The 115,343-nt window shown below is 72.6% G+C and carries 97 protein-coding genes and 2 pseudogenes (1 of these 99 cut by a window edge); 48 read left to right on the top strand and 51 right to left on the bottom strand.

Going from position 1 to position 115,343, the window contains the following annotated elements; all coding sequences use genetic code 11:
• Window positions 1–666, top strand: the 3' portion of a protein-coding gene (locus IE207_RS13390) for a response regulator transcription factor (RefSeq protein WP_190184371.1). The gene continues 9 nt to the left of window position 1, outside the view; only the last 666 of its 675 coding nucleotides appear in the window; its start codon lies beyond the left edge, outside the window; the stop codon is at window positions 664–666.
• Window positions 667–779: 113 nt separating this feature from the next.
• Window positions 780–1,085, top strand: a complete 306-nt coding sequence (locus IE207_RS13385) for an SHOCT domain-containing protein (protein ID WP_190184370.1) — start codon at window positions 780–782, stop codon at window positions 1,083–1,085.
• Between the two features lie 2 nt (window positions 1,086–1,087).
• Here the strand turns inward: IE207_RS13385 and IE207_RS13380 are convergent, their stop codons facing one another.
• From IE207_RS13380 to IE207_RS13350, 7 genes are all read right to left on the bottom strand, one after another.
• Window positions 1,088–2,119: an AI-2E family transporter gene (locus IE207_RS13380; protein WP_229873694.1), complete on the bottom strand. Its 1,032-nt coding sequence runs from the start codon at window positions 2,117–2,119 to the stop codon at window positions 1,088–1,090.
• A gap of 116 nt (window positions 2,120–2,235) precedes the next feature.
• Window positions 2,236–2,784: a DoxX family protein gene (locus IE207_RS13375; RefSeq protein ID WP_190184368.1), complete on the bottom strand. Its 549-nt coding sequence runs from the start codon at window positions 2,782–2,784 to the stop codon at window positions 2,236–2,238.
• Between the two features lie 102 nt (window positions 2,785–2,886).
• A complete protein-coding gene (locus IE207_RS13370) occupies window positions 2,887–3,093 on the bottom strand; it encodes a hypothetical protein (protein WP_190184367.1) in 207 nt (68 codons plus the stop codon).
• The gene (locus IE207_RS13365; RefSeq protein WP_190184366.1) at window positions 3,090–3,506 is read right to left on the bottom strand and encodes a hypothetical protein; all 417 of its coding nucleotides are present in this window, start codon (window positions 3,504–3,506) and stop codon (window positions 3,090–3,092) included. The genes IE207_RS13370 and IE207_RS13365 overlap by 4 nt, the downstream gene beginning before the upstream one ends.
• A 170-nt stretch (window positions 3,507–3,676) precedes the next feature.
• Window positions 3,677–5,122, bottom strand: coding sequence for a sensor histidine kinase (locus IE207_RS13360; protein ID WP_190184365.1), 1,446 nt, complete (start codon window positions 5,120–5,122; stop codon window positions 3,677–3,679).
• Window positions 5,119–5,832 (bottom strand): response regulator transcription factor, encoded by a 714-nt coding sequence (locus IE207_RS13355; protein WP_190184364.1) that lies wholly within the window; start codon window positions 5,830–5,832, stop codon window positions 5,119–5,121. Before IE207_RS13355 ends, IE207_RS13360 begins: the two co-directional genes overlap by 4 nt.
• Window positions 5,833–5,905: 73 nt before the next feature.
• Entirely contained in the window at window positions 5,906–6,820 is a 915-nt protein-coding gene (locus IE207_RS13350; RefSeq protein ID WP_190184363.1) for an NADP-dependent oxidoreductase, read from the bottom strand.
• 143 nt (window positions 6,821–6,963) lie between these two features.
• Here IE207_RS13350 and IE207_RS33965 point away from each other — a divergent pair, with 143 nt between their 5' ends.
• The 4 genes from IE207_RS33965 (at window position 6,964) to IE207_RS13330 (ending at window position 11,621) form a co-directional block, all read left to right on the top strand.
• The gene (locus IE207_RS33965) at window positions 6,964–8,286 is read left to right on the top strand and encodes a LuxR C-terminal-related transcriptional regulator (protein WP_190184362.1); all 1,323 of its coding nucleotides are present in this window, start codon (window positions 6,964–6,966) and stop codon (window positions 8,284–8,286) included.
• 43 nt (window positions 8,287–8,329) lie between these two features.
• A complete protein-coding gene (locus IE207_RS13340; protein WP_190184361.1) occupies window positions 8,330–8,923 on the top strand; it encodes a putative glycolipid-binding domain-containing protein in 594 nt (197 codons plus the stop codon).
• A gap of 85 nt (window positions 8,924–9,008) precedes the next feature.
• Window positions 9,009–10,643, top strand: coding sequence for an FAD-dependent monooxygenase (locus IE207_RS13335; protein WP_190184360.1), 1,635 nt, complete (start codon window positions 9,009–9,011; stop codon window positions 10,641–10,643).
• 30 nt (window positions 10,644–10,673) lie between these two features.
• A complete protein-coding gene (locus IE207_RS13330) occupies window positions 10,674–11,621 on the top strand; it encodes an alpha/beta fold hydrolase (RefSeq protein WP_190184359.1) in 948 nt (315 codons plus the stop codon).
• Window positions 11,622–11,646: 25 nt separating this feature from the next.
• Here IE207_RS13330 and IE207_RS13325 read toward each other — a convergent pair whose 3' ends face one another.
• The 7 genes from IE207_RS13325 to IE207_RS13295 form a co-directional block, all read right to left on the bottom strand.
• Window positions 11,647–12,126, bottom strand: coding sequence for an SAM-dependent methyltransferase (locus IE207_RS13325; RefSeq protein ID WP_190184358.1), 480 nt, complete (start codon window positions 12,124–12,126; stop codon window positions 11,647–11,649).
• Window positions 12,127–12,180: 54 nt separating this feature from the next.
• Window positions 12,181–13,053: a YihY/virulence factor BrkB family protein gene (locus tag IE207_RS13320; protein WP_190184357.1), complete on the bottom strand. Its 873-nt coding sequence runs from the start codon at window positions 13,051–13,053 to the stop codon at window positions 12,181–12,183.
• Window positions 13,054–13,103: 50 nt separating this feature from the next.
• Window positions 13,104–13,721 (bottom strand): pyridoxamine 5'-phosphate oxidase family protein, encoded by a 618-nt coding sequence (locus IE207_RS13315; RefSeq protein ID WP_373304706.1) that lies wholly within the window; start codon window positions 13,719–13,721, stop codon window positions 13,104–13,106.
• Between the two features lie 35 nt (window positions 13,722–13,756).
• On the bottom strand, window positions 13,757–14,998 hold the full coding sequence (locus tag IE207_RS13310; RefSeq protein ID WP_229873693.1) for a globin domain-containing protein: 1,242 nt from the start codon (window positions 14,996–14,998) through the stop codon (window positions 13,757–13,759).
• A 309-nt stretch (window positions 14,999–15,307) separates the two neighbouring features.
• Window positions 15,308–16,105 (bottom strand): phosphatase PAP2 family protein, encoded by a 798-nt coding sequence (locus tag IE207_RS13305; RefSeq protein WP_190184355.1) that lies wholly within the window; start codon window positions 16,103–16,105, stop codon window positions 15,308–15,310.
• Window positions 16,106–16,154: 49 nt separating this feature from the next.
• Window positions 16,155–17,135 carry a YihY/virulence factor BrkB family protein gene (locus IE207_RS13300; protein ID WP_190184354.1) on the bottom strand — a complete coding sequence of 327 codons (981 nt, stop codon included), beginning with the start codon at window positions 17,133–17,135 and terminating at the stop codon, window positions 16,155–16,157.
• A gap of 43 nt (window positions 17,136–17,178) precedes the next feature.
• On the bottom strand, window positions 17,179–18,930 hold the full coding sequence (locus IE207_RS13295) for a bifunctional phosphatase PAP2/diacylglycerol kinase family protein (RefSeq protein WP_190184353.1): 1,752 nt from the start codon (window positions 18,928–18,930) through the stop codon (window positions 17,179–17,181).
• A 77-nt stretch (window positions 18,931–19,007) separates the two neighbouring features.
• Between IE207_RS13295 and glgX the strand changes: the two genes are divergently transcribed.
• Window positions 19,008–21,140, top strand: coding sequence for a glycogen debranching protein GlgX (glgX, locus tag IE207_RS13290; protein ID WP_190184352.1), 2,133 nt, complete (start codon window positions 19,008–19,010; stop codon window positions 21,138–21,140).
• Between the two features lie 111 nt (window positions 21,141–21,251).
• Here glgX and IE207_RS13285 read toward each other — a convergent pair whose 3' ends face one another.
• Window positions 21,252–21,968 (bottom strand): hypothetical protein, encoded by a 717-nt coding sequence (locus IE207_RS13285; RefSeq protein WP_190184351.1) that lies wholly within the window; start codon window positions 21,966–21,968, stop codon window positions 21,252–21,254.
• Between the two features lie 183 nt (window positions 21,969–22,151).
• Window positions 22,152–22,313, bottom strand: a complete 162-nt coding sequence (locus IE207_RS13280; RefSeq protein ID WP_190184350.1) for a hydrophobic protein — start codon at window positions 22,311–22,313, stop codon at window positions 22,152–22,154.
• On the opposite strand from IE207_RS13280, the gene IE207_RS13275 reads away from it, so the two are divergent.
• Window positions 22,312–22,782: a hypothetical protein gene (locus IE207_RS13275; protein WP_229873692.1), complete on the top strand. Its 471-nt coding sequence runs from the start codon at window positions 22,312–22,314 to the stop codon at window positions 22,780–22,782. The genes IE207_RS13280 and IE207_RS13275 overlap by 2 nt on opposite strands.
• On the opposite strand, the pseudogene IE207_RS13270 reads toward IE207_RS13275, so the two are convergent.
• Window positions 22,775–23,537, bottom strand: a pseudogene (locus tag IE207_RS13270) (transposase); the annotation flags it as partial. The gene IE207_RS13275 and the pseudogene IE207_RS13270 sit on opposite strands and share 8 nt — an antisense overlap.
• A gap of 571 nt (window positions 23,538–24,108) precedes the next feature.
• On the opposite strand from IE207_RS13270, the gene IE207_RS13265 reads away from it, so the two are divergent.
• The 3 genes from IE207_RS13265 to IE207_RS13255 all read left to right on the top strand — a co-directional run bounded on the left by IE207_RS13265 (window position 24,109) and on the right by IE207_RS13255 (window position 26,017).
• Entirely contained in the window at window positions 24,109–24,558 is a 450-nt protein-coding gene (locus tag IE207_RS13265) for an SRPBCC family protein (RefSeq protein ID WP_190184349.1), read from the top strand.
• Between the two features lie 155 nt (window positions 24,559–24,713).
• Window positions 24,714–25,064 (top strand): PRC-barrel domain-containing protein, encoded by a 351-nt coding sequence (locus IE207_RS13260; protein WP_190184348.1) that lies wholly within the window; start codon window positions 24,714–24,716, stop codon window positions 25,062–25,064.
• A 344-nt stretch (window positions 25,065–25,408) separates the two neighbouring features.
• Window positions 25,409–26,017: a response regulator transcription factor gene (locus IE207_RS13255; RefSeq protein ID WP_190184347.1), complete on the top strand. Its 609-nt coding sequence runs from the start codon at window positions 25,409–25,411 to the stop codon at window positions 26,015–26,017.
• 22 nt (window positions 26,018–26,039) lie between these two features.
• On the opposite strand, the gene IE207_RS13250 is transcribed toward IE207_RS13255, so the two are convergent.
• From IE207_RS13250 to lanKC, 4 genes are all read right to left on the bottom strand, one after another.
• Entirely contained in the window at window positions 26,040–27,791 is a 1,752-nt protein-coding gene (locus IE207_RS13250; protein WP_190184346.1) for an ATP-binding cassette domain-containing protein, read from the bottom strand.
• Window positions 27,788–30,055 carry an ABC transporter ATP-binding protein gene (locus IE207_RS13245; protein ID WP_229873691.1) on the bottom strand — a complete coding sequence of 756 codons (2,268 nt, stop codon included), beginning with the start codon at window positions 30,053–30,055 and terminating at the stop codon, window positions 27,788–27,790. Before IE207_RS13245 ends, IE207_RS13250 begins: the two co-directional genes overlap by 4 nt.
• A gap of 155 nt (window positions 30,056–30,210) precedes the next feature.
• Window positions 30,211–30,345, bottom strand: coding sequence for a SapB/AmfS family lanthipeptide (locus IE207_RS13240; RefSeq protein WP_136215832.1), 135 nt, complete (start codon window positions 30,343–30,345; stop codon window positions 30,211–30,213).
• Window positions 30,342–33,017 carry a class III lanthionine synthetase LanKC gene (gene lanKC / locus IE207_RS13235; protein WP_190184345.1) on the bottom strand — a complete coding sequence of 892 codons (2,676 nt, stop codon included), beginning with the start codon at window positions 33,015–33,017 and terminating at the stop codon, window positions 30,342–30,344. Before lanKC ends, IE207_RS13240 begins: the two co-directional genes overlap by 4 nt.
• A gap of 161 nt (window positions 33,018–33,178) precedes the next feature.
• Between lanKC and IE207_RS13230 the strand changes: the two genes are divergently transcribed.
• From IE207_RS13230 to IE207_RS13220, 3 genes are read left to right on the top strand one after another with little or no spacing between them, the layout of a single operon-like run.
• The gene (locus IE207_RS13230; protein WP_190184344.1) at window positions 33,179–33,982 is read left to right on the top strand and encodes an alpha/beta fold hydrolase; all 804 of its coding nucleotides are present in this window, start codon (window positions 33,179–33,181) and stop codon (window positions 33,980–33,982) included.
• Entirely contained in the window at window positions 33,982–35,253 is a 1,272-nt protein-coding gene (locus tag IE207_RS13225) for a PP2C family protein-serine/threonine phosphatase (protein WP_190184343.1), read from the top strand. The genes IE207_RS13230 and IE207_RS13225 overlap by 1 nt, the downstream gene beginning before the upstream one ends.
• 1 nt (window position 35,254) lies before the next feature.
• Complete coding sequence (locus tag IE207_RS13220; protein ID WP_190184342.1) at window positions 35,255–35,587, top strand: STAS domain-containing protein; 333 nt, start codon at window positions 35,255–35,257, stop codon at window positions 35,585–35,587.
• A gap of 38 nt (window positions 35,588–35,625) precedes the next feature.
• On the opposite strand, the gene IE207_RS13215 is transcribed toward IE207_RS13220, so the two are convergent.
• From IE207_RS13215 to IE207_RS13190, 6 genes and pseudogenes are all read right to left on the bottom strand, one after another.
• On the bottom strand, window positions 35,626–36,918 hold the full coding sequence (locus tag IE207_RS13215) for a cytochrome P450 (RefSeq protein WP_229873690.1): 1,293 nt from the start codon (window positions 36,916–36,918) through the stop codon (window positions 35,626–35,628).
• Window positions 36,915–37,496 carry a cupin domain-containing protein gene (locus IE207_RS13210; RefSeq protein WP_190184341.1) on the bottom strand — a complete coding sequence of 194 codons (582 nt, stop codon included), beginning with the start codon at window positions 37,494–37,496 and terminating at the stop codon, window positions 36,915–36,917. The genes IE207_RS13215 and IE207_RS13210 overlap by 4 nt, the downstream gene beginning before the upstream one ends.
• A 35-nt stretch (window positions 37,497–37,531) precedes the next feature.
• Complete coding sequence (locus tag IE207_RS34085) at window positions 37,532–38,920, bottom strand: cytochrome P450 (protein ID WP_190184710.1); 1,389 nt, start codon at window positions 38,918–38,920, stop codon at window positions 37,532–37,534.
• Window positions 38,900–39,940, bottom strand: a pseudogene (locus tag IE207_RS13200) (type III polyketide synthase); the annotation flags it as partial. The pseudogene IE207_RS13200 and the gene IE207_RS34085, both read right to left, overlap by 21 nt.
• 183 nt (window positions 39,941–40,123) lie before the next feature.
• Window positions 40,124–40,744: a nucleoside/nucleotide kinase family protein gene (locus IE207_RS13195; RefSeq protein ID WP_190184340.1), complete on the bottom strand. Its 621-nt coding sequence runs from the start codon at window positions 40,742–40,744 to the stop codon at window positions 40,124–40,126.
• 25 nt (window positions 40,745–40,769) lie between these two features.
• Window positions 40,770–41,360 (bottom strand): TetR/AcrR family transcriptional regulator, encoded by a 591-nt coding sequence (locus IE207_RS13190; protein ID WP_190184339.1) that lies wholly within the window; start codon window positions 41,358–41,360, stop codon window positions 40,770–40,772.
• A 119-nt stretch (window positions 41,361–41,479) separates the two neighbouring features.
• On the opposite strand from IE207_RS13190, the gene IE207_RS13185 reads away from it, so the two are divergent.
• Window positions 41,480–42,463 carry an aldo/keto reductase gene (locus tag IE207_RS13185; RefSeq protein WP_190184338.1) on the top strand — a complete coding sequence of 328 codons (984 nt, stop codon included), beginning with the start codon at window positions 41,480–41,482 and terminating at the stop codon, window positions 42,461–42,463.
• 680 nt (window positions 42,464–43,143) lie between these two features.
• Here IE207_RS13185 and IE207_RS13180 read toward each other — a convergent pair.
• On the bottom strand, window positions 43,144–43,383 hold the full coding sequence (locus tag IE207_RS13180; protein ID WP_190184337.1) for a hypothetical protein: 240 nt from the start codon (window positions 43,381–43,383) through the stop codon (window positions 43,144–43,146).
• Window positions 43,384–43,478: 95 nt separating this feature from the next.
• Complete coding sequence (locus IE207_RS13175; RefSeq protein ID WP_190184336.1) at window positions 43,479–45,086, bottom strand: extracellular catalytic domain type 2 short-chain-length polyhydroxyalkanoate depolymerase; 1,608 nt, start codon at window positions 45,084–45,086, stop codon at window positions 43,479–43,481.
• Between the two features lie 259 nt (window positions 45,087–45,345).
• Here IE207_RS13175 and IE207_RS13170 point away from each other — a divergent pair, with 259 nt between their 5' ends.
• Complete coding sequence (locus IE207_RS13170; RefSeq protein WP_190184335.1) at window positions 45,346–45,747, top strand: YciI family protein; 402 nt, start codon at window positions 45,346–45,348, stop codon at window positions 45,745–45,747.
• Entirely contained in the window at window positions 45,744–47,078 is a 1,335-nt protein-coding gene (locus IE207_RS13165; RefSeq protein ID WP_190184334.1) for an RNA polymerase sigma factor, read from the top strand. Before IE207_RS13170 ends, IE207_RS13165 begins: the two co-directional genes overlap by 4 nt.
• Here IE207_RS13165 and IE207_RS13160 read toward each other — a convergent pair.
• The 4 genes from IE207_RS13160 to IE207_RS13145 all read right to left on the bottom strand — a co-directional run bounded on the left by IE207_RS13160 (window position 47,014) and on the right by IE207_RS13145 (window position 52,279).
• Entirely contained in the window at window positions 47,014–49,251 is a 2,238-nt protein-coding gene (locus IE207_RS13160) for an FUSC family protein (RefSeq protein WP_190184333.1), read from the bottom strand. The genes IE207_RS13165 and IE207_RS13160 overlap by 65 nt on opposite strands.
• Window positions 49,252–49,333: 82 nt before the next feature.
• The gene (locus IE207_RS13155) at window positions 49,334–49,684 is read right to left on the bottom strand and encodes a PRC-barrel domain-containing protein (protein WP_190184332.1); all 351 of its coding nucleotides are present in this window, start codon (window positions 49,682–49,684) and stop codon (window positions 49,334–49,336) included.
• 164 nt (window positions 49,685–49,848) lie between these two features.
• Window positions 49,849–51,060, bottom strand: a complete 1,212-nt coding sequence (locus IE207_RS13150) for an MFS transporter (protein WP_190184331.1) — start codon at window positions 51,058–51,060, stop codon at window positions 49,849–49,851.
• Window positions 51,061–51,121: 61 nt separating this feature from the next.
• Window positions 51,122–52,279 carry an aromatic acid exporter family protein gene (locus IE207_RS13145; protein ID WP_190184330.1) on the bottom strand — a complete coding sequence of 386 codons (1,158 nt, stop codon included), beginning with the start codon at window positions 52,277–52,279 and terminating at the stop codon, window positions 51,122–51,124.
• Between the two features lie 177 nt (window positions 52,280–52,456).
• Between IE207_RS13145 and IE207_RS13140 the strand changes: the two genes are divergently transcribed.
• Together IE207_RS13140 and IE207_RS13135 are read left to right on the top strand one after the other, a co-directional pair.
• A complete protein-coding gene (locus tag IE207_RS13140; protein WP_190184329.1) occupies window positions 52,457–53,140 on the top strand; it encodes a DUF4230 domain-containing protein in 684 nt (227 codons plus the stop codon).
• Window positions 53,141–53,227: 87 nt separating this feature from the next.
• On the top strand, window positions 53,228–53,977 hold the full coding sequence (locus IE207_RS13135; RefSeq protein WP_190184328.1) for a ZIP family metal transporter: 750 nt from the start codon (window positions 53,228–53,230) through the stop codon (window positions 53,975–53,977).
• Between the two features lie 101 nt (window positions 53,978–54,078).
• Here IE207_RS13135 and IE207_RS13130 read toward each other — a convergent pair whose 3' ends face one another.
• Window positions 54,079–54,282, bottom strand: a complete 204-nt coding sequence (locus IE207_RS13130; protein WP_190184327.1) for a hypothetical protein — start codon at window positions 54,280–54,282, stop codon at window positions 54,079–54,081.
• Window positions 54,283–54,648: 366 nt separating this feature from the next.
• On the opposite strand from IE207_RS13130, the gene IE207_RS13125 reads away from it, so the two are divergent.
• The gene (locus IE207_RS13125; RefSeq protein WP_190184326.1) at window positions 54,649–55,140 is read left to right on the top strand and encodes a flavin reductase family protein; all 492 of its coding nucleotides are present in this window, start codon (window positions 54,649–54,651) and stop codon (window positions 55,138–55,140) included.
• Window positions 55,141–55,149: 9 nt separating this feature from the next.
• Here IE207_RS13125 and IE207_RS33955 read toward each other — a convergent pair whose 3' ends face one another.
• The 4 genes from IE207_RS33955 to IE207_RS13110 all read right to left on the bottom strand — a co-directional run bounded on the left by IE207_RS33955 (window position 55,150) and on the right by IE207_RS13110 (window position 56,902).
• Window positions 55,150–55,446, bottom strand: a complete 297-nt coding sequence (locus IE207_RS33955; RefSeq protein ID WP_308433589.1) for a hypothetical protein — start codon at window positions 55,444–55,446, stop codon at window positions 55,150–55,152.
• Window positions 55,447–55,469: 23 nt separating this feature from the next.
• Window positions 55,470–55,721: a DUF6817 domain-containing protein gene (locus IE207_RS33950; RefSeq protein ID WP_308433588.1), complete on the bottom strand. Its 252-nt coding sequence runs from the start codon at window positions 55,719–55,721 to the stop codon at window positions 55,470–55,472.
• Window positions 55,718–56,323, bottom strand: a complete 606-nt coding sequence (locus IE207_RS13115) for a GNAT family N-acetyltransferase (protein WP_229873689.1) — start codon at window positions 56,321–56,323, stop codon at window positions 55,718–55,720. The genes IE207_RS33950 and IE207_RS13115 overlap by 4 nt, the downstream gene beginning before the upstream one ends.
• A 165-nt stretch (window positions 56,324–56,488) precedes the next feature.
• A complete protein-coding gene (locus tag IE207_RS13110; protein WP_190184325.1) occupies window positions 56,489–56,902 on the bottom strand; it encodes a rodlin in 414 nt (137 codons plus the stop codon).
• 163 nt (window positions 56,903–57,065) lie between these two features.
• Here IE207_RS13110 and IE207_RS13105 point away from each other — a divergent pair, with 163 nt between their 5' ends.
• On the top strand, window positions 57,066–57,581 hold the full coding sequence (locus IE207_RS13105; RefSeq protein WP_190184324.1) for a GNAT family N-acetyltransferase: 516 nt from the start codon (window positions 57,066–57,068) through the stop codon (window positions 57,579–57,581).
• Here the strand turns inward: IE207_RS13105 and IE207_RS13100 are convergent.
• A complete protein-coding gene (locus tag IE207_RS13100; RefSeq protein ID WP_190184323.1) occupies window positions 57,547–58,038 on the bottom strand; it encodes a universal stress protein in 492 nt (163 codons plus the stop codon). The two genes, IE207_RS13105 and IE207_RS13100, sit on opposite strands and share 35 nt — an antisense overlap.
• Window positions 58,039–58,101: 63 nt before the next feature.
• Here IE207_RS13100 and IE207_RS13095 point away from each other — a divergent pair, with 63 nt between their 5' ends.
• Window positions 58,102–59,400 (top strand): MFS transporter, encoded by a 1,299-nt coding sequence (locus IE207_RS13095; protein WP_229873688.1) that lies wholly within the window; start codon window positions 58,102–58,104, stop codon window positions 59,398–59,400.
• 4 nt (window positions 59,401–59,404) lie between these two features.
• Here IE207_RS13095 and IE207_RS13090 read toward each other — a convergent pair whose 3' ends face one another.
• Window positions 59,405–59,629: a hypothetical protein gene (locus IE207_RS13090; RefSeq protein WP_190184322.1), complete on the bottom strand. Its 225-nt coding sequence runs from the start codon at window positions 59,627–59,629 to the stop codon at window positions 59,405–59,407.
• Window positions 59,630–59,828: 199 nt separating this feature from the next.
• Here IE207_RS13090 and IE207_RS13085 point away from each other — a divergent pair, with 199 nt between their 5' ends.
• From IE207_RS13085 to IE207_RS13075, 3 genes are all read left to right on the top strand, one after another.
• Window positions 59,829–61,187, top strand: a complete 1,359-nt coding sequence (locus IE207_RS13085; RefSeq protein ID WP_190184321.1) for an MFS transporter — start codon at window positions 59,829–59,831, stop codon at window positions 61,185–61,187.
• A gap of 73 nt (window positions 61,188–61,260) precedes the next feature.
• The gene (locus tag IE207_RS13080) at window positions 61,261–61,977 is read left to right on the top strand and encodes a response regulator transcription factor (RefSeq protein ID WP_190184320.1); all 717 of its coding nucleotides are present in this window, start codon (window positions 61,261–61,263) and stop codon (window positions 61,975–61,977) included.
• Window positions 61,974–63,362 carry a HAMP domain-containing sensor histidine kinase gene (locus IE207_RS13075; protein WP_190184319.1) on the top strand — a complete coding sequence of 463 codons (1,389 nt, stop codon included), beginning with the start codon at window positions 61,974–61,976 and terminating at the stop codon, window positions 63,360–63,362. The genes IE207_RS13080 and IE207_RS13075 overlap by 4 nt, the downstream gene beginning before the upstream one ends.
• A gap of 4 nt (window positions 63,363–63,366) precedes the next feature.
• On the opposite strand, the gene IE207_RS13070 is transcribed toward IE207_RS13075, so the two are convergent.
• The gene (locus IE207_RS13070) at window positions 63,367–64,347 is read right to left on the bottom strand and encodes a TAXI family TRAP transporter solute-binding subunit (protein WP_229873687.1); all 981 of its coding nucleotides are present in this window, start codon (window positions 64,345–64,347) and stop codon (window positions 63,367–63,369) included.
• Window positions 64,348–64,528: 181 nt separating this feature from the next.
• Between IE207_RS13070 and IE207_RS13065 the strand changes: the two genes are divergently transcribed.
• Window positions 64,529–64,852 carry a nuclear transport factor 2-like protein gene (locus IE207_RS13065; RefSeq protein WP_190184318.1) on the top strand — a complete coding sequence of 108 codons (324 nt, stop codon included), beginning with the start codon at window positions 64,529–64,531 and terminating at the stop codon, window positions 64,850–64,852.
• 9 nt (window positions 64,853–64,861) lie between these two features.
• On the opposite strand, the gene IE207_RS13060 is transcribed toward IE207_RS13065, so the two are convergent.
• Complete coding sequence (locus IE207_RS13060) at window positions 64,862–66,061, bottom strand: glycosyltransferase 87 family protein (RefSeq protein WP_190184317.1); 1,200 nt, start codon at window positions 66,059–66,061, stop codon at window positions 64,862–64,864.
• Window positions 66,062–66,150: 89 nt separating this feature from the next.
• The gene (locus IE207_RS13055) at window positions 66,151–66,342 is read right to left on the bottom strand and encodes an antitoxin (protein WP_190184316.1); all 192 of its coding nucleotides are present in this window, start codon (window positions 66,340–66,342) and stop codon (window positions 66,151–66,153) included.
• Window positions 66,343–66,607: 265 nt separating this feature from the next.
• On the opposite strand from IE207_RS13055, the gene IE207_RS13050 reads away from it, so the two are divergent.
• From IE207_RS13050 to IE207_RS13005, 10 genes are all read left to right on the top strand, one after another.
• A complete protein-coding gene (locus IE207_RS13050) occupies window positions 66,608–67,840 on the top strand; it encodes a serine hydrolase domain-containing protein (RefSeq protein ID WP_190184315.1) in 1,233 nt (410 codons plus the stop codon).
• 175 nt (window positions 67,841–68,015) lie between these two features.
• On the top strand, window positions 68,016–69,038 hold the full coding sequence (locus IE207_RS13045) for an ArsR/SmtB family transcription factor (RefSeq protein ID WP_190184314.1): 1,023 nt from the start codon (window positions 68,016–68,018) through the stop codon (window positions 69,036–69,038).
• Between the two features lie 123 nt (window positions 69,039–69,161).
• On the top strand, window positions 69,162–69,608 hold the full coding sequence (locus IE207_RS13040; RefSeq protein WP_190184313.1) for a peptidase inhibitor family I36 protein: 447 nt from the start codon (window positions 69,162–69,164) through the stop codon (window positions 69,606–69,608).
• Window positions 69,609–69,799: 191 nt separating this feature from the next.
• On the top strand, window positions 69,800–71,335 hold the full coding sequence (proP, locus tag IE207_RS13035) for a glycine betaine/L-proline transporter ProP (RefSeq protein WP_190184706.1): 1,536 nt from the start codon (window positions 69,800–69,802) through the stop codon (window positions 71,333–71,335).
• Between the two features lie 170 nt (window positions 71,336–71,505).
• A complete protein-coding gene (locus IE207_RS13030) occupies window positions 71,506–73,842 on the top strand; it encodes an Orn/Lys/Arg family decarboxylase (RefSeq protein ID WP_190184312.1) in 2,337 nt (778 codons plus the stop codon).
• Window positions 73,843–74,173: 331 nt separating this feature from the next.
• Complete coding sequence (locus IE207_RS13025) at window positions 74,174–75,733, top strand: ATP-binding protein (RefSeq protein ID WP_190184311.1); 1,560 nt, start codon at window positions 74,174–74,176, stop codon at window positions 75,731–75,733.
• A gap of 6 nt (window positions 75,734–75,739) precedes the next feature.
• Entirely contained in the window at window positions 75,740–76,144 is a 405-nt protein-coding gene (locus IE207_RS13020; RefSeq protein WP_190184310.1) for a roadblock/LC7 domain-containing protein, read from the top strand.
• Window positions 76,141–76,500, top strand: a complete 360-nt coding sequence (locus IE207_RS13015; RefSeq protein ID WP_190184309.1) for a DUF742 domain-containing protein — start codon at window positions 76,141–76,143, stop codon at window positions 76,498–76,500. Before IE207_RS13020 ends, IE207_RS13015 begins: the two co-directional genes overlap by 4 nt.
• The gene (locus tag IE207_RS13010) at window positions 76,481–77,101 is read left to right on the top strand and encodes a GTP-binding protein (RefSeq protein ID WP_190184308.1); all 621 of its coding nucleotides are present in this window, start codon (window positions 76,481–76,483) and stop codon (window positions 77,099–77,101) included. Before IE207_RS13015 ends, IE207_RS13010 begins: the two co-directional genes overlap by 20 nt.
• A complete protein-coding gene (locus tag IE207_RS13005; protein WP_229873685.1) occupies window positions 77,098–78,495 on the top strand; it encodes a cytochrome P450 in 1,398 nt (465 codons plus the stop codon). The genes IE207_RS13010 and IE207_RS13005 overlap by 4 nt, the downstream gene beginning before the upstream one ends.
• Window positions 78,496–78,553: 58 nt before the next feature.
• On the opposite strand, the gene IE207_RS13000 is transcribed toward IE207_RS13005, so the two are convergent.
• Together IE207_RS13000 and IE207_RS12995 are read right to left on the bottom strand one after the other, a co-directional pair.
• Window positions 78,554–79,651, bottom strand: coding sequence for a terpene synthase family protein (locus IE207_RS13000; RefSeq protein ID WP_229873684.1), 1,098 nt, complete (start codon window positions 79,649–79,651; stop codon window positions 78,554–78,556).
• Window positions 79,648–80,496, bottom strand: coding sequence for an SAM-dependent methyltransferase (locus tag IE207_RS12995; protein ID WP_190184307.1), 849 nt, complete (start codon window positions 80,494–80,496; stop codon window positions 79,648–79,650). The genes IE207_RS13000 and IE207_RS12995 overlap by 4 nt, the downstream gene beginning before the upstream one ends.
• A 506-nt stretch (window positions 80,497–81,002) precedes the next feature.
• On the opposite strand from IE207_RS12995, the gene IE207_RS12990 reads away from it, so the two are divergent.
• Both IE207_RS12990 and IE207_RS12985 read left to right on the top strand, forming a co-directional pair.
• The gene (locus tag IE207_RS12990; RefSeq protein WP_190184306.1) at window positions 81,003–82,784 is read left to right on the top strand and encodes an N-acetylglutaminylglutamine amidotransferase; all 1,782 of its coding nucleotides are present in this window, start codon (window positions 81,003–81,005) and stop codon (window positions 82,782–82,784) included.
• Between the two features lie 43 nt (window positions 82,785–82,827).
• Window positions 82,828–84,978 carry a prolyl oligopeptidase family serine peptidase gene (locus IE207_RS12985; protein ID WP_190184305.1) on the top strand — a complete coding sequence of 717 codons (2,151 nt, stop codon included), beginning with the start codon at window positions 82,828–82,830 and terminating at the stop codon, window positions 84,976–84,978.
• A 27-nt stretch (window positions 84,979–85,005) separates the two neighbouring features.
• Here IE207_RS12985 and IE207_RS12980 read toward each other — a convergent pair whose 3' ends face one another.
• Together IE207_RS12980 and IE207_RS12975 are read right to left on the bottom strand one after the other, a co-directional pair.
• Window positions 85,006–85,350, bottom strand: coding sequence for a hypothetical protein (locus tag IE207_RS12980; protein ID WP_190184304.1), 345 nt, complete (start codon window positions 85,348–85,350; stop codon window positions 85,006–85,008).
• 182 nt (window positions 85,351–85,532) lie between these two features.
• Window positions 85,533–85,946 carry an SRPBCC family protein gene (locus IE207_RS12975; RefSeq protein ID WP_190184303.1) on the bottom strand — a complete coding sequence of 138 codons (414 nt, stop codon included), beginning with the start codon at window positions 85,944–85,946 and terminating at the stop codon, window positions 85,533–85,535.
• Window positions 85,947–86,230: 284 nt separating this feature from the next.
• Between IE207_RS12975 and IE207_RS12970 the strand changes: the two genes are divergently transcribed.
• The 3 genes from IE207_RS12970 (at window position 86,231) to IE207_RS12960 (ending at window position 89,572) form a co-directional block, all read left to right on the top strand.
• Window positions 86,231–88,072 (top strand): serine/threonine-protein kinase, encoded by a 1,842-nt coding sequence (locus IE207_RS12970; protein ID WP_190184302.1) that lies wholly within the window; start codon window positions 86,231–86,233, stop codon window positions 88,070–88,072.
• Window positions 88,073–88,208: 136 nt separating this feature from the next.
• Complete coding sequence (locus IE207_RS12965) at window positions 88,209–88,871, top strand: TetR/AcrR family transcriptional regulator (RefSeq protein WP_190184301.1); 663 nt, start codon at window positions 88,209–88,211, stop codon at window positions 88,869–88,871.
• 23 nt (window positions 88,872–88,894) lie between these two features.
• Complete coding sequence (locus IE207_RS12960) at window positions 88,895–89,572, top strand: alpha/beta fold hydrolase (protein WP_190184703.1); 678 nt, start codon at window positions 88,895–88,897, stop codon at window positions 89,570–89,572.
• Between the two features lie 48 nt (window positions 89,573–89,620).
• On the opposite strand, the gene IE207_RS12955 is transcribed toward IE207_RS12960, so the two are convergent.
• The 3 genes from IE207_RS12955 to IE207_RS12945 all read right to left on the bottom strand — a co-directional run bounded on the left by IE207_RS12955 (window position 89,621) and on the right by IE207_RS12945 (window position 93,013).
• Window positions 89,621–90,619, bottom strand: coding sequence for a MerR family transcriptional regulator (locus IE207_RS12955; RefSeq protein ID WP_190184300.1), 999 nt, complete (start codon window positions 90,617–90,619; stop codon window positions 89,621–89,623).
• Window positions 90,620–90,625: 6 nt separating this feature from the next.
• A complete protein-coding gene (locus IE207_RS12950; RefSeq protein ID WP_190184299.1) occupies window positions 90,626–91,294 on the bottom strand; it encodes a HEAT repeat domain-containing protein in 669 nt (222 codons plus the stop codon).
• Between the two features lie 93 nt (window positions 91,295–91,387).
• On the bottom strand, window positions 91,388–93,013 hold the full coding sequence (locus IE207_RS12945) for a putative glycoside hydrolase (RefSeq protein WP_190184298.1): 1,626 nt from the start codon (window positions 93,011–93,013) through the stop codon (window positions 91,388–91,390).
• Window positions 93,014–93,202: 189 nt separating this feature from the next.
• On the opposite strand from IE207_RS12945, the gene IE207_RS12940 reads away from it, so the two are divergent.
• The 7 genes from IE207_RS12940 (at window position 93,203) to IE207_RS12910 (ending at window position 114,223) form a co-directional block, all read left to right on the top strand.
• Window positions 93,203–94,231, top strand: coding sequence for a polysaccharide deacetylase family protein (locus IE207_RS12940; RefSeq protein ID WP_229873683.1), 1,029 nt, complete (start codon window positions 93,203–93,205; stop codon window positions 94,229–94,231).
• A gap of 931 nt (window positions 94,232–95,162) precedes the next feature.
• Window positions 95,163–96,233, top strand: a complete 1,071-nt coding sequence (locus IE207_RS12935) for a GntG family PLP-dependent aldolase (protein ID WP_190184297.1) — start codon at window positions 95,163–95,165, stop codon at window positions 96,231–96,233.
• Window position 96,234: 1 nt separating this feature from the next.
• On the top strand, window positions 96,235–99,645 hold the full coding sequence (locus IE207_RS12930) for a fatty acyl-AMP ligase (RefSeq protein WP_190184296.1): 3,411 nt from the start codon (window positions 96,235–96,237) through the stop codon (window positions 99,643–99,645).
• 64 nt (window positions 99,646–99,709) lie between these two features.
• Window positions 99,710–106,396 (top strand): non-ribosomal peptide synthetase, encoded by a 6,687-nt coding sequence (locus IE207_RS12925; protein WP_190184295.1) that lies wholly within the window; start codon window positions 99,710–99,712, stop codon window positions 106,394–106,396.
• Window positions 106,397–106,435: 39 nt separating this feature from the next.
• Entirely contained in the window at window positions 106,436–110,575 is a 4,140-nt protein-coding gene (locus tag IE207_RS12920; RefSeq protein ID WP_190184294.1) for a non-ribosomal peptide synthetase, read from the top strand.
• Window positions 110,572–111,846 (top strand): MFS transporter, encoded by a 1,275-nt coding sequence (locus tag IE207_RS12915; RefSeq protein ID WP_190184293.1) that lies wholly within the window; start codon window positions 110,572–110,574, stop codon window positions 111,844–111,846. The genes IE207_RS12920 and IE207_RS12915 overlap by 4 nt, the downstream gene beginning before the upstream one ends.
• Entirely contained in the window at window positions 111,833–114,223 is a 2,391-nt protein-coding gene (locus IE207_RS12910) for a penicillin acylase family protein (protein WP_190184292.1), read from the top strand. Before IE207_RS12915 ends, IE207_RS12910 begins: the two co-directional genes overlap by 14 nt.
• A 267-nt stretch (window positions 114,224–114,490) precedes the next feature.
• On the opposite strand, the gene IE207_RS12905 is transcribed toward IE207_RS12910, so the two are convergent.
• Window positions 114,491–115,117 carry a VOC family protein gene (locus tag IE207_RS12905; RefSeq protein ID WP_190184291.1) on the bottom strand — a complete coding sequence of 209 codons (627 nt, stop codon included), beginning with the start codon at window positions 115,115–115,117 and terminating at the stop codon, window positions 114,491–114,493.
• Window positions 115,118–115,343: the final 226 nt, after the last annotated feature.

Raw genomic sequence — 115,343 nt, 5'->3', positions numbered from 1 at the left:
GTCCTGCTCGCCGACGACCAGCAGTTGGTCCGGGCCGGCTTCCGGGCCCTGCTCGACGCACAGCCGGACATCGAGGTCACGGGTGAGGCGCCCGACGGGGCCGAGGCCGTACGCCTGGTGCGCGCGCTCACCCCCGACATCGCCCTGATGGACATCCGGATGCCCGTGCTCGACGGCCTCGCCGCCACCCGCGAGATCACCGCCGACCCGGCCCTGGCCTCGGTGAAGGTGGTCATGCTGACCACCTTCGACCTGGACGAGTACGTCTTCGAGGCGATCCGCTCCGGCGCGTCCGGCTTCCTCGTCAAGGACACCGAACCGGAGGAACTCCTACGGGCCGTGCGGGCGGTCGTGGCCGGCGACGCGCTGCTCTCACCCGGGGTGACGCGCCGTCTGATCGCGGAGTTCGCGGCGCGCTCCAAGAAGCCCGCGGCGGCCGCCGGGGCCGCGGGGCTGGGCCGGCTGACCGAGCGGGAGCGCGAGGTGATGACCCTGGTGGGCATGGGCCTGTCCAACGAGGAGATCGCCCGCCGCCTGGTGGTCAGCCCGCTCACCGCGAAGACCCACGTCAGCCGGACCATGGTCAAACTCGGCGCGCGCGACCGGGCGCAGCTGGTGGTGCTCGCCTACGAATCCGGCCTGGTCAGGCCCGGTTGGCTCGGCTGAACGCCTACTCCGCCGGAGGTACCCGCACGGCCGCCGCCCGTAGGACGACGCGGGCCGCCGTCCGGGGGAGTCTGGCAAGCGTCGGACGGACCACTTCCAAGGAGCTGAACGCGATGGACACGCTGGCATTCGACGGGCCCGGCCCGTGGATCCTCTTCCTCCCGCTGATCTGGGCGGCGGTCGTCATCACGGTCGTCACGGCCTTGCGCCGCACGGTGTCGCGGGGCCGGCCGTGGGCCGCGGGCCGTCCCTCCCTCGGCGGCGGCCACGGATCCCCGGCTGAGGCAGGGCCGATCGCCGTCCTCGGGCGGCGTTTCGCCTCCGGGGAGATCGACGAGGACGAGTACTGGCGACGGCTGTCGGTACTGGACGAACAGTTCGGTCCCGCCGCCGAGGCGGCCAGGGGCCGCCGCCGCTGAGGTCAGGTCGGGGCGGTGGAACGCAGCGCCTGGCCGGCCGACCACAGGACCGAGACCAGCGGAACCGCGACCACCGCCCCGACCACCCCGGCGGCGATCGCGCCCGCGATCACCGACAGGGCCACGATCACCGGGTGCAGCCGCACGGCCCAGCTCATGACGAGGGGGTGCAGCAGATGGCCCTCGATCTGCCCGATCACCACGATCAGTACGACCACCAGCCCCGCGATAAGGGGTCCCCGGGTGGCCAGCGCGATGATGGTGGCGACGGCGAGGGCCACGGGGGAGCCGATGAGCGGGATGAACGCCGCGATGAACTCCAGCAGGGCGAGCGGCACGGCGAGCGGCACGCGCAGCACCAGCAGGGCGACGCCGACGAGGATGGCGTTGGTCCCGGCGACCAGCACGATGCCCCGGGTGTAGCCGGTGAAGGTGCGCCAGGTGGCACGGCCGACCACGGCGACCCGGTGGCGTGCACCGGCCGGGAGCTGGTCGCAGAACCACTGCCAGTGCCGGTCGCCGGAGTGGATGAAGAAGACCGAGCAGAACAGGGCCAGCGCCGCGACGGTGAGGACCTCCACGAGCCGGCCCGCCCCGGTGACGGCGGTGTTCACGACGTCCGAGCGGTGGCTGGAGAGGTACTCGCCGATGCGGGCCTGCGCATCGCTGAGGGCGCCCGCGTTCAGCCGCAGCGGCGGCCGCTCCAGCCACGGCTGGATCCGGCCCAGGCCGTCCTTGAACTCGGTCACCAGCGAGTCCCAATGACTGGCGACGGTCTCCCCGACGAACGCCAGGACGCCGAGGACCAGGACGATGCTGCCGATCAGGGCGCAGGCGACGGCCAGCGGCCGCGGAACCCAACGGGCCAGCAGATCCGCGAGCGGCCGGAGCATCGCCGTCACCACCAGTGCGAGGAACACCGCCACGGCGACCTCGTGGAACCGCCCCAGGACGACGAAGATGGCGTACGCGAAGGCGGCCAGGACCAGGATCCGCCAGGCGTACCCCGCCAGCGTGACGAGCAACGGGGCCACTTCGGACGGGCCGGGGACCGGGTGGCCGCCGCGGGCCCGGCGGGCAGCCGAACGGATACGGGCGCGCGTCTCGTCGGTATCCCGGCGCGCAGGGCGCGCTGTGGACCGCCTGGGCATTACGCGCCGTCGTCCGGGCCCTCGTCGGCCGCCAACGCCGCCGCGGCCACGGCCGCGTTACGACGGGTGACGACGACGGTCGCCGCGGCCGCGCTGACGGTGAAGGCCAGCACCAGCACGGCCGGCCGGTCCAGCCGGTGACGCGTGAAGTGGTCGAGGGAGAACCTCCCCGGCCCCGCGAGTCCCAGGCCCGCCGCGACGAAGCCGAGGAAGGCCGGGTACTCGAAACCGCCGCCCTGGGCGAAGAACCCGGCGGGCGCGTGGACGGAGACGGCCCCCGCCATCGCACCGGCCGCGGCGGCCCCCGCCGCGGGCGTGGCCAGGCCCAGCGCGAGCAGCGCACCGCCGCCGGCTTCACCGAGCCCGGCGGCGATGGCGCTGGGGCGCGCCGGGGTGAACCCCATGTGCTCCATGGCCTGGGCGGTGCCCGCGAGGCCACCACCGCCGAACCAGCCGAAGAGCTTCTGGGTGCCGTGTGCGATGAGCACGCCCCCCGCGCCGAGGCGCAGGGCCAGCAGTCCCAGGTCCTTGCGATGGCGGAACGGCATGGGATCGGACCTTTCCCTAGGCGGGTGACCGGAAGACCTGACCGCAAGCCTCACCCCGTCGCACCGCCCGCGCGCGCCACCGCAGCCGAATGGCCCACATGCTCAGTTGTTCTGAGTGGCGTCCGTGTCCGCCTGGGCGGCCGCGTCGTCGGCGGCGTCCAGCTTGTCCTGCATCTCCTTGACCTTGGCGTCGTCCGACACCGACCGGGGCGCCTTGGGCTGGGCGCTCGCGCCCGGTCCGCAGCCGGTGAGCAGCAGGACCGCCCCGGCGGCGAGCGCGGCGAAGCCCGCGGCGGCGCGCCCCGTCACTTGGACTTCTGGGCGGAGCACCAGGTGCTGACCCCCTTGAGGTCCGCCTGCCGCTTCTGCAGCGTGGGCAGCAGGTTCTTGCGGGCGGTCAGGCGGTCGTTGAGGTACGTGTAGATCTCGGTGTGGCCCTCGGCCTTGGCGTTGTTCACGCGCTGTTCCAGACGGGCGATGGACCCGGAGACGGTGGCGTCGCCGTTCAGGCGGGTCACCGCGGCGTTGACGCGGTCCTCCGTCTTCGGCAGACGCTTGCAGATCGCCTTGGCGCCGTCGCCCTTGGGCGCCGACTTCGGCGCGGACTTCGGCGAGGCACTCGCGCCCGGGGCGGCGTCGGCCTGCGCGGGGGCGGCGGCGAACAGGGCGCCGGTCAGCGCGACGGCGCCGATCGCGGCGGCGGTCCTGCGGCTGTGGAGCATGGTGGTATCCCCTTCGTACGGACTGTGCTGGCTGTCCTCGGGCGGTCCAGCCGTGCAGGACGGTAGGGGGCGTCTTTGTGGTTTTCTTGTGGGCCCGCGCCCGGGCGCCCGGGCGCCCGGGCGCCCGTGGGTCCGGCTCCCGTGCGTCCCGTTCCCGTACGGGACGGTCCTCAGCCGCCGCGCGAGATCCAGTCCCGGCGGGACGCGACCGGCGGGACGGGAGCGTCCGGCGCCGACAGCGGCAGCCGCACCTCGAAGCGGGCGCCCGCCGTACCCGGCGCCTCCCCGATGGTGACCGTGCCCCCGTGCAGCGCCGCCTGCTGCGCGACCAGCGTCAGCCCGAGCCCCGAGCCGGGGCTGCCCGGGCGGTGGTGGAAGCGCCCGAAGACGGCCTCGCGTTCGCCGGGCGGGACGCCCGGCCCCGAGTCGTCCACGGTCAGCACCGCGTACCCGCCCGCCGCCCGCAGCCGGACCACGACCACGGGCGGCTCGTCCGGCCGGTGCCCGTGGGTCACGGCATTGGCCAGCAGGTTGTCGAGCAGGATCCGCAGCCCCGCCTCCCAGCCGAGGACCCGCAGCTCGGCGGGGAGTTCCGCGCTCAGCCGGGCCTGCGGCCGGCGCCGGACGGTGTCGGCCACCGCCGCGTCCACCAGCTCCGCCAGGTCCAGCGGGCCGAACGCGGACGCCTCCACCAGATCGCCCCGGGCCAGCATCCGCAGCGCCGTCAGCAGTTCCAGCAGCCGGGCGTGGTCGGCCTGGAGGTCCCGGACCACCTCGGCCCGTTCACCGGGGGAGAGGTCGGGGTGGGCCGCGAGCACGTCCAGGTCCGTCCGCATGCTCATCAGCGGTGTGCGCAGCTCGTGCGAAGCGGCGGAGGAGAACGAACGGGCGGTCTCCAGCGCCTGCGCCGTCCGGACCGCCTGTTCGTCGTAGCGGGCCAGCAACTGGCCGATGGCGGCCGACAGCTCGTCCACCTCGGCGATGTCCGTCGGCGCCGTCGCGAAGGCCGCGGCGCCCGCCCGCGGGTCGAGCGCGGCGGCCCGGCGGCTCAGCCGCCGCACGGAGGCGGTGGCGCGCCCGGCCAGGCCGTACGCGATCAGCCCCGACACGGGAGCCGACACCAGCGCGACCAGCAGGACCCGGCCGCGCACGGCGACGAGCTGCGGGTCGGTGGCGGAGGCGGGGGTGACCAGCCACAGCGTGCCCGGCGCCGCACCGGCCACCGGGACGGCCAGCACCCGCCAGGCGTGCCCCTTGGAGCGGACCGTGACGGGCCCCTCCGGCGTCCGTTCGGGCAGCCGGGCCGGATCGGCGGGCTGGGGGCCGCCCTCCAGCACGACGCTCCCGTCCGCGCCCCGCACTCTGACCCCGGCGTCGAGGGCGTCGCCGAGGACCTTGCGGTGCTGGTTCTGCTCCACCTTCGGGCGGCCTTTCACGTCGGCCGCGAGCAGCGCCCTGACGTCGGGCAGGACGGCGGAGGCCCGGTCCCGCAACCGGGCGTCCTGCTGCTGGTGCAGATCGCGGGTGACCAGCCCGAGCACCAGCAGCCCCGCCGCGAGCACCAGCAGGGGCACCACCACGGTCACCGAGAGCGCGATGCGGGTGGCGAGCTTCACGGCCGGCTCCGCTCGCCCGGCACGCGCAGGACGAAGCCGACGCCGCGCACCGTGTGGATCAGCCGGGGACGGCCGCCCTCCTCCAGCTTGCGCCGCAAGTAGCTCACGAAGGTGTCGACGGCATCGGTGCGCACCTCGAAGTCGTAGCCCCACACCCGGTCCAGCAGCCGGTCCCGGGTCAAGACGATCCCGGCGTTGCGCACGAACTGCACCAGGAGCTCGAACTCCCGCCTGGTCAGGTGTACTTCGGCCTCGCCGTGGTGCACCTGGCGGGTGGCCTCGTCCACCACCAGCGGACCGGCCCTCAGTACGTCCGACGGGGCCTGGGCCGGCCGGCGCCGCAGCAGGGCGATCAGCCGCAGCACCAGTTCCTCCAGTGCGAACGGTTTCACCAGGTAGTCGTCGGCCCCGGCCTGGAGCCCCGCGACCCGGTCGGCCAGCTCGTCGAGCGCCGACAGCATGAGGACGGGCGTCTCGTCCCCCCGCTCACGCAGGTCGCGGCAGACCTCCGTACCGGTCAGGCCGGGCATCGACACGTCCAGGACCAGGACGTCCGGGCTCCGGTCGGCGAGCAGCCGCAGCGCCCCCGGGCCGTCCTCGGCGAGGAGCACCGTGAAACCGCTCAGCCGCAGCCCGCGCTCCAGCGAGCGACGGATGGCGGCGTCGTCGTCCGCCACCAGGACCAGCCCTTTGGACGCCGCACCGGTCACCCTGCCCTCCTCGTGTCGGGCCCGACCCTCTCACGAACCGGGCCGGGCCCGGCACCCGGGCCCCCGGTGCACCTCAGGGCCGGATCAGCAGTTTGCCGCGGGCGTGGCCCGACTCGCTCAGACGCTGCGCCTCCGCGGCGTCCGCCAGGGCGAACACCTCCCCGAGCCGCACCTGCAAGCGGCCCTCCGCGGCCAGGCGGGCGTGCTCCGCCAGGCCGGCGCGGATCGCCGCCGGATCCGTACCACCGCCGCTGAAGAGGACCCCGTGGACGGCCGCGTCCGGATCGGCGATGGTGACCACGCGCTCGGCGGAGCCGCCCGCCAGCTCGATCGACAGCGGCAGCACGCCCTGGCCGGCCGCGTCGAACACCGCGTCCACACCCTCCGGAGCCACCGCCCGCACCCGCTCGGCGAGACCGTCCCCGTACTCGACCGCCACCGCACCCAAGGCGCGCAGGTAGTCGTGGTTGGGCAGGGAAGCAGTGCCGACGACGGTGATCCCCGCGGACACCGCGAGCTGCACCGCCACCGAGCCGACCACTCCGGCCGCCCCGTGCACCAGCAGCGTCTCGCCCGCCTTCACCCGCAGCAGGTCGAGGACCCGCTGCGCGGTCTCGCCGGCCACCGGCAACGAGGCGGCCTGCTCGAAGGACAGTCCGGCCGGCTTGGGCACGATGTCGTCGGCGATGGCGTACTCGGCGTACGCTCCCGTGCGGGTCCAGCCCATGACCTCGTCCCCCACGGCGGCATGGGTGGCGCCCTCACCGACCGCGTCCACGACACCCGCGAACTCCAGCCCCGGGACCATCGGGAACACGCTCGGGTAGAACTCCTCGACCCAGCCGTAACGCCGCTTGTAGTCGAGCGGATTGACGCCGACGGCCACCACCTTCACCCGGACCTCCCCGGGGCGCGGCTCCGGCTTGCCGATCCGCTCGTGACGCAGAACTTCCGGGCCGCCGAACTCTTCGTAGACGATCGCTTCCATGCCGGTCTCTCCCCGCTGTGAACCTTGTCGGCTGATGGATCAAGCTTCTGGCCGGGCGGCGGGGAAACCGGCCCGCCTTAAGGCCAGTCCCACCTGGCCGAAAGTCCAGTGGGGGTCAGGGCGGCGCTGGCTAGGCTGACCTCATGGAGCTGATCGTGACCGCCGCGCCCCTCACCCTCCCGACGGCCCCCGTGCTCGCGGCAGGGGAGGCGACGCTCGCCACGCTGGCCGCCGGATACGACGTCATCAGGCAGCCGCTGGGGCAGATCCTGCCCCGGCTCTCCGCCGTCCTGTCCGGCCTCGTGCCGCACCGGGCCGCCGCCGAACTGTCCACGCACTGCGCCCACTCACCGTTCAAGTCCTTCGGCGACGAGGTGTACGCGACCCGGATCAGCACGGCGGAGATGGAGCCGCTGTTCCTGTCGGGCACCGCCGGACAGCCCTGGCAGGGCAGGGCGACGATCGCCGGGGCCGACCGGCCCGTCATCGCGGTCATGACCGACGCGACCCGGCGGGGCGCACTCCTGGTCCTCGTACGGGACGAGGGCGCGGCCCCCGCCGAGGACGCGGCGCTCGCCGTGGTCCAGGCGCTGTGGGACCTGGTCACCAGCCACGTCGACCGGCTGTCCGCGGAGGCCGCCCCCGGTGCCCTCGCCCGGTCCCGCGCCGCGGCGGACACCCGCGCCCGGGTCATCGCCGAACTGGGCGCCCGTCACAGCGCCACCCTGACCGCCCTCCTCGGGGTCCTGCGCAGCCGCAACCTCCACGACGCGGCCGCCCGTTCGACCGCCACCGAACTCGCCGTGTCCGCACTGGCCGAACTGCGGGCCGAGGCGGAACGGGACCAGGCCATGGCCGAGGAACGGGTCGACGAGGCCTTCGCCCGGCTCGCGGACTCGCTGCGCCCGCTGCTGCGCCACAGCCCCGTACGACTGGAGCTGGGCGCACCCGACTCCACCCGCAGCGTCGCCGCCGACGTGGCCCACACGGGGCGGGCCATCGCCCGCGAGCTGCTGCTGGCCGTCCTGGAACAGGACCCCGTCACCCGCGTCCACGTGGGCTGGCAGATCACCGGACCGGACCTGCGGGTGACCGTCAGGGACGACGGGCCGGGCGGCATGAGCTACTGCGGCCTCGGCCCCACCCGCATCGCGGACCGGCTGGAAGTCCTCGGCGGACGCCTCGACATCGACCCCGTCCCGGGCTGGGGCACCACCGTGACCGCGCTCATCCCCCTGACCACCCCGGACGCGCCCGCGGCCGCCGCGACCGACCCGCTGGGCACCCTCGGCGGGCGGGAACTCGAAGTCCTGACGCGGCTGGCACAAGGACACCGCAACCGCGCCATCGCCCAGGAACTGCACATCAGCGAATCGACGGTGAAGTTCCACGTCGCGAAGATCCTGACGAAGCTCGGCGTAGCCTCCCGCGGCGAGGCGGCGGCGCTCTTCCACGCGGCCGCGTAAGGGATACCGGCAGGGCCGGCCGGACCCGCCCTAGACTGCCCCCATGGCGCCGCTCGACACGCACGCCCTGGTGCGCACCTGGCAAGTCCTGCCCTCGCGGGGGTACACCACGGCGTGGGCGGAGCTCGCCGCAGGCCGGTTGCGCGCCCGCGGCCGGGCCGTGGGGCTGGAACCGGCGCCCTACTGGCTGGCGTACGAGCTGGAGACCGGAGCGCACTACGTGACCCGGCGCCTGTCCGTCACCGTGGAGACGCACCGTACGACGGCCCGCCTCGAGCTGCGCCGCGACGACGACGGGCGGTGGACGGCGAACGGCGCGCCCCGGCCCGACCTCGACGGCGCCCTCGACTGCGACCTGGGCCTGTGCCCGCTCACCAACACCATGCCGGTGCTCCGGCACGGCCTCCACCAGCGGCCCGACGCCGCCGCGCGCACGTTCCTGATGGCCTGGGTCCGCGTACCCGACCTCGTGGTGAGCGCGGACCGGCAGACCTACACCCCGCTGTGGGCCGGTCAGACCGGGTCCCGGATCCGCTACGAGTCCGGTGACTTCCGAAGTGACGTCGTCTTCGACGCGGACGGCGTGGTCGTCGACTACCCGCAGCTCGCCACCGCCGTGCCGGTCCCCGGACCCTGACCGCCGTGCGATGGCCGGTCGCGCACCGCCGGGCCACCATGGAAGAGCATCCTTCGTGCGGGGGACCACACCCGGGGAGAGCGCCATGGCGCACCACGATGCGGCACACGCGGACGTCCTGGTCGCGGGCGCCGGACCGGTCGGTCTGTCGGCCGCGGCCGAACTGCGCAGACGTGGCACCTCATGCCGCATCGTCGACCGGCTCCCGGCCAGGCTCCCCTACGCGAAGGCCGTCGGGATCCAGCCCCGCACCCTGGAGCTGTGGGACCGGATGGGCCTGGTCCAGGCCGCCCTCGACATCGCCGTACCGATGCGCGGACAGTTCCTGTACCTCAACGGCGCCGAGAGGGGCCGCATCGATCTGGCGCTGCCGCCCGAGGTGCCGTACGGCTTCGCCGCCCTGCCGCAGTACGAGACCGAGCGCATCCTGGAGGAGTACCTCAACCTGTTCGGGACCGCGATCGAACGCGGAACCGAGCTGGTCTCCTTCACGCAGGACTCCACCGGCGTGACCAGCCTGCTGCGCACCCCGTACGGCGAGGAGGAGGTGCGTACCCGCTTCCTCGTCGGCTGCGACGGCGCGCACAGCACCGTGCGCAAGGGTCTCGGGCTGGCCTTCGAAGGGGGCGCCCTGCCCGACGAGTACATGCTGGCCGACGTCGAAGTCGACTGGGACGTGCCCCACGGGTACGGAGTCCGCAGCGAACACCGGGACGCCGAGGGCGCCCTCGACGACCTGCTGGTGTGCATCCCGCTGCCCGGCGTGCACCGGTACCGCATGTCCATGCTGGTGCCGCCCGAGCTCTCCGCCGCGGCGCCCACCGGCGGCGACGAGGTGGCACACGGCCTGGAGGGCGGCCGTGCGCCCGATCTGACCCACGTCCAGAAGGTGCTGGACCGGCTGTCGCCGCAGCCGACGACCGCGTCCGCGCTGCGCTGGTCCTCCGTGTTCCGGATCAGCCACCGGCTGGTGGACCGGTACGGCCAGGGACGGGTCTTCGTGGCCGGGGACGCCGCGCACATCCACCCGCCGACCGGCGCGCAGGGCATGAACACCGGCATCCAGGACGCCTGGAACCTGGCGTGGAAGCTCGCCCTGGCCGTCGAGTGGACCGCCGACCCGGACCTGACCGCGAGTTACGACGCCGAGCGCCGTCCGGTCGGCGAGGAGGTGGTCGGGCGCACCGTCCGCCACGCCACCGCGGGCATCGACACCGACCCGGCGGACCCCATGACCCTGATGCGGCGCGAGGCGCAACTCCTCGTCCGCTACCCCGACAGCCCCCTCGTGGAGCCGGCGGAGCCCGGGGCGGGCCCGGGACCTCAGCCCGGTGAACGCGCGCCCGACTGCGGCGGGCTCGTCGCGGAGGTCGCCGCGTACCCGCTGCGGCTGTTCGACGTACTGCGCGGCCGCGAGCACACCCTGGTGCTCTACGGGAACGGGCCCGAAGTGCCCCATGTCGAACGACTGGTCGAGGTCATCGAGGAGTTGGCCCCGGGCCGCATCAACATCTGCGCGGTGCTCGCCACCACCGACGCGGGAAGGGCGGCCCCGGTGCCCGTGTACCGCGACGCGCAGGGCGAGTTCGCGCGGCTGTACGGGACGGGGGAGGAGCCCGCGGCCTTCGTCGTGCGTCCCGACGGCTACCTGGGCGCCCGCCTCTGCCCGCCGGCCGGCGCCGGCCTCGCCTCGTACCTCTCCCGCATCTTCGCACCGTAGCCGGCCCCCGCCGTAAGGAGGTCCCCGGTCATGCCACGACGCCCCCGCGCCGCCGTCCTGGCGGCGGTCACCGCCGCGCTGACGCTGTGCGCGGGGCTGCCCGCCGCTGCCCGCCCGCCGGCCCCCGCGCCGTCCGCCGACGGCGGTGACACCGTCCAGCACGTCGACGTCGGCGGCGGGCGCAGGGTGTACCTGCACTGCCGGGGCACCGGCGCGCCGACCGTCGTCCTGGTGGCCGGCCTGCACGAGTCGTCCGACAGCTGGACCCTCACCGACACCAAGCCGCCCGTGCCCGAGGCGCCGGCCGTCTTCCCGGGCGTGGCGGCGTTCACCCGGGTCTGCCTGTACGACCGGCCCGGCACCCTGCGTGACACCGATCCGCCGGCCCTCACCACCCGCAGCAGCCCGGTGACCGGCACGCGGGAGCTGCCCGCCGTGGTGCGGGACCTCGACCGGGTCCTGACCGCGGGGAAGGTGCCCGGACCGTACGTACTGGTCGGGCACTCCTACGGCGGCCTGATCACCCTGCTGTACGCGAAGCAGCACCCGGACCGGACCCGCGGCCTCGTCCTCGTCGACGCGCTCGCCCCGGCGCTGAAACGGGGCCTCGGCGCCGCCTGGCCGCGGTACGTGGACGAGTTGCGCCACCCGGGCACCCCCTACGACGACGATCCGGCGTTCGAACAGGTCGACATCGACGGGGCGGTGACGGCCGTGGACCGGGCAGGCAGGCTCCCGAACGTCCCGCTCGCCGTCCTCAGCAAGACGGAGCCCTTCGCGGCGCCCGCCTCGATGAGCAGGGAACTCCTGGCCCGGCTGGAGGCCGCCTGGCCGAAGGCCCAGCAGTCGCTGGTCACACTGGCCCCGCAGACCCCGCACCTGCTCGCCACGGGCAGCGACCACTACGTCCAGCTCCACGACCCGGACCTCACGACCGCCGCCGTCCGTCTGGTCGTGGAACGCAGCCCCGGCCGCTGACGGGGCCGGGGCCCGCTCCCCCCGGTCAGTAGTACAGGCGCATGATCTCCGTCGCCCAGTCCGGCTGGCTGGTGGCGCCCCGGGGGCCGAACTCGGCCATGTAGGGCTTGAGATCGAGCACGGGCGTGCCGTCCACCGCGTCGAGACCCTGCACGTGGACGTCGAGCCCGTCGACGCGCAGCAGCCGGCAACGGGAGACCCCGAGCCGGTTGGGACGGTTCTTGCCGCGCTGGGCGAAGATGCCGACCAGCGGCCAGTCGGTGTTGCCGCGCGGATGCCGCGCCCCGGTCTCCACCTGCTGCGCCGGGACCCGGTCGAAGTGGTAGACGACCTCCAGGTGGGAGAAGGAGTCCAGCCCGGCGAGCGCCTCCGGCCCGAACCGCTCGTCCAGCCGGATCACCGCCGACACCTCCTCCCAGGCGTCGTCGTGGACCTCGGTCCGCCCGCCGACGACCCGGGCCACCGGATCCGAGACCACTTCGGCGGGAGCACTCTTCTCCGTCACGGACACGCCTTCCCGGAGCCGGAAACGATCACGGAACACAGTACGTCCGGGCCGTCAGTCGGCGCTGCCCCGTGCCAGCTCCCTGTTGAACTGGGCCCCCGCCAGCAGCGCGAGGTTCGCGAACCACAGCCACACCACGAAGACGATCACGCCGGCCAGCGAGCCGTACAGGCGGCCGTAGGTGTTCAGCTGCGTGTAGAGGGTGAAGACCAGTGACGCGCCGAGCCACAGGGCCGCAGCCAGGACACCGCCCGGCAGCCCGCGCCGGGTGCCGCGGGTACCGGCCGGTCCGGTACGGAAGAGGATCAGGATCAGCAGCGTGACGACGGCGAGCAGGACCGGCCAGCGCAGGACGGTCAGGCTCCCGACGTCCACCCCGGCGGCCGCGGCGAGCCGCCGGGCCAGCGGACCGGACGCGACCAGCCCCACGGCGCCCGCCATGAGTAGGAGCAGGAGCAGGCCGGAGGTGATGAGCAGCATGTGGGCCGCCCGCAGCGGCGGCCGGGTGTCGGGGACCCGGTGCATCGTGTGCAGGGCCCGGCGGAACACGGCGAGGTAACTGCAGGCCGACCACAGCGCGCTCACCAGGCCGCCCATCGCCAGGGTCCACACCGAGGTGTGCGCCGCCGACAGGCCGTTCAGCGCGTCCTGCAGCACCTGCGCGGACTGGGGAGGCGCGTAGGAGGTGAGTTCGGCGACGAGGCGCTCCCGCGTGGGGTCTCCGAGCAGCCCCACCAGGGAGACGGCGACCACCAGCGCCGGCAGCAGCGCGAGCAGGCCGTAATAGGTGAGGGCCGCCGCGGAGTCCGCGACGTTGTCGTGCCAGAGCCGTACGGCCGTCCCGCGCAACGCGCCGCGGGCGCGCGCCGCGAGCGCCGCGGCGGGGGTCCGCCCACGGCGCCCTTCGCTGCTCAGAGTCGATGTCACAGCGCGCTCGTGCCCCTCACATCCGTGCACATGCGCCCGTGCGCGCCGCGTCAGGAAAGTCCCGACCACACCGCGGTGCGGCGCTTGGTGAAGTAGTCCGCGTCCTTGGGACGCGCCGGGTCGTGGCCCAGGGGCCGGGGAGCCGGCTCCAGGTGGGGTATGTACTTCGAGCAGTGGATGTACGCCTCCTGGACCGTGACGTGGACCCACAGCTGGGGGCCCCGCCCCGGCGCGACGTCGGTGGGCAGGCCGGGGTGGAAGCGGCGCAGCTCGGCGTCGTCGTAGAGCCGGGCGACGCCGTTGACGTGCAGTCCCACGTGGTGGTGGGTGAAGTCCACGAAGAGCATGCCCAGGTGGGGGTTCTCGATCATGTTGCCGGCGCTGGCGAGGACGCCGTTCCCGCGGAACTCGGGGTAGGCGAGCGTCCGGTAATCGATGACGTGGACGAATCCCGGCGGCCCGGCGCGGAAACTGGCGTCGCACTCGCCGTGGGAGTCGGCGGTCGCCAGGAACACCATGCTCTGGCAGCCGATGAACTCCCGCATCTCGTCCGTCAGGTGGGGGCGTACCTGCTGGTCGTAGAAGCGGGCGGCGCGCTCGGCCGTGCCCAGCTGCTGCTGCAACCGGTGCTCACCGGCCGAACCGGTCGACGGTGGGGGGAAGATCACGGACTGCTCCTGGGAGAGTGAACGGGGATCCGGGTTCAGCGAGCGGACAGGACGGGGGTCTCGAACGGGTCGTGATGGATACGGTCGGGCAACGTACCGTGGCGGGTCAGCGTTTCGCTGGCGGATGCGACCATTGCCGCCGGTCCGCTGAGGAACGCGTCGTGCTGGTACCAGGGCCCGTACTCGGCCAGCACTTGCGGCAGTGATCCCCGCAGGCCCGGGATGTGCTCGTGGGAGACCGCGCCCCGCAGGGTCAGCCAGTGGTACTGCTGGACCATCCGCAGCATGTCGTCCACCCCGTACAGTTCGTCGCCGGTGCGGGCGCCGAGGAACAGATCCACCTGGTGGCGTCCTCCGCGACGGGCGACCTCCTCGATGAGGGCCCGCATCGGGGCGAGCCCGGTACCACCGGCCACGCAGAGCAGGTCCTTGTGCACGGCTGCGTCCAGGACCATGTCGCCCATCGGGGGGCCCAGCCGCAGGACGTCACCCACCGCGGCCCGGTGGACCAGCGCTTCGCTGACCGAGCCGCCGGGCACCGCGCGGACGTGGAAGGTGAGGGTGCCGTCGGCGCGGGGCGCGTTGGCGGGGGAGTAGTAGCGCCACAGCTTCGGCCACCACGGCGTCTCCATGCTCACGTACTGCCCGGCCTGGTACGCGTAGGGCAGGTGGGGACGAACGGTGATCTCGGCGATGCCGTGTCCGCGCGGGAGGTGGTGCACCACCGTGGCCGGCCAGACGGCGGGCCGCACCGCCTCGTCCTCCTCGGCGGCCGCGATCATGACCTGGGAGACCAGGCCGTACGCCTTCGTCCACGCGTCGGCGATGTCCTGCGTCCAGGCCGGGCCCGCGTAGCGGGCGAGTGAGGCCAGCAGGCACTCGCCGACCGCCGGGAAGTGCGCGGCGAGAGTGCCGAATTTGCGGTGGTCGCGGCCGAGGTGCCCGCAGAAGCGGACCAGGTTCTCGGGGTCGTCGACCACGTCCACTATGTGCAGGAGCGCGCGCAGGAGGCGACCGCGCTGGGCGTCCATGCCGGGCGGGAACATCGGACGCACTTGCGGGTAGCGGGCGAACAGGATGGCGTAGAAGTAGACCGTCATCTCTTCGGCCACGGGGGCGACCGCCGACGCCGAAGCCTTGATCAGATGTATCTCGTGCTCCGACAAGGCTGCGCCGACGGCCGGGGGCGGGGCCCCGGCGGGGGCGGACAGGTCTGCCGGTTCTTCCCTGGGCTGGTGGGCGGGCGGATTGCTGGGACGGCCGATCCGGAACCTCAAAGGATCAGCGCTCCCCCGCTCGTTGTCCGGACGGATCTCCATATCGGGTCGGAAGAGAGAGTGTCGTGTCGGGGGAGCATGAGTCCTCATCGGGTAGGGGCGCCTGGCCATAGAAGCGGATGTAATGCTTCCGGACCGCCCATGATCTTCAAACAGGTTGTCGAATAGGGGAAGGGTGGTATCTGCTAGAACTCGCCTCCAGATCTTGTCGTATTGCCTGGGCCGGTTGGGAGTATGCACGAGAGCTCCAGGGAAGTGCCCGCGACGCCGAGAGCTCCGGCTCCAGCTCCAGGGAAGTCCCCGCGACGCTCAGCGGACTCCCGCCGGGGGCTCGGGGTGCTCGGCCATGATCTCCGGCTCCAGACCCTGCGCGGGCGTGGTCCGGGTGCGTCCGACATTCGCCCGCCACGCCTCGAACGCCAAGGTGGTCGCCGTGACCACCGCCAGCCCGAGCAGCCAGCCCCCCACCACATCGCTGACCCAGTGCACGCCCAGCGCCACCCGCGTGTAGCCCACGCCGATCACCGAAACGGCCGCGACGGCCCACGGGAGCGGACGCCAGGCACGCGGCACCAGCGGCAACAGGGCCAGCAGCAGAACGGCGCAGGACGTGGTGGCCGTCATGGCGTGACCGGAGGGGAAGGAGAATCCGGGCGCGTGCGCGACGGGATCGGCCAGATGCGGCCGGGTCCGCTCCACCGCGTTCTTCACCAGCAGCCCGAGCAGCCCGCCGGCCGTCGCGGTGACCGCCGCCCACAGCGCCAGGCGCACCGCCCCGCGGAACAGGAGCCACACCACCAGCGCCGCCACGAGCAGACGCATGGTGAGCGGACCCCACACCACGTCGGTGAGGAAGTCGAGCACCCGCACCCAGGCGGGATGCTCCAGCGCGGCACCGTGGAGCCCCTCGGCCGCCCCCTGGTCGAGCCGGTGCAAAGGTCCCCACCGGGACTCCACCAGTACCAGGGCGACCGCGAAGGGCACGGACACCAGCGCGGTGGCGGCCACCGTCGTCACCAGGCGCACGCCGAACCGCGCGTCGGGCCCCGCCCGGCCGGACAGGAGCCGGGTGACGAGCCGCCGCGGGCGGGTGAAGGGTCGTGCCATGTTCCTCGTGCTTCCTTTCACAGTGTGTGCCGTGCCGGGCGGGGGCCCGTCAGACTCCGGGGTCCTCGGTGACGGGCTCCCTCACCCCGGCCCGTACGGCCTCCAGCTGCGCGGCGAACGACAGGCCCAGGAAGAGGGCCGTCGAGGTGAGGTAGGACCACAACAGCAGCGACACGAACGCGCTGAGGGGCCCGTACACGGTGGCGAAGGAGCCGCTGGCGCCGACGTACAGGCTCAGTCCCCAGGTCGCGATCAGCCACAGCACCAAGTAGACCGCCGCGCCGAACGCCAGCCACGTGTAGCCCGGCTGCGTGCGGCGGGGGGAGAGACGGAAGATGGCGCTGGTGGCGAGGATCGCCAGCAGGATCCCCAGCGGCCAGCGCAGCACGTCCCACACGCGGATCGTGCCGGGGCCGAGGTGGTAGACCTCCGCCACGGCGCGGCTCAGCTCCGCACCGAGCACGGTGACCGCGAAGCTGAGCCCCAGCGGCAGCCCGGCCAGCACGGACATCACCAGCCCGCGGGTGTACTTGAACACGAACGGCCGGTCGCGTTCCGTTCCGTAGATGCGGTTGGCGCCGCGCTCGACCTGGCACAGGCTCGTCGTCACGTTCACGACCGAGAAGAGCAGGCCGAGCCACAGGGCGACCTGGCCACCGTCCCCGGCCCGGTGGCGGCTCTGCGCGAGCGCGTCGTCCACCACGTCCTGGCTGGGCCCGCTCGCCAGCCGGCGGATCGTCAGCTCCGCGACCCGGCCGACGTCCTCGGTGTGCAGCACGCCGGACAGGCCGATGACGGCGATGGCGAGCGGGACGATCGACAGGACCGTCTGGAGCGCCAGTGCCCTGGAGTGGCTGAAACCGTCGGCGTACCGGAACCGGATGAAGGAGTCCCGCACCAGGCTCCAGCCCCCGTACCGGCGCAGCGCCGACCAGGCCTCCTCGGCGGACAGCTCCTCGCCCTCCACCTCCAGTTCGGCCTCAACAGCGACTACCTCGCTGCGTTGCGGTACCCGCGTCGCGGTGCCCATGTGCGTAACCCCCTGTGTGGCTGGTGCGGTACGAGGCCGGGATTCAGCCGCCGACGGTGAACGGGGCGTGCTCGACCGGGGCCGTGGGCGCCTCGACGGCCCGTGGCCGGGGCGGCAGGCAGATCCGCAGCGCCCCCGGCTCCACCTCGGCCGTCAGCCGGGTTCCGGCGCCGACGACGTCACCGTCGAGTTCGCGCGGCTGCGGCTTGGCGAAGCTGATGTCGACGTGCACCGCGCTGAAGTACTCCAGTGCCCCTCCGGCCACCGCGCCGCGCGCCCCGCCGGGAGTCCGCGTCGCCCGCCCCGGCAGCATGCGCGAGCCGAGGTGCCCCGCGGCGGCGAGCCAGCCCCGGGCGCCCCTGGGGTCGAGCAGCACCACCTCCAGGCGCCCGCTGTCGGGCCGGGCGTCGGGCAGCAACGGCAGGCCGCCCTGCAGCGTGCCGACGTTGCCGATGACGACCATCCGGGCCCGGCGCTCCCGTACCGGGCCCCCGTCCAGCCGGATCGACAGGCGCATCCTCGGGTCCCCGAGGTGGCGGACCGCCGAGAGGACGTACGCGGCCCAGCCGAGGCGCTCCTTGACCCGCTCCGACGCGTCCCCCACCATCGCGGCGTCGAAGCCCGCCCCCGCCATGACGGTGAACCGGGCCGGCTCCAGCCCGTCGCCCCGCACCCGGCCCACGTCGATCCGTACGGTCTCCCCGGACAGGGCCGCCTCCAGAGCGGCGGCCGGATCGGAGGGGAGCCGCAGGTTGCGCGCGAGCAGGTTGCCGGTGCCGCACGGCACGACCGCGAGGGCGGTATCGGTGCCCGACACCACGTCGGCGCAGGCCCGTACGGTGCCGTCCCCGCCGCAGACCACGACGAGCCCGGTGTCCGCCCCGGCGACCAGCGGGGCGAGGGCGCCGGCGGGCTCCTCGGTGGAGGTCGCGGTCCACACCTGATCGGCGTAGCCGTGGCGGCGCAGGATGACCCGCACCCGCTCGGCCAGCTCCGCGCCGCAGCCGTACGGGTGACGCACCACCACGACCCGCCGCCCCTCGGCGGGACGGTCCGCGCCGTCGTCGCCCGTGGCGCGGGCGGACGGGAGCCGCTCCCCATGGACCGCGGAGACCGCCCGGGCCCGCGCCGGCAGCAGCAGGGCGTGCGTCACGACCAGCAGGGTGCACGCCCCGTTCAGTAGACCGGCCACTACATCGGAGGGGTGGTGCATGCCCCGGTACACCCGGGAGAACGCCACGGCCACCGGGATCAGCAGCAGCACCGCGATCACCGCGTACCGCACCCACCGCCGCGTACCGCGCAGGCGGACGGCCACCAAGATGGCCAGGCCCCCGAACAGTGCGACCGAGGCCCCGACGTGCCCGGAGGGAAAACTGGAGGTGGGCGGGGCCGCGTCCAGGTGCGCCACGCCAGGGCGGGGCCGTTCCACGACCAGGGTCACCAGCAGGAACACCGCCGACTGCGCGGCGACGGCCACGGCGAGGAAGACCGCCTCCCGCAGCCACCGCCCCCGCGACACGGCCACGAGGGCGACGACGGCGAGAAGAGTCAGTGAGATCACGCTCTGCGTGCCGGCGAGCAGGGACAGCCACTCGGAGAAGGGCGTCGCGGGGCCGCCGCGGTGCGCGGCCAGGACGCGGTTGACGCCGTCCTCCGCCACCAGCGGCCACAGGTCCGCGAGCGGCCCGGTGACCAGCAGTCCCACGCCCATCAGCAGGGCCGCCTGCACCGGAAGCAACAGCAGTACGGGCAGGCGTCCGGCGCTCACGGCTGCGCCGCGTTCAGGTCTCATTGACGCCGTGTTACCCGCGACGGCCCGCTCATGCGCGTCCGACGGTGATCGGCCGCCTGCGACAGTAGCGTGACCACATGCGTACATGGACGGGCAAACCGTATCCCCTGGGAGCGACGTACGACGGCTCCGGAACCAACTTCGCACTGTTCTCCGAGGTCGCGGAGGGCGTGGACCTCGTCCTGCTCGACGACGCCGGGCGTGAGACCCGCGTGCCGATGACGGAGATCGACCGGTCCGCGTGGCACATCTGCCTGCCGGACGTGGGTCCCGGGCAGAGGTACGGCTACCGGGTGCGGGGTCCGTTCGACCCGGCCGCCGGACACCGCTGCAATCCGGCCAAGCTCCTGCTGGACCCGTACGCCACCGCCATCGAGGGGCAGCTCGACCACCACGAGTCCCTGTACGGCCACCGCTTCGCGGACGGCGCGGAACCGAACACCTTGGACAGCGCGGGCCACACCATGCTGTCGGTGGTCACCGACCGAGGCTTCGACTGGGGCGACGACAAGCCCCCGGGCCACGCCTACGGCGAGAGCGTCATCTACGAAGGCCACGTGCGCGGCCTCACCCGGACGCATCCGGCCCTGCCCGAAGAACTGCGCGGCACCTACGCGGGCATCGCCCACCCCGCGATCATCGGCCACCTGACGGGACTCGGGGTGACGGCCCTGGAACTGATGCCGGTGCACCAGTTCGTCCAGGACGGCCACCTGGCTGAAAAGGGCCTGTCCAACTACTGGGGGTACAACACCATCGGCTTCTTCGCCCCGCACAACGCCTACGCCGCCGGCGGCGGCCGAGGAGAGCAGGTCACCGAGTTCAAGCAGATGGTCAAGGCGCTCCACGCGGCGGGCATCGAGGTCATCCTCGACGTCGTCTACAACCACACGGCGGAGGGGAACGGCAAAGGGCCCGTCCTGGCGTTCAAGGGCATCGACAACAGCGCCTACTACCGGCTGTCCGACCAGGACCGGTCCCAGTACTACGACACGACCGGCACCGGCAACAGCCTGCTGATGCGTCACCCCAACGTGCTCCAGCTCATCATGGACTCACTGCGCTACTGGGTCCAGGAAATGCACGTCGACGGCTTCCGCTTCGACCTCGCCGCCACCCTCGCCCGCCAGTTCCACGAGGTGGACCGGCTCTCCGCCTTCTTCGACGTCATCCAGCAGGACCCCGTCATCAGCCGCGTCAAGCTCATCGCCGAACCGTGGGACCTCGGCGAAGGCGGCTACCAGGTCGGCAACTTCCCTCCCCTGTGGTCGGAGTGGAACGGACGCTACCGTGACGCCGTCCGCGACTACTGGCGCGGCCGCGAGGGGACGCTCGGGGAATTCGCCTCCCGCATCACCGGCTCCGCGGACCTGTACGAACACGACAGGCGCCGGCCCCTCGCCAGCGTCAACTTCGTCACCGCCCACGACGGGTTCACCCTCCGGGACCTCGTCTCGTACGACCGCAAGCACAACGACGCGAACGGCGAGGAGGGCCGGGACGGCGAGGATGACAACCGCTCCTGGAACTGCGGGGCGGAAGGCGAGACGGACGACCCCGGCGTACTGGCCCTGCGCGAGCGGCAGCAGCGCAACCTGATGACCACGCTGATCCTCTCCCAGGGCATCCCGATGATCAGCCACGGGGACGAACTCGGCCGGACCCAGGGCGGCAACAACAACGCGTACTGCCAGGACAACCCCACCGCCTGGATCGGCTGGGACCTCGACGAGAGCGGCGAGCGGCTGCTCGACTTCACCTCCCGCCTGATCCGGCTCCGCCGCCGGCACCCCGTCCTGCGCCGCAGGCGCTTCTTCTCCGGCCGTGCCGTCGGACACACGGGGCTCCCGGCGGACGTCGAATGGCTGCGCCCGGACGCCTCACCGATGGAGGAGGAGGACTGGACGCTGCCGCACGCCGGCACCCTCACCATGTTCCTCAACGGCGAAGCCATCACCGAACCCGACCGCTACGGCAACCGGGTCACCGACGACTCCTTCCTGCTGATGTTCAACAACACGGGCGCCGCGGTGGACTTCCACCTCCCCGGCAGCCGCTTCGCCACGCGCTGGACGCTGCTCTTCGACACCGCGACGACGGACACCCCGGACGAGCGGGAACTGAAACCGGGCGGTTCCCTCCGCCTGGAGCCGCACAGCACGGTCGTGCTCCGCAGTGACCGTGAGGACCGCGGCCGCCCGAGGCCGTGAACGCCGACCCCCCGTCCGACCCGCAGGGTCCCGGGCGGAGCGAACTCGACCGCCGCGCTGGTCGACGCCGACCTCATGGGTCACCCCACTGGGCCGGACTGCGGTAGCGGTTCAGTGCAGGATGCTGATGGCCCTGGCGATGACCAGCAACGAGGTCAGCAGAGCCGCCACGCTCTGGACGGCCATGAGCAGTTTGGCCCGGGCGGACAGAGGCATCGTGTCGGTCGGACTGAAAGCGGTCGAGTTGGTCACGGAGACGTACAGGTAGTCGACCAGGGTGGGCACCCAGTCGGAGACCTTGCTGGCGCCGTCCGCGACTTCCTGGACGGCGTCGTCGTTCTCGTCCTGCGAGAAGCGGAAGTCCGCCAGCTGGAGCTCCTCACGGGGGACCTGGGTACGGCTGACGGGGCCGCCGCGGTCGAGTTCCCAGTAGGCCAGGCCGAAGGCGATCACGTTGGTCAGCCACACCTGGAGCGCCGCCACGAGCAGCGAACGCCCGTCGTCGACCCCCGCGTAGAGCAGCTCGTGGACGAGGATGCCGAGAGCCACCAGGTTGCTGGCCACGATGAGCAGGACCAGGGCCACCGACAGGAACCGGAACGCCTTGGTCTGCCGGGTCAGCCGACGCGGGTTGATCGCGATCAACGGCAGGAGGAGCAGCACCTCCAAGGCCGGGAGCAAGTAGCGGGGAGCGATCAGCAACTGCTGGGGCAGCGCCAGGTAGAGGACGATCGCCGTCAGCGTGGCGACGACCGCGGGGAGCCTCGCTTCGCCGCGCCGCTCGTGCCTCGGATGGCGGATGCGGGCATCAGTTCTTTTACGGGACACGAAGGTGACCGCCTTGCTCTCGTACGGGCTGCTCGTGCCCTCGAAATCGGAGCCTATTACCTGCTTCGCCCACGCCCCCGGAATCAGATCCGTGATGCCGCCGGGGAAAGGCGGAAAACGGCAGTGGGCCCGTACCGCAACCGGTACGGGCCCACTGCCGGTGGTATCGCTGGTCAGCGTGTTCTACCAGCGGTACCACCGGCCGCTGCCGCCCCTCGGGCGGGCAACGAATCCGAGCAGCCAGATCACCAGGACGGCGATCGCGACCCACCACAGGATTTTCACGGCGAAGCCCGCACCGAAAAGAATCAGGGCGAGCAGCAGAACGAGTAGCAGGGGAACCATGGTTATCGACCTCCAGGCAGTCATCTGCCCCACCGGTCATCCTGCATTCGCGTCGCGCGTGCCGGATGCTTCGGTCGAGGACTGGCAGGCGGTCCTCGATCTCGTCGAGGCGAGGGGTTGGAAGTGTCAGTACTCCGAAGGCGAGACAGTGCTGCCGGTGCCTCAGGCGGAGACCGTGCTGTCCCGTCCGGCGGACGCTGAGTGCGCGGACCTGCGGGTCTGGCCGGTTGCCGATGTGCTGGCGATCTTCCGGTTCCATGACGACGAGGTCATCGACTTCGACGTTGATCTGCGGGAATTGCAGGGTCAGGAGCGACTTGATGTGTTCTGCGGCTTCTTGCGGGAGATCGGGCGACGCTTGGGCGAGCCGGTCCTGATGGATCCTGAGGGCGATGACGGCCGTCCGGTGCTCGGCTTCGATGTCGAGGCCGATCGAGTCGTCCTCCTGGCTGAGCCGCTGGTCATGTGACGGCAGCCGTCGGCCGGGGTTCGTAGAAGGTGCCGTCGCGGAGCATCGCGAAGAGCACGTCGGCTCGTCGTCTCGCGAGGCAGAGGAGGGCTTGGGTGTGGTGCTTGCCCCGAGCGAACTTTTTGTCGTAGTAGTAGGTGCGGGAGGCCGGGTCGGCCAGATCCGCGAACGCGGAGAGGAAGAAGGCCCGTTTGAGCTGCTCGTTTCCTCTCCGGGACAGTTGTTCGCCGCGGATCGACGAGCCCGAACTGCGGGTCGCCGGGGCGAGGCCGGCGTAGGCGGCGAGGTGGGCGGCGGACGGGAACGAACTGCCGTCACCGACGTCGATGAGGATGCGGGCTCCGGTCCTGACGCCGGTGCCTGGCATGGACGTCAGGACCTTGGAAAGAGGGTGGTTGGCCCAGCTGTTCCTCGATCCTCGCGGCGAGGAGTTTGCGCTGGTCAAGCACGGCCTGGAGCGAGCCGGCGAGGCTCGGGACGATCAGGGCGGCCGCGTCCGTACCCGGGACGACGACGGTCTGTTCGTCCAGCGCGGTGAAGATGTCCTCGACCAGTCGCTCGGCCATCCGCAGGGCCTTCGGCCGTATCAACGTGATCAGCCGGCGTCGCCCGGCCTTGCGGATCTGGGCCGGGGACCCGAACCGCTCCAGGAGCATCAGGACGGCCGGGTGCTGGATCCGAGGGCCGAGGACTCGCTCCAGGTGCGGGTGGATCTGCGTCAGCAGGCCGCGCAGGCGGTTGCTGCCGTTTGTCGAAGGCCTTCTTCCCGGCCGGGGTGACGGCGGTGGCGTGGTGTTCGCCGGTCTGTCGATGCCTCCGGAGCCGGTGACACCACCCCCCCCCAGGCCATGCGATCGACAGGGGGAGAAAGTCATGCCGACTCCGGAGGTCGGGCACCGCATTGCGGGGCCACCAAGAAGGTAATGGGGGGGAAGCTGCCGCCCCGTCTGGGCCCGGGGGTCCCTGTCAGGGCAGTGGCCGCCGGGGGCTTGCCCGGGCCGCGGCGCTGCGCAGAGGCAGCGGGGCGGCGGCCGGGGGTCCTGTACGGCGGGACGGCAGCGTGGTGTAGGGCCCGTGAGCCGCGCGCGTTCCAGGGGGAGGGGCTCAGCGCGCGGCCACCGGTCCTCGGTGCACGGATCGACGTCGTGCAACTGGCGTCCGTGCACCGGCATTTGTGCGTGTGACCCGTCCTGCGGACCTCAAACGGCCTGCCGCACGACTTTTTGGGACGGGAAAACCGGGGCACGGGCGGAGTCGGGAGACGGACTCCCCGGTCAGGCCCGGCGGGCAGGAGCCGTCGGCGGCCGTGATCAGGAAGGCGAAACCATGTCGAAGGTCGAAGAGTCCATCGAGGTCGAGGTCCCCGTCCGTACCGCCTACGACCAGTGGACGCAGTTCGAGACGTTCCCCCACTTCATGGAGGGGGTCGAGCGGATCGACCAGCGCACCGACACCATGACCCACTGGGTGACCAAGGTGGGCGGTGCGCAGCGGGAGTTCGAGGCGGAGATCACCGAGCAGATCCCCGACGAGCGGGTCGCGTGGACGACCCTCGGCGGAGAGGTGAAGCAGGCCGGTGTGGTCACCTTCCACCGCCTGGCCGAGAGCAGGACCAAGGTCATGCTCCAGCTCGACTACGACCCGGACGGGTTCACGGAGAACGTCGGTGACAAGCTCGGCTTCGTCAAGCGGCAGATCACCGGTGACCTCAAGCGCTTCAAGGAGTACATCGAGGCGCGCGGCCAGGAGACCGGCTCCTGGCGCGGCCAGGTCTGAGCGGCGGGTGCCGCAGGCTCCGGCGGCGGAGTCCGTTCCCCGAGTGTGGGAACCCCCTGCCGGGGCAGGCGGGCCGTTACGAGGCCCCCACCCCCCGGACCTTTCGACGGGCCGGCGGAGCTGTGGGCCGACGAACCGATCAAGGAGATGTTCGCATGTCTGGGAACGTATGGGGCTACCGCGAGACGTCGGGCCGGGCGCTGGGCGCCGACCTGACGGGCTACAAGGTCGAGGCCACCGACGGCAGCATCGGCAAGGTCGACAAGCACTCGGACGAGGTCGGCTCCTCCTACATCGTGGTCGACACCGGCCCGTGGATCTTCGGCCGGGAAGTCCTGCTCCCGGCCGGCACCATCACGCGCATCGACCCGGACGAGCAGAAGATCTACGTCGACGGAACGAAGGAGCAGATCAAGAACGCTCCCGAGTTCGAGCGGGACAAGCACCTCCACGACGATGACTACCGCGGTCAGGTGGGCGGCTACTACAGCGGCTTCCTCGGCTGACTCCACCTCCCGATCCAGCAGGCGGGCGGCACCGGTTGATCCGGTGCCGCCCGCCCGCGTTTTCCGAACCCCCGAACCCCCGTTTCGAACACCCGCGCCCACGGGGCCGCTTCGGCGCGGCAACGGGATCCGGACACATCACGGTGACGGGCGGCCGTGACCGGGCGACGGACTGGGCCGACAAGTACGACATGCCGTCCATGCGCGGCCGGGACCCGGACCCCTTACGGCCATGCGCCCCCGCGTGCCCCCGGTGCTCATGTTCCGGAGGCCGGTACCTGGGCAACCGCTTGGTGCTGATGAAGCCCTGACCGCTCGCTCAAGACCGAGTTCGGAGAGTCACCATGACGAAGGTCCTCGTACTGCACAGCGTCAGCCTCGTGGGGTCCGCCCTGGCCGCCCTGCTCAGATCCGAAGGCGACTTCGACGTCACCGCCGCGGGGTGGCGTACGGCGGCGCGCCGGGCCGAGTCCTTACGACCAGACGTGGCCGTCGTCGACGTCGACTGTCCGGGTGCGTCGGCTGTTCTCACCGGTAAAGGGACGGGCCCCGGACGCCTGTTGGACCCGCCCACGCCGCTGCTCGTCCTGGCGACTGCCAAGACGCCCGGCACGCTCGGCCGCGCCTTCCAGGCCAAGGCCCTCGGCTACGTCGACAAGGACGGCTCACCCGGGCGGCTCGTCCGCGCCGTGCGCAAGGTGGCCGCGGGCGAGCGGTTCATCGACGCCGCGCTCGCCTCCGCGTTCATGCAGGCCGATCCCGTACCCCTCAGCCCGCGCGAACTGAGCGTCCTGGCACGGGCCGCGCAAGGCGACTCGGTCGCCGAGATCGCCCGAGCCCTGCACCTGGCCAGCGGGACGGTCCGCAACTACATGGCGGCCGTGACCCGCAAGACCGGCGCGCGCAACCGCATCGACGCGATCCGCATATCCCGCAGCGCGGGATGGGTGTAGGCACGCCCCCGGGCAGGCGGACTCAAGCGGGCGCAACCGGTTGCTCCTCGCCCCACATCCCCACGAGGTCCCGGTAGAGAGCCGACCGCGCCGGAAGCTCGTCGTGCGTGCCGCACACCGCCCGGGTCCCGTCCAGTACGAGGACCCGGTCGGCCCGCGCGGCCGACGAGATCCGGTGGGCCACCACGACCAGCGTGCCCGGGCGCGCCGCCAGGGCCCGCTCGGCGTGTTCCTCGGCCTCCGGGTCGAGGTGGCAGGTGGCCTCGTCGAGCAGGAGCAGCGGGGCGGGGGAGAGGTGGGCCGCGCCCAGCGCGAGGAGTTGCCGCTCGCCCTGGGAGAGCCGGAGCGGGTCGAGGACCGCGTCGTAACCGCCCAGCCGGGTGATGAGGTCCCCCAGCCGCAGGGCGGCGACGGCCGCGTCCAGGCGGGCACCGGACACCGGCCCCGGACAGAGGTGGGTCAGGTTGTCGCGCACGCTGGCGGTGAACACGTACGCCTGCTGCGGCAGCAGCGTCCGGCGCGGGTCCGGCCCGCCGCCCGCGGCCGGGCGGGCGGGGGCCCCCGCGACCAGGACCACGCCCCGGTCGGGGGTGAGCAGCCCGGCCAGCAGGGCGGTGAGCGTGGACTTGCCGATACCGCTCGGCCCGACCACCGCGAGGTGCTCGCCGGGCCGCACCCGCAGGTCGAGGCCTTGGAGCACGGGATGGGCGTGAGGCCCGTAGGCGAAGGTGACCCCCCTCAACTCGGCGGCGGCGCCAGCTGGCCCGTCGCCCACCGCCGGGCCGGTCGTCGGCCGCGGGGGCGCCGGCGCCGGGGGCGTGCAGAACCGCTCCAGTACGACGAGCAGCCGCGTTCCCGCCGAACCGAGGGCGGCCATCAGGGTGTCGAGCGCGGGCAGCAGGGACTGCACCAGGTACGTCACCGCGCCGGCGAGCGCGCCCGCCGTGATCCCGCGTCCCAGCAGCCAGGGCGTGGCGGCCAGCAGCGCGACGACGGGCGCCCGTCCGGCCAGTCCGAGGGCGACGGTACGGACCGCACCCCATCCGGCGAGCCGGCCGGCCAGCCGTTCCTGGGCCGCGATCAGCGGCTCCACCCGGGCGGCCACGGCCGCGCCGCCGCCGCAGGCCGTGATGTCGCGCAGCGCGCCCGCGGCCTCCCCCACCCGCGAGGCCAGGGCCTCCTCCGTGTCCAGCGACTCCCGCTGCACGGCCGCCATCGGACGCAGCGTGGCCAGGAAGGCGGCCAGCCCCAGCAGCAGGGGCGGCAGCACCACCAGCAGTAGTACGGGGGCGAGCGCCGCCATGCCGACGAGCGCGCCGACGGCGGTGAAGACGAACGAGCGGGCCGTCAGGACCAGTCCGGCAAAGGAGTCCCGGGCCATCTCGGTCTGCTGCGTCAGCCGGGACACCGCCCGCGCGTCGGCGGCCTTCGCGGGATCGGCGACCGCCGCGGCCAGCGCCTGGCGCACGGCCCGGCGTACGAGACCGTCGCGCAGCGGTTCCACGAGGTCCGCGAGCCCGGCGAACACCCCGCGCAGGGCGAAGCCGCCGAGGAGGGCCCCGACGCCGGCCGCCGCGAGCCAGGCCGCGCCGGTGGCGGCCCGGCCGGCGAGGAACCCGTCGTCGAGCGCGCGGGCGACGCCGTAGCCCCCGAGGAAGGTGTGCGCGGACTCCAGCAGCGACCAGAGCGCGAGGGCGGCCAGCGGCCGGACCCGGGAGCGCAGGAAGCGCCGCGCGTCCTGCGCCACCACCGGCCACGCCCCACCCCGTTTCACGACCCCCCACCGAACCCGGCCGCAACAGCCCCCGCGTCCCCCCTCCCGGCCCCCGCCCCCGGCGCCGCTCCGGACGTCGGCCTGGGTACCTGCCCGGGGGCCGCTCCGGCGCCCTGACCGGGGTTCGCTCCGGGGGCGGGCCCGGCGGCCAGGTCAGGGACGGTTCCGGGGACCATCCCGGCCGCCGGCCCGGGGGCCGCTCCAGGAGCGGGCTCGGAAACCTGACCGAGGGCCGTTCCCAGTGCCCGCCCGGTGGTGGGCCCGGCGGCCCGGGCAGGGGCCGCTGCGGAGGCCACCCGGGAGACCTGCCCTTGGGCCGCTCGCGGGGTCGGCCCCGCGACCTGGGCAGGGGTCGCTGCGGTGGTGGGCCCGGCGGCCTGGGCAGGGGCCGCTGCGGGGGCCGGCTCGGGGGCCTGCCGTTGGGCCGCTCGCGGGGTCGGCCCGGCGGCCTGGGCAGGGGCCGTTTCGGGGACCGGCCCGGGGGCCGCTGCGGACGCCTGACCGAGGGTCGCTGCGGGGGCCGCCCCGGAGAGCTGGGCGGGGGCGGCTGTGGGGGGCGCCGGCGCGGGGGCCGGAGGGTTCGGCGCACGCGTCCGGTCCGGCTCGGCGGCGAACACCGCGCGGTAGGCCGGGTCCTGCCACAGTTCGGCGTGGCCGCCGGTGGCGCGGATGCGGCCGTCCTCCAGCCACACCACCAGGTCCGCCCGCGCGGCCGAGGAGACCCGGTGCGCCACCACGATCCGCGTCCCGAGCGGCACGCACCGCGCCAGCGCCCGTTCCACCTCGCGGGCGGTCAGCGTGTCGAGGCTGGAGGTGGCGTCGTCCAGCACCAGCAGCCGGCCCACCCGGACGAACGCCCGGGCCAGCCCCAGGCGTTGGAGCTCACCGCCCGACAGGGGGGCGTCCGCGAGGACGGTGTCGTACCCCTCGGGCAGCCGCCGCACGAACGGCTCCGCCCCCGCGGCCCGCGCAGCGCCCCGCACCTCCTCCCGCGTCGGCCCGGGACTCCGGCCGAAGGCGATGGCGTCCGCGACGCTCCGCCCGAGCAGCGCGGGCCGGTCGAAGGCATGGCCCACCTCTCGGCGCAGCGCCGCCGCGGAAAGCTCCCCCAGCGGTACCCCGTCGAGCAGGACGCGGCCGTGGTCTGGGTCGGTGAGGCGGCCGGCCACCGCCGCGAGCAGCGATTTGCCCGCGCCGGAGCGGCCCACCACCGCGAGCGTGGCGCCGCCCGGCACCACGAGGTCGATGCCGTCGAGGACGGTCCTCCCGTCACGCACCACCCGGACGCCGGCCAACTCCAGCCTTCCGGGCCCCTGCGGCGGCAACTCCCGTACCCCGTACCCGAGCTCCGGGAGGTCGAAGACGGCCGCGGTCCGCCGCGCGGCGGCCCTGGCGCGTACGACGGCGGAGACCCGGCCGGTCACCGCGCCGACCCCGGCGGCGAGCCCGGCGTAGCGTACGGCGGCCAGCAGTTCCCCGACGCCCAGGGCCCCGGCCACCAGCCGCAGCCCGCCCACCCCGAGGACCACGTACAGCAGCAGCGGCATGAGGGCGGAGGTCCGGGCGCTCGTGCCGCCGTAGACCCGCCACATCCGCCGCCCCTGCGCGCCGAGTCCGGGCAGTCCGCGCAGGATCCGGGCGCGCTCGCGGTCGGCGGTGCCGGCGGCGGCGATGGTCCGGGCCCCGGCGAGGGCCTCGACCAGGCGGCCCGCCATGGCCAGCTGGACCTCCTGGTAACGGGCCACGCTGGCACCCGAGTCACGCGCGAAGGACCGCAGCAGCCAGCCCAGCAACGGCAGTCCGGCGAGGAAGGCGAGAGCGGTCCACGCGTCGATGAGGAACAGCGCGAGGAGTCCGCCGAGCGGCGGCAGCAGCGAGGCGACACCGGCCGCCGCGGCGGCGGGCCCCGCACCGGCCTCCGTGGCGTGCGCGGTCAGCCGGGCCGTGAGGTCGCCGGGGTGGTGCCGGCCCGCGTGGTGCGGGGCCGTGCGCAGCAGCGCGGTCAGCCCCCTGCGGCGCAGCCAGGCGGTGCTGCGGCCGCCCACCTGCCCGGTCAGCCGGGCCGTGGCCGCGTCCAGGAACACTTCGGCCGTGATGACGGCCGCGCACCACAGGGTCCAGGAGGGCCCGGCCGGGTCGCGGCGCAGCAGGAGGTCGAGCGTGTGGCCGAGCACGGCGGGTTCGGCGAGGGCCGCGGCGGCGGCGGCGACGGAACACGCGGCCACGGCGGCGGTGCGCGCACCGCTGTGCCGGGCGGCAGCCATCAGGGCCCGGTCGCCGCCGCGTCCAGGTGCCGCCTCGCCTTGAGGACCGGGGGAGGGGCGCGGGGACGGGGGCGGGGTCATGGTCGAGGCTCCCAGGGCTCCGGAGATGGCTCCGGGCCCGGGCGGTGAACCGCCCGGGCCCGGAAGCTACCTGATCAGTGACAGGTCGTGAGGCTCAGGCTGCTGTCGCCGCAGAGCAGCAGGCTCGCCTGGCTGCCACCGCCGTGCAGGGCCGCCTCGGTGGTCTCTTCCTTCACGGTCTCCATCGACTGCAGGTCAAGAAGGGTCATGTCATGTTCCTCTCGATGAGTTGGTGCGATGGGGTCACGGCCCCGCAGTGGTGCGCGGCCGGCTCTGGGACCGCCGCGGCGTGCCGCAGCGGTGGGAGGAACGGCAGCTGGGCGCGCCCGCCGGGCGTCGCGCTGCCGAGGGCGAGCAGGATGCCGGCCGTGCCCGTGGAGAGGTCCATGGACAGGCGCATCAACTGTTCGCCGGGGAAGGCCAGGTGGCCTTGGTAGGGGACGGCGTGCCGCGCCAGGGCGGCGATCTGGCGGTCGAGGTCGGCGCTCCGCGTGGCATCGGGGTCGGGCGTGCTGGTCCGCGCCAGGTGCAGCACCATGCCGGCCGCGCCGCGGAACAGGCCGGGCTGCGCGTAGAAGTTCGACCGGGCGGCGCGTACGATCTCGCGCCGGGCCCGCGCGAAACGCGGGTCCTCGGCGTGCTCCAGCCAGTCGTCCAGGACCATGCCGATGCCGACGCTGCCGGCGCCCAGGTAGGGCATCGTGCGCCAGCCCTCGTCGACTTGGAGGGTGCCGAAGGCGCTGGTCACGCACCGGTCGAGATCGCGGTGCAGGGCCTGCCTCGCGCGTTCGAGGTACTCCTCCTCGAGGGTGCGCTCGTACAGGCGCAGGAAGAGCAGCGCGGGCCCGGCGTTGCCGTACAGCAGTCCGGCGCGGGTCAGCCGGGGTGCCGAGCGCGCGGCGAGTTCGGCGCAGCGCGCGGCAGCCGCGTGCAGTTCGCCCTCGCCGGTCGCCGTGCCCAGCGCGTCCAGCGCCAGTCCGATGCCCGCGAGCCCGCCGTGCAGGTCCGGGCCGGTCTCCTGCCACGGCTGGCGCAGCAGTTCCCCGGCCAGGGCGAGCGCTTCCTTCCGGTGCCCGAGCCGGTCCAGGGTCCAGGCGGTGCCGGCGAGGCCGTCGTAGAAGCCGAGCGGAGTCCCCGAGCCGGGATCCCCGGCGCGGGCCAGCAGCCATTCCTCGGCTTCGGGCCAGGGCTCGGCGCCGGTCTCGGCCAGCGCGTACAGCACCCCGGCGGCGCCGTACCCGAAGCCGGCGCCGCCGCCCTCGGTGGTGAACTGGGCTATGTCGCCCGGGAAGAAACGATCCTCCCGTTGGGGTGTGGCCGAGGCGCGCAGGGCCGCCGCCATGGAGCGCCGGGCGGCGTCCCCGTCCCCGGGCTCCACCGGGAGGTAGGGGCCGGGGGGTACCGGCACCCGGCCGTCCGGCGCCTCCGGGCGCTCTGCCCGTACCGCCTCGGCGGGTTCCCCGTCCGGCCCCGCGAGGATCTCCGCGACGGCCTCGTCCAGGAACCGGCGCGGTACGGGGAAGCGCTCGGCGGCGATGCCGGCCAGGTGCACGGCCTTGGCCCGGTCCAGTACGAGCAGGCTGGTCAGTGGAAGGAACAGGGCCAGGCGCAGGCACGCGAGGGCGTAGCGGTCCACCGCGAAGCCACGGCGGTCGGGCGGGGCGACGAAGGCGGGATTGGCCACCGTCTGCCGCAGCCCCTCGTCGACGTGCGCGGCCGCTTCGAAGTCCAGCAGCGCGACGGACGGTTCGCCCGCCGGGTCCTCGCGGACCATGACGTTGAACAGGTGCAGGTCGTTGAAGACCACCCCGCGGGCGTGCACGGCCTCCACGGCCTCGGTGACCCGCGCGTGGATCTTGAGGGCCCAGGCGGTGTAGGCGGCGAGCGCCTGCGGCGTCGGGTCCGCGTCGATCAGCGGGTGCTTGCGGGCGAAGTAGGTGTTGAGCGGCTTGCCCTCCAGGTACTGCAGCACCAGGAAGTGGTGGTCCCCGACCGTGAACGTGTCGCGGACGGCGGGTACGCAGTCCAGACCGGCCAGCCGCTCCAGCGCCGCCCGCTCCCGGTGCAGCCGTGCCACCGCGTCCGCCCCGTCGGCGGCGAGGCCCGCGTACGGCCGCCCTTCCTTGAGGACCACCGCCTCACCCGTGCGGGTGTCGCGGCCGGCGTAGACGCCCCCGCCGTTGGAGAAGTGCAGGGCCCGCTCCACCGTGTAGGGCAGACCGGCGAGGCTGACGGCGGACCGCGCTTCGAGGTGCGGTTTCAGGAAGGGCGGCAGCTCGACCCACTCCGGCGGCTGGAACACCGGTCCGCGCGGATCCGGCACCAGGCGCCCGTCGGGGGCCTCGATCGCCGGGACGACCTCGCCGTGTTCGTCGTAGCAGTGCCGCAGGGTGAAGCTTCCGTAACGCAGGTGGACCGGGCCCGCGCCGAAGCGCAGGTCGCTGAGGACGTACGGGCCGGGCTCCCCGGACAGCAGGCCGTCAAGGTCCTCGCAGATGCGGCGGCACTGCTCGGTGTCGGCCGGGTAGACCGTGAGGAACTTGCCGCTGGCGGCGCGGTCCGCGTACTTGGCATTGCGCAGGTGGAGCAGGTACCGGCTCGGCACGAACTTGAAGGCGACGCGCTGCTCCATGCAGTACTCGTACACACGGGCCAGGACGGAGCCGGCGTTGTCGAGGGTGGCCGACACGTGGATCTTCCATCCCTGGGAGGGAAGATCGAGGCCGAGCGGACGCAGGGCGTACCAGCTGCCGTTGCGGTGGGCGCGCCATCCCCCCGGTACGGGGGCGAGCGCGGCCGGGTAGCTCTCCTCGGCCCGCCGGTACGGCGCGTCGTAGAACCAGCGGTCTGCGTCGCAGAAGGCGGCGTACCCCTTGTTCACCCGTACTCCCTCGGTCGGTTGGTGGCGGGATCAACCGTGCCACCCGGGCGGGGCACGGCGACAGTCACGGCTGTCACCGACGGGGTGTGCACAATGCACGGGTCGCCGGCCCCGCGGGAGGCGCCTTCGGGGGGCGTCCGGCGGGATGGGAGGATAGGCGGATGGACATCCTCCGCAGAAACAACGTCACGGTGAGCGGACGCGAGGGCAGCCCCGTGATCATGCTGGCGCACGGGTTCGGCTGTGACCAGAACATGTGGCGGCTGACCGTGCCCGCGCTCGCGGAGGACCACCGCGTGGTGCGGTTCGACTACGTGGGCTCGGGCCGCTCCGACCTGTCCGCGTGGAACGAGGAACGCTACGCCTCGCTGGAGGGCTACGCCCGCGACGTCGTGGAGATCTGCGACGAGCTCGACCTGCGGGACGTGGTGTTCGTGGGCCACTCGGTCAGCGCCATGATCGGCGTGCTCGCCGCCGCGGACGCACCCTCCCGGTTCTCCTCCCTCGTCATGGTCGGTCCCTCCCCCCGCTACATCGACGACGAGGACTACCGGGGCGGGTTCAGCGCCGACGACATCGACGAGCTGCTCGACTCCCTGGAGTCGAACTACCTGGGCTGGTCGGCGGCGATGGCACCGGTCATCATGGGCAACCCGGACCGCCCCGGACTCGGCGAGGAACTCACCGCCAGTTTCTGCGCCACCGACCCGGACATCGCGCGCGTCTTCGCCCGCACCACGTTCCTCACCGACAGCCGTGACGACCTGGGGAAGGTGGCCGTCCCCACGCTGGTGCTGGAGTGCTCCGAGGACGTGATCGCGCCGCGCGAAGTGGGCGCCTACGTGCACGCCGCCATCCCAGGCAGCCGTCTGGTCACCCTCGACGCGACCGGTCACTGCCCCCAGCTGAGCGCCCCGGAGGCCACGGCCACGGAGATCCTCACCTTCGTCCGGGCGCTGCGGTGATGTCCTGTACGGGGCACAGTGCCGAGCCGCCGGGGGACAAGGCCGCCACCGACGCGGTGTTCACCTCCCTGCTGGAGGACAGCGCGGAAGACCTCTACGAATCCGCGCCCTGCGGCTACCTCTCCACGCTCCTCGACGGCACCATCGCCAAGATCAACGACACCCTGCTGACCTGGCTCGGCCGCTCCCGCGAAGACGTCGTGGGCCGCATGCGCTTCGCCGACCTGCTGACGGTCGGAGGGAGGCTCTACCACGAGACCCACTTCGCGCCCCTGCTGCGCATGCAGGGCCAGGTCAGCGGCATCGCCTTCGAGGTCAAGGCGGCCGGCGGCAGCCGGCTGCCGGTCCTGGTCACCTCCACCGTGAAGACCGGCGGCGACGGCCAGCCCCTGCTCATCCGCACCACCGTCTTCGACGCGAGCGAACGGCGCTCCTACGAGAAGGAGCTGCTGCGCCGGCAGAAGGCCGCGGAGGAAGCCCGGGCCCAGGCGGAAGCGGACCGCGAACGGCTCCAGGAGGCGCTGTCGGTCCTCCAGCAGAGCCTGCTGCCCGCCGCCTTGCCGGAGGTCCCGGGGCTGGAGGCCGCCTCCCACTACCACACCGCCTCCCTCGACCGGCTCGGCGGCGACTTCTACGACCTGTTCCGGATCGACGGCAAACGCTGGGCGTTCTTCCTCGGGGACGTCTGCGGCAAGGGCCCCCAAGCCGCCGCCGTGACCTCCCTGACCCGGTACACCCTGCGCGCCGCCGCCCTCCACGACCCCGACCCCGTGGCCGCGCTCACCACGCTCAACGCCGTCCTCCACGAGCGGTACACCGGCGGCGATCCCCGCTACTGCACCGCCATCTTCGGGGTACTGGAACCCGCGGGCGACGCCTTCACCGTCCACCTGGCGTCCGGCGGCCATCCGCCGGCGCTCCTCGTACGGGCCGACGGCAGGGCGGACTACCTCTCCACCCCCGGCGGACTGCTCATCGGCGTCCTGCCCACCGCGTCGTTCACAGCCGCCCGCACCGTGCTGGAGCCTGGTGACACGCTCCTGCTGTACACCGACGGCCTGACCGAAGCCCGGATCGGCGAGAGCCGCGACCTGTACGGGGACCGGGCGCTGCTGGACTTCGCCGCCGCACATCCCGATATGGGCCCGCACGGGCTGGTCAGCGCCCTGAGGGGCCTGCTCGACGGTTTCGGCGAAGGGCTGGACGACGACACCGCCCTGCTCGCCCTCGGTGTTCCCGCATCCACGACACCTCCCGGAGTGACGAACTGACATGAGCCCGTTGACGATCACCGTCCGCGACGCCGACACCGGTCCCGTAATGCGAGTCACCGGTGACCTCGACTTCGACACCGCGCCGCAACTACGCCAGTCGGTCGACGCACTCACCCTTGCCCCCGGCGAGCTCCTCGTCCTGGACCTGGGCGGCCTGGAGTTCTGCGACTCCAGCGGAATCAGCGCCCTGATCACCGCCCACAACCGGGCGTCCGCCGCGCAGGCGTCCATGGCGCTCGCCGCAGTACCGGACAACATCACCCGCGTCCTCGGCATCGTCGGCCTCGACCAGGTCTTCGCCCGGCACGACCCGGGGCCGCCGGGCCGCTGACGCCCGGACCGGCCGCCCCGGGCGCCGTCCACCGTCGCTCACCAGGCGAGGGGCAGCGCCTCCGGGCCCCGGTTGACCGTGCCCCGACGCCAGCGCACCTGTTCGGGCGGCAGCGCCAGCCGGAGCGCCGGTGCCTTGCGCAGCAGCGTCGACAACACCGCGTGGCACTGCATCCTCGTGAGTGAGGCGCCGAGACAGTAGTGCGGGCCGTGCCCGAAGGCGAGGTTCGGCGCCTCGTCGCGGGTGAGGTCGAGCCGGTCGGGATCCGTGAAGACGGCCGGATCCCGGTCCGCGGCCAGATAGGACACGTACACGGCGTCCCCCGCCCGGACGGTCACACCGCCGACCGTGACGTCCTCGGTGGCGATCCGGGGCATGCCGACACCGCTCCGCTGCGGGATGAACCGGAGCAGCTCCTCGATCGCCGACGGGAGCAGCCCGGGATCCGCGCGCAGCGCCGCCAGCTGCACCGGGTGGGTCAGCAGGGCGTAGACCATGCTCGTGCACTGGTTGCGGACCTGGTCGAGCGCATTGAGGACGATCATGACGGAGAGGGAGACCAGCTCGGGCCGGCTCAGTGCGCCCCCGGCCTGGGCGGAGCTGAGTTCGCTGAACAGGTCGTCGCCCGGCTCACGGAGGCGGTGGTCGGCCAACTGCCGGAAGTAGGCGGCGATGTCGGCCTTCACGGTGCTGCTCCGCTCCGGGGACGCGTCCGTGGACAGGATCACGGCCCGCCACTGCTGGAGCCGGTCGAGGTCCCCGCGCGGGACGCCGAGCAACTTGCCGATGACCCGTTCGGACAGTGGCCCGCTCACGTGCTCGGCGAGGTCCGCCGGGGCGGCGTGGCTCATCATGCCGTCGACGAGACGTTCGGTGATCGCCTCGGTCTCGGCCCGCAGGGCGGCCGCCCGCTTGCGGTTGAAAGCCCGCGCGACGAGCCGGCGCAGCCGGGTGTGGTCGGGGGCGTCGGTGCGGCCGATTCCCCGGGCGGGGGCGATGTTGTGGGGTGTCATGCCCGTCACCGGCCGGCCGACGGTGAGCGCTCGGCTGAACCGCGGGTCGGAGGTCACCTCTTTGACGTACTCGTAACGGGTCACCAGCCAGGCATGGCCTTCGCCGAACCGCATCCTGACCAGCGCCACGGGCTCTTCGCGCACCAGCCGGTGCAGCAGCGGGTCGAAGTCGAGGGCGTCGAGGTGATCGACCGGCCAGTAGTGCACGGTGACGGGGCCGACGGGGCAGGAGCCGTCGCCGGTCCTGGCCTGCGGCAGCGGCACGGCCGACCCTGCGGTGGCGGGGCGTTCGGTGGCGGGGCGTTCGGTTTCCCTCACCGTGCGGCCTCCTGCGGGCCGGCCGGTGCCGGAACGGCGGGCGGGGCGTGCCGCAACGGGGTGAGCTGTTCGATGTCGTAGCGGATGCGGAGTTGCTCGACGGCCGCCTGGTCGACCTCGCCGCCGCTGTTCAGCAGGTCCAGCAACTCCTCGAAGTAGCGCTCGTGGTCCGGGGGAGGAGCCGCCTGGAGCAGCATCCTGGCGGGGCGGCCGGTCGGGTTGGCGAAGGCGTGCGGGCACCCGGGGGGAACCAGGATCATCGTGCCGGCCGTCGCCCGTACGTAACGCGTGCCGGAGCCGGACTCCCACTCCCGCCAGTCGTCCCGGGTCCGGACCTTCGGCTCGAAGGCCATGACGTCCAGCTCGCCTTCGAGGAGGTAGAACAGTTCCTCGCTGCGGCTGTGGGCGTGGGCGCCGACGTCGAAGCCGGGTGGCACCAGCACTTCGAAGGTGGAGGCGACGCAGGAGTGGGCGCCGGTCACCTTGAACGTGACTTCCTGCGCGGCCGTCTTGATGGTCCGGCCGCCGCCGGGCGGAACGATCAGGCCGTCCCTGCGGTCGGTGTCGAGCTCGTACACGGTCGTCTCCTGCGGGTTTCGGTCCGGTCGCCTGGTCACCACGTCACCGGCAGCTTCTCGGGGCCGCGGATCAACGCTCCGCGCTCCCAGGCCAGTTCGTCCTCCGGTACGGCGAGCCGCAGTCCGGGGAAGCGGTCCCACAGCGAGCGGAGCAGGATCTCGGACTCCATCCGCGCCAGCGCGGAGGCCGGGCAGAAGTGGGGCCCGTACCCGAAGGACACGTGCGGGTTGTGCACCCGGTCGAAGTCGAGCCGGCCGGGATCGGCGAAGACGTCCGGGTCGCGGTTGGCGGTGAGGTAGGAGACGTAGACCGGCTCACCCGCGCGGATCGGCACCCCGCCCACCTCCACGTCCTCCAGGGCGATGCGTGCCAGACCCACCGCGTTGCGGTGCGGGATGTAACGCAGCAGTTCCTCCACGGCCTGCGGCACGAGCTCCGGCTCCGCGCGCAGCCGGGCCAGGTGCGCGGGGTGCGTGAGCAGCGCGTACACCATGTTGGCGCTGTTGTTGCGTACGGCGTGCGCGCCGCCGATCTGGACCAGGACGGCCAGTCCCACGGCCTCGTCCAGGCTGAGCACGCCTTCCCCGACGGCGTCCGCCAGTGCGTCCCCGAGATCGTCCCCGGGGCCGGTCGTGCGGCGCTCCGGCAGCCGGCGGAAGTACCCCGCCATCTCGGCCTTCGCCCGCTCGCTCGCCTCCCGTCCCTGCGCGGCGGACAGGATCGTGTCGGTCCACCGCGCCATCTGCGGGCGGTCCTCCTCGGGCACCCCCATCAACGCGCCCACCATGGCCAGCGGGAAGGGCCGGTTCAGGTACGCCACCAGATCGAGCGGACCGCCGTGCTCCGCCATGCGGTCCAGCAGGCCGTCCATCACCGCTTGCGCGTACTCGCGCAGCCGGCCCAGCGCACGGGAGGTGAAGGCGCGGGCGACCACCCGCCGCATCCGCGTGTGGTCCGGCGGATCGCAGACCCCGACCGCCCCGTCCATCGGGATGAAGTGCGGTGCGAGGCGGGTGACGTCACGGCCCATGACGGCCCGGCGGCCGAAGCGGGGGTCGATGGAGACGAACCGCACGTCGTCGTACCGGGTCACCAGCCAGGCGTGTCCTTCGCCGTGGGGCAGCTTCACCCGGGCCACCGGCTCCTCGTGCAGCAGGCGCGCGAGCAGCGGGTCGAAGGTCAGTCCCGGCAGGTCCGGCGGGGTCCAGAAGTGGACGCCCCGCGCGTCGGGCGCCCGGTACGCGGCCGGCGCGGGCACGGGGGCGGGCGCTCGCACCGTGTCGGCCGTTCGTACGGGAGCGGTTGCGCCCGGCCGGGCCCCCGGGACGACGGGAGCGGTCCGTCCCGCGGCGGCACGGGAACCGCCGGCGGCCGCCCCCACCAGCACCGCTTCCTGCGCCGGCGTCCAGTGGCCGAGTGCCATCTCCGCGGTGATACCCGGTCCGAAGCCCGCGATCAGGCCTTGGGCGCCCTCCTCCACACTGCCTTCGTCGAAGAGGCGGGCCAAAGCGTCCAGTACGACGACGCTGGCGACGTTCCCGTACTCGCTGAGCGTGGCCCGGCTGAAACGGAAGGCCTCCGGCGCCACGTTCAGGAACTTGGAGAGGTCGTCGAGGATCCGGGGGCCGCCCGCGTGCACGATGTAGAAGCCGAGCCGGGACACGTCCCAGCCGTGCTGCCCGGCCACGTCCGTCAGGACCGGAGCCAGCGCCTCCATCGTTCCCGGGACACGTTTGTCGAGGAGGAAGTGGAATCCGGTGTCGCGTACCGCGTACGCGATCCAGTCCTCCGTGCCCGGCACCAAGTGGGAGGCGTTGTGCTCCAGCCGGATGCCGGTGCCACCTTCACCCCTGACCACGGCCGCGGCGACGGCGTCGCCGAAGAGGCCGTTGGACAGCAGGGTGCCGACGCCCAGGTCGGCCGGCTGGTAGCTCAGCGAACAGAACTCACACGCCACGATCAGCACGTTGGCACCCGGGTAGGCCCTGCAGAAGTCGTGCGCGCGGTTGACGGCCGCACCTCCGGCGGCGCAGCCGAGCTGGGCGATCGGCAGCTGCCGGGTGCCCGGCCGGAAACCCATGGTGTTGATCAGCCAGGCCGTGAGGGAGGGCATCATGAAGCCGGTGCACGACACGTAGACGATCAGATCGATGTCACGCGCCGACAACTCGGCGCTTTCCAGCGCCTGCCGCACCACCTGGGGAACGCGGGCCTTGGCCTCGGCCTCGTAGAGCTTGTTCCGTGCCTCGAACCCCGGATGGCGCAGGGTGTCCTCGAGGGGCTGCACGAGATGCCGTTTGCCCACCCCGGTGTTCTCGATCAAGCGCAGGGCGAGCCCCAGTTGGGGGTGGTCGCGGTGCACGGTGCGCACCAGGCCGAGCGTCTGCTCGGCGGTGATCACGTACTCGGGCACGGTGACGGCGGGACGGCACAGGACGGCCATGGAGAAGCATCCCAGGGGGGTGGTGAGGAGAGACGCCCCGGCGGCGCTGTGCGCGCTCCGGGCGTGCGGCTGGACAGCCTTCGCAAATCCTTGCAGGCCGTGAGCGCGAACCGGTCCGAGAGCGTTCAGGAGTACACAAAAGTGTCATCGGGGGAACAGCGGTGTTCCCAAACACCCGTCCGACTACTCGATCCGCTCGATGACGAGGTCCGCCCGGCCGCGTCCCGCCACGATCAGGCGGGCGTTCGCCTCGTCGGAGCGCGCCACCCAACGCCGGGCGTACGCCTCGTCCTTGCCGTGCCGCACATGGCGGTCGACCAGCCGCCGTACCCGGTCCGTGTCGTCGGGGGCCAGGAACCAGGCCTCGTCGAGCAGTGGCTTGACCCCGGCCCACACTCCCGTGTCGAGCAGCAGGTAGTTGCCTTCCGTGATCACCAGGGGTACGGCGGGCTCCACCCGGATGCTCCCGGCGACCGGCTCCTCCAGGGTGCGGTCGAAGGCCGGCGCGTACACGGCGTCGGACGCCCGCTCGCGCAGCCGTCGCAGCAGGGCCACGTAGCCCGCCGCGTCGAAGGTGTCGGGCGCGCCCTTGCGGTCGGCCCGGCCCAGCCGCTCCAGCTCGGCCCGGGCGAGGTGGAAACCGTCCATGGGCACCACGACAGCCACCGCCGGCCCCAGCTCACGGGCCAGCTGCTCCGCGAGTGTGGACTTCCCCGCGCCCGGCGCTCCGGCGATGCCCAGGATCCGGCGCCCGCCCGTTGCCGCGAGGTGCCGGGCCCGTGCCTCCAGCTCTGCCGCGTCCATGCTGCTCGCCTCCTGTCCGGCCGGCTCAGGGAGCCGGTGCGGGCGCCGGGGCCGTGACGCGGCGTACGGACTCCACGACCGCCGCGCGGTGACGGTCCAGCTGCTCGGGTGACCAGCCGGCTCCGGACTCGTCCGCCGCCGGGCCGCCCGCCGCGCCGAACCACGCCTGCGCGAGCCCCATGACCAGCGTCAGCAGATCGGCGGGGTCCAGCGCGGCGTCGATCCGTCCGGCCCGCTGCGCCTGCGCCACGCTCGCGATCTTGCCTTGGTACGACTCGGCCTCGGCTTCGGTGACCCCGGGGCGCTCCAGTTGCTTCCACGCCACGAGCCGCATCAGGGAGGGTCGCTCGACCAGGTGGTCGAAGACGGCGCCCGCGTACCCGGGCAGGTCCTCGGCGTCGAACGGCACCGTCTCGGAGCCGGTCTCCAGCGCGCGCTGCAGGACGGCGTCGAAGAGCTCCTCCTTGTTGCCGAAGTAGACGTAGATGAGGCGCTTGTTCGCCTGCGCCGCCTCGGCGATCCGGTCGACGCGCGCGCCGGCGATGCCGTACGCCGCGAACTCGGCGAAGGCGGCGTCGAGGAGCCGTGCCCTGGTCGCGCTGGAGTCCCGTGCCATGGCGGCAGCCTAGCAAGTAACTATCCAGTTATTGACATCAGCGGGCCGTATGCTCCACCATCGAACTATCCAGTTAGTTACTTACTCGGCGGAAGCAGCCGGAACAGGAGAGAAACACCATGGAGATGCGCACACTGGGCGGCCAGGGCCTCACCGTCGCAGCGGAGGGCCTCGGCCTCATGGGCATGAGCGCCCACTACGGAGCCACCGACGAGACCGAGTCCCTCGCCACCATCGACCGCGCCCTGGAACTGGGCGTCACCCTCCTGGACACCGCGGAGGGATACGGCCCCTTCATCAACGAACAGCTCCTCGGCAAGGCGCTCACGGGCCGCCGGGACGCGGCCGTGGTCGCCACCAAGACCGGCGTCGAATTCACCGACCAGGGCGAATTCCGCGGTCACAACGGCACCCCCGAGTACATCCGCCGCGCCGCCGACCGCTCGCTCAGGCACCTCGGGACCGACCACATCGACCTGTACTACCTGCACCGCGTCGACCCGGCCGTGCCCGTCGAGGAGAGCGTCGGCGCCATGGCCGAGCTGGTCGCCGCCGGCAAGGTGCGCCACATCGGCCTCTGTGAGGTCGCGCCCGCCACCATCGCCCGCGCCCACGCCGTCCACCCGCTGGCCGCCGTACAGACCGAGTACAGCCTCTTCGAGCGCGGCATCGAGCACGACGGCGTCCTGGAGACCCTGCGCGAGCTCGGCATCGGCCTCGTCGCCTACTCCCCGCTGGGCCGGGGCTTCCTCTCCGGCGCCATCACCAGCCCGGACGACTTCGCGGCGGACGACTTCCGCCGCACCGACCCCCGCTTCCAGGGCGAGAACTTCGACCGCAACCTGGCCGTCGTCGCCCAGGTCCGCCGCCTGGCGGCCCAGAAGGGCGTCACCCCCTCGCAGCTCGCCCTGGCCTGGACGCTGCGCCAGGGCGCCGTGCCGATCCCCGGCACCAAGCGGCGCCGCTACCTGGAGGAGAACATCGGGGCCACCGCCGTGACGATCACCGACGCCGACCTGGCAGCCCTCGATGCCGTCGCTCCGCACGGCGCGGTCTCGGGAGACCGCTACGCCCCGGAGCTGATGGCAGCCCTGAACGGCTGACCACGAGGCCCCGAGGCCGCATTCCAGGTCGGCCGGCTCGTCCGCGGCCGGCTGCCCGGGCCGCCGGTTCCGGCATCGCCGGCACACGGCGCCTCCGGTACGGCGCCCGCCCCGGCCGCAGTCGCGGGGCGCGTCGGACACGGTCCCGCCGGGGCCGCTGCGCGGGCGGCGGCGCGGCGCTCCCCGTGCCCCGCGCCGCTCCGGTCGGCGCCCCGTCCGGCGCCCGGCGATCCCGTGGAGAACGTGGGCAGACCACGGGGGGGCCTGGGCCCGGTGACAGATGAGTCCGGCTTCGCCCGGCTCGGCCAGTGCGCCGCAGCGTTCGACCGCCGGGGCGGAGCGCACGACCCCTCACGTCGAGAGGTGATGGACCCGGCGCGCAGCCACTCGTCCCGAGGCCTGCGGTTCCTGCGCCCGGCGGCCCAGGTCGCTCGGCGACCGCGCGCCACCACCGCCCCCGTCCGGCGCGAACCCCTCGCCCGCTGTGTCATCGCGCCGGTCCGACCCGGTGCACCGTGCCGTCCACCACGGACCGGGTACCGGCAAGCCCGCCGCGTCGGCCGTCGGCGGGGTGGTCCGGCAGCCGAAGGCCCGGCGGCGCCCGCTTCCCGCGCCACGCATCCCACGTGCCACCGGTGGGCCGACCAGGTGAAGGTACGCGGGGCCGCCGCAGGCCGTCGTCACTTCTTCCTGAAGCCCCAGGTGAACTTGTCGCCGCCCTCCCAGCGGACCACCGACGGGTCGTCGAGGTCGGCGTGGGGGATGCCGACGGCCCGGAGCAGGTGGATCACGTCGACCACGTCGTGCGCCCGGCCCGCCACCTCTCCACAGACCTGCACGATCCGAAACGGCGGGTTCCCCGCCATGACGGGTGACACGACCACGTTCGAATACGACCCGCCGGCCGCGGATTCGGTCATCGTCAGCCTCCTCGGTGTCAGCACCCTGCCCCGCTGGCCCCATGGTCGCCCAACGGGCCACACCTGCCACCCTGGCACCCGGCTGCCCCCGCCGCTCAGCGGTATTCGACGGTGAGGGTCGCCCGCGCGGCCGGGGCGAGGAAGACGTACGCGGCCGACGTCTGGGCCTGCCGGAACCGCAAGCGGACCTGCGTCATCCCCGAGCGGTCGATCGCAGCCAACCCGGCCGCCGACAGATCCGTGGACGTCCCGTCGCCCGAGGCGAAGGAGGTCATCCGGGCCGCCTCCGCCGCTGTCGCCTCCGCCGCCCAGTCCCCGGCCTCCACCGCGCACCCGCCGAAGCAGCCCCGCCGGACGTCGACGGCCATCACGTTCCCCGGCGGGCTCGACCACGGGTCCCCGGCGCCCCCGGCGCGCGTCACCGTCACGTAGGCGCGCACGATCTCCTTCCCGGCCGGGATCCGCGAGGTGTCGAAGGACAGCAGGGCCCGGTTGAACCTGCCGTCGCTGCCGCGCCCCACGGCCAGCCCGTACGCGCCCTCCAGGGTGCCGACCACCGCCCCCGAACCGTCCGCGGAAGCCTTGACGTAACCGTCCTGCGAGTCGGTGCTCGCAAGCGTCACGCTGTTCGGCCCGGGCGGGCCGGTCGGCGTGCCGCCGCCGAGCGTCCTGACCATCGCCATGATCGTCTCGATCTGGTCGCCGCCGTGCCGGGCGTACGCCGCGTCCCCCAGGTAACCCCACCAGTTCCAGCAGCCGTTGGGGTTGTCGAGGGTCGTGGTGGCAACGGCTTGCGGGTACAGCACGAGCAGGTCGTTGGTGTCCGCGTACTCGTCCAGGTACGCCGTGTCCATGAACCGGCTGCCGAAGCCCTGGTACGAGTAGCCCTGCTTGCAGCCGTGCAGTGCGACCACCAGCCGGCACTTCGCCCCGCCCGCGCAGCTTTCCGGCACGTACAGGAAACCCTTCTCGTCCATCGAGACCCGCCGGGCCGACCCGCCCGGGGCGTAGGGGTTCTGGTCGAACCGGACCAGGGAACCGCGGGGCGTGCCGCCCGGCGCGGCGACGGAACCCAGCAGGTGGCCCAGCAGGTCGTGCTCGGCGTCGAAACCGCAGTTGTTGACCCACGGACTCTGCGTGACGGTGCAGGAGTTGGGGCCGAGCGGACTGATCCAGGCGTGACCGGCCGCCGTGCTCCGGTCGTAGCGCACCCGGGCTCCGAAACGGCCGTAGAAGTCGGCCAGGGCGTCCGCCACCGGCTGCTTCACCGTCGCGTCACCGGAGCCGCTGAACACGTAGACGGGATCGCCCGCCAGCTGGGACACCGGGTCCGTCAGACCTTCGGCCGACCAGTCACGGGCGGTCCGCTCCAGCGCGTCCGGCCGGAGGTCCTGTGCGGTGTCCATGCAGGCGCCCAGCGCCCTGTTGAGATCGCCTTGCGCGCAACCGTAGGGGCCGGAGGCGAACACCGCGGAACCGCTGAACGTACCGGAGTACGCGACGTGCAGCTGGGTGGCCATGTACCCGCCGGAGGAGACCCCCGCGCTGTACACCGCCCCCACGTCGTAGCGGGACAGCTCACCCGGCACCGGGACGGGGGCCGCCGCCCGCGCAAGGGCGCCGGGGCCCGGCAGCTGGGCGCCGGCCACGAGGAGCAAAACGGCCACGGCCTTGCGGAACCGGGCGTTGGGCGAGAGACGCATGGACCCCTCCAGGGCGGCTCGACCGGGTGGTTTTCCCGGAGGTTAGGGGCGCGGCGGAGCTCCGGACATGTGCGCGGCGACCACAAAACGCGGCCCGGCGATGGAGGCGCGGATGGAGGCGCCCGCGCTCACCCGCTAACTTTTTTCAAAATCTCCCGTCGGGGATGTCGAAATCCCGGAACCTGCTTCTACCTCCCCGTGAGAGCGGCCCTCCGACGCGGCGAGGGCCGGCGCACCTGACGAGAAGAGGCACGGGACCATGAAGTACATGCTGCTCATGCAGTTCAGCGAGAAGACCGTCGACTTCCCCGGGATCGACCAGTGGAAGCCCGAGGATCTCCAGACCCATATCGGCTTCATGAAGGACACCAACCGACAGCTGGCCGAGGCCGGCGAGCTGGTCGACGCCCAGGGCCTGGCGATGCCCGAGACGGCGCGGATCGTACGCTCGCACGAGGGCGGCGCGCCGGTGATCACCGAGGGACCGTTCCCGGAGACCAAGGAGTTCCTGGCCGGGTGGTGGATCGTGGACTGCGACCGCGACGAACGGGCCGTGGAGATCGCCGCTCAGGTCTCCGCCGCGCCCGGACCCGGCGGGCGGCCGCTGAACATGCCGATCGAGGTGCGCCGGGTGATGTCGGCGCCGCCCACCGAGCTGTGACCACGGGGGACCGTACCGTCGAGGACCTGCTGCGCGAACTCGCGCCGCAGGCCGTCGGCGTGCTCACCCGCCGCCACGGCGACTTCGCGATGGCCGAGGACGCCGTTCAGGAGGCCCTCCTGGACGCCGCCCGGCAATGGCCCGAGGAGGGGCTGCCGCACAACCCGCGCGGCTGGCTGATCCAGGTCGCCGTCCGCAGGATGACCGAGTGCGTACGCAGCGAGCAGGCGCGCCGCCGCCGCGAGGATCTGGTGGCCGCCCGGACACCGGCCGACCGGCAGTCCGCGCAGCCCGCCGACGCCGAGGACACGGCCGCCCACGACGACACCCTCACCCTGCTGTTCCTGTGCTGTCACCCGGCGCTCTCGCCCGCCTCGGCGATCGCGCTCACCCTCCGCTCGGTGGGCGGGCTCACGACGGGGGAGATCGCCCGCGCCTTCATGGTGCCGGAGGCGACCATGGGCCAGCGGATCAGCCGGGCCAAGCAGCGGATCAAGACCTCCGGCGTGCCGTTCCGGATGCCCGGCGCCGACGAGTGGCCGGCCCGGCTGGACGCGGTGCTGCACGTGCTGTACCTGATCTTCAACGAGGGCTACACCAGCAGCGCCGGCCCCGACCTGCAGCGCGCCCCGCTCGCGCAGGAGGCCATCCGCCTGGCCAGGGCCGTCCACGCGCAGCTCCCCGACGACGGCGAAGTCACCGGGCTGCTCGCGCTGATGCTGCTCACCGACGCCCGCGGCCCGGCCCGCACCGGGCCCGGAGGCGAACTCGTCCCGCTCGCCGACCAGGACCGCACCCGCTGGGACGCCGCCGCGATCGCCGAGGGCGTCGCGCTGATCACCGCGGCCCTGCCGCGCGGCCCGGTCGGGCCCTACCAGGTGCAGGCGGCCATCGCGGCCGTCCACGACGAGGCGCCCAGCGCCCAGGACACCGACTGGCCGCAGATCCTCGCCCTGTACGGGGTCCTGGAACGGATCTCCGACAATCCGCTGATCACCTTGAACCGGGCCGTCGCGACCGCGATGGTCGACGGTCCGGGTGCCGGGCTGGCCCTGCTCGCCGCCGCCCCGGCCCTGCGGGAACACCACCGCCTGTACGCGGTACGCGGCCACCTCCAGGAGCTGGCCGGCGACCGCGAGGCGGCCGTCGCCGACTACCGCGCCGCGGCCCGGCGGACGGCGAGCCTGCCGGAACGCGACTACCTCAACCTGCGGGCGGCCCGCCTCGCGAGCACCCCGGACGGCGCCGCGCCGCCCGGCGGCGGCCTCACGGGGTCACCGCCATGCGCTGCGCCGGATGGGACGCCGCCATCCGGACCAGGTCCGTGGTGAGGTAGTCGAGCCAGGCCAGCGCCGTGTAGTAGGGCGGCGGAGCGTCGAGCGAGGAGTCCGAGGTCCGGGGCCCGGCGCCCGCGGGGGAGTCTCCCGCAGGTCCGGTCTCGTGCCCGGGCACGTCGTAACGCTCGGCCGCGGTCCGGAACCCCTGCGCCACCCACGCCCCGTACTCGCCGACCCGCCGCTCCGCGACCGGTGCGGTCGGCATCCCGCCCGCCGCACGGACCCGCCGGGAACCCCACAGGACGTGGTGCCCGGCCATCAGGGCGCTCTGCCAGTCGGTGCCCGGCCCGGCGGGCCGCTGGGCTTCGCCCTGGTACTGCGCGTACGCGGACTCGGCGAGGACCAGCGCCCGCCGGACCTCGGCCTCTTCGGCGTCCCCGGCGTCCCCGGTTCCGGTGTCCTGCGTTCCGGTCGGCCCGGGCCGGCCCGGGCCCCGGGTCGTGGCCGCGACCTCGGCGGCGGCGGCCCGCAGCAACCGGGCCACGGCCCTGCCCAGCTCGTCGTGGGCACCGCGCGGCCACGCCAGCAGGCCGCAGGCCAGACCGATGGCGCTCCCGATGAGCACGTCCAGGAACCGGTACTCGGCCAGCCGCCAGGTCGACGGCGACAACTGGGCGAACGCCATAGCGACCACGTTCGTGAACATCGCCTGCCCCCACCCGACACCGTGCAGCGGGCCGGTGGCGAAGGCGACGAGCATCAAAGGCGGCAGGATGAACGCGTACACGGTGCTCGCGGAGCCCGCCAGCGTCAGGATGCCGCCCGCCGCCACCGCGCCCACGCAGGTGCCGATCAGGGCGCTCCGCACGGTGTGGCGGGTCTGCACGGCCGTGGTGCGCGTCAGGCTGAGCACGGCGAGCATGGCCCAGAAGCCGTGCGGCAGGGTGTCCAGCCCCGCGATGGTCCGGGCGACCGCGAGCGCGAGGGCGATCCGTACGGCGTTCTGGAAGTGCACGGACCTCGGTCCGGCGTGGGCTGCCAGGCGGTGCCACCACAGCCGGGGCGCGTGCAGCCGGGCGTACCAGAAGCGCCCGGAGTTCCGCTCCTGGACGGCGGCCCGGCGGCCCCGGACGGAAATGTCCGCGGCCTCGCACAGCACCAGCGCGGCGTCGGCGACCTCCAGCACGCTCGCCTGCCGGCGCCGGTCGGCGGGCTCCGGGGGGAGGGCGGCCGCCACCTCGGCGCGCGCCCGCCGCAGGGCCGGTGCGGCCTCCGCGGCCTCCTCGCCGTGGCGGGCGGAGCCGGTGGGCCGGGTGGCGGCCAGGAGCCGGGCGCTCTCCCGCGCCGCTCCCTCGACCGCCCGCAGCAGGCCCAGGCTGTCCGGCAACGGCGTGACATCCGCCGGCACGGCGGGCAGGGCGTGCAGCCGGGCGAGCAGGGTGCGCGCGGCAAGGCCGGTGTGGGCCAGCGCCCGCTCCTTGATCCCGGGACCGGCGGGCCGCTCCGCCTCCGCGGACTTCGAGGGCCGCAGCGCCTCGCCGGCCGCCACCGCCTCCTCCGCGGCCGCCCTGGGCAGGGCGTAGGGCGGCGCCGCGAGCGCGGCCGCGCACCGGGCCGCGACCTCGGCCGCCTCGGCCGCCCGGTCGCGGTAGGAGCGTACGGGTGGATCGGGCAGCACCCAGGCTTCGGCGAGGGTCAGCAGGAGGATCCCGACGACGGCGCCGACGAGCCGCTCGCCCAGGTCACCGGGGGAGTACGGGGGGAAGCACGGCAGGATGAACAGCAACTGGAGTCCGGGCGCGGCCCCCGCCTGGCGCGGTCCGGCGGCCGCCGTGAAGGCCAGGCAGAAGCCGACGACGAGCATCCCGGCCACCGCGGCCCAGGTCCGCACGGCCAGCAGGGTACCGAGGGTGACCAGTACGCAGGCCACGGGCAGCACCCGTACCATCTGCGCCGCCCGCTGACGGCCGGTGCCCGGGATCCGGGACAGTACCGCCAGCGATACGGCGGCGAACAGGGCGTACGTGGCCGGGACCGGGCGGTCCAGCACGTACAGGAAGGTGTAGAAGCCGACGCACGCGGCGAGGGTGACGCGCACGGCCCGGCGGGCCGCGGCCGGCGCCGCGCCGGTCTCGGTGCGCAGCTGCGTCAGGGCCCGGGAGGTCCGGCTTTCCGGGCCGGCGCTCGCCGTGCCGGTTTCCGTGCCCGGATCCGTAGGGATGCCCATCTGGTCTCCGCCCCGCCGTTCGCGGTCCCAGTTTCAGGGTGCCATCCCGGCGCGCGGGCGCCAGCCGGCGTGTCCTGCGGGGTCAGCCCAGGAGGTTGCCGTAGTACCCGCCGATCCGGCTGTAGTAGGCCGGGTCCTCCGCGTGCCGGTCGCCGATGAACTCGGGAGCCGCCTTGATCTGGTCCTTCGTCCGGTCGACGTGGATCGTCTTGCCCTGCGCGTCGACGCGGGTGACCGTGCCCGCGGGGAGCAGCACCTCCCGGCCGAAGATCCACGGTCCGGTGTCCACCACGATGTACGACGAGTCGACCTCGTCGGAGTGCTTGCTGACCTTCCCGATGCCGCCGTCAGCCGCCTCCACCTTGTAACCCGTCAGATCCAGGGCGTCCACCCGGCCCGACCCCTCGCGGTAACCCCACACGTTGACGCTCACGGGCAGTTCCTCTCTTCCGGCACCGGGCGGCCGTCGCCCCCTGCACGGCTCCGGGACGGGGCGCCCCTGCCGCGACCGCCCGCCTGCCCCGTGCGGTGGCCCCCACACGTGTCCGAGGCCGCGGCCGCTGCACGGCGGCGAGCCACCGGGCCCGGCCCACCGGCTCAGGACGCCGGGGGACGGTGCCGCAGCAGGTACAGGCCCGTGGCGCCGGTCACCACGATCGCGCACGCGCTGAACGTCAACCCCGCGCCGACCAGACCCAGCCACAGCGTCAGCGCGCCGACGCCCACCACGGGCAACGAGATCCCCGTGTAGGCCACCACGAAGAACGAGGAGATCGTGGCCCCCCGGTGCGCGGGCGGCGCCGCGTCACCCACCGCGCTGAGCCCCGCCCGGAAGGCCACGCCCTGCCCCAGGCCACCGCCCAGGGCCCCGGCGACCAGCAGAGCCAGCGACTCGGTCCACAGCGAGGCGGCGACCAGCAGCAGGCCGGCCACCAGGATGAGACAGCCCAGCGGCAGCGCCCGCGCCACCGGGATGTGGCCCACCAGCCACTGGCCCAGCGTCGAACCGAGGAAAACCGAGAACACCACGAGTCCCACCACCGCGTGGTTGTGCACGCCCAGCGTCTCGGCCAGGAAGCTCGGCGCCAGCGAGGTGAACAGCCCCAGCAGCGCGAACCCCGCGAAGGCGGCGAGCGCGCAGGGCACGAACACCCCTCGGACGGACGCGGGGACCGACAGGCCCTGGGGTCGCAGCGGCGCCCACCGTCGGGCATCGCCCACCGTCTCGGGCAGCGCGAGCACCACGGCAGCCGCCACGGCCAGCAGGACCAGATGGGTGACGAAGGGCAGGACGAGCGGTGCGGGGGCGTACTCGGCCAGTATCCCCGCGAGCAGCGGACCACAGCCCAGCCCGCCCATGTTGGCGGCGGTCGCGACGAGACCGGCGCGTGCCTTCTGTTCCGGCGGAGCCAGCTCCAGCACCGCCACCGTGCCCACCCCGCTGAGCAGCCCGGCCGAGAACCCCGACAGCACCCGGCCCGCGAACAGCAGCGGCAGCCCGCCCACCAGCAGGAAGCAGACGGCGCTCAGCGCCCCCAGCCCGAGCGCGTAGAGCAGGACCGGGCGGCGCCCCGTGACGTCGGAGTAGCCCCCGGCCACCAGGAGGGTGAAGATCACGCCGACCGCGTAGGCGGCGAAGACCAGGGTCACCGTCAGGTCGGAGAAACCCAGCTCCTGCTGGTACAGCCCGTACAGCGGGGTGGGCAGCGTCGTGCCGGCCATGCCGATGGCGAACACCGCCCCGGCGCCCGCGTAACCGGGCCGGCGCGGGCGGCGGGTGCGGGAGGGGGCGGCGCCGATCCGTGTCATGGACAACACCCTGAGGCGCGGGGGCGCCGGCCGCCTCCCGGAGCCCATGGCGGTGCCGGTCTCAGCGAGTGGCGGCTGGTTCGGGGACCGCACCGCGCAGCTCGTGGAGCAGGCGGCCCGCGTCGGTGAGGAGCGCGCCGCACAGCGTCCGTACGGGGGCGGGTACGGCGGTGTCCTGCTGGACGGCGTACTCCAGGTCCTCGTGGCGGGCCAGCCCGTCCTCGACGAGGGCTTCGAGTTCCCGCCGGTCGGTCCGGGCGGGCCGCCCGACCTGCTCCATGGCCTCGGCTACCGTGTTCAGGAGGGCGCCGTACCCGGACAGGAACCGGCGCGGCACCTGGGTGTAGTGCCCGCTGTCGAGGGAGTACGACAGGCTGCGCAGCAGGGAGCGCAGGTGCGCGGCGCTCCGGTCGGCCGCCTGACCGGCCTCCTGGGCGCGCGGCAGGACGTCACCGTCCCTGCCATCGGCGCGGCGCGGATTGAGGCGGCTGTTCTCGGCCTCCGCGTCGACGGACGCCTGGACGTGCGGCGCGTCCGCCGCGACCCCGTCACAGCCGCGCCGCCACCGCTCGACCTGCTCCCCGGTCGGCCCGTCGTCCTTCCCGGTGGCCGCCGCCAGCTCGCTGACGATCTGCCGCAGCCTCCCGTAGAGGTCGGCCACCGCCTGCTGGCGGTGGCGTACGTGCCGGGCCGGTGCGAGCAGCAGGTGCGCCGACAGACCGCAGAGCGCGCCGAGGGAGACCGAGCCGGCGAGGTGGCCTATGTAGTCGATGCGGCCGTGTCCGGAGGTGAAGGCGAAGAAGCCGACGACCGCGACCTGGAGCCCCTGGGAACCGAGGTGCCGCATGCGCCCGATCACGAGCGCGAGGAGGGCGAGCAGGCCGAAGGACCAGGCGTGGATGCCCACCCCGGCGGCGAGCCCGGCGGCCAGGGCCGCCCCGAGGACCATCGCCCCGAGGTACCGGACGCATTCGCGCACCGAACGGTAGAGCGTGGCCTGGAGGGCGAGGATCGCGGTGAACGGCGCGAACGTGGTGACCGTGGGCGGCAGGAGGCGGTGTGCCAGCGCCCAGGCGGCCATCGCCGCCACCACCGTCTTCGCCTGCCGGATCAGGTCGTCACGCTCGGTACCCGGCGACTCGATGCTCCTGCGGACGTACGCGAGGGCCTCGCGTGCCGCCGCGCTCATCCGTCGTGCCGGACCACTGGCCACGGCCATACGGGCATCACCTCTCGGGTTCGGTCGGGGCGGGATCGTACGCTTGTGCCCCGCACCTGCGCACCGCATGCCGACGTGCTGCCGCAGGCATCCAAACTCCCTGCACCTCAAGGGACTTGAGACAAGCGGATCGCACCGGGTGGAGGTGGGGGCGGCCCTGCGGGGTAGACGGAAGGCATGGAGACCTCTTCGCGTACTTCCGAGCAGCCGGTCACCCCGCCGCGCCGGGGCAGGATGCGGTGGTGGCCACTGGGGGCCGGGGGCCTGGCCCTGCTCGTGGCGCTGGTCGTGGTCGTCGGTCGTTCCAGCCTGCTCCCCGGCCTCGGCGGCCTGTTCGGCGAGGACACCCGCGACCGCTCCGGTCCCGCGCTGCTCAAGTCGATCCAGGACATGCACCGCTACGAGGGCGCGGTCGGCAACTTCCAGGTGGTGGTCGACCTGGAGAAGGACGCCGCCTTCCTGCCGGACGCCATCCGCGGGACCCGCACGCTGTACGTCGGCGCCGGCGCGGTCAGCGGATACGTCGAACTGGGCGGCCTCGGCGAGAAGAGCGTCACCGTGAACGACGACCGGACCGAGGCGTCGATCAGGCTTCCGCACGCGACCCTCGGCCCGGCCGCCCTCGACCCCGACCACTCCTACGCCGTGTCGAAGCAGCGCGGCCTGCTGGACAGGCTAGGCGACTTCTTCTCCGACAATCCGGCCGGCGAACAGGCCGTACAGCGCCTGGCCGTCCAGCACATCACCGAGGCGGCCCGCGACAGCGGCCTCGCCGCACGCGCGGAGCAGAACACCACGGCGATGCTGGAGGGCCTGCTCCGCTCGCTCGGCTTCCGCAAGGTGAGCATCAGCTACGGGTGAACCGCGATCCCGGCCGGCGGCGACCGGAGTGGGAGCGGGTCCACCGGGGCAGGGGGGCGGTGACGCACACGGGCGAAAGGACGGCACATGGCGGGAGCGCTGGTCGCAGGAGGATGGGGTCTGTTCGCCGGAGCGGCCCTGCTGGTGGGTGCGGCGGTGGGATCACTGTTCCGGGTCCCCGCCCAGTGGATCGCGCTGATCATGGCCTTCGGCAGCGGGGTACTGATCTCCGCCGTGTCCTTCGACCTGATGGGCGAAGCCTACGAACAGGGCGGCGTCGTGCCCACGGCCTGCGGGGCCGTGGCCGGGGCGGCCGCGTACTCCCTGGCGAACGTGGTGCTGGCCCGGCACGGAGCCCGGCACCGCAAGCGGTCGGGCGGGCACCAGCCGTCGGAGAAGGAACAGCCCGGTTCCGGCAATGCCATCGCCCTCGGCGCGCTGCTCGACGGCATCCCGGAGTCGGTGGTCATCGGCACCAGCCTGCTCGGCGGCGGCAGCGTGGGCGTCGCCACCGTCGCGGCCGTCTTCATCAGCAACGTTCCCGAAGGCATGGCGAGCGCGGCCGGTATGAAGCGGGCGGGGCGCAGCCGCACCTACGTCTTCACGCTGTGGGCGGTCATCGCGGTGGTCTCCGCCCTGGCGGCACTGGCGGGGTACACGCTCCTCGGCAGCGCTTCCCCGAGCGTCTTGGCGGCGATCACCGCCGTGGCCGCCGGGGCCATCCTCGCCATGATCGCGGACACCATGATCCCGGAGGCGTTCGAGCAGGCGCACCTCCTCACCGGGCTCACCACGGTGCTCGGGTTCCTGGTCGCTTTCGTCGTGTCCCACGCCTGACGCGCTCCCGATGACCGTTCCCGAACCGGCGGCGGCCGCACGCCGGTTCGGGAACGGGCGTGGCCCGGAGCGGACTCCGGGCCACGCACCTGCTCGGGCGGTCAGCGCCAGTCGATGCCCGCCCACTCGCAACCGCCGGCGAAGCCCGGGTTGCCGTGGTTGACGCCGCCCGCCAGGTAGCAGGCGCCGTGGTGCGCCGAACCGCTGTTGTGGTCGTCGTCACCGTGGGCGAGCGCGGTGGCGGCGCCACCGAGGACCATGGTGGCGGCAAGGGCGAGGGTGGTGACTGCGGCGCGGATGCGCATGGCTACTCCTTGAGTAGGGAGGGGTTGGTGTGCTCATCAGAAATCACCCCTGCCGCGTTCCCGGAAACACGCCCTGCGTCGGATGGACGAGCGGGCGGCGGGGGCGGACGCCGATCCGGTTGCGCGAGCACGAACTGCCCGTGGCGGACCGGAGTCCCGCAGTCCCGAGCCATCGGTATCCGTGGGCGCACGGCACCCCGCGTCCGGGGCGGCGGGACGGACGACATGCCGCCGTTCGGCGCAATGTCACCGACGGGCGAGTGGCTCCACCTGTTGGGGGGACCGCCCGGCGGTTGGAAGCCCCCGCGCGGGGTAGCCGCCGCATGCCGGCTCCGGGCGGGACCGGAACGACGTGAGGAGCTGCGAATGGCGGAGCTGAGCCTGGACCCGTTGACCGATGTGCTCGACGGTCCCATGTACGTGGTGACCACCGCGGCGGACGGCGAGCAGGCGGGGTGCCTCGTGGGCTTCGCCTCGCAGTGCTCGATCCACCCCGCGCGCTACATGGTGTGGCTGTCCACGGCCAACCACACCTTCGGCGTCGCCCGCCGGGCCACCCACCTCACCGTGCACGTCCTGCGGCGCGAGCAGCGCGAGCTGGCCAGGTGGTTCGGCAGCGAGACCGGCGACCGCGTGGACAAGTTCGAGCGGGTCGCCTGGCACCAGAGCGCGGACGGCAGCCCGGTGCTTGACGAAGCCTGCGTCTGGTTCGTCGGACGGATCGAGGAGCGCATCCCGGGCGGAGACCACGTCGGCTTCCTCCTGACCCCGACCGAGCAGTCCCCGCCGGTCGCGGGAACGCCCGCGCTGCTGCGGTTCAGCGACGTGAAGGACTTCGAGCCGGGCCACCCGGCCTGAGCGCCGGTTTCAGTGGCGAACGTCCGGGGGACCGAGCACGGCCGTGCAGTCGTGCCACGCCGCCGGGCTGAGCAGCGGCCGGAGCCGGGTGAAGAGGGCGAGGAGGTCGCCTCCCCACCTCTCGCGGAAGCCCGCGTCGACGCGGGCGATGTCCAGTTCGTTCGCGGCCGAAAGCTCGGCGAAGTCCTTGCGCTGCGGGAGCGTGGGGACGAAGGTGCGGCCGGTGAACCGGTCCCGGAAGGCCGCGCCGGCGTCGTCGAGCGTCGGGTACGAAGCGCCGCGGTCGCAGCTCGCGTACAGGTACACGATGGACTCGGCTTCGGCGCCGATCAGTTGGCCGAGGCGGGAGCCTCCGCGAGGGGCAGGGGAGCGGTGGCGAACCCGTCCGTGCCGTAGAAGGCGTGGCACAGTCCCGCCAGTTGGAGTGCGGGCCGGGCCGCCCAGTGTTCCAACTGCCGCTGAACCCGTTGCAGGTGCGCGCCGAGGGTGCCACCGGGATGCGGGGTGGCCGAGGCGCCGAGGTCGTCCAGGAGGTGCAGGACGGCGGTGACGAGGCCGGGGGGAAGCGCCGTCCGGGTCACCGCCCCTCGGGTGACGGCCAGGGGTCGCCCTGGACGCGTGCGTGAAGGTGCTCGTCGTGCCACCCGTCCGCGTGCAGCAGCGCGCTCCGCATCACCCCCTCCAAGGGGAACCCCGCCCTGGTCGCGACCCCGCACGACGCCCGGTTGGCAACGGAATGCGTGATCCGCAGGCGGTGCAGGCCCAGTTCCTCCACAGCCCAGCGACTGACCCGGACCGTCGCCTCGGCCATGACCCCGTGTCCCCGCCCGGCCGGCAGCAGCCAGTACAGGAACTCGCCGCTTCCTCCCCGCAGATCCATGTCCGCCAGCCCGATCAGCCCCACGGGCTCGGCCTCCTCGGAGCGGCAGACCGCCCAGATCGCGACCTCTTCGGCCCGCCAGCCCTGCTCCCAGCGTCCGATCTTCTCGACGGCCGCGTCCAGCGTGAGGCCCACGGGCCGGTTCCACTGCCGGACCTCGGGGTCGCGGCAGGAGACCACCAGCACGTCGGCGTCGTCGGGTCGCCACGGACGCAGGACGAAGCCGCTCGCGAGGCGGAAGGACGGTTGCCCGCCACCACTCATGCTGCCGGCGGGGACCACGGGGGCTATCGGAGCGATCACCACAGCATCATGCCGGGGCGCCGGCGCGGCCACCACCCTGCCGCGCCCGTGCCGCCGCAGGCGAAGGCCCCGGCGTCCTCGTGGAGGCCGGGGCCGTGCGCCGTGCGTGCCGACCCCGGATGCCGGGGGGCGGTCAGGCGGAGCAGCCGCGCAGGCGGCGCCCGGTCAGCTGTTGGCGGACAGGTTCCCGGAGAGGACCGGGATGTTGTCCAGGATGTGCGACAGCGACTCGTCGCCCTTGGCCTGGGTGGAGTTCTCGGTGCACTGCTGGTTCTGCGGGTTGGACAGGACGTTGATGTCCTGGACACCGATGTTGGCGATGACCGCCACCAGGGACTGGGCGTTGACCTTGGCCGGGAGGCCGATGCAGGGCTTGTTCAGCGTGCCCTGGACCAGGCTCAGCTGCGGGCTCATGGCGCCCTCGGTCTTCTGGTTGCCGTAGATCTGCGCGGCGCCGTTGCCGTTGACGGTGTTGATCCCGTTGTCATTGCCGATGGCCATGGCCGGGGCGGCGACGGCAGCGCCCGCGCCGATCGCGGCGGCGGTGGCTGCTGCGGTGATCATCATGTTCTTCAGCATTCTGGCGCATTCCTTAACTTGAACGGAAAAGGGCCCCTGGCGGGGAAGTCGTCCTGCTAACGCGAGGCCGGCCCCCGATGTGGCGGCATGTCACCCGATCGCGCGTGCATCGGCGCCGCAAAAGCAGTTCGGTTGACGCGCGGACGCACCCTAGGGTGGCGTGATGGTGCGGGTACGGGAGATGTACGAAGCCGACGTCGACGCCGTCTCGGCGGTCCGGGTGCGGGGCTGGCAGTCGGCGTACGCCGGAATCGTCCCCCAGGGGTACCTGGACGCGATGACGGTCGAGAGCGATGCGCAGCGGCGCCGGGCGTGGTTCGCCGATCCGCTGCGGCGGTCGACCGAGCTCGTCGCCCTCGACGACGACGGCGCGCTCGTGGGCTGGATCAGCTGCGGTCCGTACCGGGGGCCCGCCGGTGTCCGGACCGGGGAGGTCTACGCGCTCTACGTCCGGCCCGACCGCATCGGCGGGGGCGTCGGCCGCGCCCTGCTCGGCGAGGTTCACGCACGTCTGGAGGCCCAGCAGTTCCGGGCCCTGGCCCTGTGGGTCCTCGGTGACAACCGGCAGGCCAGGCGTTTTTACGAACGAGCCGGTTTCCGGCCCGACGGCGCGACCCGGGAAGACGGCTACGGGGACGTCACGCTCACCGAACTCCGCTACCGGCGTCCGCTGCCCTGAGCGGCAGCGGCGGGCTCTCGGGCCAGACCAGCAGCACGGGGCAGGAGGCGTGGTCGACGATGAAGCGGCTGGCCGGACCGAGGCTGCGCGGACCCGGACGGGTGTGATCGCCGTCGCGGGCGAGGATCAGCAGATCGGCCCCTTCCGCGGCGGCCACGACCTCCGTCTCGGCCCGGCCGGTGCGCTTGAGCGGTGTGCAGGGCCGGCCGAGGCGTTCGCTCGCGGCGGCGAGAAGGCGGTCGGAGGCAGCGGAGGCGAGGTGTTCCATCGCCGTACCGGGATCCCGTTCGACGCGTGCCCGTCCGAGGAGCCCGGCGAAGGCCCCGTGGCCGACGTCGCTCACGTCCTGGGCGGCGACGTGCAGCAGCACGATGTCGGCTCCGGCCGGCGCGAACCTCCGGGCAGCCTCGGTACAGGCCTGCCAGGTGCCTTCGACGAGCCAGGTGATCACGGTCACGGTCGTTCACCCTCCGAGGACGTTCGGTGCCTTCCAAGGTGACACACGGCGTGGCAATTCGCCGTGTTCCGGGCCTTCCACCCCCATGCGGCGCCGTACGCGGTGGGTAGTACTGTGCGCCGGGTGGCGTTCCGATCCTCCCTCTCCGTAATGCGGCACAAGCCGTTCCGTTTATTCGTCCTGGCCCGGATCATTTCGATGAGCGGTTCGGCGATGGCGCCCGTCGCACTGGCATTCGCGGTGCTCGGATTCGACGACCGGCCGAATTCGCTGGCAATCGTCCTGGCCGGCAATACCGTTCCGCAGCTGATCATGCTGCTCGTGGGAGGCGTGATCGCCGACCGGCTGTCGAAGCGGCGCGTCATCGTGCTCGGAAACCTCGTACCGGCCCTCACGCAGGGGGCAGTTGCCCTGCTCGTGGCGTCGGGGACGGCGGACGTGACACGGGTCGCCGCCTTTGCCGCCCTCGCCGGGGGCGCCTCGGCGCTCACGCAGCCCGCCATGAACAGCCTTTTGCCCCATCTCGTCGCAGCGGGAGAGATCCAGGAAGCGAACGCCCTCATGCGGCTTCCGGTCAATGCGGTGAAAATCGCCGCGCCGGCGGTCGGTGGCCTGCTCGTCGCCCTGGTGGGGCCGCAATGGACACTGGCCTGGGATGCCGCCAGCTTCGCCATCGCGGCCGCCCTGGTGAGCCGCCTCGCCATTTCCGCTCCGGAAAAGTCGAAATCCACGGTTCTACGGGATTTCAGGGAAGGGTGGGCCGAATTCTCGGGCCGGTTCTGGCTCTGGTCGTACGTCCTGTCAGGAACCGTCGTCGTCGCACTGTGGCTCGGCGGCTACCAGCTCCTGGGCCCCGTCGTGACCCACGACCGGAATCTGGGCGCCGCCATGTGGGGGACCGTTCAAGCAGCCTTCGCCGTCGGCCTCTTCGGCGGTGGGTTCATCTCCCTCAAGTGGAAACCCTCCCGGATCATGGTCGTGTGCATCTGCGCGAACCTGCCGCTGGCGTTCCCGCTCCTCGCCCTCGCGGCCCGCGCCCCGCTCGTCGTCCTCGCGTCCAGCGCGGTGCTGGCCGGAGCCGCCCTCGACGTCGCCATCGTCTGCTGGCACACCGCCATGCAGGAGCAGTTGCCTTCACAGGTGCTGGGCCGGGTGAGTTCGCTCAGCTCGACCGGCGAACTCATGGCGGTGCCGCTCGGCTACCTCGCCGTGGGCGCCGCGGCCACCTCCCTGGGGCCGACGTCCGTCCTCCTCGCCGGCGCCGCCGTGATGACGCTGGCCACCCTCGTCCTCCTCCTCGCCCCGAGCGTATGGGCGATACGGCGGCGGCCCGTTGAGGCTCCGGACGCCGTCGCCGCGTGAGCGCTCAGCAGGGGTTCGTGGCGAACAGCTCCAGATGGCCGCACCGCCGGCAACGCCAGGCGTCGATCTGACGGCGAGGGCGGCCCATCAGCTTCGCCCCGCCGAACAGGCCCCGTTCCAATGGCCCCGCTATCCACCGGGTGTACCCGGGCGCCGACTGGCCGGCGTCCTCGGCGAACCCCGGTTCGAGGTCGCCGGCGCCGCAGAAAGTGCACCGCATGTCTGTCATCCGGTGAGTGTACGTATCGCGTCGCCGGCCCCGGGGGCCGGGCGGAGCGCAGGCCACGGCGCTTTCTTAGCGGGACGTTAGATCTGGGCGCCGTCGCTTGTCCCGGTGCGCGGGCCGACGCATGCTCTGGGCACTTCCCCACAGCCGGGGGCCGTTCACCTCCGCCCCCTCCCCCCGGGGACTTCCCTCTGGAGCCGCCATGACTTCGTCCGCCGTCCTGCCCCCGGCGCCCCCCGGGGACGCCCGCAAGAAGCGCCGTCTCGCTCTCGTCGGCGGGTCACTCGGCAACCTCGTGGAGTGGTACGACTGGTTCGTCTACGCCAGCTTCGCCATCTACTTCGCCGACTCGTTCTTCCCCGGGGACAACCCGACCACCCAGCTGATGAACACGGCGGGGATCTTCGCGGTCGGCTTCCTGATGCGCCCCGTCGGCGGCTGGATCCTCGGCCGCGCCGCCGACCGGCACGGCCGCAAGAGCGCGCTCACCCTCACCGTCGCGATGATGTCCGGGGCGGCCCTCCTCATCGCCGTCGCCCCGACGTACGGGCAGGCCGGCTACGCGGGCGCCCTCGTCCTGCTCCTCGCCCGCCTGCTGCAAGGCATGAGCATCGGCGGTGAGTACGCGGCCAGCGCCACGTACCTCACCGAGGCGTCGGCCCGTGATCGGCGGGGACTGGGCTCCTCCTTCCAGTACGTGTCGATGACCTGCGGCCAGCTGCTGGGCCTCGGCATCCTCATCACGCTCCAGCACACGCTCACCACCGCCCAGTTGCAGGACTGGGGCTGGCGCATCCCGTTCGTCTTCGGGGCACTGTTCGCCGTCGTCGTCTTCTGGCTGCGAAGGCGGCTGCAGGAGACCGACGCGTTCCATGAGGAGTCGTCGGGCGCCGAGGCACACGACGACAGCGCACGCGGCACGCTCAAGGCCCTGTGGCAGTACAAGCGGCAGGCCGGCCTGGTCATGGCGCTCACGCTCGGCGGAACCGTGGCCTACTACACGTACACCACCTACCTCACCAAGTACCTGGTGGGCAGCGCCGGCATGGCGAAGACGACCGCCACCCTGGTCAGTTTCACCGCCCTGGCCCTCTTCGCCGTGCTCCAGCCCTTCGCCGGGATGCTGTCCGACCGGATCGGCCGCCGTCCCCTGCTGATCACCTTCGCGGTGGGCTGCACCGTCGGCACGTACCCGATCATGACCGCCCTCGGGTCGGCGTCCTCGTACTGGTCCGCGCTGGGACTGTCCCTGCTGGCGCTGGTCATCGTCACCGGCTACACCTCCATCAACGCGGCGGTGAAGGCGGAGCTGTTCCCGACCCGGGTACGGGCCCTGGGCGTGGCGCTGCCCTACGCGATCGCCAACGCGCTGTTCGGCGGCACGGCCGAGTACGTGGCGCTGTGGTTCAAGGACAGCGGCCACGAGAAGATGTTCTTCTGGTACGTCTCCGGCTGCGCGCTCGTCTCCCTCGTCACCTACGTCCTGATGCCGGACACCCGAAACGCCGCGCTCAGCCGCGCGGAGGCGGAGGCCGACGACCCGGTCCGGCAGCTCGCGTAAGCTGCTGCACCGGGCCGACCGGTCGGGCGGGGGCTCGACTTCCGGTTCGCGCGCGTCACGGGGAGGACCGCCGGTGCACGCCCTTCTCGTCGAGGACGACGACCGCATGGCCCAGGCCCTCGGCACCGCACTCGCCCAGCGCGGGCACACGGTCCGCCGGGCCGGCCGAGCCCTGGACGCGCTGCGGCACGTACACGAAGCCGACTTCGTCCTGCTCGATCTGGGCCTGCCCGACCTGGACGGCCTGGAGCTGCTGCGCCGGCTGCGTACGGTCTGTGACGCGCCGCTGATCGTCGTGACCGCGCGCTGCGACGAGCGCGACATCGTGCAGGGTCTGCGGGCCGGCGCCGACGACTACGTCGTCAAGCCGTTCCGCATGGCCGAGTTGATCGCCCGCATCGACACCGTGCGCCGCAGGACGGGGATCGCGTCGGGCCGTTCGGCGGCCGGCCCCTCCGGCGCAGGTGGCCGCCCGGTGCGCACCGGGGACGTCGAGGTCGACCTCGCGGGCCGCACGGTCACGGTGGCCGGCCGCGACGTCAGGCTGACACGGCGGGAGTTCGACGTACTCGCCTTCCTGGCCGCCCGCCCGGACGAGGTGCACTCCCGCGAGGAGATCCTGGACCGGATATGGGGCGACGCCTTCCTCGGCGCCTCACGGTCCCTGGACGTCCACGTCGCCGGCATCCGCGCCAAGACCGGCCGCTCCGCGCTCGTGCGCACGGTCCGCGGCTTCGGCTACCAACTCGGCTCCCCCGCCGCGGGTGACGAAGGGGACGGCGGAGGATGAGACGCCGCCTCCTCACAGTGCTGATGGTGCTCATGGGCGCCGCCGCGCTGCTGCTCTGCGTCCCCCTGGCCGACGCGTACGCGCGCGGACGGACCGAGCACCTGCTCCTGCAACGACGCTCGGAAGCGGTGCGGTTCGCCGACCTCGCCGACCGGATGCGCACCGGCGCCGACCGGTCGGAGCTGTCCGCCGAGATCAGCCGCTACGCCCAGCTGTACGGCGCCGGGGTGGTCGTCGTGGACACGGGCGGACGCACGCTCGCGCGTTCGGGACCGACCTCTCGCGACTCCACCGGGACGCAGGACGCGCGCCGCCGGGCCCTCACCGGCCGCTCCACCGACCGGCTGCCCACCCTCAGCCCCTGGGGGCCGGCGAGCGTCGTCGTCGCCGAGCCGGTGGGCCGCGACGAGCGGGTCAGCGGGGCGGTCCTGCTGTCCGTACCCACCGCGGCGGCCCGCCGGGACGTGACGGTCCGCTGGTCGCTGATCGCCGCCGGGGCGCTGGCCGCCTTCGCGGCTGCCGCCCTCGTCGCTGCGGGAACCGCGCGCTGGCTGATGCGCCCGGTACTCGACCTGGACCGGGCGGTGGAAGGACTGACCGCCGGACGCCTCCAGGAGCGGGCCGTCTCCTACACCGGGCCGCCCGAACTGCGGCGTCTTCGACAGCACTTCAACACCATGGCACAGGCCATGGCCGAGGCCATCGGCCGCCAGCGCGACTTCGTCGCCGACGCCTCCCACCAGTTGCGCAATCCGCTCGCCACGCTGGTGCTCCAACTGGAGAACGTCGAGCCGCACATCGCCCCCGGGCCGGGCCGCGCCGAGCACGCCCGCGCCCTGGACGAGGCCGAACGGCTGGAGGAACTGCTCGACGGTCTGCTGGCGATGGCGCGGGTGGAGTCGGGCCACGCGGAGCTGGCCGGCCAGGACGTGTCGCAGGCGGTACGGCAGCGGGTCACGGCCTGGACCCCCGTGTTCCGCGCCGCCGGACTGGAGCTGACCGCGCCCGGCCTCCCCGAGGACCTGCGGGCAACGGCCCTGCCCGACGCCACGGGCCGCATCCTGGACGCCCTCCTCGACAACGCCGTCAAGTTCGTTCCGTGCGAGGGCCGCGTGTGCGTTCGCGCCGCGCGGGACGTGGACGACGGGCAGATCGTCGTCCGCGTCACGGACGACGGCCCGGGTGTCCCGCCGGAACAACTCGGCGTGCTGCTGCGGCGCTTCGGCCGCTCGCCCGAGCACCAGAACGTCCCCGGAACCGGCCTGGGGCTGGCCATCGCCGACGAGATCGCCCGCATCAGCGGCGGCCGCCTCGACGTCACCGCCAACACGCCCCGCGGACTGGCCTTCGAGCTGCGCCTCCCGCCCTGCCCGGCCCCGCCCTGACCGCTCAGCCGTACACGGACCGGTAGTAGTCGACCGCGCCCGGGTGCAGCGGCACGCGGCCGGTCGAGATGGCGAACCGGGGCTCCAGCCGCGCCCCAGCCGTCACCTCCCGCAGCAGGTCACCCCACCGGTCGAACACCACCGTCAGCAGTTCGCGCGCCGCCCTGCGCGGTAGGTCCGCGCGGGCCAGGAGGTAGTTGGCGACGCCGAGGGTGCCCACGGGCTCCGCCAGACCGTACGCCCCGGCCGGCAGGGTGACGGCCGTGTACACCGGGCCGTAGCGTTCCCGGAGCGGCCCCACGTACCCGTCCAGCGGTACGAACCTCAGGTCGGCTTGCTGCGACAGGGCCGTCAGCGCCGGGGTGGGTACGCCTCCCGACCAGAACAGTGCGTCGACCGCGCCCTCGCGCAGTGCCCGCGCCGACTCGGCGAGGCCCAGTTGCCGCTCGCGTGCGGGGGAGGGGCCGTCGCTCACCCCCGCTTCCCGCAGTACGCGTCCCGCCACCACCTGCACGCCCGAGCCCGCGGCGCCCGCCGCGACCGGCCGCCCGGCAAGGTCGCGTACCGACCGGACCGGCCCGCCCGCCGGGACGAGCAGGTGCGTGTAGTTCACGTAGACCCGTGCCAGCGCCGTCACGGAGGCCGCACGGGCGAACGGCTCGCGCCCCAGCGCCGCGTCCTCGGCCACGTCCGCCATGGCCAGCGCCAGGTCGACGGAGCCGGCGTCCAGCTCGCGCAGGTTGTCCACGCTGGCCGAGGTGCTCACGGGAACGATCCGCAGACGGCTGCCGCTCGCGCTGACGGCCTGCGCGAGGGCCCTGCCGAACGCGTTGTACGGGCCTCCCTCCGGGCCCGACGCGAGCAGCAGCCGGCCGGCCGGACCGGAGTCCCCGGTGCATCCGGCGCAAGCACCCGCCATCGCGGCGCCGAGGGCGCCGAGCCCGGCTCCCATCACCCGTCGACGGTTCAACTTTGCGCTGCCCACGTCAAGAGCCTAGTGCTGTGGCCGGGAAGGCTTGCCGGGTGTCGCGACCCGGTGAACCTTTCCGGTCACAGCACCAGCCAGTGCGCGGAACGCCGACACGCGCCGCGGATCTCGAGACACGGCTCGCAGGGGGGGTCAGTATCGGGAGCGGAGTCCACCCCGACAGCCAACGGAGCGAGCGATGTCCATCCCTCCCGACCAGTTGACCGAACCCGCGGTGCGGGCCTTCGTCACCGCGCTCAACGCAGGGGACCGGCAGGCGTTCGCCGCGACCTTGACCCCGGGCGCCACGATGTCCGATGACGGCAGCGACCGCGAACTCACCCGATGGACGGACCGGGAGATCTTCGGCTCAGGCGGCCACATGGACGTCGAGTCCCAGACCCGTGACGGCCTCGGGCTGGTGGCGGAGTTCCGCAACGACACCTGGGGCAGCATGCGCACGGCGTGGCGGTTCACCGTGGACGGCGGCAAGGTGGCCCGCTTCGAGACCGGCCAGGCCTGAGGCGCCGGTTCAGCGGCTTCCCCAGGCGGTACCGGCCGCCACCGGAACCGGGGCCGGGCCGGTGCGCGGCGAAGACGCGACGGCCGCCAGGGTGAGGGCGGCGGCCAGCGGGTACGCGCAGGCGGCGACCGCGACCGGCCAGGGCACGGCGCGGCCCGCCGGGGCCACCGCGTGCAGCGCGGGGACCATCCAGGTCCCGGCCGTCAGCGCCCACACCACGACGGCCGCCCTGCTCAGGCGCCGGCCGCGCAGGGAGCCGTACCGCAGCCAGACCAACGCCGGAACCACCCACACCCAGTGGTGACTCCATGAGACCGGGCTCGCCAGCAGGACGAAGAACTGCGCGGCCAGCAGCACGGCCAGCCGGTCACCGCGCCGCACGGCGGCCCGCATCGCGTACGCCGTCGCGGCGGCCGCGAGGAGCACCCCCGCCGGCCACCACAGGCCCGCGACACCGCCGTCCTGCCCGAGGAGCCGGGCCAGGCAGCCGCGCAGCGACTGGTTCTCCACCGACGCGAGCGGACCGATGCGCCCGCTGTCCCCGAGCAGATGCCCCCAGTACCGCCAGGATTCCACCGGGGCCACCAGGGCGGCGAGGACGACCGTCGCCGCGAAGGTCGCGGCCGCCCACCCGGCGGCCCGACGCCGGCCCGCCGCCAGCAGGTAGAGGACGCCGCCGGCCGGGGTCAGCTTGACCCCGGCCGCGAGGCCGATCCCCGTACCGGCGGCAAGGGGGCCCGGCCGGAGTGCGGCGGCCAGCGACAGCGCGGCGAGCGGCAGGCTGACCTGACCGAGCGCGAGCCCGTGCAGCAGGGGTTCCAGCCACAGTACGGCCGCCGTCCACAGGAGGATCCGGGCGGGCTCGGCCGGCCGGTCCGGGTGCAGCAGCGCGAACGAGCCCCGCACGAGATACAACGCGGCGGTGAGTGAGAGCAACTGCCACAGCACCTGCGTCAGCCACCACGGCAGGTACGCCAGGGGCAGGAACACCAGGGCGGCGAAGGGCGGGTAGGTGAAGGGGAGCGCCAGGGCCCCCGGATCGGCGCGGGCCAGTCGGAAGTCGTAGAGGTGGCCGGTCAGAACGCCGGGCGACCCCTCCCGGTACACCCGGAGGTCGAACATGTCGGCCGCACAGAAGGCGACCGCCAGGTGCGCCACCGCTGAGCACGCCGCGATCAGCGCGGCGTGGCGCGTCAGCCAACTCGTCATGCGGCCCATCATCCCGCGTCCCCGCCGGCACGCCCGCACCGTGAGACCCACCGGCGCGGGCGTGCCGAGCGGCAACTACGGTCAACCGGCTACCGCGCGGGCGGCGGAGGCGGGTCCTCCGGCCCAAGGCGCCGCTTGAGCTGCTCCTGCGCCATGTCGGTCTGGGTGCGGTACTTGCCCTCGGTCTTCCCGTCCACGTAGTCCCCGGCCTTGTCGATGCCCTTGCCGGCTTGGTCCTCGTGTCCCTTGAGCATCTGCTTGAGCTTGTCCATCATGGACATGGCCGATCTCCTTCGCTCGTGGTCCAGCGCTCCCAGGATGATCCAGCGCCCGGCAAACCGCATCCGGGGCCCGTGCTTGCGGTGTGACACGAGTGCGCCTCCTGCGGCCGGTTGACCTGCCCGTTCTCCACCCGAAGCGGATCAGGAACCAAGGATGCGAAAGGAGAACCCGCGCCGACACACCCGGGCGGCCCGCCTCGCGGGCGGTCCGGGGCAGGCCTAGCCTGGTGCCTGCTCGGGCCCTCGTACGACTGGAGGCCAGGCCGTGAAGCCGTACCGCATCCGGCTGCGCCGAGCCTGTGTGGCCGCCGCAACAGCAGGTCTGCTCATCGCTCCGGCCGCCGCGGCGGGTTCCGCGCACGGGGCGAACGACCCGGCGCGATCCGCCCCGGCCGCGCCCTCCCCCTCCCCGGACGGGACCTTCGCACAGCTCACCCCGGCCGTCGCCGCGAAGCTGGACGCCGCCGTACGCCAAGTCCTGCGCGACGCACAGGTTCCGGGTGTGGCCGTCGGGCTGTGGGCGCCCGGCAAGGGCAGTTACGTGAAGTCCTTCGGCGTGGCGGACAAGGCGACCGGCGCACCGATGACGAGCGGCCTGCGCGTACGCATCGGCAGCGAGACCAAGACGTTCACCGTCACCGCCCTCCTCGAACTGGTCGACCAGCACAGGGCCGGCCTGGACGACCCCATAGGCAAGTACGTCACCGGCGTCCCGAACGGCAACCGCATCACGCTGCGCGAACTGGCCGGCATGCGCAGCGGGCTGTTCAACTACAGCGAGGACCCGGACTTCGCCAAGGCGCTGGAAACCACCCCGGACAAGCACTTCACACCACAGGAGTTGCTCGCCTACGGCTTCAAGCACGGCGTGCAGTTCCAGCCGGACGCGCAGTTCGACTACTCCAACACCAACCTGGTCCTCCTCGGCCTGGTGATCGAGAAGGTCACCGGCCGGCCGCTGCACGACGTCGTCATGCGGGACGTCGTCGCTCCGGCGGGGCTGCACCACACGCTCTTCCCCACGGGCGCGGAGTTCCCGGAGCCCCACGCGCAGGGCTACACCGAGCAGACGGCGTCCGGCAAGATCGAGAACTCGACCGACTGGGACCCCTCCTGGGCCTGGGCCGCCGGAGCGATGATCTCCGACCTCCAGGACCTGCGCAGCTGGGCCCACACCCTGGCCACCGGCACGCTGCTGACGCCCGCGACGCAGGCCGAGCGTCTCAAGACGCGGCCGATAGGCGTGCCGGGGGACGGCTACGGGCTGGGCATCTTCGACGTCCAGGGCTGGATCGGCCACAACGGCTCACTGCCCGGCTACGAAGTCCTGTGCGTCTACCTGCCCCAGGCGCGGGCGACGATGGTCATCGTCCTCAACACCGACGTCCTCCACGACGGCCAGGAGCCGAGCACGCTGTTCGGCGAGGCCGTCACCCGCATCGTGAGCCCCCAGCACGTCTACCCCGGCCACAAGCCCTCCGCGCCCAAGGGCAGCTGACCGGCCGCCCCCCGGCGGAAGGGCCGAAAAGCGCCGTAGAAGCGCTGCCGCCGCGAGCAGGACAATGACCCCGCCGCCACGCGGGCGGCGCGGGCGGGCCGGCCGTGTGCGACATCGCGACAGCGCCGCGCCGCACCGCCGTACGACTGCGGGGGCAACGGGGCGGGGGCCACTGGTGCTGCGTATCCATTTCACCGCGGACGATCTCGCCCGCACCCGGGTGGCCACCACGATCGGGGCCGCGGCGGAGACGTACTACAGCCTGGAGATGCTGAGCAGGCGCTCCCTCGCGGCGCCCTTCCAACGCTGGCGGGCGACGGTGGCCGGGCGACTGCCACAGGCCGCGAGGCCGCTCACCGTGCTCCTGCCCGGCCGCGGCCCCGGGCTCGACCTGCTGGCCCTGGCCGGGGACTCGCCCGACATCGATGAGGCCGTCGACGCCCTGCTGCGGGCTCCGCGCGCCCGGGTACGGCGGGAACTGGAGGCGGTCGCCTTCGACCCCGCCCACTCCTCCTGGGCCCGGTCCGTAGCCGAGGGGGACGCCGAAGCCCGCGCGCGACTGGCGACAGCCCTCGCGGCCTGCCACCGGGTGACCGTAGGGCCGTACTGGGCTGCCGCCCACGCACGCCTCGACGCGGTACGCGCCCAGTACGCCCGCACCTTCCTGGAGCACGGCGTCGAAGGCCTGCTGACCTCGTTGTGCCCGCCGCTGGTGCGCTGGCGCCCGCCCGTCCTGGAGGTACGCCACCCCCGCCCGGTCGACGTCCACCTGGGCGGACGCGGGCTCGTCCTCGCGCCGACCGTGTTCTCCTGGCGCGAGCTCAGCCTCCTCTACGACCCGTTCGACGACGCATCGGTGCCCCGGCTGACCGTACCGGCGGTGACCGGCCCGGCGAACGGCTCCGCCCTGTGGCACGGCGGCAACGGCACAACCGCCGGCGAGGCCCTGGGCGCCCTCCTCGGACGCACCCGGGCGGCCGCGCTGCGCGTCACCGCGGACGGCTGCGGCACCGCCGAGCTCGCCGCGCGGCTCCGCGTCACCCCTGCGGCGGCGAGCCAGCACGCGAAGGCCCTGCGCGGCGCGGGCCTCATCACCACGAGCCGTCGGGGCGGCAGCGTGCTGCACGTGGCGACCGCCCTGGGACGTGAGCTGCTCGGCGGGGGGTGGCGGGCCGCGGGAGACGACGTCCCCTCGTGAAGGCTTTAAGCGGTGGCTTAACACCGTGGCCGGCGGAGCCCGACCGTCAGCAGGATGCGTACCGGCGCCGCCTCCGCGCGGTCCGTCCGTCATCACATCCACGACCCAGGTGGGAGCACGCGCATGACAGCTTCAACGAGTTCACGGGGTACGAAGTCCCGCCGGCACCGCGCAGGGCGGCGTGCCGCGCTGCTCGTGGGCGCGGCGGTGATCGCCTTCGCCACCGCCCAGGCGCCCGCGTCGGCGAGTCCCGGCCAGTGCGCCGACAACCGCCTGTGCGCCTGGTCCGACGCGGACTACGGCGGCATCTTCACCGCCTACACGGCCTCAGCGCCCGCCCTCGGCGGCGACAACGACCGGTTCGACTCCGTGTGGAACCGCAACAGCGTGTCCTGGTACGTCTACGTAGACCCCAATTACAGGGGCGCCAGGTACTGCGTGCGGCCCGGCTACTCGGTGTCGAAACTCGGCGACTGGTTCGGTCTCCACGACCGGATCTCCTCCGTACAGAAACTGGGCGGCTCCTCCTGCGGGACGGCCACCCCGATCGGCTCCTACAAGGGTTCCTAGTGCTGTGAACTGAAAGGTTCACCCACCTGGAGGCGCCGGCACGCCCGGCCGGCGCGAAGGCGACAGAATCGGAAGCCGGCGAGGCAGCGGCAACCGACCAGGAGACCGACAGCATGGCAGGACCGTGGCGGGGTTCCGGTGACGGGCCGGGAAGAAGGCCGGCGCGCGGTGGCCACCCGGCCACCGACCGGATGCTCCGCATCCTCGTGCGGCGCCGGAAGACGATGATCCGCAGCGAGGACGTGACCGTCTCCGACCGCCCGCAGGTGCGGCGCGCGGTGACGGCGGCGGCCCTGGGCAACACGATGGAGTGGTTCGACTTCGGCGTCTACGCCTACCTCGCGGGAACGATGGGCAAGGTCTTCTTCCCGGCCAGCTCACCCGGCGTACAGGTCGTCTCCGCCTTCGCCACCTTCGCCGCGGCCTTTCTGGTCCGCCCCCTGGGCGGTCTGGTCTTCGGTCCGCTCGGCGACCGCATCGGGCGGCAGAAGGTGCTGGCCGCCACCATGATCATGATGGCGGCCAGCACCTTCGCCGTCGGCTTCCTGCCCTCGTACGACTCCGTCGGCGTCGCCGCCCCGCTCCTGCTCCTCGTGTGCCGTCTGGTGCAGGGCTTCTCGACGGGCGGCGAGTACGCGGGCGCCACCACCTACATCGCCGAGTACGCCCCCGACCGCCGCCGCGGGTTCCTCGGCAGCTGGCTCGACTTCGGCACCTTCGTCGGCTACGCCCTCGGCTCCGGTCTGGTCACCGTACTGACCCTCGTCCTCGGCACCGGCGGCCTGGAGGACTGGGGCTGGCGCATCCCCTTCTACCTGGCGGGCCCCCTCGGCCTGATCGGGCTCTACATGCGCATGAAACTGGAGGAGACCCCCGCCTTCAAGAAGGAGGCCGCCTACGCGGCCTCGGAGGCCTCCAAGGGCCCGGAGGGCGAAGAGGACGTGGACCCCGTCGAGGCCGCCCGCGAATCCGGCAAGGGACGCCTCAAGGAGATCTTCACCCAGCACTGGCAGGCCGTCCTCATCTGCATGGGACTGGTCCTGCTGTACAACGTCACCAACTACATGGTGACCTCGTACCTGCCGACCTACATGACCGTCACCCTCGGCCAGAGCGCCACCACCGCGCAGGTGCTGGTCCTCGCGACCATGCTGCTGGTGGTCCTGACCATCACCACCGTGGGCCATTCGTCGGACCGATGGGGCCGCCGCCCGGTGTTCCTCGCCGGCAGCGTCGCCCTGGTGGCGCTGTCCGTACCGGCCTTCGTGCTGATCCGCCGGGGCGGGATCCTGCTGCCCGCCATCGGCTGCGCCGTGCTCGGTCTGCTGCTGGTCTGCTTCGCCGGTACGGCCGCCTCCACGCTGCCGGCGCTGTTCCCCACCAGACTGCGGTACGGGGCCCTGTCCCTCGCCTTCAACATCTCCGTCTCGTTGTTCGGCGGCACCACGCCGCTGGTGGCCTCGGCGCTGGTCGAGGCGACCGGCGACGAGATGGTCCCGGCGTACTACCTCATGGTCGCCGGCGCCGTCGGCTTCGTCTCGACGCTCTTCCTGCACGAGACCGCGGGCAAACCGCTGCGAGGCTCGGGCCCCATGGTCGAGACCCCGGGCGAGGCGCAGCGCCTGGTGGCCCGCAGCCGCTCGGCGGCCGGCCGTCGCGCCAGGGACGTCTGGGTGCGGCTGCGCCACCCGCGGTCCCACCACGGCCCCCACGACCACGAGGGGTGACCGGGACCGAGTGCGGGGGCCGGTGAACCGGCCCTGACGGGCCCTGACGGGCCCGTGGCCGGGTGCTACCCGTACGGGTGAGTGCCACCCGCTTCCGACGCCGAACAGGTCCGTTCCGCTTGAGACTCGTGCAGGTCAAGCGGAACGGCAACACCCTCATGGAGAGTGTCATGGCGAACGGTAGTGTCCTGCTGGCCCTGCGCGAGGACCCCTTGGGCGGCGGGGTCGGAGGCGACCAACTGCGGCGGATCGGGAAGGAACTGGAGAACCACGGTCTGGAGGTGCGGTGGGCCCGCACCTCCGAGGCGGCCCGCGCCGCCCTGCGCACCGAGGCGGGCCTGACAGCCGCGGTCGTGGCCTGGGACCTGCCGTCGGAGACCGGTGCGGACGCCGACGGCGGGGGCGCGGCGGTCCTGCGGCAGGTCTCCCGCCGGTTCAAGGACCTGCCCGTCTTCGTCGTGATGGCCGAGGACTCCGACCAGGGCCTGGACCGGCTGCCCCTGTGGGTGGCGGAGACGGCCGTCGGCTACATCTGGCCATTGGAAGACACGCCGTCCTTCATCGCCGGCCGTGTCTCCAACGCGGCACGCGCCTACGGCGACTCCGTCCTGCCACCGTTCTTCAAGGCGCTCCGGCGGTTCGACGACGCCCACGAATACTCCTGGCACACCCCGGCGCATTCCGGCGGGGTGGCGTTCTTGAAATCACCCGTCGGACGGGCGTTCTTCGACTACTACGGCGAGCGCCTCTTCCGCACCGACCTGTCGATCTCCGTCGAGGAGCTCGGTTCCCTCTTCGAGCACAGCGGTCCCATCGGGGACGCCGAGCGCAACGCGGCCCGCATCTTCGGCGCCGAGCGAACGTACTTCGTGCTGCACGGCGACTCCACCGCGGACCGCATGGTCGGCCATTACTGCGTCACTTCCGACGAGATCGCCCTGGTGGACCGCAACTGCCACAAGTCGGTCCTGCACGGACTGGTGATCTCCGGCGCCCGCCCCGTCTACCTCGTCCCCACCCGCAACGGCTACGGGCTGGCCGGACCGCTCCCCGCCCGCGAGACCGCGCCCGCCGCGGTGGCCGCCCGGATCGCCGCACACCCCCTGACACCCGGGGCCGTCTCGCCCGAGGCCCAGTACGCGGTGATCACCAACTCCACGTACGACGGCCTGTGTTACGACACGGTGCAGACCGCCCGCTCCCTGGCGCCCAGCACGCCCCGCCTGCACTTCGACGAGGCGTGGTTCGCCTACGCCCGGTTCCACCCCCTGTACGCCGGCCGCTACGGCATGGCGGTCGGCCCGGACACCTTCGAAGGAGCGGAGCGGCCCACCGTCTTCTCCACCCAGTCCACGCACAAACTGCTGGCCGCCCTGTCGCAGGCCGCCATGGTGCACGTGAAGTCCTCGCCCCGGGCGCCCGTGGAACACCACCGGTTCAACGAGGCGTTCATGATGCACGGCACCACCTCGGCGCTGTATCCGGCCATCGCCTCGCTCGACGTGGCCGCGGCGATGATGGACGGCGCACAGGGCGAGTGGCTGGTCGACGAGGCGGTCACCGAAGCGATCAGGTTCCGGCAGGCCGTCGTGCGGACCGGACGCCGGATCGCGGACGCCGGCGACCGGCTCCCGTGGTTCTTCGGCGTCTGGCAGCCCGACACCGTCACCGACCCGCAGGACGGCACCCGCGTTCCCTTCGCCGACGCCTCCCCGGCGCTCTTGGCCACCGATCCGCGCTGCTGGGAGCTCGACCCCGACGCCGACTGGCACGGGTTCGCCGGCCTGAGCCGGGGTCAGTGCCTGCTGGACCCCATCAAGGTCACGCTGACCTGCCCCGGAGTCACCGCCACGGGGGAGACGGCATCGTGGGGCATCCCCGCCCGGATCCTCACCGCCTACCTCGCCGGCCGGGGCATCGTCGTGGAGAAGACCGACACCTACACCACGCTCGTCCTGTTCTCCATGGGCATCACCAAGGGCAAGTGGGGCACGCTGATGGACGCCCTGATGGACTTCAAGGCCCTCCACGACGCCGACACCCCCCTGCGGCAGGTACTGCCCCACCTCGTCGAGCGCCACCCCCGGCGCTACGGGAGCGCCACGTTGCGCGGCCTGTGCCAGCAGATGCACGAACACCTCACCCGCGCCGAGCTGATCGACGCCCTGGACACCGCCTTCCGGGAACTGCCCGAACCCGTCCTCCCGCCCCGGAGCTGCTATCAGCGACTGATCCGGGGCGGCACCGAACGCCTCCCCCTCGCGCGGGCCGCCGGCCGGGTGGCCGCAGCCATGGTCACCGTGACCCCGCCCGGCATCCCCGTACTGATGCCCGGAGAAGCACTCGGTGCCCCCGACGGCCCCGTCCTGCGCTACCTCGGTGCCCTGGAGGCCTTCGACCGGGCCTTCCCCGGCTTCCACAGCGAAGCCCACGGCGTCACCATCGACCCCGACACCGGTGACTACCTCATCGAGTGCGTACGCGAGGACGGCCCTCCCGGCGCTTGACCGGAGGCCCGGACCTCCACCCCGGCGTGCCCATAGCGCACTTCCGTACGGGCTACCACATCCCGACAACGGAATGCGGCCGAAAGCAAGCAGGATATGAGTTCGAATTCAATCGCCCGCATGTGCGACGGAATGCCTTCGACCTCCTCCTATGGCAATCGGCAGCACGAACGCGCCATCCACCCAGCCGGAATCCGGCCCCGTGGATGGCGCGTATTGGGTCCTTCGGTCCGATGAACTCCAATGAAACCCCTCATACGCGGAGTTGGGCCTAGTTATGCTCCCGCCCACCGGTCATAAGATCCCCACTTTCGATGGTTCGAGGACGCCGATGGCGCAAAAAGACATTCCACCCGAAGCCGCCCGCCCCGACGCGGGAACGAGCTGGATGATGCCAGCGATTACCGCCGTGGCCGCCGTGTGCCTGATCGGCGCGCTGATTTCCTCCTCGGAACCGGTCCGCACCGTCTGCGTGGCCGTGGGCGCCGCCTGCACCGCCGCCGCCCTCGCCGAAGCGCTCCGGCGCGGCCGCGCGCTCACCGCCCGCCACTCCCAGATCGCAGCCCTCCAGCACGCCCTGTCCCGGCAGGAAACCGAAGCGGTGCGCCTGTCCCAGGTGGTGCTGACCGAGGCCATCGAGCGACTGCGCAAGGGCCAGCTGCCCGAAGAGGTGCTGACCGCCCTCGGCGGCCGCGGCGGACAGGGCAACCGGTGGGGCAACGACACCGCCCTGTCACCGCGGTTCAGAGCCGCCCTGCAAAGCGTGCTGGCCCTCGTCATCGACACCGTCGACAACGAGGAGAACCTCCGCCACTCCGCGCAACGGGCCTTCGTCAACATCGCCCGCCGCGTCCAGGCGATCGTCCACCAGCAGGCCCAGGAGATGCGCGAGATGGAGGACCGCCACGGCCGCGACCCGCACGTGTTCGGCGACCTCCTGCGCCTGGACCACGGCACCGCCCTCATCGGCCGGCTCGCCGACTCCATCTCCGTCCTCGGCGGGGCGCGCCCCGGCCGCCAGTGGAGCAGGGCCGTCACGCTGTACAGCGTGCTGCGCGGCGCGATGTCGCGGATCATCGACTACCAGCGCGTGGAGCTCCACTCGGTCTCCGAGGTCGCCGTCGTCGGTCCGATCGTGGAGCCCCTGATCCACACCCTCGCGGAGCTGCTGGACAACGCCACCCGCTACTCGCCGCCGCACACCCGCGTCCACCTCACGGCCGCCGAAGTCCAGTCGGGCATCGCCGTGGAGATCGAGGACGGCGGCCTCAGCATGAGCGAGGAGGCACGCAGGCGCGCCGAGAGGATGCTCGCGCAGGCGCAGTCCGGCATCGACCTCAACGACCTGGGCGAGACGCCGAGGCTCGGTCTCGCGGTGGTCGGCCGGCTGGCGCAGGCGTACGGGTTCCAGGTGTCCCTGCGCTCCTCCGCGTACGGCGGCGTCCGCGCCGTGGTCATCGTCCCGCAGCACCTGATCACCACGACGGCCGCGGCGACCGGCACCGCCCACGGCATCGGTTCCTCCTCGGGGCCCAGGGCAGTGCCCCCCGCACCGCGCGAGCACCCCGTCGACCGCGCGTCCGCCGGCGTGGCCGTGCCCCGCCCGGCGCCGGCTTCCGTACCGCGGCCGACGCCCGCGGAGGGCGGACCCGCCACCGAACGCACGGCCACGGGCCTGCCGCAGCGACGCCGCAAGGACCGTGCCGATTTCTACGACGCCCCGCCCGCAGCGGAGCCGCAGTCGGCGCACGACCCCGGCCCCGGAATGTGGCTGGAGGCGTTCCACAGCGGACTGTCCGGCGGGTCCGGCCAGGACGCCCAGGACGCCCGGGACGCCCGGGCCGTCCAGGACACAGGGGACACGTCGGGCTCAGCGACCAAAGGGGCATGAACAGTGATGACTCAGCGAAGCAGTATGGACTGGATGCTCAAGGACCTGGCCGCCGGAGTGCCGCAGACGCGGCACGTGATCGTACTGTCCGCGGACGGGCTCTGCGTGGCGCAGTACGGGGCCGAGACCGACACGGCCGACCGCCTGGCGGCGGCCTGCGCCGGCCTGCAGAGCCTCGCCGGAGCGGTGGCCTCCGAACTGCCCCGCTCCGAAGGCAGAATGCGGCTGGTCGTGATCGAGATGGACGGCGGGTTCTTCTACCTGATGGCCGCCGGCGACGGCTCCTACCTGGCGGTCCTCGCCGACGAGGGCGTCGACGCGGGCCTGATGGGTGCCCAGATGCGAAACCTTGTGACCCGGATGGGGGAGCACCTGAGCAGCCCGCCCCGACATGACGGGCAGCCCGCGTGAGTGAGCCACCCTCAAGCTGGGAGGACAAGACTCCCGAACGGCTCTACGTCATCACCGGCGGCCGCAGCGGACCATCCACCGCCGTCCAGCTCGACCTCGTGACCCTGGTCGTCGCCAAGGTGCCCGCCCGGCCCGAGATGCAGCCCGAACACGCGGCCATCCTGCGCATGTGCCAGTCACCGCTGTCGGTGGCCGAGATCGCCGCGTACGCCGGTCTGCCCGTGAGCGCCGTCACCGTGCTGGTCGGGGACCTGATGACCGCTCGGCGTGTACACGTACGACCGCCCGTTCCCGCCGCCCAGCTCCCCGACCTTGCTCTGATCGAGGCAGTGATCAATGGACTTCAAAAGCTCTGACCCGCCCCCGGGGCCACGCCCCGCGGACATACTCCCGCAGACGGCGGCGGCTGCCGTCAAGATCGTCATCGTCGGCGGATTCGGCGTGGGCAAGACGACGATGGTCGGCGCGGTCAGCGAGATCAGACCGCTGACGACCGAGGAGACGATGACCAAGGCGGGCATCGGCGTCGACGACACCCGGGGCGTGGCGCGCAAGACCACCACGACCGTGGCCATGGACTTCGGCCGCATCAGCATCAACGACGAACTCGTGCTCTACCTGTTCGGCACCCCCGGCCAGGAGCGGTTCTGGTTCCTGTGGCGCGGCCTCTTCGAGGGCGCCCTCGGCGCGGTCGTACTCCTCGACACCCGGCGGCTGGAGACCAGCTTCGACGTCATCGGCCGGCTGGAGGAACGGGGCGTCCCCTTCGTCGTGGCCGTCAACTCCTTCCCCGACGCCCCCGAGCATCCGCTGGAAGAGCTCCGCCAAGCCCTCGACCTGCCCCGCGCCGTCCCGATCCTCGTCTGCGACGCCAGACGGCGGGAGTCGTCCCGCGACGTCCTGCTGACGCTCATGCGCTACCTGCACTCGCAGGCGGCGACCCAGGAGGCAATGTGAGTACCCACCCCACCCCGCCGCCCGAGTGCCCCGCCCACGCGGCGGGAGCGGCGGGCGCCCTGTACCGGCTCCACGGACCGGAGGCGCAGGCCGACCCCCTGCGGCTGTACGAGAAGCTGCGGGCCGAGTACGGGCCGGTCGCGCCCGTACTGGTCAGCGGCGACCTCCCGGCCTGGCTGGTCCTCGGCCACCGGGAGAACCTCGACGTGGCGCGCACCCCTTCGCGGTTCGCCCGCGACCCCCGGGGCTGGCGCGACATGAAAGAGGGCCGGGTACCGGCGGACACCCCGCTCGGCCCCATGGTCACCTGGGTGCCGGTGTGCAACTTCACCGACGGGCCCGTCCACGAGCGGCTGCGCGGAGCCGTGGTGGAGTCCCTGGAGCGCTTCGACAAGCGCGGCATCCGCCGTTACGTGACCCGTTTCGCCAACCAGCTCGTGGACCGGATCGCCGCCGACGGCTACGCCGACCTCGTGGCCTCCTTCTCCGACCAGCTGCCCATGCTCGTCATGACCCAGCTGGTGGGGGCCCCCGACGAACACGGGCCCCGGCTGGTCAAGGCGGCGCGCGACATGCTCCAGGGGACGGAGACGGCCCTCGAGAGCGACCGCTACGTGACCCTGACGCTGGAACAGCTGGTCACGGAGCGCAAGGCCGAGCCCGGCTACGACCTCGCCTCCTGGCTGATCGAGCACCCGGCGAACCTCAGTGACACCGAAGTGCTGATGCACCTGCGCGTGGTGCTGATCGCGGCGTACGAAACCACCGCCAACCTGATCGCGAACACGCTGCGGACCGTGCTGACCGACCCGCGGTTCCGGGCGAGCCTCTCCGGGGGGCACATGACGCTGCCCGACGCCCTGGAACAGGTCCTCTGGGACGACCCGCCGATCAACACGATCATCGGGCGCTGGGCCACCGGGGACACGGTGCTCGGCGGCCGGCAGGTGAAGGCCGGAGACATGCTGCTGCTCGGCCTGGCCGCGGGCAACGCCGATCCGCAGATCCGCCCCGATCCGAGCGTCTCCGTCCACGGCAACCGCTCCCACCTGGCGTTCAGCAGTGGGCCGCACGAGTGTCCGGGTCAGGACATCGGCCGCGCCATCGCCGACACCGGCATCGAGGTCCTGCTGGACCGGCTGCCCGACCTCCAGCTGGCGGTGGACGCGGGCGAGCTGGAGTGGCGCGGCACCCTCATGTCGCGCCACCTGCTGTCACTGCCCGTACGGTTCACCCCGCGCTCCGTCGAGCACGCCGGGCCGCACACCGAGCAGCCGTCCGAGCACCCGCCGCACGTCGCCGTGATCCCGCCGCAGCCGACGGCGGCGCCCACCGCGGCCGTGCACCGGCGGCGCGGCGGCGGCTGGTGGCGCCGGCTGTTCGGCCGCCGCTGAGCCGGCGTTGCGTACCGAGGGCCCCCGCGCCGCACCGGCCGGGGGCCCTCGGCACCGCTCAGTCGCGCACCCACTGCCACCAGGAGGCGAGGGCCGGCACATCCGGCGGCTCGGTCCCGGGGGCGCTGGGCGCATCGGCGTACCGCAGGTCGAAACCGGCGTCCCTGAGCGGCAGTTCGTACCGGTTGCGGGGACTCGCGTACCGCGGCGCCCGGCTCTGCCATGCGATGCAGCCGGCCACGTAGTGACCCAACGCCGCCAGGTGGCGGCGCAGTTCGGGGCCTCCATCCTGCGAGAGCCGGGCCCGTAGCGTGGTGAAGAGGACCATCACCCGGTCACGCAGGGCCACCGCGAGGGGTACCGCCTCGGCGGGGGAGCAGCCCTCCCGGGCTGCGAGGACGTTGACGAGGTTCACCTCCCGCGGCTCCAGGTGGTCGTCCTTGTCGTACGAGAACAGGTCGTTGTCGGCGCTGACGACGAAACCCGCCGCGTCGGTGAGCACCGTCAACGCGGGGGAGTAGAGCACGTCGGCGGGCAGCCGGTCCCCCCGGGCGACGTCCGACCAGGTCAGCGAGAAGCGCGTACCGTTCGCCAGCGGTCCCATCGAGGCGAAGTCGTTCAGCCCCGGCATGGCACCCGTTCCGGCCTGCGCGGCCCGCCAGGCCGCCCCGAGCAGCCAGTCCCGTGTCCCTTCGACGAACCTGCGCAGCTCGAACGGGCTGAGCATGGCGTGGGTGCGGCCCACCAGGTCGACCAGCGCCCGCGTCATGGGACCGTCGGGCAGCACGGACGCCCCCGGGTTCTCGATGGTCCGCAGCAGCCGCACACCGTGTTCGACGACGGCGCCCGTGCCCACCTCCTCCGAACCGGAGTCCTGCCAGTCGTCGACGGCGTTGGCCCAGTAGTTCCACTCGGCGAACAGCAGCAGGGCCTCCACCTCCCCCTCGGGGATGATGCGGCAGGTGAAATCGGCGCTGTGGGTGGCCAGGCCCCAGGCGCGTTCGACCGCGTCCGGGTACAGGCCGAAGGCGTCCACCCACTCCACCGCCCGGGCTTCGACCTGCTTGGCCTCGGGATGGAGGAGGTCGCGCTCCAGGGGGCAGTAGAACGAGGGCAGTTGGTTACCCAGCCGCGAGGGTCGGGGCGCCGTGGTCATCGGCCGCCCCCGATCCGGAAGCGCAGCAACCGCGTCTCCATCGCGTGGTCGCGCCACAGGCGGAAGAGCTTGCTGTGTGCGATCGTCGACTGCTCCAGCCGTACGCCGCTCCAGGCGGCGGGCTCGCCGCCCGCGCGGAGCCGGTCGAGTTCGGCGGTGTTCCACGCCATCGACTGCACCCAGAACTCCGTCACCGAGTCGGTCACGTCCTCGTCCTGCACCAGCTCGAAGCCGGCCGCCTCGGCCGCCGCCAGGTATTCGGCGTGCGTTCCCAGTCTGGTCCGGTAGTAGCCGTCGATGAATCCGAGCCACTCGGAGCGGCGCACGAAGTGCTCCTGGATGCCGAACCACCCGCCGGGCCTGAGCGACTTGGCGACGACCTCGAAGAGGCGCTTGCGGTCGGTGTACCCGCTGCTTTCGTTGGCATAGGCGGCGTCGTACACACGGGTGTCCTGCAGCTCGTGCACATCGGCCACCCGGGGTTCCACCCGGCCCCCGACCCCCGCTTGACCGGCGAAACGTCTGATCAGCGGGACGTGTTCCGCTGCGACGGTGAGGCCGGTGACCGAAGCGCCGTGCTGCTGCGCCCAGTAGAGGGAAGTGCCGCCGAGGCCGCAGCCGATGTCCAGGACCCGCCGGGGCGGAGCCTCGTACGCGCCCCAGGAACGGGCGGCGTACTCGACGATCCTCTCCTGCGCGTCGAGGAGGTGCTGCTTGAGCGCGCCCTGGGAGACGGTGGTGGGTGGTGACCCGTCGGGGAACAGCCCCACATGGAAGTGGACGCGCGGGCCGGGGCCGTACTTCTGGATGATGTCATGGGTCTTGCCGCTGTAATAGAGCCGCACCTGCTCGTCCGCGGATGAGCCGCGGGCGGTGCCTAACGACGCTATGAGGGGAGTAACGCGCACGGGACGTCCGCCCTTTCGTGGGTAGGGCCGGTCTCCAGGACGCGCTGCCGCCGCTCATACCGCGCCCCGACCGCCACACTGTTGAAGCACGGATCATCGTGGCACTCCACGGCCTGCACGTCAGCCACTGTGCACACAGATCATCTGATGTGCGTAGCCACCCGCTCCGGGCGCCGATGCCGCCGGGACGGTCAAGCCTGGCGCCACGCCCCCGGCCCGGGCATCCTCCTGCCCGACCCGGGCCTGATCGACCCCGGGCATAAGCGCCGCTCAGGTGGGCAGACGCCGGACATGTCGATCGCCTGTTCGGCCCGAGTCGCGTGGCGCGGGCCGTCCGGGCAACGGGAGTGAACGTTCATGGTGGAGGTGGCCTGGACCCCGGGCGGAAGGGCGGGCGCGGTGATGCGGCGGCCCCGAGGCGCGAGTCGAGCGGGGGGTGCCGCATGTGTGGCGTGAGCGGAGAAGTGCGTTTCGACGGCAGGCGTCCGGACTTGGCCGCAGTCGAACGCATGACCGATGAAATGGAGGACCGCGGGCCTGACGGCAGAGGGGCCTGGTCGCAGGGCTCCGTAGCCCTGGGCCACCGGCGATTGAAGATCATCGACCTCTCGGAGAGCGGCGCCCAGCCGATGACCGATCCCCACCTGGGCATCACGGCCGTCTTCAACGGGTGCCTCTACAACTACCGTGAGCTGCGCGGACGGCTCGAAGGGCTGGGGCACCGCTTCTTCTCCGACTCCGACACGGAAGTGCTCCTCAAGGCCTACGGACAGTGGGGACACGCATGCGTCGAGCAACTGATCGGAATGTTCGCCTTCGCCGTGGCCGAGCACCACACCGGCCGCGTGGTACTGGGCCGCGACCGGCTCGGGATCAAGCCGCTCTACCTCACCGAGGACGCAGACCGCCTCCGCTTCGCCTCGTCCCTGCCGGCCCTGCTGGCGGGAGGCGGCGTGGACACCTCCTTCGACCCGGTGGCGCTCCACCAGTACCTGACCTGGCACGGCACGGTCCCCGCGCCGCGCACCGTGCTGGCCGGCGTGCGCAAACTGCCGCCGGCGACCGTCCGCGTGGTCGAGCCGGACGGCACGCACCGCGACCGCTGCTACTGGCAACCGTCCTACACCCGCCGCACCGGCCTCGGCAGCGATCCGGTGCGCTGGCGGGAAGCCGTCCACGACGCCCTGCGCACGGCGGTGCGCCGCCGCACGGTGGCCGACGTACCGGTGGGCGTCCTGCTCTCCGGCGGTCTGGACTCCAGCCTCATCGTGGCCCTGCTGGCAGAGGAGGGCCACGGCGATCTGGCGACGTTCGCGATGGGCTTCGAGTCGGAGAGCGGCCAGGAGGGCGACGAGTTCCGGTACTCGGACCTGGTCGCACGGCGGTTCTCCACGGACCACCACCAGTACATGATCCCCTCCGACCGGCTCCCGGCCGCGCTGGAAACGGCCATCGGCGCCATGAGCGAGCCCATGGTCAGCCATGACGCGGTGGCGTTCCACCTGCTGGCCGAGCAGGTCGCCAAGGACGTGAAGGTGGTCCTGTGCGGCCAGGGCGCCGACGAGGTGTTCGCGGGCTACCACTGGTACCCGTCGATCGCCGGGGCCGCCCGCCCCGACGCGCCGGACGCGTACGCCGACGTCTACTTCGACCGCCCCCACGACGACGTGGCCGCCGTCCTGCACCCGGACGTGACCGCCCGCCACGACGCCTCGCGGGATTTCGTCCGCGCCCACATGGCGGCCCCCGGCGCACAGAGCACGCTGGACGCCACCCTGCGCATGGACGTGCACGCGCTGATGCCCGACGACCCGGTCAAACGGGTCGACAACATGACGATGGCCTGGGGCCTCGAGGCGCGGGTGCCGTTCCTCGACCACGAGCTGGTCGAGCTCGCGGCGGCCTGCCCGCCCGAGCTCAAGCTGGCGCAGGGCGGCAAGGGGGTGCTCAAGGACATCGGCCGGCGGATCCTGCCCCGAGAGGTGGTCGACCGCCCCAAGGGGTACTTCCCGGTTCCCGCGGTGCGGCACATGGCCGAGCCGGTACTCAGCCGCGTGCGCGAAGCGCTGACCGCCCCCGAAGCCCGCCGGCGCGGCCTCTTCGACCGGCGCCGCGTGGCCGAGCTGCTCGCGGAACCCGACCGCCACCGCACCAAACGCGGAGCCAGCACCCTGTGGCAGGTGGCTTCGCTGGAGATCTGGTTGCAGACCCACGGCATCAACTGACACTGAACGGTGACAGCCCTTGGCAGCCCTCGAAGAGGCCCCCATGCCCCTGGACCGCTCCCCACTCCGCCGCCGTTCCCGACCCGCCCCCGCGCAGGCCCCCGTCCCGGTCCACCTGGCCGCCGCCGGCGCGGCGGACCCGCCGACCCTGCTCACCGCCCACGGGTGCTGGTACCCCTGTGCCGACCCCGGCGGCGAGCACGTGGCGTACATCTGCGACCGGGCGGGCGTGCCCCAGCTGTGGAGCGGCCCCGCCCGCGGCGGTGAAGCCCACGTCCTCGACGCCGACCCCGACCCGGTGACCGAGGTGTCCTGGTCGCCCGACGGACGCTGGATCGCGTACACCTCCGCGCCGGGGGGCGGCGAACACACGCGCGTGCTGGTCGTGCGCCCGGACGGGACCGGTCGGCGGGTACTCGCCGGCGCCGAACCCGGGGCCTCGGCCCACCTGGGCTCCTGGACCCGCGACGGCACGGCGCTGGCCGTCACCGTCGCCCAGCCGTCCGCCGGCACCAGCGCCCACAGCGGCCCGGGCCACCTCCCCGAGGACACGGCCCCGGCCCTCCCCGCCGGGCCTGCCGGGGCGGCATGGACGGACCGCGACGGCCACGCGACCCTGCTCGGCCCTGCGGACCGGGCCGCGGCAGGCCAGTACGGGACCGGCCCGCCGCACCTGGCACCCGCGCCGTCGCCCGCCGCCGACGGGGCGCCGGCCACGAGCGGGGGCCTGGCCACCTACCTCCTCGACCCCGACGGCACGCAGGCACCCGTCCTGCTGTTCAGCGAGGCCGGAGCCGCCTCCCTGCGCGTCTGCGACATCGGCGCCGAAGGCCGCTTCGTGCTGCTCCGACGCGGACCGCGCGGGCGCCGCGAAGCCCTCCTGCTGGACACGGCCTCCGGACGCACCGCCTTCCGGCTGCCGGTCGCCGACGGCGACCCGTGGATCGGCAGGTTCTCGGCCGACTCGCGCACCCTGTGGCTGCGCAGCGACGCCGACCGCGAATTCGCCGCGCTGCTGCGGGCCCGACTGGACGAGGACGGCGCGCTCCAGGACCTGTCGGTGGCCGCCGAGCGGCACGAGGCTGCCCTGGACCTGCTCAGCCTTCCCGACCACGGCGGATGGGCCCTGCTCGCCTGGAACGTGCACGGGGCGAGCGAACTGGAGAGCGTCGGCCTCCCCGCCACAAGCGCGGACGACGGCCTCGGACCGCACCACCGGTCGGCCCTGCCGCACGAGGTGGTGACCCGCATGGCACCCGTGGGGCGCGGTGGACTGTTCGCCGCCCTGTCCGGCTCCCGGCGCAGGCCCGGCATCTGGGACCTCACGGGCGACTTCGCCCCGGTGCGCACCGGCTGGTCGGCGCGCGACGAGGACGCCGCGCCGCCGGGGCGGCCGCCCGTCAGCCCGGTGCCCCTGCGCTGCCGGGCCCGGGACGGGCTGATGCTCGGCGGCTGGTACTACCGGGCGCCGGAACGCGCCCCGGGCCGTCCCGCGCCGTGCGTGATCCACCTCCACGGCGGTCCCGAAGAGCAGGAACGGCCCGTGTTCAGCCCGCTCTACCACGAACTCCTGACCCGGGGGATGGACGTGTTCGCCCCCGACGTACGCGGCTCCTCGGGCTGGGGGCGGTCCTTCGTCGACGCCGACCTCGGCACGGGCCGGTTCGCCGCCATCGACGACGTCGCGGACTGCGCCGCCCACGTGGTCGCCCTCGGCCACGCCGATCCCCTGCGGCTGGCGGTGATGGGGCGCTCCTACGGCGGGTACCTCACCATGGCCTCGCTGGTCTGGCACCCCGGCCTCTTCCGTACCGGCGTCGCCGTCTGCGGAATGTCGGACCTCGCCACGTTCTTCGCCGGTACCGAGCCGTGGATCGCCCAGTCCGCCGCGGCGAAGTACGGCCATCCCGAGCGGGACCGGGACCTCCTGCGCGCCCTGTCCCCGATGAGCCGCATCGACCAGCTGCGCGCACCCGTTCTGGCCGTGCACGGCGAGCACGATACGAACGTGCCCCCGACGGAGTCGGAGCAGTTCGTCCGCGCGGCGCGCGAGCGCGGGGTGCCGGCCGAACTGCTGACCCTGCGCAACGAAGGGCACGAGTTCCTGAGGGCGGACAACCGCCGTCTCTACCGGCGTGCGGCGGCGGACTGGCTGGAGCAGCACCTCGGCAGCGCCGCGCCGCCCCTCACGTGACGCACGACGCGGCGGGAAGGAAGCCGTTCAGCGGCTGCCGGTAGGGCGGCGGCGCGCCAGCCGTACGGTGACGACCGCCGTCACCAGGATCCCGCCCGCGAGGCCGGCAGCGCCGACCGCGTTGAGGCCGTTGCGGCGGGCGGCGAACTGCCCGCCACCGCCGGCACCGGTCACGGCGGCTTCACCACCGTGGTGGCCGGTGCCGCCGGGGACCGTCTCCAGGCGCGCCGCCTGCGTGGAGGCGGCCACGGCGCCCCGGTACGCCGTCTGCACGAACGCGGTGTCCCGTCCGCCGGCGGACGCGACGCCGGGAGCCCACAGGACACTCGCGACGGCTATGAGGGTGGCCGAGGCCACGAGCCGGTTCGACATGGCAGAACTCCCTCTGCGCGTTCCTGCGCGGACGCGCCGGCAGGTATGGGACGGGCGCCGTACAGCACCCGGGAGCCATTCCTTCCGCACGGACACGCCGTCGGCACGCCACCGCCGGCAAGTTCACCGCAACGGCCGGTGCGCCCTGCGCCCCGCGCCGGGGCGCCCCGCCCCGGCGCCCGTCAGCCGGCGGCGTCGTCGACGCGCAGCCTCACCTGCTCCTCAAGTCGCCGCAGGCTCGTGTCGAGTGCCTGGTGCACGGCCTGTTCTCCGGGGTCGTGGCCCTCGTCGAAGAACGACAGGTGCACCGTCACCTCGCTCGTTCCGCTGCCGATGCCGGCGACTTGGAGCCAGCCGGTGTACTCGCCCTGCTCGCGGGTGCCCCACTCGATCCGCATCTGTTCGCGCCGGGCGCGCAGCAGCCCGGAGGTGTCCTCGCCGGTGCGGTCCTCGTGCACGGTCACGGCGGGCAGGTCATCGGCGCGTACGTGCAGGCCCTCCGGGAGCCACGCGTCGAACTGGTCGATGCTGGCGGCTTGGTCGAAGACGTGCTCGGGCAAAGCGGGCATCGTGCGTGAACGTTCGTACTCGGTCATCGGTGCCACCGTTCGTCGGCTCGGGGACGGTCGATCACCCCCACGCATGCCCGCCCGCCCGACGGGAGAGCCACCCGCGACCCGAACCCCACCCGTTCGCACGCTCACGGCTGCGCCACGGCGGCCCGTAGGGTCGGAGCCGCCGCCCCACCCGCGACCTGGCGCGGCCCTGAGGGCGTTGAGCCGGATCCCGCTCCCGGCGGGAACCTCGCCGGGGGGCGCCACCGTCAGTCCCATCAGGTAGATTTCTGGAAAATGATTCCAATCCGGGTGGGGCTGACGACGTGTTAGAGCTGCGGGGGAGCGGAGCCGAGCCGCTGGAGGCGGAGGATCCGCGGCGGATCGGGGAGATCGCGCTGGCGGGACGGCTCGGGGCCGGCGGTATGGGGAGGGTCTACCTCGGGGTCCAGGAGGGCCGGTACGTCGCCGTCAAACAGCTGCTGTCCTCGGTCGTCGGCGAGGACGAGGACTTCGTGCGCCGGTTCGGCCACGAACTCGACAATCTTTCCCGGCTGCCTCCCGAGGCCACCGCGCCGCTGATCGCCAGCGACCGTACCGCGCGGCCCCCGTGGTTCGCCACCGCGTACATCCCCGGCCTCACCCTGAGGGAGGCCCTCGAACTGCACGGCGGCCCCCTTCCCGCGCAGGCGCTGTGGCTGCTGCTGCGGGAGGCGGCGTCCGGCTTGGCGTCGGTGCACGCGCTGGACATGGTGCACCGCGACATCAAGCCGTCCAACGTGATGCTGACCCTCGACGGCCTCACCCTCATCGACTTCGGTGTCGCCCGAGCCGCCGAACAGAGCCAGCTGACCAGGACCGGGATGGTCGTGGGCACGCCCGCCTACATGGCTCCCGAACAGGCTTCGGGGAAGAAGCGGTTGAGCGGTGCCACCGACGTGTTCGCGCTGGGCTCCGTACTGGCCTACGCGGCATGCGGACGCCCGCCGTTCGGCGACGAGTCGGGGCACGGCGTGCTGTACCGCATCGTCCACGAAGAGCCTGACCTGGAGCCGTTGCGGGAACTGGAGCCGGGCCTCGCCGAGGTGGTCGCGGCCTGCCTCGACAAGGACCCCGAGGGCCGCCCCACCGCGGCCGAACTTCTCGAACAGGCCTCGCGACACGGGCCGTTCGCCGCCCCGCTGTGGCCCGCCGCCATCACCGAGCGCCTGTCGGAGCGGGCCGCCTTCGCCGCGGACGTGCAGAAGATAGACGTACCGACGGTTCCGCTCGGCGGGGTCTCGACGCCGGAACGGGCGAAGGAGCCCGGGCCGAACCCGACGCCCGAGGCCGGATCCCGGCCGGAACGACCGGAGCGGCCCGAGCGCCGCCGCCGTACCCGCGTCCTCCTCGCGGTGATTCCGGTTGTCGTGGTGGCGGGCGGCACGACCCTCGCCATCCAGCACCTGCCGTTCACGTACTCGACCCAGCCCGAGGCGAAGGCCGACCCGCCGTCCCCGGCCTCGAACTCGACGTCGGCAGCGGGACAGGCTGCCTCGCAGCCTCCCCCGTCGGGGTCGGCCGGCAGCCCGTCGGGCGCGGCGTCACCGGCGCCGCCGCCCGTCCAGGGCAACGGGCAGGGCGGAGCGGGCGGAACGCAGACCGGCGCGGCCGGGGGCACCGCCCCGGGCCCCGGGACCGGCCCCGGCTCCGGATCAGGACCGGCCACCGGCCCCGGCCGGCAGAACGGCTCGGGCACCCCGGGCGGCGGCGCCGGCACCCCGGGCGGCTCCAGCGGGGTGACGTCCCCGGCCGCTCCACCCCCCGCCTCAGGCACCCACCGCTACCGCAACGGGGACAACGGCCGCTGCATCACCCAGGTCTACGGCGCTTCGGACAGCGGCGACTGCTCGGACCCGACGGCCCGCTGGACCGTGAAGAGCGGACCGGACGGCAGCTTCAAGCTCGTCAACCAGCAGAGCGGCGGGTGCCTGTACTCCAACGGACTCGGCCAGGCCGTCTTCGTGGGCGACTGCGCCCAGGACACCACCCGGCTGTGGCGCACGGGCCCGGGCGGCACCCTCCGCAGCGACTACGGCGGCGGCTGCCTCGACCTGGCCATGAGCAGCGGCCTGGTGACTTCCTCCTGCGCCGGCGAGGCGTCACAACGCTGGACGATGCAGGGCTAGTGCTGTGACCGGAGAGGTTCAGCGGGCCGGGGCGACGGCCGGCGCTCGACGGGCTCGGTCAGCAGGCCGCGCAGGTCGGTGATCCGGTAGCCGCGTGAGCGGACCGCGTCGATGATCAGACAGGCCGCACGCACCGATGACCTCCACCTCCCACCCGGCGCAGCAGCACGGCAGCGGGCCCACACCCCCCGGCTCCCCCGCCTGGTGGCAAGCGCGGTACGCCGAGCGCGCGCGGCGCAGGCCGCGGCAGGGAGGGCTGACCCTCGAACGCATCACCGCCGCCGCCCTGGAGATCGTCGACCGCGACGGAACGGACGCCCTCACCATGCGCAACCTCGGTGACCAGCTCCAGGTCCGCCACACCTCGCTGTACCGCCACGTCGCCAGTAGGGAGGAACTGCTGCTCGAGACCGTCGACCACGTGCTGGGCGAGATCCGCCTGCCCGCCGCCGACGGCGACTGGCGCACCACGGTGGAACACGGCGCCCGCGAGTTCCGTCGCGTCCTGGCCGCACACCCCGCGATCGTCCCGCTGCTCACCGCCGGGCAGCTGCTCGGTCCCAACGCCCTGCGCGCCCGCGAGCACGCCCTCGGACGGCTGCTGGACCAGGGCTTGCGACCGCGGACCGCCGTCCACGTCTATCTCACCGTCACCCACTTCGTGATCGGCGCCGCCGCCCTCGACGCCGGTGGCGCGGCGCGCGTCCAGGCGAACGCCGAGCTGCTCAACTCCCTCGACAGCGACGAGGAGTTCGAGTTCGGGCTGCGCACCCTGATCCACGGCCTGGACCTGCTGTAAGCCGAGGAGGCGCACACGTGACGATGGAACGGACACTGCCGCCGCTGCACCGGTGGACCGCCGGCGGCGCGACCGTACGGGCCGACGGGCACGACGTGTTCGTCCGGCAGGACGGGCCAGCCGACGGCGCCCCCGTCGGGAGCACCGCTCTGGTCGCACACGAATACGGGGTGAGCGTCGGTCAGGAACTGCTTGCCCGCGACCCGTCCCGCATCACGCGCACGGCATGGCTGAACGGCGGCCTCTACGCCGACCTCCACCGCCCGGTGCTGATGCAGAGGCTCCTGCACGGACCGCTGGGACCGCTGCTCGCGCCCCTGACCACCCGCGGACGGTTCGCCTCCACCCTGGGCGCGGTGCTGGGACGGCCGCTGCCGGCGGCCGACCTGGACGACATGTGGTCGGCGCTCTCACGTGCCGGCGGCCACCGCCTCGCCCCCCGCCTGCTGCGCTACATCGACGAACGCCGTACCCACGCCGAGCGCTGGACGCGCGCATTCGAGGACTACCCCGGCCCCGCCCTCTTCGTCTGGGGCCCGGCCGACCCGATCAGCGGCGCCCACGTACTGGACCGCGTCCGCACCCGGCTCCCCTCAGCCACCGTCGCAGAACTCACCGGCCCGCCCCCGGTCGGCCACTACCCCCGGGTGGAACACCCCACCGCGGTGGCCGAAGCCCTGACGGCGTTCCTGACGCCCTAGCCCTCTCACCGGTGGCACAGCCGTACGCGGCGCCGCAGCAGAGTTCCGTCACGGTGCGTCGCGCAGCCGGAGGAGGTAGGCCGCCGTCAGCGCGACGGCCCGGTCGGCGTCGTGCGACAACTCTGCGAGGGCACGTGAGGCCCTCGCTCCCGCGATGCCCCCCAGAGCCTGGGTCAGCCGCCCGCGCGCAGGCGCTTGCGTGGCCTCATCGGCGAGGCGGTCGGCCAGCCTGGTCGCGATCTCGTCCGCCGCCGCGCCGTCGCCCGCCAGCACCCCCAGGGCGTCGGCCGCATCGGTGTCGTTCCTGCCCTCCACGATCAGGTCGATGAGCGTCGGCGCCGCATCGGCCACCCCGCGTGTCCCGAGCGCCAGAGCCGCGTACCCCCGGACCATGGCGTCGGGATGGGCGAGGGCGTCCCACAGCTGTGCGTCAGCCTCACCATCCGGCATCCCGGCGAGGGTCCGGACAGCGCGTTCGCGCACCGCGGCCACCGGTGAGCCGAGACCCTCCGCCAGCAGTACCGGGCCGCGGTCGCCCGACCGGGCCAACGCCCATCGAAGGGCCCCGGCGACGTTCGGATCCGTCTCACCGAGCACCGCCTCGACCAGGGCCTCCACGGGAACCGCGTCGACGGAGGAGAGGGCCGCGCGCTGGCGCACGTCGGCGCTCTGCGAACCCAGGGCCTGGAGGAGCGCGACGACCTGGAGGACTTCCTCCCAGCCGGCGGGGTCCGAGGCGTCGATCCGGCGCAGCCGGGTCAGCAGCTCGGTCTCCGCGGCGATGCGCTCGCGCGTCTGACGGATGAGGTCCTCGACGAGCGCCGACGGCGCGAAGCCGGGATCGTCGAGCGCCCGCCCGATCTCACGCAGCGACAGCCCCAGCGACCGCAGGCTCTCTATGTGGAAGATCCGCCGGATGTCCTCCCGGGAGTACTCCCGGTAGCCGGAGCCGGTACGGCCCGAAGGACGCACCAGACCGAGCGACTCGTAATGCCGGAGCATGCGGGCACTGACCCCGGACCGCTGCGCCACCTCACCGATCAACACGCCCCATCATCCCTCCCGGCCGGACCCGCCGAGGGCCACGGCGCGCTTCGCCTCCTCGATCGCGAACTCGAACCCGGCCTCCGGGTCGCGCAGCAGCCGTTGTGTGGCGAGGGCGTGCGCGCTCACCCGCGGGTCAGGGGCCGTCGTCGCGGCGAGCAGAGCCGGCCCGGTCACTTCCCCCAGAGCGACCAGCGCCCGGCTCAGACTCAGCTGCGTCTCGCGCTCACCGCGCCCGAGCTGCGTCGCCAACACCGCGGCCAGCGCCGGTTCCTCGCCTTCGGGGACGAGCACGACGGCGGTCCGCCAGGCGCTGCGCGCCACCTCGTCGTCGGCGTCGGACAACAGTGCCCGCGTGATCGCCGGCCACGCCTGCCGGTCCCCGATCTTGGAGAGCGTGTGCAGGGCCTGGCTCCGTGCCTGCGCACGCTCCGAGCGGACTTCGCGGACCAGCGCGGGAAGCGTCATGGACACCGGGTGACGGGTGAGCGCCCACGTCAGCATGTCGCGGACGAAGAACTCCGGCTCGATCGCGCAGCGCTCGATGAGCTTGCCGACGAAGTGCGGACCGGGTGTCGTACCGACTGCCATGGCGGCCCGCAGCCGCACCGAAGACCGGCCGTCCTCCAGCCCCCGAAGCAGCGATACCGTATCCGTGCCCTGTCCCGTGATCGTCATCGAGACCACCTCCTCGGCACGCAGTCAAGACCTTGTCACCGTGTCAAGGTCAAGCGGAGGCCGCCGCGAGCACCCGTCACGCCGCTGGTCCCGTCAGTGCGTCACGATCTGCTGGAGCGCCGCGCCCTGGTAGCGGGCACCGGCGTTCCAGAGGATGAAGGAGTTCATCTTGTTGGCCGCCGCGGCCTTGATCTGTTCGGCCACCTCGGCCGGCCCGTACGTGCTGCCCATCGAGAAGTCCTGGAGCCACGGGATGATTTCCGTCTGGGTGCCCTTCGCCTGACGGGCGAAGTCGGCGAGCGAACGCTGCACGATCGCGTACGGGGCGGTGTCGGGCTGCGCGACGCCGTACTCTCCCGGCCCCCAGTGGGACGGGTAGACCATCGGCGCGATGTAGTCGGTGACCTTGACCAGTGCCCCGATGTCCTGGGCGATCTCGGTGGGCCGGGTGGCGGCGATCCCGAAGACCGAGACGCCGAGGTACTTGGCGTGCGGACGCAGCGCGGTCCGGGTGTCGGCGACGAACGAGGTGATGGACTGCTCGGGCGTGGCGGTGCCGATGCCCGGGAAGCGCATGTGCGAGAGCGGGCCGTCCGGGCGGCGCACGTAGTCGTAGAGGACGTCGTCGAAGCCGAGGCGGGCCGCTTCGACGGCGAGGTCCCGGTTGTACTTGCGGACCGTCGGGTTCGCGAAGTTGGTGAAGGACAGGGCTCCGTAGTGGCCGCCGTCGTAGGGCTGTCCGCCCGGGGTCAGCACGAGCTGCTCCCGCTTGCCGGCCTTCCAGGAGGCGGAGGCGAGCTTGGGGTCGCGGAAGGCCACGATGCGGCCGATGACCTGGGCGCCGGCGGCGTGGATCTCGGCGATCGCCTTGCGGGCGTCGTAGTAGCCCTTGGCCGCGCCGATCTGACGGGCCAGCGGTACCTGGGACGCGTACCCGACTTCGCCGTCCTCGTCCTTGACGTCCAGCTCGACGGCGTTCAGCTTGCCGCTGCGGACCAGGGCGAGGATGTTGGTCCGCAGCGTGTTGTCGCCCCAGCCGATGGCGGTGATGTGGGCGGCGCGGACCATGGGGCGACGTCCCCGGGCGGACACGTCCTTGGTGGTGGTGTTCCCGGCGCGGTCCACCGCGCTGACCTTCACGACGGGTGTGCCCTTGGGCACCGTGATCTTGAAGGCCCCTTCCTTGTCGACGGGGACCTTCTTGCCGTTGACGGTCACCTCGGCGTCGGTCGAGGCGTGCCCGGTGATGGTCACGGGGGCGGCGGAGTTCTTGATCTCGGGATCGGCCACCGCCAGCTCGGGAGCGGTGGCGTCCACGCTGAAGCCCACGACCTTGCGGTACGAGGCGAAGGGGAGGCTGCTGTCGCCCGCCACCACCAGGGTGTGCCGCCCCTCGGCGAGGTGGGGGAGGACGAGCCTCAGGCGGTCGCCCTCGGCTTTGACGGGGAGCGCCGCACCGTCCAGGGTGGCGCGCAGCTCGTCCCTGCCGCCGGCGTCCTGCGCGGAGAGGTAGGCGCCGACATGGGCGGCCTTGCGCCCGTCGAGGACGGCGCCGTCGCTCAGGCCCTGGATGGCCGGAGCCGGTGCGAGGAACGTCCAGGCTCCGACGCCGGCTCCGGCCAGCGCGAGCGCCCCGGTCGTCGCTATGAGGGCGCCCCGACGGGCCGGACGACGCAGACGCAGGGAGGGGGCGGAGCGGGATATGCGAGTGGGGGACATCATGACGTCCTTCGTGCCGTGGGCCGGATGCTGCCTCCATTCATTGCCGCAGAGCGTCCCGGTCGCCTCTTTCCGACCGTATTTCACGCGAACGGCCGCGTCCGGTCCCGGCGTGGCGGCTGAGCCATGCAGGGGACAGTGCGGTATGCGGGCCCCCGTCGTCGGTAGGTATGGCGCGACACACCCGCCATGAAGGGCATCCCCATGCGCCACCCACTCGTCCCGCTCGCCGCCCTGGCCGGCGCCGCCGCCCTGCTCGTCTGCGGTTGTTCCAAGGGGCCGTCGCCGGCCGCCGGGGAACACCGTGCGGCCGCGTCGCCCGCGGCCGTCAGCCCCGTCGCCGCGAAAGCCCCCGCGGCGGTCGGCGCCAACGAACTCGGCCAGGTGCCGGTGCTCATGTACCACCAGCTCACCGGGAAACCGGCCAGCGTCTACGACCGCACCCCGGCCGATTTCCGGTCCGAGCTGGAGCGCCTCGCGCGGGAGAACTACGTACCGGTGACCGCCCGGGACTTCCAGACCGGCCGCATCGACATCCCGGCAGGCACGCACCCGGTGGTCCTCACGTTCGACGACTCGACCAACAGCCAGGTGCGCCTCGGTCCGGACGGCACCCCGGCGCGGGACACCGCCGTCGCGATCTTGACGGAGACGGCGAAGAAATACCCCTCGTTCAAGCCGGCGGCGACCTTCTTCGTCAACGCGGACGCCTTCTCGGCGACGGGTTCCCACAAGGCGCTGACCTGGTTGAAGGAGCACGGGTACGAGGTCGCGAACCACACCGACCGCCACCAGAACCTGCGTTCCCTGGACGAGGTGGGCGCCAGGCGGGCGATCTCCGCCGGACAGCAGGCGATCGAGAAGGCGGCGCCCGGAACGCAGGTCACCTCGCTCGCCCTGCCCTTCGGTGCCATGCCGGAGCCGGCCGGGGTCGCCTCGCGGGGAGCGGGCTACCGCTACGACGGGGTGTACCTCGTCGGGGCCAACCCCTCGCTCTCGCCGTTCGCCAAGGCGTTCACACCCGGCGCGATCCCCCGGATCCGCTCGGCGGGGCCCAAGGACGAGGACGCCGAGTTCGGTTCGTCGCGCTGGCTGGACAAGCTGGCCGCCGGGAAGAACCGGTACGTCTCGGACGGGGACCCGAACACCGTCGCCTTCCCGAGCGCCTTGCAGAACGAGCTGTCGCCGGCCTTCGCGAAGCGGGCCCGGCCGTACTGAGCCGCGGCGGGACCGCGCTGTCGCCCATGGCCGCTCCGACCGCGTCCACGTCATCACGACGCGACGAGCGGCCATGTGGCGTTTTCTCTCAAGGAGCCGGATAAAACCAACCAACACGTTTTTTAATGGCGCCCGCGCCTCAGCGTCGGGCGCCTCGATCGCTTGGTGCGCAGGTGGGCGGTCAGACCGGATCACCGGCGAAGTGACAGGGCAAAAGGCTGCACCACCGCAGGATTTGAGGCGGACACCCGTGTACTGGGGGGATCTGGACGGGTGGTGCCGCTGATCCGGGTTGGCTGACATGGATGCTACTGGGCCGTTGACAAACCGTCGGTCTGGTTTGTAATTTCGTCATGGGGCGAGCGTCGACGCCACCCGACCCCGCCACGAGCTGGCGATACCTGTAGGGGGACATGGAAAATGAGTGGTCGACAGGTCGCGCGCCCACCTGTCAGTGGGCGCGCCGAACAGAGCGCGTACCCGTTGTCGAGACCGCAGCCCGCAGGCCGGTCGAGACCGTCGTCCTGCGGCTCGGCCGCACGCAGACCGAAGTGCGGCTGACGGATACCGGTCCCAAGGGCCTTCTGATCGTCTTCCGGTCGCCCGGTGAGGCCGCCAACCCCTGCGGCAGCGATGAACGCCGCCCGGGCCGCCCGCTTCCGTAGCGCCTGCGTAGCGCGACGCGCCCACATCCGCTTCCCGTCCGACCCGGCGGAGCCCGCGCCGTTCCCGAACTCCCGCGTGCGCAGGCCGAAGTGGTCACCACGCCGGACCGGCGCTACGGCCGCGCCCCGCTCCCCCCACGACCAACCGGGCTCCGTCATCGCCGGGCGAGAGCAGGAACAGGTCGCGAACGCGTGCACCGAACCACCCCCCACCAGATCGACGCCGTCCTCGGCGGCGGCTCCCGAGTTCCTGAAAGGCCCACCCAGTGATCGAGCTACGCAGCGACACGTTCACGCTGCCCACTCCCGAGATGATCCGCGCCATGAGCGAAGCCGCGCTCGGCGACGACGTCTACGGCGAAGACCCCACGGCCAACCGGCTCGAAGAGCTCGCCGCCACCACCCTCGGCAAGGAAGCCGCCTGCTTCATGCCGAGCGGCACCATGGCGAACCTGGCGTCCCTCATGGCGCACGCGCCCCGCGGTTCCAAGGTGCTGGTCGGCGACGAGAGCGACATCTACATCTACGAGGCCGGCGGCGCCTCCGTGTGCGGCGGGATCGTCTACGAGCCGATCCCCACCCAGCCCGACGGCCGCCTGCTCCTGCGCGATCTGGCCGCCGCGTTCCCGGCGGATCCGGAGGATCCCCAGTTCGCCCTCCCCGCACTGATCTGCCTTGAGAACACGCACAACCGCTGCGGCGGTGCGATCCTCCCACTGGAATACCTGCGCGATGTACGCCGGTTCGCGGACGAGCGCGGCGTGCCCGTCCACATGGACGGCGCCCGGATGTTCAACGCCGCCGTCGGCGCGGGGGTCCCCGTGGCCGAGATTGCGCAGTACGCGGACTCCGCCCAGTTCTGCCTCTCCAAGGGACTCTCCGCCCCCATCGGATCCATGGTCGTCGGCAGCACCGCGTTCATCGAGAAGGTGCGCCGCCTGCGCAAGATGCTCGGCGGCGGGATGCGGCAGGTCGGCACGGTCGCCGCAGCCGGGATCCTCGCCATCGAGAACGCGGCCGCACTGGCCGAGGACCACCGACGAGCCGCCCTGCTCGCCGAGGGACTGGCCCGGCTCGACGGCATCGAGGTGGCCCCCCAGGACGTGCGGACGAACATCGTGATGTTCCGCGTGACGGACGAGCGGCACACCTGGCAGACCGTCGCCGAAGCCGCTCGTGAAGAAGGCCTGGCCATCGCCGAGCTGGGACACGGGCGGCTCCGCGCGGTGCTGCACCGGGGACTGGACGACGGCGACGTGAACGAAGCCGTCTCGATCATCGGGCGGGTGGTCAAGAGTGACCCCCGCCCCCTCGCCGGCCACACCATGGAGGTCTGACATGCGGGACAGCACCGGCGTCCACACCGAACCCAGGTTCCCCTCGATCCCCGCAGCGCTGTCACACTGGGCCGCACACCGGCCCGACGACGTGGCCTACACCTTCGTGGGGACCGGCCTGGAGGTGGAACAGAACGTCACCTTCCGGGAGTTGGAGGACGCGTCCCTCAAGGTGGCCGCGGCCCTGCAGTCCACCGCCCGCCGCGGAGACCGGATCCTGCTGCTCTTCCCTCCGGGCCTCGACTACCTCGTCGCCTTCCTGGGCTGCCTGTACGCAGGGGTCGTCGCGGTTCCGCTCTACCTGCCCCGTCCCGGTGCGAAGCTCGACCGCATCGAGGCCGTCATCCGCAGCTGCCGTCCCACCCACGCCCTGACCACCGGGGCGCTCGCCGAACACCTCACCGACCTGCCGAAGCCGGAGGGATCCGAGGAACTGCGGACCCACCTCATCGAGACGCTGTCGGCCACCGTCAGGGACACGTACCGGCCCGTGGGCATCGACGGTGAGGAACTGGCCTTCCTGCAGTACACCTCCGGTTCCACCGGCGCCCCCAAGGGAGTGATGGTCAGCCACCGCAACCTGGCGGAGAACGAGGAGGCCATCGCCGAGGGCTTCGGCGTGCGGCCCGGCGACGTCATCCTCAGCTGGCTTCCGCTCTACCACGACATGGGTCTGATCGGGGCGGCGCTCCTGCCGCTCTACATGGGACTGAGGTCCGTACTCCTCAACACCTTCGCCTTCGTCTACGACCCGATGATCTGGCCGCTGGCGATCGCCCGGTTCGGTGCCACGTGCTCCGGCGGACCCAATTTCGCCTACCAGCTCCTGGTCGACCGGTACGACGCCGACCGTCTCGCCGGAGTCGACCTCAGCGGCTGGCGCATCGCGTTCAACGGCGCCGAGCCCGTGGTGGAGAGCACCCTGCGGGACTTCTCCCGCGTCTACCGCGCACACGGCTTCGACCCCGGCGCGGTCTACCCCTGCTACGGCCTGGCCGAAGCCACCCTGTTCGTCTCGGGCGCCCAGCCGTCGGCCGGGTACCGCGCCCACGTCTTCGACCGCCGCACGGTGGAGCAGGGCCGCCTCGCCCCGGCCGTGGGACGCCAGGCGGAGGACGGGGTCAGCATCGTGTCGGCCGGGCGACCCGCCCTGCACACCGAGATCGTGATCCGCGACGCGGACGGGCGCGCTGTGCAGGACGGCTGCGTGGGCGAGATCTGCGTGCGCAGCAGGGGAGTGGCCCAGGGCTACTGGGGCGCCGAAGGTCCCACGGAGGAAACGTTTCACGCGAGGATCGAGGGGCACTCCGGCCTCTTCCTGCGCACGGGGGACCTCGGAGCGTTCCACGAGGGCGAGCTGTACCCCGTAGGACGCATGAAGGACCTGCTCATCGTGGCCGGCCGCAACTTCTACCCGCACGACATCGAAACCGTGGGCTCGCTCGCCTCCGCCCACCTGCGCAAGGGGTGCGCCGCCGCGTTCCAGCCGGTCCCGGACGCGCCCCAGGTCGTGCTGGCGGCCGAGGTGAAACGCTCCTCCGTGACGCTCCTGCGCGACGACCCGCAGACCCTCGCCGCCGTCAGCAGGGAGGTGCTGCGTACGGTCGGCACCGAGTGCGACCTCCACCTGGCCGAGGTCGTCTTCGTCTACCCCGGCTCGATACCCAAGACCTCCAGCGGAAAGATCCGCAGGGCCGAGACGCGGACGCGGTACCTCGCCGGCGGCCTTCGGGTGGTGAGCGGGACACCGAAGGACGAGCAGGGGCAGACGGCCGCCGTGCCGCCGTCCGACATCGCCTCGCTGCACCTGCTGGATGACGCCCGGCGCCACAAGGCCGTGCGGGACGCACTCGTGGCCCGGCTGGCCGAACGGTGGGCAGGCGCGCCGAGCGAGGAAGACCTCACCCAGCCGCTCGCCTCACTGGGCCTGGACTCCCTGAAACTCACCGCGTTCAAGGCCGCTCTGGAGCAGCTCTTCCAGCGGCGGATCGACAGCCGGCTGTTCTACGGCGACCGCTCGCTCGACGAGGTGGCGCAGGCCATCACCGCCTTGACCGCCGAACCGCCGGCCTGCGCGACAGCCGGGGAACCGGCGCCGGACCAGCCGACGGCCGAGGGTCCCGCGGCCGACGGCCAGATACAGATGCAGTTCTACTCCGAGCTGCTCCCCGAGGACACCGCGAACAACCTGCCCATCGCGGTGCGGTTGTCGAGGGCCTACGAGCCGCACCTCCTGCGCTCCGCCGTGGCCGGCGTCATCGACCGCCACCCGGCCCTGCGCACCGTCCTCGGCCCGCTGGGGACGGGTACCCAGCTGGTGAGTGACAGCCGCGAGGCCGACTGGCGGCACCAGCGGTTCGCCGACGACGATCACACGGCCATCGACGCCTACCTCGACGACGTGGCCCACCGTCCCTTCTCGCTGACCGAGGGGCCGCTCGTCCGTGCTGCCGCCGCACTCACCCCGGACGCGACGGTGCTCATGCTCGTCTGCCACCACGCCGTCGTCGACCACTGGTCGCTGCGCACCGTCCTCACGGAGATCCTCCAGGAGCTGCCCGGTATCCGGCTGGAGAAGTCCCACGCACCCGCGGGCGGGCCGGCGGCCACGGCCCTGGAATGGGCCCGCGCCCGGCGTACACCGGACGCCGCCGACGACGAGCGGCTGCGGACCTGGGCCGAGCGGTGGCGGCCGCTGCGCAACCAGCTCCTGTTCAAGCCGAGCGCGGCCGCCCCGGCAGACCGCAACCCCGCCGGCACCGTGGACTTCGAGATCGACGCGCAGACGACCCGCCTCATCTACACCCGCAGCCAGGCCCACGGACGTACGCCGTTCGTCACGCTGGCCGCCGCCTACCTGCACGCCCTGTACCGGACCGTCGGCGACAAGCAGATCGTCATCGGAAGCCCCCACCACGGCAGGACCGACTGGCGGTTCGCGGAAACCGTGGGCTACCTGGTCAACATGATGCCCCTGCACGGTGATTTCCGGGACGGCGAGGGGCTCGACACCCTTGAGGAGCGCACCTGGCGCGAGCTGAGGGACGCGTTGGACTTCGCCGACCTGCCCTTCGCCCGGCTCGTCAAAGAACTCAAGCCGGAGCGCCACGGGCAGAACCCCCTCTTCCAGGCGACCCTGACGTTCCAGCAGACCGCCGACGAACGCCTCGCGGAAGGCTTCTCCCTCCCGTCGAGCGGATGCCGCCAGACCCTCGGCGACGTAGAGGTCCAGGCGGTCGACGTGCGGCCCCGTGACGTGGCCTTCGCCCTCAGCCTCTACGGCACCCGGCACGAAGACCGCCTGGTGTTCCGGCTGGTCCACCAGAAGAACGTGGTCGACGCGACCGTGGCCGGCGACGTCGCCGAGGCGTTCCGGGCCGCCCTGCGCGAGCTGAACGCCCATTCCCGCTGAACGAGCAGAATCTGGAGTTGGAACGATGCAGCAACACGACTTTCCGACAGGAACCCTGGCGGGCGTGGGAAACCTGGTGGACGGCTTCGCGAACTCGGTGCGTGCCTTCCCCACGCGCGACGCGGTCCGCTGCGGCGGACAGACCCTGACGTACCGGGAACTCGACGACCGGGTGAGCGCACTGGCCGCCGCACTGCTGCGGGCCACCGGCGAACCGGGCCGCCCCGTGGGCGTTCTGCTGGAGCGCTCGGTGGACATGATCGCCGCGGCCCTCGCGGCGCTGCGCACCGGATCTTCGTACGTGCCCCTGGACCCGGCGACGCCCAAGGCGCGGCTCGAACTGATCCTCGACGACGCCGACCCCTCCGTGGTGATCACGACGAGGGAGCTGGCCGGCTCGCTCTCCTCCGGCCTCCAGGTGGTGTGCGTCGACGACGAACTGCCGGTTCCCGCGCAGGAGCTGCCGCAGCCCGAGATCGTGGGGGACACCCGCGCGTACATCATCTTCACCTCGGGTACCACCGGCCGCCCCAAGGGCGTGCAGGTGTCCCACCGCAACGTGCTGCGGCTCTTCTCTGGTACGGAGGACCTGTTCGGGTTCGGCTGCGAGGACGTCTGGTCGCTGTTCCACTCCTTCGCCTTCGACTTCTCGGTCTGGGAGATGTGGGGCGCCCTGCTGTACGGCGGCTGCGTGGTCGTCGTGGAACAGGAAGTGGCGAAGGACCCGCGCACCTTCTGGGAACTGCTCCAGCGGGAACGCGTGACCATGCTCAGCCAGACCCCGACGGCTTTCAACCAGCTGACCGTCGAGGACGCCGCGCACGCGGCCCGGCTGCCGCTCCGCTGGGTGGTCTTCGGCGGCGAAGCGCTGCACTTCGCGAACCTGCGGCGCTGGGTCGCCAAGTACGGGGACGACGACCCGCAGCTCATCAACATGTACGGCATCACCGAGACGACGGTGCACGCCTCCTTCCGCCGGGTGCTGGAGCAGGACCTTTCCCAGGCCGCGTCCCTGATCGGCCACCCCCTGCCCGACCTCGGCTTCGTACTCGTCGACGACGAGATGCGCGAGGTGCCCGCCGGCGAGGTGGGCGAGATCGTGGTCACCGGACCCGGAGTGACCCTGGGGTACCTGGGGCGCCCCGACCTGACTCGCGAACGGTTCGTCGAGCTGCCCGGCCACCGCGGGCCGGGATACCGCTCGGGGGACCTGGCGCGGATCACCGACACGGGGGAGTACGAGTACCAGGGCCGCGCGGACGACCAGGTCAAGATCCGCGGATTCCGGATCGAGCTCGGCGAGATCCAGTCGGTACTGGGCGCGGTCACCGGCATCACCCAGGCCGCCGTCGTCGTCACCACACCCGAAGCCCCCTCGAACCCCATCGTCAAGGAACGCTCCGTCTCGGCCAGGATCACCGACGTCCGCGACCTCATTCGCGGCGGATCCCGAGGCAACCACCGCTCGGCGGAGTCCGGACCGAGGATCGTGGCCTACGTCGTGCGCGGCGCGGGGTTCGACGAGGCCGAGCTCTTCTCCCGCTTGCGCGAGCGGCTTCCGCACTACATGATCCCGGCCTTCGTGGTGCCCGTGGACAGCATCCCCATGAACCACAACGGCAAGGTCGACCGCAAGGAGCTGCCCGCCGCCTCCGCCGCGAACTGCCTGCGCGAGCCCGCCGCCGGAGCCCCGGGAGCACCCGCGGGAGGATCCGAGGACGCCCGGGCCATCGTGGAGATCTTCGAGGACGTCATCGGCATCACCGGCGTGACGGAGGACGACTCGTTCTTCAGCGTGGGCGGTGACTCGATCATGGCGCTGCAGCTGCGCGCCCAAGCCCTCAAGAAGGGCATCACCCTGGAGCTGCGCGACATCTACGCCCTCCAGACCCCGCTCGCCCTCGCCGAGGTGGCGGTGCGCGAGCAGGCCCCGGAGACGGCGTCCCCGAGCGTGGCACCGTTCAGCCTGCTCGGCGACGAGGACCGGCGCCGGATCCCCGCCGGGGACGTCGTCGACGCCTACCCCGTGGGCACGCTCCAGGCCGGCCTCCTGTTCCACAGCGCGTACGAGGCCGACGTCAACATGTACTGCGACATCTTCATGTTCCGGCTCAAGGCCGCCTACGACCACCAGGCCATGGAGCGCGCCGTGGCACGGGCCGTGGACCGGCACGAGATCCTGCGGACCACGTTCGACTTCAACGGCTACTCGGAGCCCCTCCAGCTGGTCCACGCCCACGCCGCAACCCAGGTCACGGCCCGGGACCTGCGCCACCTGTCTCCCACGGAGCAGGAGGCCGAACTCGACTCGTGGCAGCTGGCGGAGCGCGGGATCGGTTACGACTGGACGAATCCCCCGCTCATGCGGTTCACCGTCCACGAACTCGCCGACGACGAGTTCATGTTCTCCATGAGCTTCCACGACGCACTGCTCGACGGCTGGAGCGAGTCGTCCCTGATCACCGAGATCCTGGCCGACTACTGGGCCCTGCGCGGCGGAGCGGAGAAGGAACCGGCCGCCCGTCCCGTCCGGCGCTACGCCGACTACATCGCCCTGGAGCAGGAAGCGCTCGCCGACCCCGCCATCGAGGACTTCTGGCGGCAGGAACTCGAAGACACCACTCCGACGATGCTGCCCCGCCTCGTGGAGGGACCCGAAGACCGGCACCAGGGGACGATGGGGTTCCTCAGCGTCGACATCGATCCCGAACTGTCGCAGACCCTCGACGACATCGCCCGCGAGCACAACGTCTCGCTCAAGCACGTGCTGCTCGCCGTGCACGCCAGGGTGCTGTCCTGCCTCACGGGCAGCAGGGAGGTCGTGCTCGGCGTCGAATCCAACGGCCGCTCCGAAGAGGAGGGCGGCGCCGACGTGATGGGCGTCCACCTGAACGTGGTGCCGTACAAGCTGAACAGCCGGCAGGGCGCCTGGAGCGACGTGATCGCCGCCGCCTTCGCCAAGGAGCAGCAGCTACTCCCGGTCCGCCGCTTCCCGTACGCGCGCCTGCAGCGCCTCATCGACGTGCGGGAGCTCACGGACATCAGCTTCAACTACACCCACTTCCACAGCTACGAGGAGCTGGCATCGGCCACCGCCCTCGAAGTCCTCGACGCCAAGGCCTACATCCAGACGCACTTCACGCTGCGCACCGAGTTCAACAAGGACCCCTTCACCAAACTGCTGTCCCTCGACCTCGAGGCCAACATGCAGCGGATGACCGAGGAGCAGCTGCGCCTCGTCGGCGAGGTCTACCGCAACGCGCTCACCGATCTGGCCGCAGATCCCCGGTCGGTGCCGAGCCAGCGCAGGCTGCTCGGCGAGGAGCGGTGGCACCAGCTGCTCGACGGGTACGGCGAGCCGGCCGAGGCGCTCTCCGCGGACGGCTTCTTCACGGTGTTCGAGGAGACGGCCGCCGCCCACGCGCACCGCGTCGCGGCCGTGTGCGGTACCGGCACCATCACCTACCAGCGGCTCGCCGAGCGGGCCGGCTCCGCCGCGGCCGAGCTGCACGAGCTCGGTGTGGGGCCCGGGACGGTCGTGGGCGTGGTCGCCGAACGGAACATCGACTACCTGGTGGCGACGCTGGCCGTCATGCGTACCGGAGCGGTCTACCTGCCCCTTCCCGCAGGGCCCGTGCAGCGCGTCGCCGCCATGCTGCGGACCAGCGGCGCGGACCTGGTCCTGTGCGACGGGCGGACGCGGGCCGCGGCCGAAGAGGCCACCGGCGGTTCGGTGCGCGTGGTGGAACTGGGCCCGCTGCTGACCTCCGCCGAGGGCCGCGCACCCTACGCGGGCCGGCTGCCGGGCGGCCGCGACGACGCGTACATCATCTTCACCTCGGGCTCCACCGGCGAACCCAAGGGGGCGCTGCTGCGCCACGACGGCATGCTGAACCACATCCAGGCGAAGCTGGACGCGCTGGAGATCCGCCCCGGGGACCGGGTATCGCAGGACGCAGCCGCGACCTTCGACATCTCCGTGTGGCAGATGCTCGCACCGCTCGCCTCCGGCGCGACCGCGGTGATCTACCCGGACGCCGTCAGCCAGGACCCCTCGCGGCTGCTGCGGGCCGTCGCCGAGGACGGCATCACGGTGCTGGAGGTTTCCCCCACGGTGCTGAGCGTGTTCGCCGCGGAACTGGCGCACTACGGCAACGAGGCGTTCGGTCCCTTCGCCCTGCGCTGGGTGGTCTCCAGTGGTGAGACGCTCACCCCCAAGTGCGCCAACGCCTTCCGCAGGCAGCTGCCGGACGTACGGCTGCTCAACATGTGGGGCGCCACCGAGGTCTCCGACGACTGCACGCACTACGAAGTGGCCGGACCGTGCGATGAGCGGGCCGCCTCCGTGCAGGTCGGCCGACCGATCCGCAACGCCAAGGTGTACGTCCTGGACGACACCCGCGAACCCGTACCGGTCGGCACCCCGGGCGAGCTCTACGTCGGCGGCCTGTGCGTCGGCGCTGGTTACTTCAACAACCCGGAGCGCACCGCCGCCGCCTTCGTACCGGACCCGTTCGAAGGATCACCCGATGTCCTCGCCTACCGCACCGGCGACCGCGGCCGGCAGCTGCCCGACGGCGGTTTCGAGTTCCTCGGCCGGATAGACACCCAGCTCAAGATACGCGGCCACCGCATCGAACTGGGCGAGGTGGAACGGGCCCTGGCCACCGTGGAGACGTTGCAGGAGAGCGCCGTCACCGTGCGGGCCGACGGCGAACACGGCAAGCAGCTCGTGGGGTTCTACGTCCCCAAAGCCGTGCAGAACTCCGCCGCGGCCACGGGTGACACGCTGCAGAGGCTGGAGGTCTCACCCGTCGAACTCCGTGACCGGCTGGGCTCGGTCCTGCCGCGCTATGCCGTCCCCGACTACCTGATCGCCCTGGACGAGCTGCCCCGCACCCCGCACGGCAAGGTCGACACCAAGGCCCTCGCCGCGTGGGACCTCACCGACCTGGACACCCCCGCAGCGGACGACAGCCTTCCTCCCACACCGGCCGAGGCCGCTGTCATCGAGGTCTGGGCCGGGGTGCTCCGCACGGCCCGTCCGCCGGCACCCCTGTCCAACTTCTTCGCCCTGGGCGGACACTCGCTGCACGCCGCCCAGGTCATGGCCCGTCTCAGGGACCGGTTCGAGGTGGACCTGCCGCTGCGCCTGCTGTTCGAGAACCCGACCCCGAGGGCACTGGCCCAGCAGGTCGAGGAACTCGTCGGGACCCGGGCGGCGGGCACCGCGTCCACCTCGCGCATCACCCCCCTCGAACCGCGGCCGCGGGAGTTCCCGCTCGCCCGCAACCAGGCCAGCCTGTGGTTCCTGAACCAGGTCGACCCGCTGGACCGTTCCTACGAGAACACCACGCTGCTCCACCTGCAAGGGGAGCTCGACGTCGAAGCGCTGCGCAGCGCCGTCGACACCCTGGCGGCGCGCCACGAGATCCTCTCGATGCGGTTCGGCAACCGTGACGGCGTTCCCCACCAGACCCCGCAGCCCGGAGCGGCCGTCCGGCTCGACGTCGTCGACGCGTCACACGAGAACCCGGCCGACGCCGCCGCGATGAAGGCGTACGTCCGCCGACAGGCCGACGGCCTGCGCTTCGACCTCGCACACGGACCCCTCGTGGTGGCGCGCCTGTACCGGTTCGCGCCGACGCAGCACGTCCTGCAATGGAGCAGCCACCACGTGGTGTCGGACGGCTGGTCGACGGACGTCGCCATCCGCGAGATCACCGAGGCCTACCTTGCGCACCGCGAGGGCCGCGCCCCACGGCTGCCCGAACTCCCCGTCCAGTACGGGGACTACGCACTGTGGCAGCAGGACCAGCCGTCCGGTGCCGACTCCGCGCAGGCCGCGTTCTGGCGCACCTATCTGGACGGCTACCAGGGCGAACTCGCCCTGGTGACCGACCAGGAGCGCACCGAGGACCGCAGCCGGACCTCGGGCCACCGGGTCAAGGACTGGCAGCCCCTGATGGCGCGGCGCGTGGCCGAGCTGGCCCGGGCGCACAACGTCACCCCGTTCATGGTGTTCCACGCGGCCACCGCGGCCGTGCTGTCGCGCTTCGCCCAGCAGTCGGACCTGGTGATCGGGTCCGCCGTGGCCGGACGCGACCTCCCGGAAACGGCGGACCTCATCGGCTACTTCGCCGACACCGTGCCGTTCCGCTACCGGGTGGAACCGGCGGCAACGGGTGCGCAACTGCTCGACTCGGTCGCCTCCAGCGCGCTCTCGGCCCTGGAGCACCAGCAGATGCCCTTCCAGGAGATCGTCCGCCAAGCCGGCGGCACCCGGCGGACGCCCGGGGTCTCTCCGCTGGTGCAGGTCCTCGTCACCGTGGACAACTTCCCCCTCGACCTGGACGCCCTTCCCGGGATCACGGCCCGTCTGGAGCAGGTCCCGCCCGCAACGGCCCTCTTCGACCTGCTGTTCCGGTTCATCGAGGACTCCTCCGGGCTGCACCTCACGGTCCAGTACGACGCGACCCTGTTCACCCCCGTCACCGTCGAGCGTCTCGTCGACGCCGTGGACAGGGCCCTGGAAGCCCTGCTGACACAGCCGGACACCGAGCTGGGGGACGTCCTGCTGATCGGTGCGGAAGACCTCGCCGCCCTCCAGTGCGCCTGGCAGGAACTCAGCCGCGAGGAAGTCGACTTCGCACACCAGGCGGCACGTGCCGTCGAGTCCCCGCAGTGGCCGGACTTCCTCGCCCGGGTCGAGGCAGAGGGTCTCCTCTCAGCGCTGCTCCTGGCCCTCTGACATGGCAGCCAATCCGCTGGTCCAAGAAGGAAACCAACCATGACCTCAGATCGTGCAGACCTCCTCCGCCGCCGAGTGGCTCTCCGCGGCAGCTCCGGTCGGGTGACCCCGGACCCGGTGCGCTCCCTCGCCGGCGCGAAGAGCCTGGTCGAGGCCTTCGCCGAAACGGTCACCGCCTTCCCCGAGCGGGACGCCGTGCGCTGCGGCGGCCGGTCGCTGACGTACCGGCAGCTGAACGACCGCGTCAACGCGCTCGCCGCTGCGGTGCTGGCGCGGGGCGGCGACGCCTCGCGCCCCGTGGGCGTCCTGCTGGAGCGTTCGGCGGACATGGTGGCCGCCGCGGTGGCGGTGCTGCGAACCGGCTCCTCCTACGTGCCGCTCGACCCGGCGACACCACCGGCGCGTCTCGCGCTGATCCTGGAGGACGCCGCTCCTTCCGTGGTGATCACTTCACGGGAGCTGGCGAAGTCGGTACCCGCCGGCATCCCCGTGGTGTACGCGGACGGCGAGCTGCCCGCGCCCGGAGACCTCCCGGACGCCACCGGGATCGGACGGGACACCAGGGCGTACATCATCTTCACCTCCGGTACGACCGGCCGTCCCAAGGGCGTGCAGGTGTCGCACGGCAACGTCCTGCGGCTGTTCCACGTCTCGGAGCCGCTCTACGGGTTCACCCCCGACGACGTCTGGTCGCTGTTCCACACCTTCGCCTTCGACGTGTCCGTCTGGGAGATGTGGGGGGCGCTGCTGTACGGCGGCTGCGTCGTCGTGGTGGAGCAGGAGGTGGCCAAGGACCCGCGGGCGCTGTGGGAACTGCTCGCGCGGGAGCGGGTCACGATGATGAGCCAGACTCCCACGGCCTTCAACCAGCTGATCGCCGAGGACGCCGGGCGTTCGGAGCGCCTGCCGCTGCGCCGGGTCGTCCTCGCCGGCGAGGCCCTGCACTTCTCGGACCTGAGGCCGTGGGTCGCCAAGTACGGCGATGCGCAGCCCCAGCTGATCAACCAGTACGGGCCCACGGAGACGACGGTGTACGCGTCGTACCGCCGCGTGCGCGAGGCGGACCTGGCGCAGTCCCGCTCCCTGATCGGAGGCCCCCTTCCGGACCTCGGGTTCCTGCTGGTCGACGATGACGTGCACGAGGTGCCGCCGGGTGAGATCGGCGAACTCGTCGTAACCGGGCCCGGCGTCACCATGGGCTACCTGGCGAGTCCGGAGCTGAACCGGGAACGGTTCGTCGAGCTGCCGCACGGCGCCGGACGCGGCTACCGCACGGGCGACCTCGTCCAGCAGGCCGGTCCGGGGGACTACGCCTACCACGGCCGCAAGGACGATCAGGTCAAGATCCGCGGATACCGGGTGGAGCCCGGTGAGGTGGAGGGTGCCCTGCGCGCCCTCGACTCGCTCGCCGAGGCCGCCGTCACCGCCCGGGACCTCCCCCAACTGGGCACGAGCCTGATCGCCTACGTGGTGCCCCGCACGCCCGGGGTGACCGCGGTGTCGCTGCGGGAGCAGCTCGCGGCAGCGCTGCCCCCCTACATGCTCCCCAGCATGTTCATCCCACTCGACTCGCTGCCCATGACCCAGAACGGCAAGCTCGATCGCCGCGCCCTCCCGGACCCCGAGCGGGCCACCGCCCTGGGCGAGACGCAGCACGCCGAGCCGCAGGATTCCACGTCCGACACCACCGCCCTGCGGATCGCCGGGATGATCGCGGAGCTCCTGAACCTGGAGCGGGCCAACCCGACGACCGGCTTCTTCCAGCTCGGCGGTCACTCGCTCGTCGCGATCACGCTGCTGGCCCGGGTCCGGCGCGAGTTCGGCGTCGAGGTTCCGTTGCGCGACTTCCTGCGGGAACCGACCGCCGCCGCCCTGGCCGAGGCCGTTCGCAACGCCTCCCCCGAGGGACAGCACAACGCCGGCGGGGTGGAGCTGGTCAAGGCGCCGCACGGCTCCCACCAGCCGGCCACCGATCCACAGAGGCGGCTCTACTTCCTCGCGGCCCTGGAACCGGAGAGCGGAGCGTACAACCTGCACCAGACCGTTCTGCTGCGGGGCGACCTGGACGTGACAGCGCTGGGCAAGGCCTTCGGCGCCATCGTGGACCGCCACGCACCGCTGCGGACCGTCCTGCGGCTGGAGGACGTCCGGCTGGTCCAGGTCGTACGCCCGCCCGGCCGGTTCACCCTGCGGGCGCAACCCCTCGTGACGAGCCCGGGCGAGGACCCCATGGCCGCGGTGCGGCGGCTGTCGGCGCAGGAACTGGCACGTCCCTTCGACCTGGAGCAGGACGACCCGCTGAGGGTCCGCCTGGTCCGGGTCTCGGAGGGACTCCACGCCCTCCTGATCACCGCCCACCACGTGGCCTCGGACGGTTGGTCAAACACCGTGCTCAGCCGCGAGCTGGTGAGCCTCTACGCGCACTTCAAGCAGGATCCGGACGCATCGGACCTGCCGCTCGCGCCGCTGGCCTTCGAATACACCGACTACGCCCACAGCATGGACCGGTGGGCCGACAGCGGTGCCGCCGAGCACGACATCGACTACTGGCAGAAGCGCCTCGAAGGACTGCCCCTCGTGCACGGGCTGCCGCTCGACAAGCCGCGCCCCCGCAACATGACGTACGCGGGTGGCATCCACGAGGAGCCACTGCCGACGCCGCTCACCGAGGAGCTGCGCAAGCTCGGCCTCAGCGAGAACGCCACACCTTTCGTGCTCCTGCGAACCCTGTTCGCCGTGCTCCTCGCCCGCCGCTCCGGCGCCCCCGACGTCGTGGTGGGAAGCCCCGTGGCGAACCGGCGCCACGCCGAGCTGGAAGGGGTGATCGGCATGTTCGTGAACTCGGTCGTGCTGCGCACCCACGTGGACGGTGACCTCACCTTCCGCGAGCTGCTCGGGCAGGTCCGGGACCAGACCCTCCACGACCTGGAGCACCAGCACGTCCCCTTCGACCAGCTGGTCAAGCGGCTCAAGCCCGAGCACAGCGCCGCGCACTCACCCCTGTTCCAGATCATGTTCGCCTACCAGAACAACGAAGCGGCCCGGCTCGACCTGGAAGGACTGGAGGTCACACTGGTCCACTCACCGGAACAGGACGTACAGACCGACTTGGTCCTCGACGTACTCGAAGCGGAAGGCGGCCTCACCCTCCGCTGGCGCTACAACACCGACCTCTTCCGCGGCAGCACCGTCCAGGAGATGGCCGGGGACTTCGGCCGGCTGCTGCGAACCGTCCTCGACCACCCCGACACCGAGGTCTCCGCCCTGACCGCCGCACCCCGCGGCGCGGCCGGCGACACGGACACGGGCACGGGCACGGGCACGGTCCGCGGCCTCTTCCCCCTGCGGCAGAATTCCGCCGGCACGACAGCGGTGTTCGCGCTGCCCGGCGTACTCGGACTCGGGGCGTCCTACGTCCAGCTGTCCGCGCACTTCAGCGACCGGTCCTTCTACGCCCTGTCCACGAGGGACATCGCGCAGGCCCAAGGCGCCGCCCTGTCCATCGAATCCCTGGCGGGGGAATGCGCGCGCACCATCGACGAAGCGGCGCCCGGACGCAGGATCCACCTCGTCGGCCATTCCTACGGCGGCGCCCTGAGCCCCTTCGTCGCCGACGCGCTGCGGTCCCGCGGCGTCCGTGTGGAGAGCCTGGTGGTGCTGGACGCCCTGACGCCGGCCGCGGTCCAGCGCCAACTCGCCACCTCACGCACCGAACGCCTGCAGGCGTTCCTCGGCACGCTGGCGGACCTGTTCCCCGGCCTGAGCGCCTCCGCGTCGCAGGCCGATCCGGCCGCGCTGTGGGCCATGCCGGAGGACGCTCTGCTGGACAAGGTGGCGGAACTTCTCGGTCCGGACGCCCTCGCACTGCTGGGCGGCCAACTCCACGAAGCCCTCGACATGTTCGTCCGCATGTCCGCCCTCACCTGGCCGGCCGTACCGTCCGACGTGCCGCCCGTCCTTCTGATCGAGGCTGCCGAGGACAGCGGCCGCACGGCAGAGAGCCCGCGCGAGGGCTGGGAGCGGATCACGGCCGGCGGACTGTCCTGCGCGAGCGTCGCGGCGGGCCACGAGAGCATGCTGCGCCATCCGAACGCCCGCGACACCGCGCAGCTCATGCAGCGCTTCTTCCACCAGCACGACGCCCGGCTCAGCGAAGCCGCGCAGGGGACCCCACGATGACTACAGGCACCACCACCGCTCCGCCGCCACTGGCCCGGCTTCTGGTCGCCGGTTCCGGCATCATGATGCTCGCCAACTCGATCAGCATTCCCTTCCTCGCGGTCTTCCTCCGCAGGGAACTCGGCCTCGAACCCGGCACGATCGGTTTCGTCGTCGGCTCGTCGGTGTTCTTCGCGATCTTCGCGGGGCTCGTCGGGGGCTCGGTCTCCGACGTCCTCGGGCGCACACCACTGCTCCTGCTGTCGCTGGTCGGTGTCGTCGTGTCCTTCGTCGGCTTCTATTTCAGCCACAGCCTCGCGAGCGTGTTCGTCTTCAACGCGACGCTCTCCCTCAGCAGTAGTTCCTTCGGGCCCGTGGCCAAGGCGCTGCTCAGCGATCTGCTGCCGCAGGAGCGGCGCGTGAAGTGGTTCTCGTACCAGTACCTGGCCGTCAACATCGGCTTCTCGGCCGGCCCGATGATCGGCGCCTTCACGGGCCTCTCCGGCGGCCGCGAGACGTTCCTCATCGCGGCCGTGGTGTACGTCGGTTACTTCGCCCTGCTCGGCTTGACCATGCTGCTCAGGCCCTCCGACGCGGCCGGTCCCACACGTCACACGACCGATGAGAGCAAGCTCTCCGGCCAGGTCCTCGAAGGGCTCAAGGGAAGTTTCCGGGCCGTCGCGACGGACCGGACGCTGCTCTGCCTCATCATCGCCGGCCTGCTGCTGGAGGCGGTGCACAGCAAGATCTCCGGCGTCCTGGCCCAGCACCTCTCGCTCGGCTTCGAGGACGGGGTCAAGATCCTCAGCTACCTGCTGACCACCAACGCCGTCACGGTCGTACTCTTCCAGCTGCTGGCCTCGCGCATCTCCCAGAAGCTCGAACCGGTGCGGTCCATCGTGCTGGGCGGTCTGCTGATGTTCGCCGGAATGGCCGGGTTCGGACTGTCGGGCGAGGCATGGCAGTTCATCGTGGCGATGGTCGTCTTCTCCATCGGAGAGACCTTCATCATCCCGGCGGAGTTCGCGATCATCGACCGCATCGCTCCCGAGGACCGGCGCGGCAGCTACTTCGGCGCCCAGACCATCGCGCAGCTCGGCGGCTTCGTCGGCCCGTTCGCCGGCGGCCTGATCCTCGCCTGGTACGGCGGAACGGCCATGTTCTTCGTCCTCGGCAGCTTCGCCCTGTTCAGCGTCCTCATCTACCTCGTGGTGGGCCGGCGCATTCCGGGACTGACCCGGCGGGAAGAGCACACCACAGCAAAGGAGACGGTCTCGCATGAGCAGGCGTAAGACCCTTCGCGACTCCCTGCGCGACGTCCTCCGCGACCAGGCACTCGGCCTCCTCGCGGCACCGAGCCGATGGGCCCGGCCGCGCCACGGCACAATGAGGCACGAGGGCATCGTCGCGGGCGCGACCATCCGCCGGGACCACCGCGGCATCCCCTGGGTCGAGGCGGACAACGACGAGGACCTCTACTTCGCCGCGGGTTTCGCCCAGGCCACCGACCGCCTGTGGCAGATGGACGTACTGCGCAGAAGAGCCAAGGGGACCCTGTCAGAGATCTTCGGCGATGTGGCACTGCCCGACGACGTACGGGCCAGGAAACTGGCGCTCGAACGGGTCGCGAGGGCGTCCGAGGAACTCCTGAGCCCGCAACACAGGGCCGTCCTCGAAGCGTTCAGCCGCGGTGTGAACACCGCGGTACGGCGGATGCGCCGACGGGCCGGCCTTCCGGTGGAATTCGTGCTGCTGCGCTACCGCCCCGAGCCCTGGGCTCCCGTCGACTCCCTCGTGATCGTCAAACACCTGGGCTTCGACCTCGGGGTGAACATCAAGAACGAGATGTTCAGAGCCGGACTGACCCGCGAACACCCCTCGTACGCCGCGTCGTTCCTGCACCCGAAGTACCCGGACGGCGGCGCCGTCACCATCAGGCACCCCGTTGGACCGGGCGCCGCGGATCGGGCCGGAACCACTGACGACGCGGTCCCCTGCTCGGAACACGTCGACGCCCTCCCACTCCCGTCCCGTGACTGGCTCCAGGGGCTCCTGCGCGGAGAACACCCCATCGGTTCCAACGCCTGGGCGGTGTCCGGGGAGCGGTCCGCCACGGGGCATCCGCTCCTGGCCAACGACCCGCACATCCTGTTCACCCAGCCCAGCCTCTGGTACCAGATGGGGCTCAAGGTGTCCGGCCACGAGGAAGACGCCGCGGACGGCTACGGAGTGACCGTCCCGGGCCTTCCGGGTCTGATCGCGGGTGCCAACCGGGACCTCGCCTGGGGCATCACCAATTCCACCGTGGACACCCAGGACCTGTGCACCCTCGACTCCGTGAGCGACACCGAGCGCACCTGGGAGATCGAGAGCACCATCACCGTCCGCGGGGGAGCGGACGTGGTCGTCAAGGCGGCGGGCGGTGAGCGCCACGTGGAGATGGACTCGCCGGCCACGGATGACGCCGAAAGGTACGGGCTCTTCTGGAGCGGCCTCACCCCCTCGACGGAGATCGAGGGCTGCCAGCTGATGTGGCGCGCGCGCAGCTACGAGGAGTTCCGCGAAGCGCTGCGCGGCTTCGGAGTCCCGGTGCTCAACCTCATCGTGGCCTGCCGGGACGGAGACATCGCTCTCAAGACGGCGGGACTGGTTCCCGCACGCCGGCCGGGCAGCGGCCTCGCACCGGCGGCGTTCCGCGAAGTCGCCCGGTCCTGGGAGCGGTTCCTGGAATTCGATGAACTGCCGGAAACGGTCAACCCGCAGGAGGGGTACATCGTCTCCGCCAACCACAAGCTCGTCCCGGACCACGTTCCCACCCAGGTCGGTATCGACTGGGTCGCCCCCTACCGGGCGGAGCGCATCGAGGAACTGATACTCGGTGCGGGCCGGGTGACCGCGGACGACTGCGCCCGATGGCAGGGCGACACCGCCAACGGCCGCGCACGCCGTGTCCTGCCGACCCTGCTGGAAGCGCTGGACCGTCAGCCTCCCGAGGACCCGCTCGCCAGGACCTGTCACGAACTGCTGAAGGGCTGGGACGGCTTCGATTCGGCAGAGCAGGCAGCACCCCTGGTGTTCTTCCGCCTGACGCAAATCCTGGCGGAACACTGGGTGACCAGCAGACTCGGCGCCGATCTGGCCGGCCGGATGCCCGACATCTCCCTCCAGGTCGACCACCTCATTCTGGACGGTGGGGCCAGGAAGCGGCTCGGGGACCGAGAACCCCTTCCGGCCGTCGTGTCCCGCGCGCTGCTCGAGGCGGCCGGCCGGATCGCACAGGCGCACGGCACGCAACCCGGTCTCTGGCGGTACGAGCACGTCCACGTGCTGGCGGACCGGCACCCCCTGGCGAAGGCGGTACCGGCACTGGCCGCCCTCTTCGGCGGCAGGACCACGCCCGTGGGCGGAAGCGGTCATTCGGTCTGCCTCATGACCCCGGACCGGCAGGGGGCCGTCGTGGAGGGCGCCCCCTGGCGCTTTGTGGCCGAGTTGGCCGTACCCGGCCCCGAGCTCCGGGACGTCCTCAGGCACGGCAGCTCCGGGCATCCCCTGTCCCCCCACTACGAGGACCAGACGGACGCGCATTCCGCCGGCCGGCTCTACCCCGTGGACCTCCAGGGCCCCACCGCGCGACCGGGCCCGGTGCTCGCCCTCCGGCCGCGGCGCTGACCGGCCGCCGTCCTCGCCCGTCAGGGGACGCCGGCGAACTGGCCAGGCGGTGCCCGGGCACCGGGGTGCGCCCCGAGCCACTGGTCGCCACCGGCTCAGCCGCCCGCTCCGCAGCGGGCGAGGCCCAGTACCTGACCGGCCCTGCGCGACGCGCGGGGCCGGTCAGCGCTCGCCGGGCGGGCCGCTCCGTGCCGTACGCCCGTACGCCCGTACGCCCGTACCCCGGCCGCCGTGTCGCTGCTCGCCGCGGCCCGCGGGCAGTGCCCGTCAGGGCGCGAGCGCCGGTGAGGCGGCTTCCCAGGCGAACCCGTCCGGGTCCGTGAAGGGGCCGAGGTCGGCGCCGATCGCGATCCGGTGCGAGCCGGTGCCTTCGGGGGAGACCCCGGCGTCCTTGGCGAGGGCGCGGCGCCGGTACAGGGCGAGCTTCACCGGGCCCGGACCGGACTCGAACTCCACGTACATGCCGCCGAAACTCTTCGCCACGGCGAAGCCCTGCTCGCGGTAGAACCGCTTGCTCGCCGCCACGTCGGCGGCGCCCAGCAGGAGCACCATGCCGTCGAAGCGGCGGGAGGCGGGACCGCTGTCCTTCTTCGCCGAGGTCGCCACCTTCCAGATCGCGCCGTCCGGGGCCCGAACGACCCCGCCGTAGCCCCAGATCGACTTCGTCACGGGCTTGAGCTCGGTGGCGCCGGCGTCGAGGGCGGCACCGACGAGGGCGTTGACGTCGGCCGGCTGGGCGACGGTGAGGGACAGCGTGAACCCGCGGAAGCCGGTCGTGGGCGCCTGCGAGGCCCGCAGGCGCAGCTGCGAATCCAGCCCGAAGGCGGTGGTGTAGAAGTCGTGGGCGGCCGCGGTGTCGGCCACGTCGAGGGTGATGCGTTCGATGTCTGCCATGTCCCTCACGCTAGGTGCGGGGCGGCGGCCGGCGCTTCTCGAAAACTGCCCGATGTCCTCCCGGGCCGCCTGCCGGTCGCAGCGGTCGACGGCGGTGGGGCCGGGGCAAAAGAAAAGGGCCAGGAGACCGCTCTCCTCGCCACTCCCAAGGTATAGCGCACTGGGGGGCTTGCGGCAAGGCCCCCGTCACGGCGCAGAATCATCGGCCTGGACCACAACCTGCGGA

The organism is Streptomyces cirratus, from assembly GCF_014650775.1.
GTDB lineage: Bacteria > Actinomycetota > Actinomycetes > Streptomycetales > Streptomycetaceae > Streptomyces > Streptomyces cirratus.
Note: the sequence above shows the minus strand (reverse complement) of the source record. Positions and strands in the feature narration are given on the sequence as shown.

Coding starts and splice junctions, on each gene's coding strand:
- IE207_RS13385 (WP_190184370.1), top strand. CDS start 780: ATGGACACGCTGGCATTCGACGGGCCCGGCCCGTGGATCCTCTTCCTC.
- IE207_RS13375 (WP_190184368.1), bottom strand. CDS start 2,784: ATGCCGTTCCGCCATCGCAAGGACCTGGGACTGCTGGCCCTGCGCCTC.
- IE207_RS13365 (WP_190184366.1), bottom strand. CDS start 3,506: ATGCTCCACAGCCGCAGGACCGCCGCCGCGATCGGCGCCGTCGCGCTG.
- IE207_RS13350 (WP_190184363.1), bottom strand. CDS start 6,820: ATGGAAGCGATCGTCTACGAAGAGTTCGGCGGCCCGGAAGTTCTGCGT.
- IE207_RS33965 (WP_190184362.1), top strand. CDS start 6,964: ATGGAGCTGATCGTGACCGCCGCGCCCCTCACCCTCCCGACGGCCCCC.
- IE207_RS13340 (WP_190184361.1), top strand. CDS start 8,330: ATGGCGCCGCTCGACACGCACGCCCTGGTGCGCACCTGGCAAGTCCTG.
- IE207_RS13335 (WP_190184360.1), top strand. CDS start 9,009: ATGGCGCACCACGATGCGGCACACGCGGACGTCCTGGTCGCGGGCGCC.
- IE207_RS13330 (WP_190184359.1), top strand. CDS start 10,674: ATGCCACGACGCCCCCGCGCCGCCGTCCTGGCGGCGGTCACCGCCGCG.
- IE207_RS13305 (WP_190184355.1), bottom strand. CDS start 16,105: ATGGCACGACCCTTCACCCGCCCGCGGCGGCTCGTCACCCGGCTCCTG.
- IE207_RS13300 (WP_190184354.1), bottom strand. CDS start 17,135: ATGGGCACCGCGACGCGGGTACCGCAACGCAGCGAGGTAGTCGCTGTT.
- IE207_RS13295 (WP_190184353.1), bottom strand. CDS start 18,930: ATGAGACCTGAACGCGGCGCAGCCGTGAGCGCCGGACGCCTGCCCGTA.
- glgX (WP_190184352.1), top strand. CDS start 19,008: ATGCGTACATGGACGGGCAAACCGTATCCCCTGGGAGCGACGTACGAC.
- IE207_RS13275 (WP_229873692.1), top strand. CDS start 22,312: ATGGTTATCGACCTCCAGGCAGTCATCTGCCCCACCGGTCATCCTGCA.
- IE207_RS13280 (WP_190184350.1), bottom strand. CDS start 22,313: ATGGTTCCCCTGCTACTCGTTCTGCTGCTCGCCCTGATTCTTTTCGGT.
- IE207_RS13265 (WP_190184349.1), top strand. CDS start 24,109: ATGTCGAAGGTCGAAGAGTCCATCGAGGTCGAGGTCCCCGTCCGTACC.
- IE207_RS13260 (WP_190184348.1), top strand. CDS start 24,714: ATGTCTGGGAACGTATGGGGCTACCGCGAGACGTCGGGCCGGGCGCTG.
- IE207_RS13255 (WP_190184347.1), top strand. CDS start 25,409: ATGACGAAGGTCCTCGTACTGCACAGCGTCAGCCTCGTGGGGTCCGCC.
- IE207_RS13245 (WP_229873691.1), bottom strand. CDS start 30,055: ATGGCTGCCGCCCGGCACAGCGGTGCGCGCACCGCCGCCGTGGCCGCG.
- IE207_RS13240 (WP_136215832.1), bottom strand. CDS start 30,345: ATGACCCTTCTTGACCTGCAGTCGATGGAGACCGTGAAGGAAGAGACC.
- IE207_RS13230 (WP_190184344.1), top strand. CDS start 33,179: ATGGACATCCTCCGCAGAAACAACGTCACGGTGAGCGGACGCGAGGGC.
- IE207_RS13225 (WP_190184343.1), top strand. CDS start 33,982: ATGTCCTGTACGGGGCACAGTGCCGAGCCGCCGGGGGACAAGGCCGCC.
- IE207_RS13220 (WP_190184342.1), top strand. CDS start 35,255: ATGAGCCCGTTGACGATCACCGTCCGCGACGCCGACACCGGTCCCGTA.
- IE207_RS34085 (WP_190184710.1), bottom strand. CDS start 38,920: ATGGCACTCGGCCACTGGACGCCGGCGCAGGAAGCGGTGCTGGTGGGG.
- IE207_RS13195 (WP_190184340.1), bottom strand. CDS start 40,744: ATGGACGCGGCAGAGCTGGAGGCACGGGCCCGGCACCTCGCGGCAACG.
- IE207_RS13190 (WP_190184339.1), bottom strand. CDS start 41,360: ATGGCACGGGACTCCAGCGCGACCAGGGCACGGCTCCTCGACGCCGCC.
- IE207_RS13185 (WP_190184338.1), top strand. CDS start 41,480: ATGGAGATGCGCACACTGGGCGGCCAGGGCCTCACCGTCGCAGCGGAG.
- IE207_RS13180 (WP_190184337.1), bottom strand. CDS start 43,383: ATGACCGAATCCGCGGCCGGCGGGTCGTATTCGAACGTGGTCGTGTCA.
- IE207_RS13175 (WP_190184336.1), bottom strand. CDS start 45,086: ATGCGTCTCTCGCCCAACGCCCGGTTCCGCAAGGCCGTGGCCGTTTTG.
- IE207_RS13170 (WP_190184335.1), top strand. CDS start 45,346: ATGAAGTACATGCTGCTCATGCAGTTCAGCGAGAAGACCGTCGACTTC.
- IE207_RS13160 (WP_190184333.1), bottom strand. CDS start 49,251: ATGGGCATCCCTACGGATCCGGGCACGGAAACCGGCACGGCGAGCGCC.
- IE207_RS13150 (WP_190184331.1), bottom strand. CDS start 51,060: ATGACACGGATCGGCGCCGCCCCCTCCCGCACCCGCCGCCCGCGCCGG.
- IE207_RS13145 (WP_190184330.1), bottom strand. CDS start 52,279: ATGGCCGTGGCCAGTGGTCCGGCACGACGGATGAGCGCGGCGGCACGC.
- IE207_RS13140 (WP_190184329.1), top strand. CDS start 52,457: ATGGAGACCTCTTCGCGTACTTCCGAGCAGCCGGTCACCCCGCCGCGC.
- IE207_RS13135 (WP_190184328.1), top strand. CDS start 53,228: ATGGCGGGAGCGCTGGTCGCAGGAGGATGGGGTCTGTTCGCCGGAGCG.
- IE207_RS13130 (WP_190184327.1), bottom strand. CDS start 54,282: ATGCGCATCCGCGCCGCAGTCACCACCCTCGCCCTTGCCGCCACCATG.
- IE207_RS13125 (WP_190184326.1), top strand. CDS start 54,649: ATGGCGGAGCTGAGCCTGGACCCGTTGACCGATGTGCTCGACGGTCCC.
- IE207_RS13110 (WP_190184325.1), bottom strand. CDS start 56,902: ATGCTGAAGAACATGATGATCACCGCAGCAGCCACCGCCGCCGCGATC.
- IE207_RS13105 (WP_190184324.1), top strand. CDS start 57,066: ATGGTGCGGGTACGGGAGATGTACGAAGCCGACGTCGACGCCGTCTCG.
- IE207_RS13090 (WP_190184322.1), bottom strand. CDS start 59,629: ATGACAGACATGCGGTGCACTTTCTGCGGCGCCGGCGACCTCGAACCG.
- IE207_RS13085 (WP_190184321.1), top strand. CDS start 59,829: ATGACTTCGTCCGCCGTCCTGCCCCCGGCGCCCCCCGGGGACGCCCGC.
- IE207_RS13075 (WP_190184319.1), top strand. CDS start 61,974: ATGAGACGCCGCCTCCTCACAGTGCTGATGGTGCTCATGGGCGCCGCC.
- IE207_RS13065 (WP_190184318.1), top strand. CDS start 64,529: ATGTCCATCCCTCCCGACCAGTTGACCGAACCCGCGGTGCGGGCCTTC.
- IE207_RS13060 (WP_190184317.1), bottom strand. CDS start 66,061: ATGACGAGTTGGCTGACGCGCCACGCCGCGCTGATCGCGGCGTGCTCA.
- IE207_RS13055 (WP_190184316.1), bottom strand. CDS start 66,342: ATGTCCATGATGGACAAGCTCAAGCAGATGCTCAAGGGACACGAGGAC.
- IE207_RS13040 (WP_190184313.1), top strand. CDS start 69,162: ATGACAGCTTCAACGAGTTCACGGGGTACGAAGTCCCGCCGGCACCGC.
- proP (WP_190184706.1), top strand. CDS start 69,800: ATGCTCCGCATCCTCGTGCGGCGCCGGAAGACGATGATCCGCAGCGAG.
- IE207_RS13030 (WP_190184312.1), top strand. CDS start 71,506: ATGGCGAACGGTAGTGTCCTGCTGGCCCTGCGCGAGGACCCCTTGGGC.
- IE207_RS13025 (WP_190184311.1), top strand. CDS start 74,174: ATGGCGCAAAAAGACATTCCACCCGAAGCCGCCCGCCCCGACGCGGGA.
- IE207_RS13020 (WP_190184310.1), top strand. CDS start 75,740: ATGACTCAGCGAAGCAGTATGGACTGGATGCTCAAGGACCTGGCCGCC.
- IE207_RS13010 (WP_190184308.1), top strand. CDS start 76,481: ATGGACTTCAAAAGCTCTGACCCGCCCCCGGGGCCACGCCCCGCGGAC.
- IE207_RS13000 (WP_229873684.1), bottom strand. CDS start 79,651: ATGACCACGGCGCCCCGACCCTCGCGGCTGGGTAACCAACTGCCCTCG.
- IE207_RS12990 (WP_190184306.1), top strand. CDS start 81,003: ATGTGTGGCGTGAGCGGAGAAGTGCGTTTCGACGGCAGGCGTCCGGAC.
- IE207_RS12985 (WP_190184305.1), top strand. CDS start 82,828: ATGCCCCTGGACCGCTCCCCACTCCGCCGCCGTTCCCGACCCGCCCCC.
- IE207_RS12980 (WP_190184304.1), bottom strand. CDS start 85,350: ATGTCGAACCGGCTCGTGGCCTCGGCCACCCTCATAGCCGTCGCGAGT.
- IE207_RS12975 (WP_190184303.1), bottom strand. CDS start 85,946: ATGACCGAGTACGAACGTTCACGCACGATGCCCGCTTTGCCCGAGCAC.
- IE207_RS12965 (WP_190184301.1), top strand. CDS start 88,209: ATGACCTCCACCTCCCACCCGGCGCAGCAGCACGGCAGCGGGCCCACA.
- IE207_RS12960 (WP_190184703.1), top strand. CDS start 88,895: ATGGAACGGACACTGCCGCCGCTGCACCGGTGGACCGCCGGCGGCGCG.
- IE207_RS12950 (WP_190184299.1), bottom strand. CDS start 91,294: ATGACGATCACGGGACAGGGCACGGATACGGTATCGCTGCTTCGGGGG.
- IE207_RS12945 (WP_190184298.1), bottom strand. CDS start 93,013: ATGTCCCCCACTCGCATATCCCGCTCCGCCCCCTCCCTGCGTCTGCGT.
- IE207_RS12940 (WP_229873683.1), top strand. CDS start 93,203: ATGAAGGGCATCCCCATGCGCCACCCACTCGTCCCGCTCGCCGCCCTG.
- IE207_RS12930 (WP_190184296.1), top strand. CDS start 96,235: ATGCGGGACAGCACCGGCGTCCACACCGAACCCAGGTTCCCCTCGATC.
- IE207_RS12920 (WP_190184294.1), top strand. CDS start 106,436: ATGACCTCAGATCGTGCAGACCTCCTCCGCCGCCGAGTGGCTCTCCGC.
- IE207_RS12915 (WP_190184293.1), top strand. CDS start 110,572: ATGACTACAGGCACCACCACCGCTCCGCCGCCACTGGCCCGGCTTCTG.
- IE207_RS12910 (WP_190184292.1), top strand. CDS start 111,833: ATGAGCAGGCGTAAGACCCTTCGCGACTCCCTGCGCGACGTCCTCCGC.
- IE207_RS12905 (WP_190184291.1), bottom strand. CDS start 115,117: ATGGCAGACATCGAACGCATCACCCTCGACGTGGCCGACACCGCGGCC.